This window comes from Streptomyces sp. NPDC059852 (assembly GCF_042731455.1).
Taxonomy (GTDB): Bacteria; Actinomycetota; Actinomycetes; order Streptomycetales; family Streptomycetaceae; genus Streptomyces.
Window position 1 is genome coordinate 24,498 of sequence record NZ_JBHWJK010000010.1, and the last position, 113,383, is coordinate 137,880.

Annotated in this window: 105 protein-coding genes and 1 tRNA gene (1 of these 106 running past the window's edge); 62 read left to right on the forward strand and 44 right to left on the reverse strand. The window is 72.6% G+C overall.

What is annotated here, in order from left to right:
- Positions 1–136 precede the first annotated feature (136 nt).
- Positions 137–550, reverse strand: a complete 414-nt coding sequence (locus ACFV46_RS15205; protein WP_361924235.1) for a TIGR03618 family F420-dependent PPOX class oxidoreductase — start codon at positions 548–550, stop codon at positions 137–139.
- A gap of 119 nt (positions 551–669) precedes the next feature.
- Between ACFV46_RS15205 and clpB the strand changes: the two genes are divergently transcribed.
- Both clpB and ACFV46_RS15215 read left to right on the forward strand, forming a co-directional pair.
- The gene (clpB, locus tag ACFV46_RS15210; protein WP_361924233.1) at positions 670–3,267 is read left to right on the forward strand and encodes an ATP-dependent chaperone ClpB; all 2,598 of its coding nucleotides are present in this window, start codon (positions 670–672) and stop codon (positions 3,265–3,267) included.
- A 159-nt stretch (positions 3,268–3,426) separates the two neighbouring features.
- Positions 3,427–3,951 carry a YbjN domain-containing protein gene (locus tag ACFV46_RS15215; protein ID WP_055621227.1) on the forward strand — a complete coding sequence of 175 codons (525 nt, stop codon included), beginning with the start codon at positions 3,427–3,429 and terminating at the stop codon, positions 3,949–3,951.
- Positions 3,952–4,030: 79 nt separating this feature from the next.
- Here ACFV46_RS15215 and ACFV46_RS15220 read toward each other — a convergent pair whose 3' ends face one another.
- Both ACFV46_RS15220 and ACFV46_RS15225 read right to left on the reverse strand, forming a co-directional pair.
- A complete protein-coding gene (locus ACFV46_RS15220; RefSeq protein WP_361924231.1) occupies positions 4,031–4,666 on the reverse strand; it encodes an SCO4225 family membrane protein in 636 nt (211 codons plus the stop codon).
- A 64-nt stretch (positions 4,667–4,730) separates the two neighbouring features.
- Positions 4,731–5,198, reverse strand: a complete 468-nt coding sequence (locus ACFV46_RS15225) for an ATP-binding protein (RefSeq protein WP_385498506.1) — start codon at positions 5,196–5,198, stop codon at positions 4,731–4,733.
- 155 nt (positions 5,199–5,353) lie between these two features.
- Between ACFV46_RS15225 and ACFV46_RS15230 the strand changes: the two genes are divergently transcribed.
- The 4 genes from ACFV46_RS15230 (at position 5,354) to ACFV46_RS15245 (ending at position 8,095) form a co-directional block, all read left to right on the forward strand.
- A complete protein-coding gene (locus ACFV46_RS15230) occupies positions 5,354–6,268 on the forward strand; it encodes a Scr1 family TA system antitoxin-like transcriptional regulator (protein WP_376727659.1) in 915 nt (304 codons plus the stop codon).
- Positions 6,231–6,350 (forward strand): DUF397 domain-containing protein, encoded by a 120-nt coding sequence (locus ACFV46_RS15235; protein ID WP_376727660.1) that lies wholly within the window; start codon positions 6,231–6,233, stop codon positions 6,348–6,350. The genes ACFV46_RS15230 and ACFV46_RS15235 overlap by 38 nt, the downstream gene beginning before the upstream one ends.
- A 260-nt stretch (positions 6,351–6,610) precedes the next feature.
- On the forward strand, positions 6,611–7,474 hold the full coding sequence (locus ACFV46_RS15240) for a hypothetical protein (protein WP_385498508.1): 864 nt from the start codon (positions 6,611–6,613) through the stop codon (positions 7,472–7,474).
- Between the two features lie 63 nt (positions 7,475–7,537).
- On the forward strand, positions 7,538–8,095 hold the full coding sequence (locus tag ACFV46_RS15245) for a Uma2 family endonuclease (RefSeq protein ID WP_361924223.1): 558 nt from the start codon (positions 7,538–7,540) through the stop codon (positions 8,093–8,095).
- Positions 8,096–8,107: 12 nt separating this feature from the next.
- Here the strand turns inward: ACFV46_RS15245 and ACFV46_RS15250 are convergent, their stop codons facing one another.
- Complete coding sequence (locus ACFV46_RS15250) at positions 8,108–9,298, reverse strand: pyridoxal phosphate-dependent aminotransferase (RefSeq protein WP_385498509.1); 1,191 nt, start codon at positions 9,296–9,298, stop codon at positions 8,108–8,110.
- A gap of 97 nt (positions 9,299–9,395) precedes the next feature.
- On the opposite strand from ACFV46_RS15250, the gene ACFV46_RS15255 reads away from it, so the two are divergent.
- Positions 9,396–10,019 (forward strand): hypothetical protein, encoded by a 624-nt coding sequence (locus tag ACFV46_RS15255; RefSeq protein WP_385498510.1) that lies wholly within the window; start codon positions 9,396–9,398, stop codon positions 10,017–10,019.
- A 29-nt stretch (positions 10,020–10,048) separates the two neighbouring features.
- Here the strand turns inward: ACFV46_RS15255 and ACFV46_RS15260 are convergent, their stop codons facing one another.
- On the reverse strand, positions 10,049–10,543 hold the full coding sequence (locus ACFV46_RS15260) for a hypothetical protein (RefSeq protein ID WP_376727664.1): 495 nt from the start codon (positions 10,541–10,543) through the stop codon (positions 10,049–10,051).
- Positions 10,544–10,869: 326 nt separating this feature from the next.
- Between ACFV46_RS15260 and ACFV46_RS15265 the strand changes: the two genes are divergently transcribed.
- The 10 genes from ACFV46_RS15265 to kynU all read left to right on the forward strand — a co-directional run bounded on the left by ACFV46_RS15265 (position 10,870) and on the right by kynU (position 20,877).
- The gene (locus ACFV46_RS15265; RefSeq protein WP_361924190.1) at positions 10,870–11,436 is read left to right on the forward strand and encodes a DUF2617 family protein; all 567 of its coding nucleotides are present in this window, start codon (positions 10,870–10,872) and stop codon (positions 11,434–11,436) included.
- A gap of 80 nt (positions 11,437–11,516) precedes the next feature.
- On the forward strand, positions 11,517–13,115 hold the full coding sequence (locus ACFV46_RS15270) for a polyamine aminopropyltransferase (RefSeq protein WP_361924188.1): 1,599 nt from the start codon (positions 11,517–11,519) through the stop codon (positions 13,113–13,115).
- Positions 13,116–13,218: 103 nt separating this feature from the next.
- Positions 13,219–14,082, forward strand: coding sequence for a carbon monoxide dehydrogenase (locus tag ACFV46_RS15275; RefSeq protein ID WP_385498511.1), 864 nt, complete (start codon positions 13,219–13,221; stop codon positions 14,080–14,082).
- Positions 14,083–14,122: 40 nt separating this feature from the next.
- On the forward strand, positions 14,123–14,917 hold the full coding sequence (locus ACFV46_RS15280; protein ID WP_385498512.1) for an aldose 1-epimerase: 795 nt from the start codon (positions 14,123–14,125) through the stop codon (positions 14,915–14,917).
- A 10-nt stretch (positions 14,918–14,927) separates the two neighbouring features.
- Positions 14,928–15,476 (forward strand): orotate phosphoribosyltransferase, encoded by a 549-nt coding sequence (pyrE, locus tag ACFV46_RS15285; RefSeq protein ID WP_361924182.1) that lies wholly within the window; start codon positions 14,928–14,930, stop codon positions 15,474–15,476.
- A gap of 170 nt (positions 15,477–15,646) precedes the next feature.
- A complete protein-coding gene (gene fbaA / locus ACFV46_RS15290; protein ID WP_361924180.1) occupies positions 15,647–16,669 on the forward strand; it encodes a class II fructose-bisphosphate aldolase in 1,023 nt (340 codons plus the stop codon).
- Positions 16,670–16,742: 73 nt separating this feature from the next.
- Complete coding sequence (locus tag ACFV46_RS15295) at positions 16,743–18,212, forward strand: MFS transporter (protein WP_376727669.1); 1,470 nt, start codon at positions 16,743–16,745, stop codon at positions 18,210–18,212.
- Between the two features lie 51 nt (positions 18,213–18,263).
- The gene (locus ACFV46_RS15300; RefSeq protein ID WP_361924176.1) at positions 18,264–18,677 is read left to right on the forward strand and encodes a DUF3151 domain-containing protein; all 414 of its coding nucleotides are present in this window, start codon (positions 18,264–18,266) and stop codon (positions 18,675–18,677) included.
- Positions 18,678–18,827: 150 nt separating this feature from the next.
- Positions 18,828–19,688, forward strand: coding sequence for a tryptophan 2,3-dioxygenase family protein (locus tag ACFV46_RS15305; protein WP_361924174.1), 861 nt, complete (start codon positions 18,828–18,830; stop codon positions 19,686–19,688).
- The gene (kynU, locus tag ACFV46_RS15310; RefSeq protein WP_385498514.1) at positions 19,681–20,877 is read left to right on the forward strand and encodes a kynureninase; all 1,197 of its coding nucleotides are present in this window, start codon (positions 19,681–19,683) and stop codon (positions 20,875–20,877) included. Before ACFV46_RS15305 ends, kynU begins: the two co-directional genes overlap by 8 nt.
- A 7-nt stretch (positions 20,878–20,884) precedes the next feature.
- On the opposite strand, the gene ACFV46_RS15315 is transcribed toward kynU, so the two are convergent.
- Positions 20,885–21,487, reverse strand: a complete 603-nt coding sequence (locus ACFV46_RS15315; RefSeq protein WP_376727671.1) for a TetR/AcrR family transcriptional regulator — start codon at positions 21,485–21,487, stop codon at positions 20,885–20,887.
- A gap of 211 nt (positions 21,488–21,698) precedes the next feature.
- Here ACFV46_RS15315 and ACFV46_RS15320 point away from each other — a divergent pair, with 211 nt between their 5' ends.
- The 6 genes from ACFV46_RS15320 (at position 21,699) to ACFV46_RS15345 (ending at position 27,143) form a co-directional block, all read left to right on the forward strand.
- Positions 21,699–22,568 carry an alpha/beta hydrolase gene (locus ACFV46_RS15320; RefSeq protein WP_361924168.1) on the forward strand — a complete coding sequence of 290 codons (870 nt, stop codon included), beginning with the start codon at positions 21,699–21,701 and terminating at the stop codon, positions 22,566–22,568.
- A 137-nt stretch (positions 22,569–22,705) separates the two neighbouring features.
- Complete coding sequence (locus ACFV46_RS15325) at positions 22,706–24,058, forward strand: sensor histidine kinase (RefSeq protein WP_385498516.1); 1,353 nt, start codon at positions 22,706–22,708, stop codon at positions 24,056–24,058.
- Positions 24,055–24,720 (forward strand): response regulator transcription factor, encoded by a 666-nt coding sequence (locus tag ACFV46_RS15330; RefSeq protein ID WP_062673638.1) that lies wholly within the window; start codon positions 24,055–24,057, stop codon positions 24,718–24,720. Before ACFV46_RS15325 ends, ACFV46_RS15330 begins: the two co-directional genes overlap by 4 nt.
- 28 nt (positions 24,721–24,748) lie before the next feature.
- Positions 24,749–25,183 carry a VOC family protein gene (locus tag ACFV46_RS15335; RefSeq protein WP_385498517.1) on the forward strand — a complete coding sequence of 145 codons (435 nt, stop codon included), beginning with the start codon at positions 24,749–24,751 and terminating at the stop codon, positions 25,181–25,183.
- Between the two features lie 55 nt (positions 25,184–25,238).
- Entirely contained in the window at positions 25,239–26,459 is a 1,221-nt protein-coding gene (locus ACFV46_RS15340; protein WP_385498518.1) for a cytochrome P450, read from the forward strand.
- Between the two features lie 87 nt (positions 26,460–26,546).
- Entirely contained in the window at positions 26,547–27,143 is a 597-nt protein-coding gene (locus ACFV46_RS15345; RefSeq protein ID WP_376727676.1) for a Uma2 family endonuclease, read from the forward strand.
- Positions 27,144–27,148: 5 nt separating this feature from the next.
- On the opposite strand, the gene ACFV46_RS15350 is transcribed toward ACFV46_RS15345, so the two are convergent.
- Entirely contained in the window at positions 27,149–28,747 is a 1,599-nt protein-coding gene (locus tag ACFV46_RS15350) for an ABC transporter permease (RefSeq protein ID WP_385498520.1), read from the reverse strand.
- Entirely contained in the window at positions 28,744–29,652 is a 909-nt protein-coding gene (locus tag ACFV46_RS15355) for an ATP-binding cassette domain-containing protein (protein WP_385498521.1), read from the reverse strand. The genes ACFV46_RS15350 and ACFV46_RS15355 overlap by 4 nt, the downstream gene beginning before the upstream one ends.
- A 115-nt stretch (positions 29,653–29,767) precedes the next feature.
- Here ACFV46_RS15355 and ACFV46_RS15360 point away from each other — a divergent pair, with 115 nt between their 5' ends.
- On the forward strand, positions 29,768–30,259 hold the full coding sequence (locus ACFV46_RS15360) for a GbsR/MarR family transcriptional regulator (protein WP_376727697.1): 492 nt from the start codon (positions 29,768–29,770) through the stop codon (positions 30,257–30,259).
- Positions 30,260–30,293: 34 nt separating this feature from the next.
- On the opposite strand, the gene ACFV46_RS15365 is transcribed toward ACFV46_RS15360, so the two are convergent.
- Positions 30,294–31,145: a diacylglycerol kinase family protein gene (locus tag ACFV46_RS15365; RefSeq protein ID WP_361924156.1), complete on the reverse strand. Its 852-nt coding sequence runs from the start codon at positions 31,143–31,145 to the stop codon at positions 30,294–30,296.
- Positions 31,146–31,331: 186 nt separating this feature from the next.
- Here ACFV46_RS15365 and ACFV46_RS15370 point away from each other — a divergent pair, with 186 nt between their 5' ends.
- Positions 31,332–32,615 (forward strand): adenylosuccinate synthase, encoded by a 1,284-nt coding sequence (locus tag ACFV46_RS15370; RefSeq protein ID WP_151785116.1) that lies wholly within the window; start codon positions 31,332–31,334, stop codon positions 32,613–32,615.
- Positions 32,616–32,673: 58 nt separating this feature from the next.
- Here ACFV46_RS15370 and ACFV46_RS15375 read toward each other — a convergent pair whose 3' ends face one another.
- Both ACFV46_RS15375 and ACFV46_RS15380 read right to left on the reverse strand, forming a co-directional pair.
- The gene (locus ACFV46_RS15375) at positions 32,674–35,058 is read right to left on the reverse strand and encodes an FtsX-like permease family protein (protein WP_385498523.1); all 2,385 of its coding nucleotides are present in this window, start codon (positions 35,056–35,058) and stop codon (positions 32,674–32,676) included.
- The gene (locus tag ACFV46_RS15380) at positions 35,055–35,765 is read right to left on the reverse strand and encodes an ABC transporter ATP-binding protein (protein WP_361924152.1); all 711 of its coding nucleotides are present in this window, start codon (positions 35,763–35,765) and stop codon (positions 35,055–35,057) included. The genes ACFV46_RS15375 and ACFV46_RS15380 overlap by 4 nt, the downstream gene beginning before the upstream one ends.
- Positions 35,766–35,975: 210 nt before the next feature.
- Between ACFV46_RS15380 and ACFV46_RS15385 the strand changes: the two genes are divergently transcribed.
- The 5 genes from ACFV46_RS15385 (at position 35,976) to ACFV46_RS15405 (ending at position 39,543) form a co-directional block, all read left to right on the forward strand.
- Entirely contained in the window at positions 35,976–37,295 is a 1,320-nt protein-coding gene (locus tag ACFV46_RS15385; RefSeq protein ID WP_361924150.1) for a histidine kinase, read from the forward strand.
- Positions 37,292–37,999, forward strand: coding sequence for a response regulator (locus ACFV46_RS15390; RefSeq protein WP_385498524.1), 708 nt, complete (start codon positions 37,292–37,294; stop codon positions 37,997–37,999). Before ACFV46_RS15385 ends, ACFV46_RS15390 begins: the two co-directional genes overlap by 4 nt.
- 493 nt (positions 38,000–38,492) lie before the next feature.
- A complete protein-coding gene (locus tag ACFV46_RS15395; protein WP_385498526.1) occupies positions 38,493–38,741 on the forward strand; it encodes a hypothetical protein in 249 nt (82 codons plus the stop codon).
- A 95-nt stretch (positions 38,742–38,836) separates the two neighbouring features.
- The gene (locus ACFV46_RS15400; RefSeq protein WP_376727682.1) at positions 38,837–39,103 is read left to right on the forward strand and encodes a hypothetical protein; all 267 of its coding nucleotides are present in this window, start codon (positions 38,837–38,839) and stop codon (positions 39,101–39,103) included.
- Positions 39,100–39,543, forward strand: coding sequence for a hypothetical protein (locus tag ACFV46_RS15405; RefSeq protein ID WP_385498528.1), 444 nt, complete (start codon positions 39,100–39,102; stop codon positions 39,541–39,543). The genes ACFV46_RS15400 and ACFV46_RS15405 overlap by 4 nt, the downstream gene beginning before the upstream one ends.
- A 43-nt stretch (positions 39,544–39,586) precedes the next feature.
- On the opposite strand, the gene ACFV46_RS15410 is transcribed toward ACFV46_RS15405, so the two are convergent.
- The 4 genes from ACFV46_RS15410 to ACFV46_RS15425 form a co-directional block, all read right to left on the reverse strand.
- The gene (locus ACFV46_RS15410; RefSeq protein WP_062673666.1) at positions 39,587–40,237 is read right to left on the reverse strand and encodes a hypothetical protein; all 651 of its coding nucleotides are present in this window, start codon (positions 40,235–40,237) and stop codon (positions 39,587–39,589) included.
- A gap of 77 nt (positions 40,238–40,314) precedes the next feature.
- Entirely contained in the window at positions 40,315–42,786 is a 2,472-nt protein-coding gene (locus ACFV46_RS15415) for a dolichyl-phosphate beta-glucosyltransferase (protein ID WP_385498529.1), read from the reverse strand.
- A complete protein-coding gene (locus ACFV46_RS15420; protein ID WP_361924139.1) occupies positions 42,783–43,484 on the reverse strand; it encodes a GntR family transcriptional regulator in 702 nt (233 codons plus the stop codon). The genes ACFV46_RS15415 and ACFV46_RS15420 overlap by 4 nt, the downstream gene beginning before the upstream one ends.
- A 143-nt stretch (positions 43,485–43,627) precedes the next feature.
- Positions 43,628–44,983 (reverse strand): aspartate aminotransferase family protein, encoded by a 1,356-nt coding sequence (locus ACFV46_RS15425; protein WP_361924137.1) that lies wholly within the window; start codon positions 44,981–44,983, stop codon positions 43,628–43,630.
- Positions 44,984–45,192: 209 nt separating this feature from the next.
- Here ACFV46_RS15425 and ACFV46_RS15430 point away from each other — a divergent pair, with 209 nt between their 5' ends.
- Complete coding sequence (locus tag ACFV46_RS15430) at positions 45,193–47,445, forward strand: serine/threonine-protein kinase (protein ID WP_385498530.1); 2,253 nt, start codon at positions 45,193–45,195, stop codon at positions 47,443–47,445.
- Positions 47,446–47,449: 4 nt separating this feature from the next.
- On the opposite strand, the gene ACFV46_RS15435 is transcribed toward ACFV46_RS15430, so the two are convergent.
- Positions 47,450–48,202, reverse strand: coding sequence for an SLATT domain-containing protein (locus ACFV46_RS15435; protein ID WP_151785125.1), 753 nt, complete (start codon positions 48,200–48,202; stop codon positions 47,450–47,452).
- A 292-nt stretch (positions 48,203–48,494) separates the two neighbouring features.
- Here ACFV46_RS15435 and ACFV46_RS15440 point away from each other — a divergent pair, with 292 nt between their 5' ends.
- The 7 genes from ACFV46_RS15440 (at position 48,495) to ACFV46_RS15470 (ending at position 54,900) form a co-directional block, all read left to right on the forward strand.
- On the forward strand, positions 48,495–48,836 hold the full coding sequence (locus ACFV46_RS15440; RefSeq protein WP_062739792.1) for a YbaB/EbfC family nucleoid-associated protein: 342 nt from the start codon (positions 48,495–48,497) through the stop codon (positions 48,834–48,836).
- An 88-nt stretch (positions 48,837–48,924) separates the two neighbouring features.
- Positions 48,925–49,524: a recombination mediator RecR gene (gene recR, locus ACFV46_RS15445; protein ID WP_055536881.1), complete on the forward strand. Its 600-nt coding sequence runs from the start codon at positions 48,925–48,927 to the stop codon at positions 49,522–49,524.
- On the forward strand, positions 49,517–50,179 hold the full coding sequence (locus ACFV46_RS15450) for a DUF5063 domain-containing protein (protein WP_361924132.1): 663 nt from the start codon (positions 49,517–49,519) through the stop codon (positions 50,177–50,179). Before recR ends, ACFV46_RS15450 begins: the two co-directional genes overlap by 8 nt.
- Positions 50,180–50,368: 189 nt before the next feature.
- Positions 50,369–51,646: an aspartate kinase gene (locus tag ACFV46_RS15455; protein ID WP_062673681.1), complete on the forward strand. Its 1,278-nt coding sequence runs from the start codon at positions 50,369–50,371 to the stop codon at positions 51,644–51,646.
- The gene (locus ACFV46_RS15460) at positions 51,643–52,695 is read left to right on the forward strand and encodes an aspartate-semialdehyde dehydrogenase (protein WP_361924130.1); all 1,053 of its coding nucleotides are present in this window, start codon (positions 51,643–51,645) and stop codon (positions 52,693–52,695) included. Before ACFV46_RS15455 ends, ACFV46_RS15460 begins: the two co-directional genes overlap by 4 nt.
- A gap of 478 nt (positions 52,696–53,173) precedes the next feature.
- Positions 53,174–53,776: a SigE family RNA polymerase sigma factor gene (locus tag ACFV46_RS15465; RefSeq protein WP_086866933.1), complete on the forward strand. Its 603-nt coding sequence runs from the start codon at positions 53,174–53,176 to the stop codon at positions 53,774–53,776.
- A 74-nt stretch (positions 53,777–53,850) separates the two neighbouring features.
- Positions 53,851–54,900 carry a hypothetical protein gene (locus ACFV46_RS15470; RefSeq protein ID WP_361924128.1) on the forward strand — a complete coding sequence of 350 codons (1,050 nt, stop codon included), beginning with the start codon at positions 53,851–53,853 and terminating at the stop codon, positions 54,898–54,900.
- A 17-nt stretch (positions 54,901–54,917) separates the two neighbouring features.
- On the opposite strand, the gene ACFV46_RS15475 is transcribed toward ACFV46_RS15470, so the two are convergent.
- Complete coding sequence (locus ACFV46_RS15475; RefSeq protein WP_376727688.1) at positions 54,918–55,757, reverse strand: SURF1 family protein; 840 nt, start codon at positions 55,755–55,757, stop codon at positions 54,918–54,920.
- Positions 55,758–55,888: 131 nt separating this feature from the next.
- On the opposite strand from ACFV46_RS15475, the gene ACFV46_RS15480 reads away from it, so the two are divergent.
- Positions 55,889–57,724 (forward strand): prolyl oligopeptidase family serine peptidase, encoded by a 1,836-nt coding sequence (locus tag ACFV46_RS15480; RefSeq protein ID WP_385498532.1) that lies wholly within the window; start codon positions 55,889–55,891, stop codon positions 57,722–57,724.
- Positions 57,725–57,812: 88 nt separating this feature from the next.
- Here ACFV46_RS15480 and ACFV46_RS15485 read toward each other — a convergent pair whose 3' ends face one another.
- The 3 genes from ACFV46_RS15485 to ACFV46_RS15495 all read right to left on the reverse strand — a co-directional run bounded on the left by ACFV46_RS15485 (position 57,813) and on the right by ACFV46_RS15495 (position 64,965).
- Positions 57,813–59,714 carry an NAD-binding protein gene (locus tag ACFV46_RS15485; RefSeq protein WP_361924291.1) on the reverse strand — a complete coding sequence of 634 codons (1,902 nt, stop codon included), beginning with the start codon at positions 59,712–59,714 and terminating at the stop codon, positions 57,813–57,815.
- Positions 59,715–59,937: 223 nt separating this feature from the next.
- Positions 59,938–60,705 carry a glycosyltransferase family 2 protein gene (locus ACFV46_RS15490; protein WP_385498623.1) on the reverse strand — a complete coding sequence of 256 codons (768 nt, stop codon included), beginning with the start codon at positions 60,703–60,705 and terminating at the stop codon, positions 59,938–59,940.
- A gap of 231 nt (positions 60,706–60,936) precedes the next feature.
- Entirely contained in the window at positions 60,937–64,965 is a 4,029-nt protein-coding gene (locus tag ACFV46_RS15495; protein WP_385498533.1) for an NACHT and WD repeat domain-containing protein, read from the reverse strand.
- 504 nt (positions 64,966–65,469) lie between these two features.
- Here ACFV46_RS15495 and ACFV46_RS15500 point away from each other — a divergent pair.
- The 3 genes from ACFV46_RS15500 to ACFV46_RS15510 all read left to right on the forward strand — a co-directional run bounded on the left by ACFV46_RS15500 (position 65,470) and on the right by ACFV46_RS15510 (position 68,917).
- On the forward strand, positions 65,470–68,088 hold the full coding sequence (locus ACFV46_RS15500) for a LuxR C-terminal-related transcriptional regulator (protein WP_385498535.1): 2,619 nt from the start codon (positions 65,470–65,472) through the stop codon (positions 68,086–68,088).
- The gene (locus ACFV46_RS15505) at positions 68,085–68,615 is read left to right on the forward strand and encodes a hypothetical protein (protein WP_385498537.1); all 531 of its coding nucleotides are present in this window, start codon (positions 68,085–68,087) and stop codon (positions 68,613–68,615) included. Before ACFV46_RS15500 ends, ACFV46_RS15505 begins: the two co-directional genes overlap by 4 nt.
- A gap of 104 nt (positions 68,616–68,719) precedes the next feature.
- Positions 68,720–68,917, forward strand: a complete 198-nt coding sequence (locus ACFV46_RS15510) for a hypothetical protein (RefSeq protein WP_151785136.1) — start codon at positions 68,720–68,722, stop codon at positions 68,915–68,917.
- Positions 68,918–68,989: 72 nt separating this feature from the next.
- Here the strand turns inward: ACFV46_RS15510 and ACFV46_RS15515 are convergent, their stop codons facing one another.
- Positions 68,990–70,399, reverse strand: a complete 1,410-nt coding sequence (locus tag ACFV46_RS15515) for a DUF2252 domain-containing protein (RefSeq protein ID WP_385498539.1) — start codon at positions 70,397–70,399, stop codon at positions 68,990–68,992.
- A 238-nt stretch (positions 70,400–70,637) separates the two neighbouring features.
- Here ACFV46_RS15515 and ACFV46_RS15520 point away from each other — a divergent pair, with 238 nt between their 5' ends.
- From ACFV46_RS15520 to ACFV46_RS15535, 4 genes are all read left to right on the forward strand, one after another.
- Positions 70,638–71,303: a DUF308 domain-containing protein gene (locus ACFV46_RS15520; protein WP_385498540.1), complete on the forward strand. Its 666-nt coding sequence runs from the start codon at positions 70,638–70,640 to the stop codon at positions 71,301–71,303.
- 18 nt (positions 71,304–71,321) lie between these two features.
- Entirely contained in the window at positions 71,322–72,695 is a 1,374-nt protein-coding gene (locus ACFV46_RS15525) for a hypothetical protein (RefSeq protein ID WP_385498542.1), read from the forward strand.
- 79 nt (positions 72,696–72,774) lie between these two features.
- Entirely contained in the window at positions 72,775–73,245 is a 471-nt protein-coding gene (locus ACFV46_RS15530) for an SHOCT domain-containing protein (protein ID WP_361924110.1), read from the forward strand.
- A 65-nt stretch (positions 73,246–73,310) separates the two neighbouring features.
- The gene (locus ACFV46_RS15535; RefSeq protein WP_361924290.1) at positions 73,311–73,733 is read left to right on the forward strand and encodes a hypothetical protein; all 423 of its coding nucleotides are present in this window, start codon (positions 73,311–73,313) and stop codon (positions 73,731–73,733) included.
- A gap of 31 nt (positions 73,734–73,764) precedes the next feature.
- On the opposite strand, the gene ACFV46_RS15540 is transcribed toward ACFV46_RS15535, so the two are convergent.
- Positions 73,765–73,977, reverse strand: a complete 213-nt coding sequence (locus tag ACFV46_RS15540; protein WP_376729176.1) for a twin-arginine translocase TatA/TatE family subunit — start codon at positions 73,975–73,977, stop codon at positions 73,765–73,767.
- 165 nt (positions 73,978–74,142) lie between these two features.
- Here ACFV46_RS15540 and ACFV46_RS15545 point away from each other — a divergent pair, with 165 nt between their 5' ends.
- The 3 genes from ACFV46_RS15545 (at position 74,143) to ACFV46_RS15555 (ending at position 77,030) form a co-directional block, all read left to right on the forward strand.
- The gene (locus tag ACFV46_RS15545; protein WP_361924106.1) at positions 74,143–74,550 is read left to right on the forward strand and encodes a BlaI/MecI/CopY family transcriptional regulator; all 408 of its coding nucleotides are present in this window, start codon (positions 74,143–74,145) and stop codon (positions 74,548–74,550) included.
- Positions 74,551–74,556: 6 nt separating this feature from the next.
- Entirely contained in the window at positions 74,557–75,489 is a 933-nt protein-coding gene (locus tag ACFV46_RS15550; protein ID WP_361924104.1) for a M56 family metallopeptidase, read from the forward strand.
- A 179-nt stretch (positions 75,490–75,668) separates the two neighbouring features.
- The gene (locus ACFV46_RS15555) at positions 75,669–77,030 is read left to right on the forward strand and encodes an LCP family protein (RefSeq protein WP_376729179.1); all 1,362 of its coding nucleotides are present in this window, start codon (positions 75,669–75,671) and stop codon (positions 77,028–77,030) included.
- A 94-nt stretch (positions 77,031–77,124) separates the two neighbouring features.
- Here ACFV46_RS15555 and ACFV46_RS15560 read toward each other — a convergent pair whose 3' ends face one another.
- Both ACFV46_RS15560 and ACFV46_RS15565 read right to left on the reverse strand, forming a co-directional pair.
- Positions 77,125–77,580: a tellurite resistance TerB family protein gene (locus ACFV46_RS15560; RefSeq protein ID WP_385498543.1), complete on the reverse strand. Its 456-nt coding sequence runs from the start codon at positions 77,578–77,580 to the stop codon at positions 77,125–77,127.
- A gap of 80 nt (positions 77,581–77,660) precedes the next feature.
- Positions 77,661–78,644 (reverse strand): sporulation protein, encoded by a 984-nt coding sequence (locus ACFV46_RS15565; RefSeq protein ID WP_385498545.1) that lies wholly within the window; start codon positions 78,642–78,644, stop codon positions 77,661–77,663.
- 397 nt (positions 78,645–79,041) lie between these two features.
- Between ACFV46_RS15565 and ACFV46_RS15570 the strand changes: the two genes are divergently transcribed.
- From ACFV46_RS15570 to ACFV46_RS15580, 3 genes are all read left to right on the forward strand, one after another.
- A complete protein-coding gene (locus tag ACFV46_RS15570) occupies positions 79,042–79,269 on the forward strand; it encodes a type II toxin-antitoxin system VapB family antitoxin (RefSeq protein WP_053740422.1) in 228 nt (75 codons plus the stop codon).
- Positions 79,266–79,673, forward strand: coding sequence for a PIN domain nuclease (locus tag ACFV46_RS15575; RefSeq protein ID WP_385498547.1), 408 nt, complete (start codon positions 79,266–79,268; stop codon positions 79,671–79,673). Before ACFV46_RS15570 ends, ACFV46_RS15575 begins: the two co-directional genes overlap by 4 nt.
- 118 nt (positions 79,674–79,791) lie before the next feature.
- The gene (locus ACFV46_RS15580; protein WP_385498624.1) at positions 79,792–80,859 is read left to right on the forward strand and encodes a MerR family transcriptional regulator; all 1,068 of its coding nucleotides are present in this window, start codon (positions 79,792–79,794) and stop codon (positions 80,857–80,859) included.
- 611 nt (positions 80,860–81,470) lie between these two features.
- Here the strand turns inward: ACFV46_RS15580 and ACFV46_RS15585 are convergent.
- From ACFV46_RS15585 to ACFV46_RS15610, 6 genes are all read right to left on the reverse strand, one after another.
- Positions 81,471–81,725 carry a hypothetical protein gene (locus ACFV46_RS15585; RefSeq protein WP_385498548.1) on the reverse strand — a complete coding sequence of 85 codons (255 nt, stop codon included), beginning with the start codon at positions 81,723–81,725 and terminating at the stop codon, positions 81,471–81,473.
- A gap of 118 nt (positions 81,726–81,843) precedes the next feature.
- Positions 81,844–82,374: a hypothetical protein gene (locus tag ACFV46_RS15590; protein ID WP_385498549.1), complete on the reverse strand. Its 531-nt coding sequence runs from the start codon at positions 82,372–82,374 to the stop codon at positions 81,844–81,846.
- Positions 82,375–82,658: 284 nt separating this feature from the next.
- Positions 82,659–83,042 (reverse strand): VOC family protein, encoded by a 384-nt coding sequence (locus tag ACFV46_RS15595; RefSeq protein ID WP_385498550.1) that lies wholly within the window; start codon positions 83,040–83,042, stop codon positions 82,659–82,661.
- A gap of 227 nt (positions 83,043–83,269) precedes the next feature.
- Positions 83,270–83,343: transfer RNA gene (locus ACFV46_RS15600), tRNA-Pro, on the reverse strand.
- 33 nt (positions 83,344–83,376) lie between these two features.
- Positions 83,377–84,198 (reverse strand): Pr6Pr family membrane protein, encoded by an 822-nt coding sequence (locus ACFV46_RS15605; protein ID WP_385498551.1) that lies wholly within the window; start codon positions 84,196–84,198, stop codon positions 83,377–83,379.
- Positions 84,199–84,304: 106 nt separating this feature from the next.
- The gene (locus tag ACFV46_RS15610; RefSeq protein WP_361931594.1) at positions 84,305–85,231 is read right to left on the reverse strand and encodes a metallophosphoesterase; all 927 of its coding nucleotides are present in this window, start codon (positions 85,229–85,231) and stop codon (positions 84,305–84,307) included.
- A gap of 141 nt (positions 85,232–85,372) precedes the next feature.
- Here ACFV46_RS15610 and ACFV46_RS15615 point away from each other — a divergent pair, with 141 nt between their 5' ends.
- A complete protein-coding gene (locus ACFV46_RS15615) occupies positions 85,373–85,837 on the forward strand; it encodes a GatB/YqeY domain-containing protein (protein ID WP_361931591.1) in 465 nt (154 codons plus the stop codon).
- A 136-nt stretch (positions 85,838–85,973) separates the two neighbouring features.
- Here ACFV46_RS15615 and ACFV46_RS15620 read toward each other — a convergent pair whose 3' ends face one another.
- On the reverse strand, positions 85,974–88,271 hold the full coding sequence (locus ACFV46_RS15620) for a transglycosylase domain-containing protein (protein WP_385498552.1): 2,298 nt from the start codon (positions 88,269–88,271) through the stop codon (positions 85,974–85,976).
- A 479-nt stretch (positions 88,272–88,750) separates the two neighbouring features.
- Here ACFV46_RS15620 and wblA point away from each other — a divergent pair, with 479 nt between their 5' ends.
- Positions 88,751–89,089: a transcriptional regulator WblA gene (gene wblA, locus ACFV46_RS15625; RefSeq protein WP_055625082.1), complete on the forward strand. Its 339-nt coding sequence runs from the start codon at positions 88,751–88,753 to the stop codon at positions 89,087–89,089.
- Between the two features lie 111 nt (positions 89,090–89,200).
- On the opposite strand, the gene ACFV46_RS15630 is transcribed toward wblA, so the two are convergent.
- Entirely contained in the window at positions 89,201–90,727 is a 1,527-nt protein-coding gene (locus tag ACFV46_RS15630; RefSeq protein ID WP_385498553.1) for an ArsA-related P-loop ATPase, read from the reverse strand.
- A 58-nt stretch (positions 90,728–90,785) separates the two neighbouring features.
- Positions 90,786–91,766, reverse strand: a complete 981-nt coding sequence (locus ACFV46_RS15635) for an ArsA family ATPase (protein WP_376729188.1) — start codon at positions 91,764–91,766, stop codon at positions 90,786–90,788.
- Between the two features lie 105 nt (positions 91,767–91,871).
- Here ACFV46_RS15635 and ACFV46_RS15640 point away from each other — a divergent pair, with 105 nt between their 5' ends.
- Entirely contained in the window at positions 91,872–92,033 is a 162-nt protein-coding gene (locus ACFV46_RS15640) for a DUF4177 domain-containing protein (protein WP_003975360.1), read from the forward strand.
- A complete protein-coding gene (locus tag ACFV46_RS15645; RefSeq protein WP_151785154.1) occupies positions 92,030–92,497 on the forward strand; it encodes a RidA family protein in 468 nt (155 codons plus the stop codon). The genes ACFV46_RS15640 and ACFV46_RS15645 overlap by 4 nt, the downstream gene beginning before the upstream one ends.
- Before the next feature lie 111 nt (positions 92,498–92,608).
- On the opposite strand, the gene ACFV46_RS15650 is transcribed toward ACFV46_RS15645, so the two are convergent.
- The 3 genes from ACFV46_RS15650 to ACFV46_RS15660 form a co-directional block, all read right to left on the reverse strand.
- A complete protein-coding gene (locus tag ACFV46_RS15650) occupies positions 92,609–93,457 on the reverse strand; it encodes an MBL fold metallo-hydrolase (protein WP_385498554.1) in 849 nt (282 codons plus the stop codon).
- A gap of 97 nt (positions 93,458–93,554) precedes the next feature.
- A complete protein-coding gene (locus ACFV46_RS15655; RefSeq protein WP_385498555.1) occupies positions 93,555–94,439 on the reverse strand; it encodes an NUDIX hydrolase in 885 nt (294 codons plus the stop codon).
- Positions 94,440–94,770: 331 nt separating this feature from the next.
- The gene (locus tag ACFV46_RS15660; RefSeq protein WP_015658871.1) at positions 94,771–95,445 is read right to left on the reverse strand and encodes a Crp/Fnr family transcriptional regulator; all 675 of its coding nucleotides are present in this window, start codon (positions 95,443–95,445) and stop codon (positions 94,771–94,773) included.
- A 274-nt stretch (positions 95,446–95,719) separates the two neighbouring features.
- On the opposite strand from ACFV46_RS15660, the gene nth reads away from it, so the two are divergent.
- The 3 genes from nth (at position 95,720) to ACFV46_RS15675 (ending at position 98,689) form a co-directional block, all read left to right on the forward strand.
- Complete coding sequence (nth, locus tag ACFV46_RS15665; protein WP_361931573.1) at positions 95,720–96,616, forward strand: endonuclease III; 897 nt, start codon at positions 95,720–95,722, stop codon at positions 96,614–96,616.
- A 70-nt stretch (positions 96,617–96,686) separates the two neighbouring features.
- Positions 96,687–97,382 (forward strand): CoA pyrophosphatase, encoded by a 696-nt coding sequence (locus ACFV46_RS15670; RefSeq protein WP_361931570.1) that lies wholly within the window; start codon positions 96,687–96,689, stop codon positions 97,380–97,382.
- 107 nt (positions 97,383–97,489) lie between these two features.
- Positions 97,490–98,689 (forward strand): MarP family serine protease, encoded by a 1,200-nt coding sequence (locus ACFV46_RS15675; RefSeq protein WP_361931567.1) that lies wholly within the window; start codon positions 97,490–97,492, stop codon positions 98,687–98,689.
- Positions 98,690–98,730: 41 nt separating this feature from the next.
- On the opposite strand, the gene ACFV46_RS15680 is transcribed toward ACFV46_RS15675, so the two are convergent.
- From ACFV46_RS15680 to ACFV46_RS15705, 6 genes are all read right to left on the reverse strand, one after another.
- Entirely contained in the window at positions 98,731–98,913 is a 183-nt protein-coding gene (locus ACFV46_RS15680; protein ID WP_079033903.1) for a hypothetical protein, read from the reverse strand.
- Positions 98,914–99,043: 130 nt separating this feature from the next.
- Positions 99,044–99,979 carry an alpha/beta hydrolase gene (locus tag ACFV46_RS15685; RefSeq protein ID WP_361931563.1) on the reverse strand — a complete coding sequence of 312 codons (936 nt, stop codon included), beginning with the start codon at positions 99,977–99,979 and terminating at the stop codon, positions 99,044–99,046.
- Positions 99,976–100,473: a phage holin family protein gene (locus ACFV46_RS15690; protein WP_283287452.1), complete on the reverse strand. Its 498-nt coding sequence runs from the start codon at positions 100,471–100,473 to the stop codon at positions 99,976–99,978. Before ACFV46_RS15690 ends, ACFV46_RS15685 begins: the two co-directional genes overlap by 4 nt.
- 77 nt (positions 100,474–100,550) lie before the next feature.
- Complete coding sequence (nhaA, locus tag ACFV46_RS15695) at positions 100,551–101,990, reverse strand: Na+/H+ antiporter NhaA (protein ID WP_385498557.1); 1,440 nt, start codon at positions 101,988–101,990, stop codon at positions 100,551–100,553.
- Between the two features lie 237 nt (positions 101,991–102,227).
- Positions 102,228–104,183, reverse strand: coding sequence for an acetate--CoA ligase (acs, locus tag ACFV46_RS15700; protein ID WP_361931557.1), 1,956 nt, complete (start codon positions 104,181–104,183; stop codon positions 102,228–102,230).
- A gap of 449 nt (positions 104,184–104,632) precedes the next feature.
- Entirely contained in the window at positions 104,633–107,218 is a 2,586-nt protein-coding gene (locus tag ACFV46_RS15705; protein ID WP_385498558.1) for a SulP family inorganic anion transporter, read from the reverse strand.
- 292 nt (positions 107,219–107,510) lie between these two features.
- On the opposite strand from ACFV46_RS15705, the gene ACFV46_RS15710 reads away from it, so the two are divergent.
- Positions 107,511–108,875 (forward strand): hypothetical protein, encoded by a 1,365-nt coding sequence (locus ACFV46_RS15710; protein ID WP_385498559.1) that lies wholly within the window; start codon positions 107,511–107,513, stop codon positions 108,873–108,875.
- 121 nt (positions 108,876–108,996) lie between these two features.
- Here ACFV46_RS15710 and ACFV46_RS15715 read toward each other — a convergent pair whose 3' ends face one another.
- Entirely contained in the window at positions 108,997–110,007 is a 1,011-nt protein-coding gene (locus ACFV46_RS15715; protein WP_385498560.1) for an ATP-binding protein, read from the reverse strand.
- Positions 110,008–110,152: 145 nt separating this feature from the next.
- On the opposite strand from ACFV46_RS15715, the gene ACFV46_RS15720 reads away from it, so the two are divergent.
- A complete protein-coding gene (locus tag ACFV46_RS15720) occupies positions 110,153–110,977 on the forward strand; it encodes an oxidoreductase (RefSeq protein ID WP_376729196.1) in 825 nt (274 codons plus the stop codon).
- Between the two features lie 424 nt (positions 110,978–111,401).
- On the opposite strand, the gene ACFV46_RS15725 is transcribed toward ACFV46_RS15720, so the two are convergent.
- On the reverse strand, positions 111,402–112,235 hold the full coding sequence (locus tag ACFV46_RS15725; protein WP_151785166.1) for an HAD family phosphatase: 834 nt from the start codon (positions 112,233–112,235) through the stop codon (positions 111,402–111,404).
- 572 nt (positions 112,236–112,807) lie between these two features.
- On the opposite strand from ACFV46_RS15725, the gene ssd reads away from it, so the two are divergent.
- Positions 112,808–113,383, forward strand: the 5' portion of a protein-coding gene (gene ssd, locus ACFV46_RS15730) for a septum site-determining protein Ssd (RefSeq protein ID WP_385498561.1). The gene runs 537 nt beyond the window's last position; the window shows 576 of its 1,113 coding nt (coding positions 1–576); it begins with the start codon at positions 112,808–112,810; the stop codon falls past the right edge of the window.

Consider the following 113,383-nt stretch of genomic DNA (forward strand, 5'->3'; position numbering starts at 1 on the left):
ACCGTGACCTGAACACGGTGACGCCGCTGCAGTTTCCGGGGATATTTCCCGCTTTACGGCGACCCTGGACGCATGCATGGCGACCCTGGACGCGGCCGGAACCGGCCCGTCCGCGTCCACATCCATGACCCGTGCCTCACCCGCGCCCCATGGCCCGCGTGAGCGCGATCTCGATGACCACCCGGTTCGGGTTCGGCGCCGGGGTCCGCCCGTACCGGACGGCGTAGCGCCGCTCGGCCTCCCGTACCCGCTCCGGCTCACTGCTGACGTGCGCCACGCCCTCCAGCGTCGCCCAGCGCGCGCCGTCCACCTGGCAGACCGCGACCCGTGCGCCGGCGGCGCCGGCGGCGAGCACGTGCGCCACCTTCCTGCTGGACTTGTTGGTGATCACCCGAGCCAGCCGGGCCTCGGGTTCGTAAGTGACACCGACGGGCACCACGTGCGGGGTGCCGTCCGGACGGGAGGTGGTCAGCGTGCACAGATGCCTCTCCTGCCAGAAGGAGAGGTACGGCGCGTCCGGCGCGCCCGGATCCTGGGGGTATGCGGCCATGGTCGGGAACCTAGCGGGTACACGGCTCCCGAGCCGACCTTGAGTGGAATAGACTCAACTTTGTGTACGCTGATTTTGTCAGTACTGGGAGACGCTGACGCCAGGAGGAGAAGGGACACGTGGACGCCGAGCTGACCAACAGGAGCCGGGACGCGATCAACGCGGCCAGCAACCGGGCCGTGACCGACGGGCACCCGGATCTCACCCCCGCCCACCTGCTGCTGGCTCTGCTCGAGGGCCAGGACAACGAGAACATCACCGACCTGCTGGCGGCCGTCGAGGCCGACCAGGCCGCCGTGCGGTCCGGCACCGAGAAGGCGCTCGCCGCCCTGCCCAGCGTGACGGGGTCCACCGTGGCGCCCCCGCAGCCCAACCGCGACCTGCTCGCCGTGATCGCGGACGCGCAGGCCCGCGCCAAGGACCTGGGCGACGAGTACCTGTCCACCGAGCACCTGCTCATCGGGATCGCCGCCAAGGGCGGCCCCGCGGCCGACGTGCTCACCCGGCAGGGCGCGACCGCGAAGAAGCTGCTGGACGCCTTCCAGAAGGCCAGGGGAGGCCGCCGCGTGACCACCGCAGACCCCGAGGGGCAGTACAAGGCGCTGGAGAAGTTCGGCACCGACTTCACCGCCGCCGCCCGCGAGGGCAAGCTCGACCCCGTCATCGGACGGGACCAGGAGATCCGCCGGGTCGTGCAGGTGCTGTCCCGCCGCACCAAGAACAACCCCGTCCTCATCGGCGAGCCGGGCGTCGGCAAGACCGCCGTCGTCGAAGGGCTCGCCCAGCGCATCGTCAAGGGCGACGTGCCCGAGTCCCTGAAGGACAAGCGGCTCGTGGCGCTCGACCTCGGCGCGATGGTCGCGGGCGCCAAGTACCGCGGCGAGTTCGAGGAGCGCCTGAAGACCGTCCTGGCCGAGATCAAGGGCTCCGACGGGCAGATCATCACCTTCATCGACGAGCTGCACACGGTCGTCGGTGCGGGCGCCGGCGGCGACTCCGCCATGGACGCCGGCAACATGCTGAAGCCGATGCTGGCCCGCGGCGAGCTGCGCATGGTCGGCGCGACCACGCTGGACGAGTACCGCGAGCGGATCGAGAAGGACCCCGCGCTGGAGCGCCGCTTCCAGCAGGTGCTGGTCGCCGAGCCCTCCGTCGAGGACTCCATCGCCATCCTGCGCGGACTCAAGGGCCGCTACGAGGCCCACCACAAGGTGCAGATCGCGGACAGCGCGCTGGTCGCCGCCGCGACCCTGTCCGACCGGTACATCACCTCCCGCTTCCTGCCCGACAAGGCCATCGACCTCGTCGACGAGGCCGCGTCCCGGCTGCGCATGGAGATCGACTCCTCGCCGGTCGAGATCGACGAGCTCCAGCGGTCCGTGGACCGGCTGCGCATGGAGGAGCTGGCCCTCGACAAGGAGACCGACCCCGCCTCCCGCGAGCGCCTGGAGAAGCTGCGCCGCGACCTCGCCGACCGCGAGGAGGAGCTGCGCGGCCTGACCGCCCGCTGGGAGAAGGAGAAGCAGTCCCTCAACCGCGTCGGTGAGCTGAAGGAGCGGCTCGACGAGGTGCGCGGCCAGGCCGAGCGCGCCCAGCGCGACGGCGACTTCGACACCGCCTCCAAGCTGCTGTACGGCGAGATCCCGGCCCTGGAGAAGGAGCTGGAGGCCGCCTCCGAGGCCGAGGAGGAGGTCGCGCCGGACACGATGGTCAAGGAGGAGGTCGGCCCCGACGACATCGCGGACGTCGTCGCCGCCTGGACCGGCATCCCCGCGGGCCGGCTCATGGAGGGCGAGACGCAGAAGCTGCTGCGCATGGAGGAGGAGCTGGGCAAGCGCCTGATCGGCCAGGAGGAGGCCGTGCGGGCGGTGTCCGACGCGGTGCGCCGTACCCGGGCCGGCATCGCCGACCCCGACCGGCCCACCGGCTCGTTCCTCTTCCTCGGCCCGACCGGCGTCGGCAAGACCGAGCTGGCCAAGGCGCTCGCCGACTTCCTCTTCGACGACGAGCGGGCCATGGTCCGCATCGACATGTCGGAGTACGGCGAGAAGCACAGCGTCGCCCGGCTGGTCGGCGCGCCCCCCGGCTACGTCGGCTACGAGGAGGGCGGCCAGCTCACCGAGGCCGTGCGCAGGCGGCCGTACAGCGTCGTGCTGCTGGACGAGGTGGAGAAGGCGCACCCCGAGGTCTTCGACATCCTGCTCCAGGTGCTGGACGACGGGCGGCTCACCGACGGGCAGGGCCGTACGGTCGACTTCCGCAACACGATCCTGGTGCTGACGTCCAACCTGGGCAGCCAGTACCTGGTCGACCCGATCACCAGCGAGACGGAGAAGAAGGAGCAGGTCCTGGAGGTGGTTCGCGCCTCCTTCAAGCCCGAGTTCCTGAACCGGCTGGACGACCTCGTGGTCTTCTCGGCGCTGAGCAAGGACGAGCTGAGCCGGATCGCCCGCCTCCAGATCGACCGGCTCGCCAAGCGGCTGGCCGAGCGGCGGCTCACACTGGAAGTGACCGACGCGGCCCTTGCCTGGCTCGCCGACGAGGGCAACGACCCGGCCTACGGCGCCCGCCCGCTGCGCCGCCTCGTCCAGACGGCCATCGGCGACCGGCTCGCCAAGGAGATCCTGTCCGGCGAGGTCAAGGACGGCGACACGGTCCGGGTGGACGCTTTCGGCGACGGCCTGATCGTGGGACCGGCCACCGGGAAGACGCTCTGAGGCGTCCCGGCACCGTGATCCCGGGTACCTGGGACGAACCGGGTACCCGTCCCGGTGACCGGATCGAGTCAGCCCAGGGCTGACAGGGCCCGTCCGGGCTTGCCACCCCCCTCCCTGCATGGGGGAGGATGGCGGAATCCGTACGAAGGGAAAATCACGGTGAGCATCGACCCGTCCTCGATTCCGAACTTCGGGGGCCAGCAGCCGCAGCCCGGGCCCCCGCCCGGCCCCGTAATCCCGGATCAGGACCTCGTGAAGCAGCTCCTCGACCAGATGGAGCTGAAGTACGTCGTCGACGACGAGGGTGACCTCGCGGCGCCGTGGGAGCAGTTCCGTACGTACTTCATGTTCCGCGGCGAGGGCGACCAGCAGGTCTTCTCGGTGCGGACGTTCTACGACCGGCCCCACCAGATCGACGAGAAGCCCGCGCTCCTCGAGTCGATCGACGACTGGAACCGCCGGACGCTGTGGCCGAAGGTCTACAGCCACACGCACGACGACGGCACCGTCCGCCTGATCGGCGAGGCGCAGATGCTGATCGGCACGGGCGTCAGCCTGGAGCACTTCGTCTCGTCGACGGTCAGCTGGGTGCGGGCCGCCATCGAGTTCGACAAGTGGCTCGTCGAGCAGCTCGGCCTGGAGCAGGAGATCAACGAGGCGGACAAGCCCGAGGACGACGAGTAGTCGTCGCAGCGGACGTACCCGCGGCGCTGTGCCGCGGGTGGAGGAGAGCCCGGCCCTGGTGCCGGGCTCTTCCGCGTCCTCAGCGCCGCGCGCCGCGCATCCGGTGGGCGAGCCGCCCGATCAGGACGGCGTTGACGAGTCCCGCGAGACCCACGGCGACGGTGAAGACCAGCGTGCCCAGCCCGGGGATCCCGGAGTATTCCGCGGGAAGCGACAGCGGCACGGCGACGAAGCTGAACGGCGCGGCGGCGATGAGGGGCCAGACCGCCGCGAACCCGGGGTCCGGCGACAGGAGCACGGCGTACAGGAAGACCCCCAGCGCCGCCGCGACCAGGGCGCAGTAGCCGCGCGCGAGCCAGTTGTCCACGGCGGGCGCGAGGAGGGCCCGCGGCCTCCTGGCGACCGGCTTCCCGCTGAGGGCGCCGAGCGCGGCGGCGTTCACCAGGGCGGACAGCAGGACCCACCCGACCCAGAACCCGGTGGCCAGCGCCTCGGCCGCTCCTCCGCCCTCGGTGCCGGGCCCGAAGGGCAGGACCATGGCGAACAGGGAGAGCGGGGCCGTGAGCAGCACCGGGGCCATGGCGAAGGGGCTCTCCGGGAAGAGCAGCATGACCGGGATGCTCAGGGCGAACAGCGCGAGATAGCCCCGGGCGAGCCGGCTGTCCGTGCCGAGCGTGAGGAGCCGCGGCAGGCGGAGGCGGGGAGAGGTCTGCATCGGGAGGCCCTTCGAGCCGGTGGTACGGGTGGATGTGATCACCACAGTCGCCGGAACGGCCCGCTCAGACATGAGTACAGGTACCCGAGCACGTACCTGCGCAGATACTCACCGGCTCGACGGAGACCTCGGCCCACACGGTCTTGCCCACGGGCCGCCGGGGCTCCCACCCCCACCGCACGGCCAGGGCCTCGACGAGGACCAGTCCCCGTCCGGACTCGCCTTCCGGGCACGACGGGGGAACGGAGGCGGGCGGCCGCTTCCCGGCGGCGGCGTCGGCGACCTCGACCCGCACGAGGTGCGCCGCCGCGTCCAGGGCGAGCCGGAGGGCGCAGGCCCGCCCCGGGACCCGGCCGTGCAGCACGGCGTTCGCCGCCAGCTCGGCGACGACGAGGGCGACCGCGCACGACGCGTCCGACGCGGGCGGCCGGCCGCAGTCCTCCATCCACCGGACGGCGAGGCGCCGGGCGAGCCGGGCACCTCGCGGGGTGGCGGCGAACTGCTGGGTCAGCGTGGGGGTTTCCGTCAGCACGGGCGGTCATCCGTCCTTGTCGTACACGAGTCGTCACGTTCCGTGTCCAAGGGTCGGGCGAACGTCCTACGCTCACCAGGGGACGCAGCCTTACTTCTCCACCCGTAAGGAATGGAAGTGACGCCTTGGCCAACGGAATCGACCCCAGCGCGTCGATGGCGGCCCTGTTCGGCGCGCGGGTGCGCCGCCTCCGTACGGCGGCCGGACTGACCCAGGCCGAACTGGGCGAGCGGACACACGTGGTGAGCACCCGCATCACCCAGATCGAGCGGGCGTCCGGCGCGAAGCCCACGCTGGAACTGGCCCGCGCGCTGGACGCGGCCCTCGGAGCGGACGACCTGCTCGTCGAGCTGTGGCCGTACGTGTACCGGGAGGCGTTCCCGGACTGGTCCCGGAAGTTCATGGCGCTGTCGGAACGGGCGGTGGCCGTCCGGCAGTACGCGGCGCATGTGGTGCCGGGTCTGTTGCAGACCGAGGAGTACGCCCGCGCGGTACTGAGCCTGGATGCCCTCCTGGAGGGCGAGGAACAGTTGGAGGAGCGGGTCTCCGCCCGCCTGGGTCGGCAGGACCGGCTGAGCGCGACCGACCGTCCCGAACTCTGGGTGATTCTGGACGAGGCGGTTCTCAGGCGCCCGATCGGAGGGCACGCCGTGATGCGGAGGCAACTGCGACGGCTGCTCGATGCGGCGGCGGAGCGCCACATCACCGTCCAGGTCCTGCCGTTCGACCAAGGCGGGCACGAGGCGATGGGCGGTTCGCTGACCCTTCTCACGCTGCCGGACGGCTCCGAGGTGGCCTACACGGAGGGTTCGGACTACGGCCAACTCATCGAGGAACCGATCAACGTCAGTCGCTACAAGGTGATTTACGATCGGCTGCGGGCGGCCGCGCTGCCCCCGCTCATGTCTCTCGACATGATCCGGTCCGCGATGGAGGGCGACTACCGTGGCTCGAATCTCCCGTCCCGATCTGACCGCCGCCGAGTGGCGCAAGAGCAGCTTCAGCAACCAGGCGGGGGGAGACTGCGTGGAGGTGGCCGACGGATTCGGCCCCCTCGTCCCCGTCCGTGACAGCAAGACCGCCGACGGACCGGCGCTGTGCTTCGAGGCGGCCTCCTGGGCCGCGTTCATAGGTGCGCTGAAGCGGAGTTGAGGCGGATCTCGGGGTCACCGGGTCCTTGCCCGCGAGGGTCCGGTGGGGCGCTGACCTCCTGAAAGAACCGGGGGAAAGAACTCCCCGCCCGCCCACCCTCCCCGGCCGCGCAGCCCCCGTCACTCGTCCGGGTGACCGGCTTGCAGGGGCCGGACGGGGGCGGTTACGTTCGCCGCGACAACCGCACAAAGACATCGGCCCCCGGCCGGGACGGCAATCCCGATCGAGGGCCTGACCGATCAGGAAGCAGTACCTTCCCGATGGCTGACTCGCAGTCTAACGCGCGCCTGCGCGCCGACGCCGGAGCTCCGACGACCGGTGTGATCCACGTCCGCACCCGCCTCACGGCCGACTTCACGGTGCTCTCCAACGCCCTCGCCCAGCGGCGCGGCAGCGCGGTCACCATCGGGGTGGCGGCGTACATCGCGTCCCTGCCCGACGGCTCCCCGGTGAGCATCGCAGCCCTGTGCGCGCACTTCAGCGAGGGCGAGATCCTGATCTCGCGGGCGCTGCGGGAGCTGGAGGCGGCCGGATACCTGGAGCGGCGCCGCGAACGGACGGCCACAGGGCAGGTCCGTACCCGGACGTTCTTCTACGACGTCCCTGCCGGTCGGGCACCGGAGGCGCCCCGCCCCCGGAGGCGCCCGGCACGGGACACGGCTCCCGAGCAGCCGGACGTCGTCCCGCAGCCCGCGTCCGCGCAAGCGCCCGCGCCCGTGACCGTGCCCGCCCTGGCCGACGCCGATCCGAAGGCCGTCGCCGTGCTGTCGTCGCTTCGCCGGATCGACCCGCGTCTCATCCTGTCCGCGTCGGAGGCGGCCCGGCTGGCGCCCGCCGTCGCCGCGTGGCTGGCGGCAGGGGTCGGGCCACGGGAGATCACGGAGGTGCTGACCGCACGGCTGCCCGAGCGGTTCCGGGCGCGTCCGGCGGGCGTTCTGGCGTTCCGGCTCCGCGAGACACCGCTGCCTGTCCCGGCCCTGCCGCCGCAGCGCCCTCCGTCCGAGCGTCCGGCCGTCCCGCCTCTCCAGACCTGCGACGGCTGCGAACGCGCCTTCCGCGCCCCGGGACCGGGCCGCTGCCGGGACTGCCGAGGGCACGGCGCAATTGTGTCCGCGGCGGCCTGAGCCGCCGCTCGGCTCGGTGACATCGTCCGCCGTATCCTGACCACACACGGGAAGGAGCCGTCCATGAGCGTCGACGCGATCGTGCACACCGAGTTCCCCAAGGGTTACACGGTCCTGTTCGGGGCTGACGGAAAGGTGATCATGACCCCGCAGAGCGAGGAGCACTCGAGCACCATCCGGTCCATGCAGATCGACTCGGCTGCCGCACTGGGCCGTCATGCGAAGGTCACCTCCGACGTCTACATCGACTTTCCCGCCGACGAGAACTCCGCCCCCGACCTGGCGATCCTGCGCGAGGACGCCCGCAAGGAGGGCAAGCGCTACAGCTTCGAGGACGTCCTGCTGATCTCCGAGGTCGTCTCGACGTCCTCCGCGCGCAAGGACTACGACGACTGCACGGCGAAGTACGGGCGCTACGGCATTCCGATCTACCTGGTGGTGGATCCCTACGCCCAGGAGGTCGTGCTGCACACCCAGCCGAACGGCTCCGGATACATCGCGGCCCACACGCACAAGTACGGCACGGGCAAGCTTCCGATCCCCCTGGCCGACGGCCGCACCTTCACGCTCGACCTCGACGAGCTGCCGCGTCCCGAGCCGGAGGCGGACGGACGGCCGTAGGCCCGCCCGCCCTCACGCCGACAGGGTCTTCAGGCGGGACGCCGCCTCCTGGAGGACCGCTGTCTGCTTGCAGAAGGCGAAGCGGACGAAGGGGGCGCCCTCCTCGCGGTGGTCGTAGAAGACCGCGGTGGGGATGGCGACCACCCCGGCCCGCTCCGGCAGGGTGCGGCAGAACGCGATGCCGTCGGTCTCGCCGAGCGGGCGGATGTCGGCGGTGATGAAGTAGGTGCCGGCGGGCCGGTAGACCGTGAGGCCCGCCTCCTCCAGACCGGTGGCCAGGATGTTCCGCTTGGCGAGCATGTCGGCGCGGAAGTGCTCGAAGTAGGAGTCCGGGAGCGACAGCGCCTCGGCCACCGCGTACTGGAACGGGCCCGCCGACACGTACGTCAGGTACTGCTTGGCCGAGCGGACGGCCGTGACCAGGGCGGGGGAGGCCGTCACCCAGCCGACCTTCCAGCCCGTGAACGAATATGTCTTGCCCGCCGAGCTGATCGTCACCGTGCGCTCCCGCATGCCCGGGAACGAGGCGAGCGGGATGTGCTCGGCGTCGTCGAAGACCAGGTGCTCGTACACCTCGTCGGTCACGACGAGCAGGTCCCGCTCGACGGCCAGCTCGGCGACCGCCGCCAGCTCCGCGCGGGTGAGGACCGTGCCGGTCGGGTTGTGCGGGGTGTTGAGCAGCAGCAGCCGGGTGCGGTCGGTGACGGCCGCCCGCAGCTCGTCCAGGTCCAGCCGGAAGGCGCCGTCGTGCGGGCGCAGGATGACCGGCACCCGGGTCCCGCCCGCCATGGCGATGCAGGCCGCGTACGAGTCGTAGTAGGGCTCGAGGGCGACCACCTCGTCGCCGGGCTCCACCAGCGCGAGCAGGGCCGCCGCGATGGCCTCCGTGGCGCCCGCGGTGACCAGGACCTCGGTGTCGGGGTCGTACGTCAGGCCGTAGCGCCGCTGCTGGTGCGCGACGACGGCCGCGCGCAGCTCAGGGACGCCGGGGCCCGGCGGGTACTGGTTGCCCCGCCCGTCGCGCAGCGCCCGTACGGCCGCCTCCCGGACCTCCTCGGGTCCGTCGGTGTCGGGGAAGCCCTGCCCGAGGTTGATGGACCCGGTGCTCAGGGCCAGCGCCGACATCTCCGCGAAGATCGTCGTCCCGAACTCGGCGAGCCGGCGGTTCAGCAGGGGGCGCGAGGAGGAGGTCATGCCCGTCATCCTCCGCCCGGGCTCGGGCTTTCCTCAACCCGCACTCGCCGCCCGTCGTCCCGGGCGCGCTGCGTAGAGTGCCTGCGGTCGTGGAGGGGAGAGGGCATTGGACGCGGTCGAGTTCCCGCTGAGCGCCCGGGTGCGTGCGGCCCGGCGGTGGCTGGTGGCCACGAGCGCGGGCGGTGGCGTGCTCGTGGCGGCCACCGCGGCGTCCGTGGTCGCGGGCGCCGCAGGCTGGGTGGCGGTGCCCCGGGCGGTCCAGGCCGTCCTGGTGCTGGTGACGCTGTTCGTGCTGCCCGTCGTCTGGGTGGGCGCGCACGCCGTGTGGGCGCTGCGCGGGCGGGCCGAGCTGTTCGCCGCCGCCGGGGAGCACCCGCGGCGGCGCCCCACCGACCGGCAGCTCGTCGGCCATCTGCGTGACGAGCACCCGCTCACGCCGCTGTGGTGGATGGTCGCCGTCCTCGGCGGCCTCGGCACGCTCTGTCTCGGGTTCGCGCTTCCGTTCGCCCTCGCCGACGGCGCCCTGCTCGCCGGTGCGGTCCTCGGCGCCGGTCTCCTCGTGTCCCTGGCCGCCCTCGGCCTCGCCGTGCCGGGCATCCGCCGCGCCGACCGGCAGGGCGCGGCGGACCGGAAGCGGCGTGCGGAACTGTGGTACCTGCCCGACGCCGTCGAGCGCCGGCTCGCGGTCCCCCTCCTCGGCTCGGGCGACGGGGCACATCTCGGAGCCTGACCCGCGCGCGGCGAATCCTCTGAAGTTGCTCAACTCTGCTTTGGCGCGCGAACGCCCCGGGCATCTCCCCCGCACGCACCGAGCGGCGGCGCCCACGGGGGGATGTCCGGGTCCGTCTCGGGCGAACGGAAGGAGGCCGACGCCATGGTCACAGGACTTGTCGTGGTGCTGGTCGCGGCGGTGTTCGTCCTGGTCTTCGTGTCCATCGCGCGCAACGCCGCGCGACGGTCGGCGAGCCGGGCGCGCGGGCGGGGGCGCGGCTCGAACCGGCGTACCTCGTACAGCCGCAGCAGCGGCGGCAGCAGTGACAGCAGCAGCAACCACAACAGCTGGTGGGTCGGCGGTGGGGACACCGGGTCGTCCTGCGGAAGCTCCTCCTCGTCGTCGTGCTCGAGCAGCTCCTCCTGTTCCAGCGGCTCGTCCTGCGGAGGCGGGTCGTCGTGCGGCGGAGGGGGCGGATGCGGCGGCGGGGGCAGCTGACACGGGGCAGCTGAGCTCCACCCGGCAGGGGGAGCCGCATCCACCACGAGAGCGGAGCCGGTGCCTGGACCGGCCCCGCTCTTCGTTTTCCGGGCGCTCCGGCGCGCGCCCTCTCGCACAGGCGCACGCCGGAGTTGAACAGTTGAGCTGATAAGCCCTCCGAGGGATGGAAACCCTACGAACTTGGGTAAAAACGCTGTGTCGCCGACACAGTTCATGATTCAGTGAAGTTCACCTACGCAGCCCCTCGGACGTCCCACGGACACTCATCCGACCGCCGACAGGGCTGACGGGGCCGACGTCCCGGTGCCGGCAGTGCGACGACGGCCGGCACCTCACCTTCCTCCTGCGTGCCAAGCGGAGCCCATCCATGCTCACGACCCTGAAGACCGCCTACAGCGACACGCGCGCCGCCGACCTGGCCTGGACCCTGGGGCGGGAGCCGCTGCCCGCACTGGCCACGCTCGACCTCGAACTCGACGGGACGAGACTCCAGTTGAGACTGCTCGGCGCCTCCCACCAGATCCTCGTCGACGAGGAGCGGGGACGCTGTTCGGAGACGGTGGCCTGCATCCCCGGCAGCAGCACCCCCCTCCCGCTCGGTGTCGCCAAGCGCGCGGGCGACTGGGAGTACGAGTTCGCCGCCCGGGTCGAGGTACTGTCGCCCGGCCAGTTCGCGGGCCGCGCGCAGGAGTTGCTGGCGCTGGTGGCCGACCACCCGCACGGCCTGGCCGGTGTGTTCCCCGGCAGCCCGTACGCCTTCACCGCCATGCTGGCCCGCCGCCACGAGGGGCAGGTGCACTGGCGGACCTGGCACGCCTACCCGCAGGACGGCCAGTTGGTGGCGACACGGACACGTGTCGGAGTGCGCGTCCCGGCGGGCCCCGGCCGGCCCACGGCGAGCCGACTGCGCCCGCCCGCCGTCCTCGCCGGATAAACCACCGGCACCCCCGGAGCCGCCGATTCCACACGTGTGGGTGACGAAGCGTGCCCCAGGCGTAACGTAGCGTCGGCAACGTGATCGAACCGCACGCACCCGCGCCTCCCGGCACGACGCCCCCCTGGGGCGGCCGGGCGCGGCTGCCGGTCCGGCCGGACACCGGGCGGTTCCTGGTCCTCGCGGGCGTCTTCGTCTGCGCCGCCTGCGGACTCGTGTACGAACTCGAACTCGTCGCGCTCGCGTCCTACTTGATCGGCGACTCGGTCACCCAGGCGTCCGTCGTCCTGTCCGTGATGGTCTTCGCCATGGGCATCGGCTCGCTCGCCGCCAAACGGCTGCGGCCCCGGGCCGCCGCCGGGTTCGGCGCCATCGAGGCGGTCCTCGCGCTGGTCGGCGGGTGCAGCGCCCTCGCCCTGTACGCCGTGTTCGCCTGGACCGGCGACTGGGGCGGCCCCTGGGCGCACGCGCCCCGCGTCCTCCTCGTCGCCTTCTCGCTCGTCATCGGCCTGCTCATCGGGGCCGAGGTTCCGCTGCTGATGGAGCTGATCCAGCGCATCCGCCGCCAGGACGCGGGCGGCGCGGTGGCCGACCTGTTCGCGGCCGACTACGTCGGCGCTCTCGTCGGCGGACTGGCCTTTCCCTTCCTTCTGCTGCCGCTGCTGGGGCAGTTGACGTCGGCCCTGATCACCGGCGGGGTCAACGCGGTCGTGGGCGCGGCGCTCGTCCTCGGGGTGTTCCGCGCCGACCTCGGCCCCCGGGCCCGCCGGGTCCTCCTCGCCGTCAACCTCGCCGTGCTCGGTGTCCTCGGCGCGGCCGCCGTCCTCGTCGACGACTTCGAGCGGGCCGCGCGGCACGCGGTGTACGGGCAGGACGTGCGGGTGGCCGTCCGGACAGGCACCCAGGAGGTCGTCATCACCGGCGGCACCGGCGGCCGGCCCCTCGACCTGTTCCTCGACGGGCGGCTGCGGGTCAGCGGCCGCGACGAGGGCCGCTACCACCAGGCGCTGGTGCACCCCGCGATGAGCGGCGGGCACGCGCGCGTGCTGATCCTCGGCGGCGGCGACGGACTGGCGGCCCGCGAGGTGCTGCGCCACCCCGGCGTGCGCCGGGTCGACATCGTCGAGTCCGACCCCGAGGTGGTCCGCCTGGCCCGCGAGGACCCGCCGCTGTCCCGGCTCAACGGGTACGTCCACGGCGACGCCCGTGTCCGGGTGCGGGACTCCGACGCCTTCCACCTGCTGCGGTCGGTGCCGCCGGGCTCGTACGACGTGATCGTCTCCGATCTGCCCGACCCCGGTGTGACCGACAGCGCCAAGCTGTACTCGCAGGAGTTCTACGGCCTCGCCCGCCGCGCCCTCGCCCCGCACGGCCGGCTCGCCGTGCACGCCGGGTCCCTCACCCCTGACCCCCGTGTCCTGTGGACCGTCGAGGCCACCCTGCGCGCCGCCGGGCTGCGGACCACCCCGTACTCGCTCGCGGTGCGCGATCCGGCGGCGGGTCCGGCGCGGGCACCGGACGACTGGGGTTTCGTACTGGCCGGGCGGGACGGCCCGCCGCCGCTGCGGGCCGGGACGGGCGCGCTCACCCGCGCGGGCCTCGCGGCGGGGGTGCGGGCGGCCGAGGCGTCCCGGATCGGCGGGCTGCCGCCGTCGACGCTCGTGCATCCGCGCTACTGAGCGGCCCGCCTCCGCGCCACTGAGCGGCCCCCGCCGCATCCGGCCCCCGAATCCCGGGATTGTGTGGGTGCGGTTCACGCCATGCTGGGTAGGCTCGATCGGCATGGAGCATGAGGTGTTCGTTCCGGTCGCGGCCGAGCGGCTCAGGGAGGTGCTGGCCGACCCCGTGCGGGTCGCCCGCGCGGTCCCCGGGCTCCAGCAGGACGCCGGAGCCGAACCCGTCGCGGGGCGCCTGAAGCTGCGCGTCGGCGGGCACACCATCACCTACCGGGGTGCCGTGCGCGTCACCGCGCGGGACGACGGGGCGTACGCCGTGGAGGGCGACGCGAGCGAGGCCCGCGGGACCGGTTCCGTGAAGCTCGCGCTCACCCTGCGCGCGCGGGACGCCGACGGCGGAACGACGCTCGCCGTCGAGGGCGGTGCCTTGGCCGACGGACGGATCACCGAGTTCGAGGCCGACGCCGTGCACGCGGCCGTCACCCGGCTGCTGAACCGGTTCGCCGAGCGGCTCGGCGCGGTGGCGGCGGAGTCCGCCGGACCGGAGGCCGCCGCGGAAGGGGTCGAGGAGGCGCTGGCACCCGGCGAGTTCGAGCCCCGCGTGACCAGCGACTTCGAGACGACCCCGGACGCGGAGGACCCGCCGGTGCCCGACCCGGCGTCCGTGTTCGACACCGAGGTGCCGCCCCCGGCGCTCGATCCGGAGGCCGACATGGACACGGAACCCGACGACGAGGCCGACGAGGACGACGAGGAGGCGCCCGTGGCGGAGGCCGCGCACGCCCGGCGCACGATGATCGGGCGCAGCGCCGAGGAGGTCGACCACGCCCCGCCGCGCGGCCGGTACGCGCCGGTGCCGCCTCCCCAGTCCCTCGCGCCCAACTCGGCGCTGCGCTGGGCCGCCCCGGCCGCCGCGGTCGTCCTGGCCTCGGCGATCGTGGCCGGCCGGATGCTGCGCCGCCGCCGCTGACCCGCCGGGCGGTCTTGATCGCCCCCGGTAGGGTCGTCCTGTGGGTACCGAACAGATCACGCTGACCGCGGGCGACGCGGAGGTGGACGTGCTGCCGGGCAACGGCGGACGGGTCGGGGGGCTGCGCGTCGGCGGGACGGAGCTGCTGCGGCAGGGGGAGCGGTTCGGCTGCTTCCCGATGGTGCCCTGGTGCGGGCGCATCCGCGACGGCCGCTTCCGCGACGGCGCCGAGGTACGGCAGATGCCGCTCAACGCGCCGCCCCACGCCATCCACGGCACGGCCCGCGACGGCGCCTGGAAGGTCGCCCGGCACACCGGCGCCGAGACCGTCCTCACCTACGACCTCGTCGAGCCGTGGCCCTACCCGGGCCGGGTCACCCAGGTGGTCGCGCTCACCCCGGACAGCCTCACCCTGACCATGTCCGTGGAGACGTACGACGCGTCCTTCCCGGCGCAGATCGGCTGGCACCCCTGGTTCAACCGCAACCTCGGTGACGGCGGCCAGGACGTGCGGCTCGACTTCACCCCGGCCTGGCAGGAGGAGCGCGGCGACGACCACCTCCCCACCGGCAACCGGATCGAGCCGGTGCCCGGCCCCTGGGACGACTGCTTCGGGATGCCTGGCGGCGTCGACGTCACCCTCACCTGGCCCGAGCGGCTGGAGCTGAAGGTGACCAGCCGCGAGGAGTGGGTCGTCGTCTACGACGAGCAGGAGGCCGCCGTCTGCGTCGAACCGCAGACCGGGCCGCCCGACGGCCTGAACAGCCTCCCCCGCCTGGTCACGCCCCTGGAGCCGCTGGAGGCCACGACCGTCTGGACCTGGCGGCGCCTCTAAGCTGGGCGGCATGACTGACGTTCGCGCGGCGCTGCTGCAGCAGATCAAGGACAAGGCCGTGGTGCACGGCAAGGTGACCCTGTCGTCGGGCCTCGAGGCCGACTACTACGTCGACCTGCGCCGCGTCACCCTCGACGGCGAGGCCGCCCCGCTGGTCGGGCAGGTGCTGCTCGACCTGACCGCCGACCTGGAGTTCGACGCCGTGGGCGGGCTGACCATGGGCGCCGACCCGGTCGCCGCCGCCATGCTGCACGCCGCCGCCGCGCGCGGCCGCAGGCTCGACGCGTTCGTCGTCCGCAAGGCCGCCAAGGCGCACGGCCTCCAGCGCCGTGTCGAGGGCCCGGAGATCGCCGGCCGCCGCGTGCTCGTCGTCGAGGACACCTCCACCACCGGCGGTTCACCGCTCACCGCCGTCGAGGCCGTCCGCGAGGCGGGCGCCGAGGTCGTCGGCGTCGCGACCATCGTCGACCGGGCCACCGGCGCCGCCGAGAAGATCCGCGAGGGAGCCCAAGTGCCGTACGTGTACGCGTACTCCAAGGACGACCTCGGCCTGGACTGACCCCGCTCGCCGGCCGGGTCCGTCTCGGCTGGTGACAGACGCTCGGAGCATCCGGGTTCGTCTGGAAAGATGGGCGCCGACGACGACGTCACACCCCCCAAGGTCTAGGTCAGGGCCAAGAAGAACGCCGTACGCAGTACGCCGACCCGCACACTCCAAGGAGCGGACAGATGCCCATCGCAACCCCCGAGGTCTACAACGAGATGCTCGACCGGGCGAAGGCAGGCAAGTTCGCCTACCCGGCCATCAACGTGACCTCCTCCCAGACCCTGCACGCGGCCCTGCGCGGCTTCGCGGAGGCGGAGAGCGACGGCATCATCCAGATCTCCACGGGTGGTGCCGAGTTCCTGGGCGGTCAGCACAACAAGGACATGGTCACCGGCGCCGTCGCCCTGGCCGAGTTCGCGCACATCGTCGCCGAGAAGTACGACATCACCGTCGCGCTGCACACCGACCACTGCCCGAAGGACAAGCTCGACGGGTACGTCCGCCCGCTGCTCGCGGTGTCCGAGGAGCGCGTCGCGCGCGGTGAGAACCCGCTGTTCCAGTCGCACATGTGGGACGGCTCGGCGGAGACCCTCGCCGACAACCTCGCCATCGCGCAGGAGCTGCTGGAGCGCGCCCGCGCCGCCAAGATCATCCTCGAGGTCGAGATCACCCCGACCGGCGGCGAGGAGGACGGCGTCTCCCACGAGATCAACGACTCCCTCTACACCACGGTCGACGACGCGATCCGCACCGCCGAGGCCCTCGGCCTCGGTGAGAAGGGCCGCTACCTGCTCGCCGCGTCCTTCGGCAACGTCCACGGCGTGTACAAGCCGGGCAACGTCGTGCTGCGTCCCGAGCTGCTGAAGGAGCTCAGCGAGGGCGTCGCCGCCAAGTTCGGCAAGGCGTCGCCGTTCGACTTCGTCTTCCACGGCGGCTCCGGCTCCACCGAGCAGGAGATCGCGACCGCGCTGGAGAACGGCGTCGTCAAGATGAACATCGACACCGACACCCAGTACGCGTTCACGCGTCCGGTCGCGGACCACATGTTCCGCAACTACGACGGCGTCCTGAAGGTCGACGGCGAGGTCGGCAACAAGAAGACCTACGACCCGCGGACCTGGGGCAAGCTCGCCGAGGCGTCCATGGCCGCGCGCGTGACCGAGGCCTGCACGCACCTGCGCTCCGCCGGTACGAGGATCAAGTAGTCCCCGTCCCCCCGAGGGGACCCGTGAGCCCGGCGCCTGCCCTTGGCGCCGGGCTCGCTGTATACCTGGGGGCATGCCCGATGTGCGGCTGGCCTCCTCGCAGGGCCGGTGGATCCTGCTCACCACCGTCCTCGGCTCCAGCATGGCGATGCTGGACTCCACCGTCGTCAACGTCGCCCTGCCGCGCATTGGCCGCGACCTCGGCGCCGACCTCGCCGCCCTCCAGTGGACCGTCAACGCGTACATGCTGACGCTGGCCGGGCTCATCCTGCTCGGCGGCTCCCTCGGCGACCGGTACGGACGGCGCCGGCTCTTCGTCGTGGGCGTGGTGTGGTTCGCGGCGGCCTCGCTGCTGTGCGGGCTCGCGCCCGGCGTCGAGGTGCTGATCGCCGCCCGCGCCCTGCAGGGCGTCGGCGGGGCGCTGCTCACCCCCGGGTCGCTGGCGCTGATCCAGGCGTCCTTCCACCCCGACGACCGGGCCCGTGCCGTCGGCCTGTGGTCCGGGTTCGGGGGGATCGGGGCGGCCGTCGGGCCGTTCCTGGGCGGCTGGCTGGTCGACGGGCCGGGCTGGCGCTGGGTCTTCCTGCTGAACGTGCCGGTGGCGCTGGTGTGCGCGCCGATCGCCGTGCGGCACGTCCCCGAGTCGGGCGACGCGACCCGGCACGGCCGCTTCGACGTGCTCGGGGCCGCCCTGGGCGCGCTGGCCCTGGCCCTCGTGACGTACGCGCTGATCGAGGCGCCGAAGGGGTCGGCGACCGTCGCGGTGGCGGCGGTGGCCGGCGTGGGCGCCGGGTTCGCCTTCGTCCGGGTCGAACGGCACCGGAGCGATCCGATGATGCCGCCCGACATCTTCCGCTCGCGGCAGTTCACGGCCGTCAACCTGGTCACGCTGTGCGTGTACGCGGCCTTCGGCGGCTTCTTCTTCCTGGCCGCGCTCCAGCTCCAGGTGGTCGCCGGGTACTCGGCGCTCGCGGCCGGCGCGGCGCTGCTGCCGACGACCGGGCTGATGCTGCTGTTCTCGGCGCGGTCCGGTGCCCTCGCGGACCGGATCGGGCCGCGGGTGCCGCTGACCGTGGGGCCGCTGGTGTGCGCGGCCGGGATGCTGCTGATGCTGCGGGTGGGCCCGGACGCCGTGTACGTGTCCGACGTGCTGCCCGCGCTGCTGGTGCTGGGCACCGGCATGGTCACGCTGGTCGCTCCGCTGACGGCGACCGTCCTCGGGTCCGTCGACACCGCCCGGGCGGGGCTGGCCAGCGGGATCAACAACGCGGCGGCGCGGGCGGCGGGGCTGATCGCGGTGGCCGCCCTGCCGCTGCTGGCGGGGATGGGCGAGGAGGCGTACCGGTCGGCGCCGGCGTTCGACGCCGCGTTCCGGCGGGCCATGCCGATCTGTGCGGGGGTGCTGGTGGTGGGGGCGGTGGTGGCGTTCGCGACGGTGCGGACGTTGCCGGCGGGGTGCCGGAAGCCGGAGTGCCTGCGGCACGGCTCCGTGGTGACGCCGCCGCTGGAGGGGCAGGGGAGTCGGGGGCGGCTGGGGGAGTGACGGGGGCTGCCTGCGTGAGGCCGGGGTGGGCCGATGGACCACACTGGGACCATGGCCATTCACGAGAACCTGCTCGGGGGTCCGCCCCCGACCCATCTGCCCGACGACCCGGAGCCCCGCGAGGCGCTCGCGAGCGGTACCGCGCCCTCGGAGGTCGCCGCCCGGTACCCGACCTCCTCCCTGGCCTGGGCCCAGCTCGCCGACGAGGCGTTCGAGCGGGGCAGCGTCGTCGAGTCGTACGCCTACGCCCGGACCGGCTACCACCGCGGTCTGGACGCGCTGCGCCGCAACGGCTGGAAGGGCCATGGGCCCGTGCCGTGGGAGCACGAGCCGAACCGGGGCTTCCTGCGGGCCCTGCACGCCCTCGCCCGGGCCGCCGGGTCGATCGGCGAGCAGGAGGAGTACGAGCGCTGCTCGCAGTTCCTGAAGGACTCCTCGCCGACGGCCGCCCAGACCCTGGGCTAGGTCGTTCGGCCCGGCGCGAGGCCCGCCCGGTGTGACCGGGCGGGCCTTGCGGGGTTCCGGGGACATGACTGAGGATGCCGGTGGGGACCGGGGCCCCTTTGCCGATAACGGCAGGGCGGACCGCTACCCGGAGTTACACAGGAGACAGCGATGTCCCAGCAGGCTCATCGGTCCGCGGACACCACCGCGGGGACTCAGGAGCCCGAGACCCCGAATCTCGACTTCGCGGGTACGACACCGTACGAGGACTACGTCAAGGCGGACGTCCTCACCCACCTGCAGCACACCCTCTCCGACGATCCCGGAGAGATGGTCTTCCTGGTCACGACCCAGGTCATGGAGCTGTGGTTCACCGTCATCGTCCACGAGTGGGAGACCGCGGCCCGCGCGCTGCGCGAGGACCGCCCCGGTGTGGCGGTCGACGCCCTCAAGCGGTCCGTGCGGGAGCTGGAGGCCCTGAACGCCTCCTGGACGCCGCTCGGACAGCTCACGCCGGCCCAGTTCAACTCGTACCGCAGCGCCCTCGGCGAGGGCTCCGGCTTCCAGTCCGCGATGTACCGGCGGCTGGAGTTCCTGCTCGGCGAGAAGTCGGCGTCGATGCTGGTCCCGCACCGCGGCGCCCCGCGCGTCCACGCGGAGCTGGAGAAGGCCCTGCACGAGCCGAGCCTGTACGACGAGGTGCTGCGCTTCCTCGCCCGGCGCGGCCACGCGATCCCTGAGGCGGTGCTCACCCGGGACGTCACCCGCCGCTACGAGCCCTCGGAGGCCGTCGAGGCGGTCTGGGCGGAGATCTACACCGGCGACCAGAACGCCGAGCTCACCCGTCTGGGCGAGGCGCTCACGGACGTCGCCGAACTGGTGTGGCGCTGGCGCAACGACCACCTGGTCGCCACCCGCCGCGCGATGGGCGCCAAGGCCGGCACCGGCGGCTCGGCCGGAGTGGCCTGGCTGGAGAAGCGTGCCCAGAAGAACGTCTTCCCGGAGCTGTGGACGGCGAGGTCCCATGTCTGAGCCGGCCGAGCTCGCCGCGCGGGCCGAGAAGCTGGACGCCGACGACGAACTCGCCGCCAAGCGCGCGGAGTTCGTCCTGGACGACGTCGTCTACCTCGACGGCAACTCCCTGGGCGCCCTGCCCGCGCACGTCCCCGGCCGCGTCGAGGACGTCGTGCGCCGGCAGTGGGGCGAACTGCGCATCCGCTCCTGGGACGAGAGCGGCTGGTGGACCGCGCCGGAGCGGATCGGCGACCGGATCGCCCCGCTGGTCGGCGCGGCGCCCGGGCAGATCGTCGTCGGCGACTCCACCAGCGTCAACGTGTTCAAGGCGCTGGTGGCCGCCGTGCGGATCGCCGGGGACGGCCGCGACGAGATCCTCGTCGACGCCACCACGTTCCCCACGGACGGGTACATCGCCGAGTCGGCGGCCCGGATGACCGGCCGTACGCTGCGGCCCGTGACGCCCGCCGAGGTGCCGGACGCGCTGGGCGACCGTACGGCCGCCGTGCTGCTCAACCACGTCGACTACCGCACCGGGCGGCTGCACGACCTGCCGTCGCTCACGGCGGCCGTGCGCGCGGCGGGCGCGGTGTCCGTGTGGGACCTGTGCCACAGCGCGGGCGCGCTGCCGGTCGGGCTGGACGAGCACGGCGTGGACCTGGCGGTCGGCTGCACCTACAAGTACCTGAACGGCGGCCCGGGTTCACCGGCGTACCTGTATGTGCGCCGGGGTCTGCAGGACCGGTTCGACTCGCCGCTGCCGGGGTGGAACTCGCACGCCGAACCCTTCGGGATGCACCGGGACTTCACCGCGGCCCTCGGCGCCGCACGCGGCCGGGTCGGCACACCCGACATCCTGTCCATGCTCGCCCTGGAGGCGGCCCTGGACGTGTGGGACGGGGTGCCGGTGGAGGCGGTACGGACCAAGTCGCTGGCGCTGACGGACTTCTTCCTGGAGTGCGTCGAGGCGTACGCGCCCGCCGGGCGGGTGGAGTCGGTGACGCCGGCCTCCCACGCCGAGCGCGGCAGCCAGGTGGCGCTGCGCTGCGCGGACGCCGGGGACGTGATGAGGGAGCTGATCGCGCGGGGCGTGGTCGGCGACTTCCGCCACCCGGACGTGCTGCGCTTCGGCTTCACCCCGCTGTACGTGTCCTTCGCGGACACCGAGCGGGCGGCCCGCGTCCTGGCGGACGTGCTGGGGGCCTAGGGGGCGTTCAGGCCACGAACACCCCCGCCGCCGCGGCGGCGTGCGCGGCGCGTGCGGCGCGGTCCGCGGCGGGGGCGTCCGGGGCCGTCCCGGTCGTCAGCAGCCCGTAGTAGAGGGGTGCCGACACCGCCCGCACGACCGCGCGCGCGTCGGTGCCGGCGGGGAACTCCCCGCGCCCGACGGCCTGTTCGACGCAGGGCGCCCACTCGGCGACCCGTGCCTCGTAGAACCGGCGCAGGGCCGCCGCCGTGCGGTCGTCGCACGCCGCCGCCGCGATGACCGCGCGGAACAGCGGCCCCTGCCGGGGGTCGGACAGGGTGCGCCGCACCAGCGTGGCGTTGGCCCGCAGGTCGCCCAGCGCTGTTCCGGTCTCCTCACGCGGCGAGGACTCCTCGGCCATCTCCGCGAGCAGGTCCGTGACCAGTCCGGTCGCCGAGCCCCAGCGCCGGTACACGGTCGTCCTGCCGACCTCCGCCCGGCGGGCGACGTCCGCGAGGTCGAGGTCGTGGAACCCGTGTTCCGCCAGCACGTCCCCGGTGGCCCGCAGCACGGCCGCGCGGACACGGGCGGTACGCCCTCCGGGACGGACGGTGCCGGGTTCGGCGGACATTTCGGCCTCCTTGGTGCACACGGTGGGCGCGGTGCGTCCCGCGCGGCCAGCGTAACGGCACCACGGGACCGTTTGATCCTCACCGTGCGTGACAGGCGTGTGTTCGCGCACGTCATCCGCCTGATACCGTCCCCGCCAACGGCCGAGGTGTCCCCCTGGTCCGTCACCCCCGCTTCCGTCCAAATCCGTTTCATCGCTGAGAGGTTGGAGCATGCCGGACGACGTCGCCGCTGCCCGGGACGCCGCCGAGGAGGAGTCGGCCTTCTCGCACCCGCCCGTCGAACCCGACGCCACCGCCTCCTACGGCGCCCACCCCGACCAGGTCGTCGACTTCTACGCGCCGCGCGGCACCGACGTGCCCGCCGGACCGGCACCCCTGGTCGTCCTGCTGCACGGCGGTGCCTGGCGGGCCGCCTACGACCGGCGGCACCTCACCCCGTTCGCGGGCTTCCTGGCCCGGCGCGGCTTCGCCGTGGCGAACGTGGAGTACCGGCGCGGCGCCGAAGGGTCCGACACGGACGCCGGGCGCTGGCCGGACACCTTCGACGACGTCGCCGCCGCCCTGGACGCGCTGCCCGCGCTGGCCCGGGAGGCGCTGCCGCAGGCCGACGCGCGCCGGATGGTGCTCGCCGGGCACTCCGCCGGCGGGCACCTGGCGCTGTGGGCGGCCGCCCGGCACGTCCTGCCCGCCGGCTCCGGCTGGCGCACCGACGGGCCCCCGCCGCTGCGCGGAGTCGTGGCGCTCGCGCCGATCGCCGACCTCTCCGTCGCCGACAAGCTGGACGTGTGCGGCGGCGCCGTACGCCAGTTCCTCGGCAGCGGACCGGAGTACGCCGAGCGGCAGCCGTACGCCGATCCGGCGCTGCTGCTGCCCACCGGCATCGCGACCACGCTGGTCCAGGGCCGTACCGACATCGTGGTCCCGCAGGCCGTCGCCGAGGCGTACGCGGACGCGGCGGCGAAGGCGGGCGAGGTGGCCGGGCTGACCCTGCTGGAGGACGTCGGCCACTTCCCGCTGATCGACCCCTCCGCGGACGCCTGCGCGGTCGTCGCCGAGGAGATCGCCCAGCTGGCGTGGTGAGCGGGCGGGCCGTGGCCCACCGCCCCGGCCGCACCCCCCGCGACCTGCGGTGCTCCCCGTAGTACCTGAGATGTACGCAGGAGAACCCGCCTCCATGGGGACGACCGGGCCCCCGCCCTGCGCCTACGGTGCTGTACGTGACCGAGACGACCCAGATGCCGCCCCCGCCGCCGGGCGACGCGGGCAAGCAGCGCAGCCCGGAGTACCGGCTGGCCCGCAACTCGCTGCAGGGACTGCGCGACGACCTGTTCCGCGACCCGTTCGCCTACCGCCCGCTGCCGCCCTGGCGTACCGACGGCCCGTTCCTGCGCCGGCTGCCCGCCCGGGCGCGTACCGCCGCCGAACGCCTCCCGCACGCCGTGGTCGCCGGGATCGCGCTGTTCACCCTGCTGATCGGCACCCTGTCCGGCAGCGAGCCCGGCGGGGACGGCAGGGCCCTGCTGACCGGTCTGCTGTGCGCGCTGCCCGTCGTCACCACGCTGACCCGGCCCGTCGGCGCCTTCTGGCTGTCCCTCGCGATCACACCGGTGACCGCGGCCCTCAACGGCGGCGGGTCGGACTGGCCGTGGATGCCCGGCGCGTTCCTCTGCCACCTCACGGTGCTGGTCGTGGTGGCGCTGCGCACCCGTCCCCGCACCGCCGTCTGGATGTGGGTCGTCACCGCCGTGTACGTCGTCCTCTCGGACGGCGTCATCGGAGGGTCGTACTACTACTCCAACGGCGCCCCGATGCTGGTGACGTCCGCGTTCGCCCTGCTCGTGGTGTCCCTGCGGCACGTCCGTCAGGCCGCGCAGCAGGAGGTGACCGCCCAGCAGACGGTCACCGCGCAGGAGCGGTCCCGGCGCACCCTGCTGGAGGAGCGCACCACCATCGCCCGCGAACTGCACGACGTGGTCGCCCACCACATGTCGGTCGTCGCCATCCAGGCCGAGGCCGCGCCCTACCGGGTGGAGAACCCGCCCGAGGAGCTGGAGCGCGCCTTCGCCACCATCCGGGAGAACGCGGTCGCCGCCCTCACCGAGCTGCGCCGCATCCTCGGTGTGGTCCGCGCCGAGGACTACGAGGCGCCGGACGCCCCGCAGCCCACCCTCGCCGACCTGGACGCCCTCCTCGCCAATGTGCGGGAGGCCGGGCTCGACGTGCGCAAGACGGTGACCGGCGCGGTCCGCGACCTGCCGCCCGGCGTGGAGCTGTCCGCGTACCGGATCGTGCAGGAGGCGCTCAGCAACAGCCTGCGGCACGCGCCCGGCGCGAGCGCCCAGGTCGAGGTCGGCTACGTTCTCGGCGGGCTCGGCCTGCGCATAGTCAACGGCCCGCCGCCCGCGTCGGCCCTGGTGAAACCGTCGCCGGGCGCCGGGCACGGCATCACCGGCATGCGGGAGCGGGTCTCCATGCTCAACGGGCGGATGACGGCCGCCGCGACGGACGACGGCGGCTACGAGGTGGCGGTGTTCCTGCCCGTCGAGGCGGCCGCGGAGGACAGCGCATGACCATCCGGGTACTGATCGCCGACGACCAGATGATGGTCCGTGAGGGCTTCTCGGTCCTGCTGAACGCGATGCCGGACATCGAGGTCGTCGGGGAGGCCGTCAACGGCCGCGAGGCGGTGGAGCGGGTCCGTGAGCTGGCCCCGGACGTGGTGCTGATGGACATCCGCATGCCCGAGCTGAACGGCATCGAGGCGACCCGCGAGATCGTCGCCGCCGACGGGGCGGCGAAGGTGCTGGTGCTGACCACGTTCGACCTCGACGAGTACGTGTACCAGGCGCTGCGGGCCGGGGCGTCGGGCTTCCTGCTGAAGGACGCCTCCGCGCGCCAGCTCGCGGACGGGGTGCGGGTCGTGGCCGCCGGGGAGGCGCTGCTCGCCCCGTCGGTCACCCGGCGGCTGATCACCGAGTTCTCCAAGCTGTCCGACGCCCCGCGCGCGATGTCGTCCGCGCACGCGGCGTACGGGGAGTTGACCGAGCGGGAGACGGAGGTGCTGGTGCTGATCGCGCAGGGCCTGTCGAACTCCGAGATCGCCGAGCGGCTCGTGGTCGCCGAGTCCACGATCAAGACCCACGTCAGCCGCATCCTGGTCAAGCTCGGGCTGCGCGACCGGACGCAGGCGGCGGTGTTCGCGTACGAGGCCCGGCTGGTCACACCCGGCTAGCGGACCCTCGCGGGGCTACGGTGACCCCATGGAGCAGCGCATCACCCTGATCACGCTGGGAGTATCCGACCTCGCCCGCGCGAAGTCCTTCTACGCGGCGCTGGGCTGGCGGGGGCAGGAGGTCGAGGAGACCGTCTTCTTCCAGGCGGGCGGCCTCGGGCTGGTGCTGTGGAGCCGGGAGAAGCTGGCCCGGGACTGCGGCCTCGAGCCGGGGCGGCCCGGCGTCTTCGGCGGCGTCGTCCTCGCGCACAACGTCCGCTCGCGGGCGGAGGTCGACGCCCTGCTCGCGGCCGTGCCGGAGGCGGGCGGGACGGTCACCAAGCCGGCGGCCGTCAACGTCGTCGGCTTCTACTCCGGGGCCTTCACCGACCCCGACGGGCACCCGTGGGAGGTCGCGCACAACCCGTCCTTCCCGCTGGCCGACGACGGCACGGTCACGCTCCCGGACTTCGGCGCCGCGTAGAGGGCACCCCCTGGAACCCTGGTCAGAAGGGGGGACGGCGGTCTACCGTCCGTCCATGGCAGCTCCTTCCGACCTCGGCTTCGACCCCTGGGACCCGGCGTTCCTCGCCGACCCGTACCCCGCCTACGCCGAACTGCGCGCCCGGGGCCGGGTGCACTGGTTCGAGCCCACGAACCAGTGGCTGGTGCCGCACCACGCCGACGTCTCCGCGCTGCTGCGCGACCGCCGGCTCGGGCGGACGTACCTGCACCGGTTCACCCACGAGGAGTTCGGGCGCAGCGCGCCGCCGCCGGAGCACGAGCCGTTCCACACGCTCAACGACCACGGCATGCTCGATCTGGAGCCGCCGGACCACACCCGTATCCGGCGCCTGGTGTCGAAGGCGTTCACCCCGCGCACGGTGGAGCGGCTGCGGCCGTACGTGCGCGACCTCGCGGGCGAGCTGGTGGCCGGGCTGGTCGAGCGGGGCGGCGGCGATCTGCTGAAGGAGGTCGCCGAGCCGCTGCCGGTCGCCGTGATCGCGGAGATGCTCGGCATCCCGGAGGCCGACCGCGGGCCACTGCGCCCCTGGTCGGCGGACATCTGCGGGATGTACGAGCTGAACCCGTCCGAGGAGACGGCGGCGAAGGCGGTCCGCGCGTCGGTGGAGTTCTCCGACTACCTGCGGGAGCTGATCGCGGCCCGCCGCAAGGAGCCGGGCGACGACCTGATCTCCGGGCTGATCGCGGCGCACGACGAGGACGACCGGCTCACCGAGCAGGAGATGATCTCGACGGCCGTCCTGCTGCTCAACGCCGGGCACGAGGCCACGGTGAACGCCACCGTCAACGGCTGGTGGGCGCTGTTCCGCAACCCCGGCCAGCTCGCGGCGCTGCGCGCCGACCACACGCTGATCCCGTCCGCGATCGAGGAGCTGATGCGCTACGACACCCCGCTCCAGCTCTTCGAGCGCTGGGTGCTGGACGACATCGAGATCGACGGCACCACGATCCCGCGCGGCGCGGAGATCGCCATGCTCTTCGGCTCCGCCAACCACGACCCGGCCGTCTTCGCCGACCCGGAGCGCCTGGACCTGACTCGCGCGGAGAACCCGCACATCTCCTTCAGCGCGGGCATCCACTACTGCATCGGGGCCCCGCTGGCCCGTATCGAACTGGCGGCCTCGATGACGGCCCTCCTGGAACAGGCCCCGGACCTGCGCCCGTCCGCGGACCCCGAGCGCAAGCCGAACTTCGTGATCCGGGGGCTGGAGGGCCTGCGGGTCGAGGTGGGCTGATCACCCGATGGACTGATGCTCATGTGAACGGCCCGCGTCGCGGCCGCGTGCTCGGCACGCTGGTGCCCGCCTGCGAAGGGAGGCACCATGACGGTTATGGCAGAGCGTGCGTCGTCTCAGTTGTCGGTGGACATGTTCGAGCGGATCGCCGAGTTCGCCGAGCGTGAGGACGAGACCGTCAGGTTCGAGTTCATCGACGGACGGATCGGGCTCAGGAAGTTGACTAACGGACGACACGGCGAGATCGCCATGTGGTTGGCGTTCCACTGCAAGCAGGCACGCCCCGACCTCAACCTCAATGTGACGGGACAGGGGCTGAAGGTCGCGGCCTACCGTGAGGGCCGCGCCAGGCCCGACGCGGTGCTGGCGCCCGTCGGGCACTTCAACGCGCAGGGCACCTGGGCCGAACCCGAGGGTGTCCTCATGGCGGTCGAGATCACGTCCTACGACTCGGACACCCACAGGCGCGATCGTGTGGAGAAGCCTCAGGCGTACGCCGAGGCGGGCATCCCGGTCTACCTGCTGATCGACCGTGACGCCTCATCGATCCTGGTCCACAGTGCTCCGGACGGTTCGGACGGCTACCGGGACATTCACGTGGTCAAGTTCGGCGGCAAGGTCACACTCCCGGACCCCGTCGGCATCGACATCGACACCGCCGAGCTCAAGGACGTCGTCGACTGACCCTCTCACCCCGCCACATCCCGCCCCCGCAACCCCGCCAGCCCCGCCGCCGTGAGTGCCGTCGCCAGGGCGAGGAGGGTGACGACCGGGGGCCACTCCATCGTTCCGCCCGGGAGCTTGGGGAGGTGGCCGTAGGGAGAGAGGTCCAGGACCGTCCGCGGTACGTCCAGGGCGGGGCCGACCCAGCCGATCAGGAGGACCGCGCCGGCGATGCCCCACGCCGCCGTCGCCGCCCGGGGCAGCACCCCGTACAGCAGCACCGCCAGGGCGCCGACCAGCCAGATCGCGGGAAGCTGGACGAGGCAGCCCGCGAGGAGGGGGCCGATGTCGCGGCCGTGGCCGGCGGCGAGGCCCAGGCCCGCGAGGAACATGATCAGGGCCGAGCCGGCGAAGGCGATCAGCAGATGCCCGGCGGCCCAGCGCACCCGGCCCACCGCGTTCGCCAGCACGGGCTCCGCGCGCGCCGAGGTCTCCTCGCCGTGCAGGCGCAGGACCGCGCCGACCACGAACAGGGCGGCGACCAGCCCGAGCATCCCGGTCATCGAAGCCAGGAACGCGTCCGTCAGGCCCGACCGGCCGCCCATGCGCTCGAAGACCGCGCGGGCGCCGGCGTTGTCGCCGACCAGGTCGGCCACCCCGTCGGCCAGTCCGCCGTACACGACCCCGGCCAGGAAGAACCCGATGCCCCAGCCGAGGAGGGAGCCGCGCTGGAGCCGCCAGGCCAGCGCCGCCGGTGTGCCGAGCCGGCCCGTCGCGGGGCCGGGCCGGGCGGGCCAGAAGCTCATGCCGACGTCCCGGCGCCCGGTGAGCGCGTACGCCACCGCCGCCTGGGCGCAGACCGCCACCGCGCACAGCCACAGCACCCACCAGCGCTCCCCGGCGAACGCGCGCAGGTTCTCCAGCCAGCCCAGCGGGGACACCCAGGTCAGGGCCGAGGAACCGTCGTCCGACGCGGCGTCGCCCGCCGCGCGCAGCACGAACGCGGCGCCCAGCAGCCCGGCCGTCAGCCCTCGCGCGAGCCGCGCGCTCTGCGTGAACTGGGCGACGATCGCCGCCAGGGTCGCGAAGACCATGCCGGTCCCGGCGAGCCCCAGCCCGAAGGCGAGCGCGCCCGCGACGCCGAGGCCGGCCAGTCCGGCCGTGACGAGCAGGGCCAGGGCGGCGTTCGCGACGGCCGCCGCCAGCAGTGCGGCGGTCAGCGCCGCCCGGCGCCCCACCATCCCGGCGGCGACCAGCTCCTGACGTCCGCTCTCCTCCTCGTCCCGGGTGTGCCGGACGACCACGAGCAGGCTCATGACGGCGGCGAGCACCCCCGCGTAGACGCCGACCCGCCAGGCCGTCAGGGCGCCGGTGGAGTCGTCGAAGACGGGGCCGACCAGCGCCCGGAAGGACGGGTTCGCGGCGGTGCCGCGCAGCAGGTCGGCCCGCTCGGCGGGGGTGCCGTACAGGTTCTCCAGGGTGCCCGGCATGGAGAGGACCATCAGGGCGTTCACCGCCACCCACACCGGGATCAGCACCCGGTCGCGGCGCAGGGCGAGACGCAGCAGCACACCGGTGCCGGCGAGGGGACGCGAGCCGGCGGACGCGAGCGCGACGGCGGTCATCGGGCGGCCCCCTCGCGCACGGCGCCTGCCTGGTAGTGCCGCAGGAACAGCTCCTCCAGGGTGGGCGGCGCCGACGTCAGCGACCGTACGCCGGACGCGCCGAGCGAGCGCAGGACGGCGTCGAGTCCGCCGGGGTCGACCTGGAGGCTGACCCGGTGGCCCCGTACGTCCAGGTTGTGCACGCCGGGCAGGTGCGCCAGCCCGTCGGGGGGGCCCGCCAGTTCGGCCGTCACGGTGGTCCGGGTCAGATGGCGCAGGTCGGCCAGCGAACCGCTCTCGACCGTGCGGCCGTTGCGGATGATGCTGACCCGGTCGCACAGCTGCTCCACCTCGCCGAGGATGTGGGAGGACAGCAGGACCGTGCGCCCGCGGTCGCGTTCCTCCTCGACGCAGCGCCGGAAGACCTCCTCCATCAGCGGGTCGAGGCCGGAGGTCGGCTCGTCGAGGATGAGCAGGTCGACGTCGGAGGCGAAGGCGGCGACCAGGGCGACCTTCTGCCGGTTGCCCTTGGAGTAGGTGCGGCCCTTCTTCGTCGGGTCCAGCTCGAAGCGCTCGATCAGCTCCGCGCGGCGGCGTGTGTCGAGGCCGCCGCGCAGTCTGCCGTACAGGTCGATGACCTCGCCGCCGGAGAGGTTGCGCCACAGGGTCACGTCGCCGGGGACATAGGCGATACGGCGGTGCGCCTCGACCGCGTCCTTCCAGGGGTCGCGGCCCAGCACCTGGGCGGCACCGGAGTCGGCGCGCAGCAGGCCGAGCAGGACGCGGATGGTCGTGGACTTCCCGGAGCCGTTCGGGCCGAGGAAGCCGTGCACCTCGCCGGTCTCGACCTCGAGGTCGAGACCGGCGAGCGCGTGCGTGCGGCCGAACGACTTGTGCAGCCCGGACACGGTGATGGCCTTCGTCATGCCTCAGAAGCTACGCTGTCTTCAGAAATTTGTGAAGGTAAGGAAGGAAGTGAACGGCGGATACACTCGGGGAAGGCGCGTGAGCAGGCCGGACGCAGGGAGTGATCGACAGGTGATGGAGCCGACCGAGGCGGAACGCGACCCCCAGGCGGTGTCGGACTTCGTGGAGGCCTTCGCCGCGCAGCTGGTCGAGGCCGGGATGCAGCGGATGGCCGCCCGGGTGTTCGCCGCGCTGCTCGCGTCCGACGCGGGCGCCCTGACCTCCGCGGAACTCGGCGCACGGCTGCAGGTCAGCCCGGCCGCCGTCTCCGGCGCCGTGCGCTACCTCTCCCAGGTGCACATGGTCTCCCGCGAGCGCGAGCCCGGCTCACGGCGCGAGCGCTATCGGGTCCACTCCGACCAGTGGTACGAGGCGCTGACCAATCGCGACGCCGTGCTGCGGCGCTGGGAGGGCACCCTGCGCGAGGGCGTCGACAGCCTCGGCGCGGACACGCCCGGCGGTCAGCGGCTCGCCGAGACGCTCGCCTTCTTCGAGTACCTGGAAGGGGAGCTCGCCGCCCTCATGGAGCGGTGGCGCGAGCACCGGGTGAAGACCTTCGGCCACTGAACGGGCCCGGTGCCCGTGGTTCAGTGCCCGTGGTTCAGTGCCCCGGCAGGACCAGGCGCAGCGCACCCTCGCCGACCGTCCAGGTGCGGCGGCGGACCGGGCCCGACACCGAGGCGTCCGCGCGGTAGCGGAAGTGCGCGCCCGACACGGTGACCGTACGGCCCTCGGCCCGCAGCGGCACCGCGGCCGCGCCCACCGACACGCGGTGCACCTCCACCGCCGCGACCCCCGAGGCGCCCGGCGTCACCGACACCGCGTCCACCGGCTCGTCCAGGTCGATCAGCGTGTCGCCGTCGACCTCGATCCGCAGCCGGGACGGCCCCGCGGAGTCCGCCGCCGGGGTGCCGCGCGCCGGCACCAGCGTCCGTACGAGGGACTGGCAGGTGCGCAGCCACGGCCGCGGGCCCAGTGCGGTGGCCCCCGCCGGGACCGCCGGATCGCGCACCGGCGGTATCCGCAGCCCGCCCAGGACCACGCCGTCACTGTCGTCGACCAGCAGGTCCAGCCGCCGCTCCGCGCCGTCCAGCGCCGCGCGGGCCGCCGCCACCGCGCCCAGCGGCACCCCGAGGGACGCGGCCAGCGACAGCGCGCCGCCGACCGGCACCACCGACAGCACGCATTCGGCCAGCTGCCGCTGCCGGTGCAGCAGGGACACCGCGCGCAGCAACGCGCCGTCGTCACCGATCACGACCGGCCGGCGCGCACCGCGTCGCACCAGCGCCCGGGCGAACTCGTCACCGTCCTCCGGCAGGCACACCTTCGTGGTCGCACCCGCGCTGAGCACGTCTTTCGCGATCCGCACGGACTCCCCGTCCGTCCTGCGGGCAACCGGATCTATCACCACCAGCAGCTGATCGGACCTCGCGAAAGTCGCCACCTCGGCCATGCCTCGCTTCCTCGGGTAGCATCTTTGTGCAAGAGCCCCTTGCGCTATTGCGCCAGGGGCTTCGTCTATTCCGGGGCATCCGGTCCGACGGTTTGCGGCCAACGAAGGTCGCCGGTGTACCACCCGCACACGTGCGGCGTACACCCCTGACCTTGGACATGCCCCGCCCGGAAGGGGTGTACGCGCGTGCCCGCACTTGTGCTGCTCGGTGCTCAGTGGGGTGACGAAGGCAAGGGAAAGGCGACGGACCTGCTAGGCGGATCCGTCGACTACGTGGTGCGCTACCAGGGCGGCAACAACGCCGGCCACACGGTAGTCGTGGGTGATCAGAAGTACGCCCTCCACCTGCTCCCTTCCGGAATCCTGTCCCCGGGGTGCACCCCGGTCATCGGCAACGGAGTCGTCGTCGACCCGTCGGTCCTGCTCTCCGAGCTGAGCGGTCTGAACGAGCGTGGCGTCGACACGTCCAAGCTCCTGATCAGCGGCAACGCCCACATCATCACGCCCTACAACGTCACCGTCGACAAGGTGACGGAACGCTTCCTCGGCAAGCGGAAGATCGGCACCACCGGGCGCGGCATCGGCCCGACCTACGCGGACAAGATCAACCGCGTCGGCATCCGCGTCCAGGACCTGTACGACGAGTCGATCCTGACCCAGAAGGTCGAGGCGGCGCTCGACGTCAAGAACCAGATCCTCACCAAGCTCTACAACCGGCGCGCGATCGCCGTCGACCAGGTCGTCGAGGAGCTGCTGGGCTACGCCGAGAAGCTGCGGCCGTTCGTCGCCGACACCGTCCTGGTGCTCAACCAGGCGCTGGAGGACGACAAGGTCGTCCTGTTCGAGGGCGGCCAGGGCACCCTGCTGGACATCGACCACGGCACGTACCCCTTCGTGACGTCCAGCAACCCGACCGCGGGCGGCGCCTGCACCGGCGCGGGCGTGGGCCCGACGAAGATCAGCCGGGTCATCGGCATCCTCAAGGCGTACACGACCCGTGTCGGCGCCGGCCCGTTCCCGACCGAGCTGTTCGACGAGGACGGCGAGGCGCTGCGCCGCATCGGCGGCGAGCGGGGCGTCACCACCGGCCGTGACCGCCGCTGCGGCTGGTTCGACGCGGTGATCGCCCGCTACGCGACCCGCGTCAACGGCCTGACCGACTTCTTCCTGACCAAGCTGGACGTCCTGACCGGCTGGGAGCAGATCCCGGTCTGCGTCGCCTACGAGATCGACGGCCGCCGGGTGGAGGAACTGCCGTACTCCCAGTCGGACTTCCACCACGCGAAGCCGGTCTACGAGATGCTGCCCGGCTGGTCCGAGGACATCTCGAAGGCGAAGACGTTCTCCGACCTGCCGAAGAACGCCCAGGCGTACGTCAAGGCGCTGGAGGAGATGTCCGGCGCCCCGATCTCCGCGATCGGCGTGGGCCCGGGCCGGGACGAGACGATCGAGGTCAACTCGTTCCTGTAGGAGCACCCGTGCGAGGGCCCGGCCGGGACTCCGGCCGGGCCCTCGTGCGTCCGGACGCTCACTCGGTGCGCAGTGCCCCGGCCGCGTCCGTCCCGGCGGCCCGGACCGCCGGGAGCAGGGCGCCCGCGACCGCGATCGCCATACTGCCCAGCAGAAGCAGGGTCAGCACCGGTGTGGTGTGGACGTCGAGATACGCGCCGGGCAGGTCCATCCCTACCGCGTCGCCCATCAGCGGCGTCACCCGGTGGTGCAGGGCGATGCCGAGCGGGATCCCGGCCGCCGCGGCGACCACACCGACGCCGGCGACCGACGTGAGCACCATGCCGACGACCTGACGCGGTGTCATGCCCAGGGACTTGTGGACGCCGAGCTCGTGGACGCGGTCGCGGGTGTCGAGGACGACCGTGCTGAACACCCCCAGCCCCGCGACCGTGACCAGCAGCAGGGTGAGCGTGCCGATCAGCGCGTCCATGGCCGCGATGACGTCGGAGGAGCCGTCCCCGCCGGGGTGGGCGGACGCGCCGAGGCCGTCCAGGGCCTTGTTCAGGGAGGCCAGGTAGGCGTCCTCGGAGGTTCCGGGGTCCGGCTGGACGTAGAAGCCGGTCGGCTCGGCGTCCACGCCCAGGGCCGTCAGGGTGCCGGCCGGGGTCAGCACGGTCATGCCGTCGTTCTCGGTGAAGAACGCCTCGCCGACGATCCGGACGGTGGTGCGGCGACCGTCCGCCGTCAGGGTCAGGCGGTCGCCGAGCCCGATCCCGGCGGCGTCGAGGAAGCGCCGCGTGACCACCGCCTGGCCGGGCCCGGTCAGCCAGGTGCCCGCGACCAGGTCCGGAGCGGCCCAGGACGCGTCGCCCTCGTATCCGGTCACGAGGGTCCGGCCGGTGACGCCGACCGCGCCCACCTCCGCCCGCGCGGTGCCGTAGAAGCGGCGGGTCCCCTCCTGGGCGCGCAGGACGGCGGCGACCTCGGCCGGGTCGGCGGCCGGCCTCTCCGGCTGACCGGGACCGCGGACGACGTGGGCGCCGGGCGGCCCCTGCCCGCCCCCGGTGCCCACGACGACGGGGGCGGTGGAGTCGAGCGTCCGGTGGGACTGCACGGCGCCGAGGGTCAGCGCCAGCCCGGCCGCGAAGGTGACCGTGACGGCGCCGACGGCCACCGCGGCGGCCGTCGTCAGTGAGCGGGCCGGGCGGGCGAACGGGTGCGCGAGGCCCAGCCCGACCGGGCGCGGCAACGGCAGCCGCCCGGTGAGCCGCCGGGCCGCCCGCCCCCGTACGGTGGCCGCCGCCCGCCCCACGGAGATGGCCTCCACCGTGCGCAGCCGGCCGGCGCGCAGTGCGGGCAGGAGGGCGGAGACCGCCACCAGCGCGAGGGCGGCGGCGGGCGCCGCCACATCGACCCACCAGGGCACCGACGCGGGCGCGCCGCCGTACACGTCGTCGATGTCGCCGAGCACCGGCCACGCCAGCACATTGCCGAGCGCCACCCCCAGCGCGCAGCCGAGCGCGGCCGGGACCAGCGCCTGGGCGACGTACGCCCGGACCACCTGGGCTGGGGTGAAGCCGAGGGACTTGAGGACGCCGATACGCCGGGTGGCGGCGCCCACCGCGCCGCTGACGACGATGCCGACGATCAGCACCGACAGGGCCAGACCGAGCACCCCGAAAGCGGCCACGAAGGGCACGAACGCCAGCGCGTTGGCGAGCTGTTCCTGCCGGACGACGAGGTGGGACCGCGTCCCGGTCAGGGCGCCCGGCGGCACGGCGCCGGCGATCGCGGCGCGCGCGGCGGACATCCGCGCCTCCGTACCGGCGTGCCGGAAGCGGTACAGCATCTCGTACGTGACGGCGCCCGACGCCGGTGCGAGAGCCGCGGCCTGGGCGGGGGTCACCCAGGCGTCCGCGGTGCCGGTGACCGACCGGGCGAGGCCGACCACGGTCAGCGTCGGGCCGCCCGCCGCGCCGGGGAGGGCCAGCCGGGCTCCCGGCCGCAGCGGCCACTCGTCCCCGGCCAGCACGATCTCGCCGGGCCCGCCGACCCAGCGGCCCGCGGTCAACCGCAGCCGGTCGACCGGGCCCCCGGGGTCCGCGCGTCCGGTCACGCTCAGCGCGGGCAGGGTGAGACCGGCGGGCAGCGCCTCGGACGCCGAGACCGTGCGCGGACGCAGCCGCAGGGTACGGAACGGTCCGGCCGCGGCCGTCACCCCCGGCACCCGTGCCGTGCCCGCGAGATCCCGCCCGGTGACCTCGCCGCCGTCGAACTGCGCGGCCAGATGGGCGCCGCGCCGCTCGGCCATCGCCTGCTCGAAGGGGGCGCCGGACGCGGTGAGCACCCCGGCGGCCACGACCGACGCGGTGACCGCGACGAGCGTGGTCAGCACCAGCACCACGGTCTGCGTCCGCCGCCGCCCGACGCCCGCTCGCACCACCTTGCCCAGGGCGCTCACCGGGCCACCGCCGGACGGACGTCCTGGGAGTCCCGGACGATCCGGCCGTCGACCAGCTCGATCGTCCGGGTCGCGCAGGACGCGGCGAGCCCCAGATCGTGGGTGACCAGCACGATCGTCTGCCCGTCCGCGTTGAGCGCGGCCAGCAGCTCCCGTACGTCGTCGCCGGACGCGGTGTCCAGCGCGCCGGTCGGCTCGTCGGCCAGCAGCAGCGGCGGACGGTTCATCAGGGCGCGGGCCACCGCGACGCGTTGCCGCTCCCCGCCGGACAGCCGGCCGGGGTGGGCGTCCGCGTGCCGCTCGACACCGAGGTGGGCCAGCAGCTCCGCGGCACGCAGCCGGGCCTCGGCACGCGGCACACCGGCGAGCTGGGCGGGCAGCAGGACGTTGTCGGCGACCGTGAGGTCCTCCAGCAGATTGAAGAACTGGAAGACCATGCCGATCCGCGCCCTGCGGTACCGCGCCGACGCGGCCTCGCCGAGCCGGTCCACCCGCAGCCCGTCGACGGTGACGCTTCCGCCGCTCGGCCGGTCCAGGCCCGCGATCAGGTTGAGCAGCGTCGACTTGCCGCTGCCCGACGGCCCGAGGACGGCCAGCGCCTCCCCGGCCCGCACGCTCAGGCTCACTCCGGCCAGCGCCGGCGGTCCCTCCCCGTACGTCCTGCTCACGTCGCGGATGTCGATCAGAGGCGGCGCGGTCGTGGTCATGGGCTCTCCCCGGCTGGTGCGATCGGTCCGGCGTGACGGTAGGCGCGGGGCCGCGTCGGGCGCGTCGCCCGCGACGGCGAGAGCGGCTGCCGTACCGGGGTGACACGGCGGGGACGTCATCCCTGAGAGGTACGAGGAGGATGTACGGCCCTCGCGGCGGTCCCCGGCGGGAGGGATGTGCGGGCGCCGTGCCCTTGCCAGACTGGCGGCATGAGCGGGGTGGCCGGGGCAGCCGGGATGTTCGGACGGGCGGGCGCGGGGCGCTGGAGGGCCGCCGGCACGGCCCTGCCACGGCCGTCGCGGTGGATGTGGACCGCCGACGCGGTCCTCGCCCTCGTCCTGGCGGTGTGCACGGTCAGCGCCGCACTGGAACAGGACGCCGCCGTGCAGGTGCCGCGGCTCGGCACGGGGGAGCCGGCCGTCCCGCCGCCCTTCGGGCCGCCGGACGGCCTCGCGGTCCCCTCGCCCGACCCCGGGGAACTGCTCCTCGCCGCGCTGACCGCGCTTCCCCTGATCGCGCGCCGCCGTTGTCCGCTGGCCGCGTTCTGGGCCGTGCTCGGGGCGACCCTGGTGTTCGGCCAGCGCACCGGCGCGACGGACGCCACCGTGTACACCTTCCTGTCGTGCGTGGTCGCCGCGTACAGCGCCGCCGTGCACAGTCCGCGCCGCGTCCCGGCGCTGGCCGGTGTCGTGCTCGGCGCGGCGCTGATGGCGGTGTTCCACGAGGAGTACTTCCCGTACTTCACCCAGAGTTTCGTGCCGTTCCTGGTGCTGCTCGGGGTGGGACTCGGGGCGAACGCGATCCACATCTGGCAGCAGCGCGTCCGGGACCTCCAGGAACAGCAGGAGACCGCCACCCGCCTCGCGGTCGAACGTGAACGCGCCCGGATCGCGCGGGAGTTGCACGACGTCGTCACCCACAATGTGAGCGTGATGGTGATCCAGGCCGGAGCGGCCCGCAAGGTGATGGACGCCGCGCCGCACCGCGCCCGTGAGGCGCTGCTGGCCGTCGAGGCGGGCGGGCGCACCGCGATGGCCGAACTGCGCCATGTGATGGGCCTGCTGACGATGGACGGCGACGCCGGCGCGGACCCGGCCGCCGACCCGGGCCTCGCCCCGCAGCCGGGCCTCGACCAGCTGGACGTGCTCGTGGACCGCGTCCGCGCGACCGGTGTCCCCGTCGAGCTGACCGTCACCGGTACCCCGGCGCCGTTGGCCGCCGGCCCCGGTCTGGCCGTGTACCGCGTGGTGCAGGAGGCGCTGACGAACGTCGTCAAACACGCCGCCGGGGCGCGGGTGAGGGTGTTCGTCGGCCACACACCCGAGGCCGTGCGGGTGGAGGTGTCCGACACCGGGGGCACGGCAGCGGCCCCGGCCGGTCCCGGGGGCGGCCGGGGTCTGATCGGTCTGCGCGAGCGGCTCGCCGTCTACGGCGGCACGCTGGAGGCGGGCCCACGTCCGACGGGAGGCTTCCAAGTGCGTGCGGTCCTGCCCGTACGAGAGGAACGGCCGGCCGAGGGGGTGTCGTGACCGGCGCCCCGCGTGTGGTGATCGCCGACGACCAGGCCCTGGTCCGCACCGGATTCGGCATGATCCTCACCGCCGACGGCATCGACGTGGTGGCCGAGGCGGCGGACGGCGAGGAGGCGGTCGCGGCGGTCGAGCGCACCCGCCCCCACCTCGTCCTCATGGACATCCGGATGCCGGGCCTCGACGGCCTGGAGGCCACCCGCCGCATCCTCTCCGGCGCGATCCCCGACCCGCCCCGCGTCCTGATCCTCACCACCTACGACCTCGACCGGTACGTCTACGCCGCCCTCACCGCGGGCGCCAGCGGCTTCCTCCTCAAGGACGTCACCCCCGAACACCTCGTGGCCGCCGTCCGGCTGGCCAGCACCGGCGACGGGCTGCTCGCCCCGGCCATCACCCGCCGCCTGGTCGAACGCTTCGTCACGCAGGACACGGCGACCGCCGCGCTCCACCGCGACCTGGCGGTCCTCACCCCGCGCGAACGGCAGGTCCTGCAGTGTCTGGGCACGGGCCTCAGCAACGCCGAACTCGCCGACCGGTTCGCCCTGAGCGAGGCCACGGTGAAGACCCATGTCGCCCGCATCCTGTCCAAACTCCGGCTGCGGGACCGCGCGCAGGCGGTGGTGGTGGCCTACGAGACGGGGCTGGTCACACCGGGCGGGGACACGAGAGGAACGGTCGGCGGCCTTCACTCGCAGGAGTGAAGAACATCAACTTCCGCCTGGGAAAAGACGGTTTCGGCTTGCGAACGTAGCTCTGCGTGGCCTTAGAGTCACGCCAACAGGAACGCCCCCGCGGTGCGCCAACACCCGGGGGCTCGACACCAGGAGCTAGCACCTCCCAATGCGTGGTCATCGTACGACGCCTGCGCGCGTCATTTCAGGTCTCTCCGCCGCTCTGCCGCACGATCGCGGCGTCTTCTGGTGCGCGGTGGGCGTACTGACGTACTTGCCCGGCCTCCCGGCCGGCGCCCGTGTCCTGCTCCGGGTGCTCGCCGAGGTGTGGGCCGACGGACGGTCGCGGATCGCCGCGGCTCTGCGTGAGCTGGACGAACTCCGGTGTCGGCGGCATGGGGTGGCCGAGGGGGAGGGGCCGGCCCAACTCCCTGTGGTTCTCGCGATGTTCGAGGCTTCGTGCGACGTCGCGCCACGAACGGGTGAAACCGAAAAAGTTCCGCGCCGGCGGGTGTCGCCGAGCGTGGGGACCGCCGCGGCGGCCCGTCTGCTGCTCGCCTTCGGGGACTACGCCCCGTGCTTCAGGCTCTCCGGTGCCGAGGCGGTGCGGCTCGCGCCGCTCGTGCAGGAGTGGTGGCGGCGGGGGGCGACCGACGCCGAGGTGCGCAGGGCGGTGACGTGGGGGGCGCCCGAGCGGGTGCCGTCGGCGTACGGCCACATCGAGGCGCGGTTGCGGGGCGGTTCCCGCGTGCGCTCACGCCGACCGGCCTGACCTGCGGCCGGCGGTTCTTCGAGAGAAATGGAGTGCGTTCGATGACTGTCGTACCGGAGCGGCCCGAGGTGGTATACCGCCGGTATACTCTCCTTATGGCTGACACCACGATCAAGGTCGATCCCGCTGTCCGCGACCGGCTTCAGGAGCTGGCGCGGGAGCGCGGGATGAGTATGCGGGACTTCGTGGCGGAGCTGGCCGGGGCCACTCCCACACGGGAAGAGCTGCGGAAGCGGTACGAGGAGACCAGGGCCTACGTCGAGGAGCACTTCCTGGGAAGGCCGTACACCGAGGAGGACGAGCGGGCCGGCGAGAAGCTGTGGGCCGACCTCGAAGCCGGACGCCTCGGAGAGGTCCAGTGACGGACGAGAAGCGGTACCCGTTGCCGCGCGCCGTCATCTTCGACGACACGGCCGCGCTCGCCCTCGGTGCGGGGAACAGCATGGCCTCGCGGCTGGTCGTCGAGGCGGAGAAGAACCCGGCCCTGCGGGTCTACATCCCGGCACTGAGCCTCGCAGCCGCCGAACGTGAACGGGCCGGAGTCGCCGAGCACCTGGGTGCCCTGCCGTCGGTCCACGTCGAGGCGCTCGACTTCTCGGCGGCGGCGGCCGTGGGCAAGCGTCTGCGGACGGCCGGTGCCGGGGACGAGAGCAAGGACGAACCGGACTGGAGCGGCGCGCAGGTGCTCCACCTCGCCCTGCCCACGGTCGAGTGGCCGCGCGGACGTCCTGTCCTGACCAGGACGCCGACCCGCTACCGGGGTACGGGCATCCGCACGATCCGTATCGTCGAGCCGCAATGACGGACGCGAAGAGGGGGGCCGAGCGCCCCCTCTTCGGAACCCGTCAGCTGAAGACGATCATCGAGCCCTGCGCCAGGCTCCGGGTCGCCGCCGCGTGCAGGCCCAGCCACACGTGCCGCTCGCGGGCGAAGGGGCTCGGGTCGTACGGCGCCGGGACCGCCGGTTCCTCCAGGGCCGTCGGCGCGAGCGGGGGCTGCGGGGCCGCGGGCGGGTTGGCCGGGTCGATGCCGATGACCTGCGCCACCGCCTCCAGTTCCCGGAGCAGCGCCTGCGAGGAGCCCAGCGGGCCGCCGCCCGCGAGGAGGTCGTCGTCGGCGAGCGGGTGCGGGAAGTCGACGGGGACGTAGGCGCCCGCGTGGTCGTAGTGCCAGACCAGATGGGACTGCTGGGCCGTCGACTCGAACATCTCCAGCAACTGCTCGTAGTCACCGCCGAGTTCGTCGACCGGCGTCACGGGCAGCCCGCACACCTGGAGCAGATGGGCCCGGCGCAGGAAGTGCAGCGCGTCGTAGTCGAAACCGGCGACCGGGGCGACGTCGCCGGACAGGCCCGGCATGTACTGGTACACCGGCACCGGCGGAAGCCCGGCCTCGGCGAGCACCTTGTTGTATTGCGCGAGTTCCTCGGCGAACGGGTTGTCGGGGGTGTGGCACAACACGTCGACGAGCGGTACCAGCCACAGGTCACAGGCCAAAAGGGGCTCCTCACACAACGGTCGCACGATGTGGCAAAGGCGTAGCACGGTGGTCAGGGAAGGATAATCAGTACCGCTCACGGGCGTCCCGGTCCGTGCAGGTCCCATACCCATACTCCGTCGACCCACCTGCCGGGCGAGCCCACGAGTTGGCGGAGGGTCTCCCGCAGCGCGTCGGCGTGCGGCTGCGGGGCGAGGACCAGTACTCCCGCCCGCCAGTAGGACAGGTCCGCCCGGGCCTGGTCGCGCCAGGAGTCCTCGACCGGCGGCACGACGCCCGAGGCGCGGACGTCCCGCAGCAGGTTGGACGTGAAGCGGGGCTCGGCGCCGTAGATGCCGACGCGCTCCTCGCCGTAGGGGCCGTTGAAGTAGCCGCCGGGCAGCCGGAAGCCGAGTCCGGCCTCTGTCTGCCAGTGCAGGGCCTCCGCGTCGCCGGGGTCCGGCAGCGGCACCGGCACCAGGGACTCCCCGTCGCGGACGTACTCCTTCCAGGTGCCCTCCGCGATGAACGCCGGCACCTCGGCGCGGTCGACGGCCCGCAGCGGGGCGGGGATCAGGGGGAGGAGGGCCAGCGCCACGGCGGCCAGGCCCGCCCAGCGGGCGCGCGGCGGGGCGGAGAGCAGGCGTTCCACGGCCAGGGCCAGCAGCATCCCGAGGACGGGTGCGCAGATCAGTGCGACGCGGCTCTCGATGACCGCTTCAAACACCGGGGCGTCGGCGAGGAGCCGCCACGGGCCGGGCAGGGTGAGGTCCGTCAGCGGGACGCGGAACTCCCGGCCCAGGGAGAGGAACGCGGCGGCCACCGCCGTGCACGCCAGGGACCGCACCAGCGGGCGCCTCCCCATCAGGACGAGGATCGCGAAGGCGAGCAGGACCAGCGGCCAGCCGTAGAAGGCGTTCTGCTCGGTGGTGTTGAAGGACAGCGCGTCCGCCCGCTCCGCGTCGCCCGCGAGCCAGGACCGCTCGGCGAAGGAGAGCAGGGCGAGCGGGCTGTTGAAGGTCCGGGGGTTGTGCTCGATGCCGGTGTACGACTGCGGCCCGTGGAACTGCCAGATCAGCGGGTACACCACGAGCGGCAGGCAGACCGACGCGCCGATCAGCAGGCCGCGCAGCAGCGGGCGCCAGGACGCACGGGCCACGTCGGGGCGTACGGCGGCGTGGGCGGCGGCGAAGAGCAGCATGCCCAGGGCCGCCAGCAGCAACGGCTCCTCGCCCAGCAGGACCTGGTACGCCGCCATCAGGCCGAGGACGACACCGTCGCGGACCACGCGGGTGCCCGCGCACAGGCGCAGGGCGCGTTCGATGAGCAGCGGGATCATGAACAGCACCACGAAGTTGGGGTGCGCGTGGGCGTGGCTGACCATCGGCGGGGCGAACGCCGCGAGGGACGCGCCGGTGAAGGCCGCGACCCGGCTGTGCACGAGACGCCGGACCAGGAGCCGGTACCAGGCGGCTGCGGTCGCGGCGAGACCCACCGCCATGACGAGACTGAGGGTGACCGCGGGACCGGCGGTGAGGGTGAGGGGTGTCAGCGGGACGGACAGGCCCAGCATGACCGTGTTGGCCATCAGGTTCACGCCGTCCGGGAAGCCCTGGAGGTCGGTGAAGAGCGGGTTGCGCAGATGGGCGACGTTGTCGGCGGTGACCGCGAAGAACCACTCCCACTGGTTCTGGTCGCGCATCGAGTCCGGCAGATAGCGGTGGGCCGGGTCGAAGAGGCGGCCCGCGTACAGGGCCATGGACATCAGGCAGAAGAGGAGGACGGCGAAGACGTCGGCGGGACGCAGGGAGCGTGCCGCGATCCGGAGGACCTCGGCGAGGACACGCGGGTAGTCCAGGGCGCGGACCTTGGAGCCGGGCCGGTGGGACCAGCGCACGGGCACCTCGGCGACGCTCAGCCCGGACTGCCGCAGATGCCGCAGCACCTCGACGTCGATGCCCCAGCCGTCCACGCGGGAGGCCGCGTAGGCGGCGCGGGCCCGGTCGCCGTCGAACAGCTTGAAACCGCACTGGGTGTCCCGGATGCCGGGCAGCGCGGTCCGGCGTATGAGCGCGTTGCCGGCCCGGCCGAGGAGTTCGCGCAGCCGGTGCTGGCGGGCGCCGATCGTGGCGCCGGGGAGCGCCCGGGAGCCGATGGCCGCGGCGTGGCCCGCGCCGAGGGCGTCGTCCAGCGCGGCCAACTCCGTGATGGGGGTGGCGAGATCGGCGTCCGTGACCAGGACCCGGCGGCCCCGGGAGGCGGCCACCCCGAGGCGCAGGGCGTGGCCCTTGCCGCGGTTGCGGGCGCCCGGGACGAGCCGGACGCGGGGGTCCTCGCGGGCGGTGACGAGGTCGGCGGTGCCGTCGGTGGAGCCGTCGTCCACGACGACGATCTCCCAGCCGTCCCACGGGGAGCCGGGGGCGTCGAGGTGCGCGGTGACCGTGTCCAGGGTGTGGGCGAGCCGGTCCCGTTCGTTGTAGGCGGGGACGACGACGGACAGGGCGGGCGCGCCGGAGCCGGGCCGCCGGTCGTCGGTGGACGCTTCCGGCAGGCCCCGCTCATGGCTCATCCGGCCGCCAGCCGCTCGATGAGGGCGAGCGCGTCCTGGTCGTGGGCGGCGATGACGGCGCGGGCCGTGACCAGGTCCCGGTGGGCCAGGGCGTCGGTCAGCTCGATGTGACGGGCCCACAGATGCCCGCGCAGATCGTGCAGCCGGCGCAGATGCTGCACCGTGCAGACCCAGGCCTGCACCCGCAGCCGGTGCAGGAAGTCGGCGAGGTAGGGGTTGCCGAACAGGGCGCCCAGTTCCCGCCAGAAGCGCAGGTCGTAGCCGACGAGGACGGTGAGGTCGCCGGCGGTGGCGGCGCGCTGCGCCTCCTCGGCGCGGCGGCGCACTCCCGCGACGGCGGCGGCGACACGCGGGTCGTCGGGGTCGCGGCGGCCCGTCATGTCGCGGCCCAGGACCTGGAACATGCCCTCGATGACCAGGCCGCGGGCCTCGACGATGGCGCGGTGGTCGTCGACGGAGTACTCGTGCACCCGGAAACCACGGTGCTGGTCGGCCTCCAGCAGGCCCTGCGCGGAGAGGTCCACCAGGGCCTCGCGGACGGGGGTGGCGGAGACGCCGTACTGCTCGGCGATCTCCTTCACGGTGAACTCCCGTCCCGCCTGCAGCCGGCCGGCCAGCACCTCGTCCCGCAGGGCGTCCGCGAGCTGCTGCCGCAGGGTGCTCCGCGTCACGGAGCCGGTGCCGCCGATCCCGGCCATGGTCAGGGCGTCTCCCGTCGTCGCGATGAGGTGGCGTGCACGTGTCCGAGTGCACGTACATGTCTACGAGCACGCCACCTTACGCGTTCGGCGTCCGCGGGAGTTTTCGCGACGGCACCTTCCGTGCCGCCGTCGCCGAGGGGTTATTCCGTGTACTCGTCCGCCACGCCCAGAGCGGCGTCGAGGGCGGCCAGGCCCTCCTTCAGCTCGGCCTCGCCGACGTTGCAGGGCGGCACGACGTGGGTGCGGTTCATGTTCACGAAGGGCCAGAGGCCGTGCTCCTTCGCGGCGGCGGCGAAGGCCGCCATCGGCGCGTTCGCCTCACCGGCCGCGTTGTACGGCACGAGCGGCTCGCGGGTCTCCTTGCTGCGGACCAGCTCGACGGCCCAGAACATGCCGGTGCCGCGCACCTCGCCGACGCTCGGGTGCCGTTCGGCCAGCTCGGCGAGGGCCGGGCCGACGACGGTACGGCCGAGTCGCGCGGCGTTCTCGACGACGCCCTCCTCGGCCATCACCTGGAGGGTGGCGACGGCGGCGGCGCAGGCCAGCGGGTGACCGGAGTAGGTGAGACCGCCGGGGTAGGGGCGCCGCGCGAAGGTCTGCGCGATCTCCTCGGAGAGGGCGACACCGCCGAGGGGCACGTACCCGGAGTTCACGCCCTTGGCGAAGGTCATCAGGTCGGGCACGACGCCGAACAGGTCCGCGGCGAACCACTCACCGGTCCGGCCGAACCCGGCCATGACCTCGTCCAGGACGAAGACGATCCCGTGCTTGTCGCAGATCTCCCGGACCCCGGCGAGGTAGCCGGGCGGCGGGACCATGATCCCGGCCGTGCCGGGGATCGTCTCCAGGATGATCGCGGCGATCGTGCCGGGGCCCTCGAAGGCGATCGTCGTCTCCAGGTGCTCCAGCGCCCGCGCGCACTCCTGCTCCTCGGTCTCGGCGTAGAAGCGGGAGCGGTAGAGGTAGGGCGCCCAGAAGTGCACGACGCCTGCGGTGCCGCTGTCGGACGGCCAGCGGCGGGGGTCGCCGGTGAGGTTCACGGCCTGCTGGGTGCCGCCGTGGTACGAGCGGTACGCCGACAGCACCTTGGGGCGGCCCGTGTGCAGCCGGGCCATGCGCGTGGCGTGCTCCACGGCGTCCGCGCCGCCGTTGGTGAAGAAGATCTTGTTCAGGTCGCCGGGCGTGCGCTCGGCGATGAGCCGGGCGGCCTCCGAGCGCGCCTCGATCGCGAAGGCGGGCGCGAACGTCGTCATCCGCGCGGCCTGCTCCTGGATCGCGGCGACGACCTTCGGGTGCTGGTAGCCGACGTTGGTGTAGACGAGCCCGCTGGTGAAGTCCAGGTAGCGCCTGCCGTCGTAGTCCCAGAAGTACGACCCCTCCGCACCGGCGACGGCGAGCGGGTCGATGAGCTCCTGCGCGGACCAGGAGTGGAACACGTGCGCGCGGTCCGCGGCCTTCACGGCGGCGCCGGCCTGGGGGTTGGGCTGAGGGGTCATGCGCCCGAGGCTAGGCACCGGCGGCCCGCACGCGGAATCGGCGTCCTGTCTGCGGTCGGGGGGTTTTAGCGACAGGTTGTCGACGGGTGGGGGCCGCCGGCGGGGGCAGGACTTCCTGTTACCGAACCGTGGAGACCGGCTCGCTCACCCCGCACGACGCCGCACTATCGTGGGGCCGACGCATAGGCGGGGGCTGTTGGGGGCGTGCGATGGAGAAGCTGGGGCCGGGGGATCCGCCGGGGATCGGGGCGTATCGGCTGCTGGCGCGGCTCGGCGCGGGCGGCATGGGAGACGTGTACCTCGCCCGCTCCGCCCGCGGGCGCACCGTCGCCGTGAAGCTGGTCCGGCGCGAGCTGGCCGCGCAGGACGAGTTCCGGGCCCGGTTCCGGCAGGAGGTGCGGGCCGCCCGGCAGGTCGGCGGGTACTGGACCGCGCCGGTGCTCGACGCGGACACCGAGGCCGAGGTCCCCTGGGTCGCCACCGGGTACGTCGCCGGGCCGAGCCTGCAGCAGGTCGTCGGCCATGACCACGGGGCGCTGCCCGAGCGGTCGGTGCGCATCCTGACGGCGGGGCTCGCACACGCCCTGAAGGACATCCACGCCGCCGGCATCGTGCACCGCGACCTGAAGCCCTCGAACGTCCTCGTCACCATCGACGGGCCCCGCGTCATCGACTTCGGGATCGCCCGGGCCCTGGAGACGGTCGACGAGACCGGCCTCACCCGCACCGGCTCGCTCATCGGCTCGCCCGGCTTCATGGCGCCCGAGCAGGTGCGGGGCGACCGGATCACGCCGGCGTGCGACGTGTTCTGCCTGGGCTCGGTGCTCGCCTACGCCGCCACCGGCCGGCTGCCCTTCGGCTCGGTCGAGAGCGGGGCGCACGCCGTGATGTTCCGGATCGCCCAGGACGAGCCCGACCTGGAGGGGGTGCCCGAGGGCATCGCCGAACTGGTCCGCGACTGCCTGCGCAAGGCGCCGGAGGCCCGTCCCTCCCTGGACGCGATCCTGGAGCGCACGGGCGCCGAGGACACCGTCTCCGGGGGCCGCTCCCGCGACCCGTGGCTGCCGAGCGCCCTGGTCGCCCAACTGGGCCGGCACGCGGTACGGCTGCTCGACGCGGAGGATCCGGTGCCGGTCGGCTCCGCCGGTCCGTCAGGGGGTGGGGGTGACGTGTCCCCGGGACGGGAGGGGGAGCGGCAGGAGGTGGCCGAGGGCCCGGTGCGGCCCGCTCCGGGGTCCGGTCCGGGTCCCGGTTCCGCTCCTGGTTCCGGTCCTGTCCCTGGTTCCGGTCCTGGCCCTGGTTCTGGTCCTCGCTCCGGTTCTGGTCCTGGCTCCGGTTTCGGCAAGGTCGAGGCCGCCCGTGCGGCGGGGTCGGGTCCGGTCCCGGCGGCGCCCGCCGCGCCCGCCGCGTCCGGTCCTGCCGGTGCGGCTGCGGGCGGTCCGGCGGGCTCCGGGCCTGCGGCCTCCGGTGCCGGTCCCGTCGGCCCCGGACCCGCCGCTCCGCCCGCCCCCGGCGTTCCCCGTGTCCCCGGACCCGCCCGGCCGACCGCCTCCGGCTCGCCCGAGCACGCGTCCCCCGGGACGGGGACGCCGACGCACCAGTTGCCGACCGTCACCGCGCGGCCGGGCGGTGACACCCCGCCGCCCGGGCCTCCCGGCCGTCCGGTGGGAGCCTCCGCGCACGGTGCGGCCCCGGCCCACCCCGGTTACGGCGTCCCGCAGCAGCACCCCCAGCAGCACGGGTACGGCTATCCGCCGGCCGCACCGGCACCGTCGCCGTACGGCCGGGCGCCCGCGCACGGTGCCACCCCGCCGTACGGGCCGGGCGCGCCGTACGGGCCCACCGGGTACGACCCGGCGTCGCCGTACCAGCCCTCCCCGCCCGAGCGTGAGGGCCGCGGCGGCCGGTCCACCGTGGTGCTGGTGATCGTGGCCCTGGTCGTGGCCCTCGCCGCGGGCGGCTCCGTCTACGCGATGATGAGCGGCGGTCACGAGGACGAGGGCGGCGGCCGGCCGACCCCCGCCCCCACCACCGCCGGCGCCACGAAGGACCCGGCCGGCGACCCGACGACCGCCTCCCCGACGCCGTCCCCGAGCGCGTCGGCGGACGACGGCGCCGTACCCGCCGAGATGCTGGGCACCTGGAACGCCTCGATCGCCTCCGCCGACGGCGCGAGCAGCCGCCGGCTGACCCTCCGGCAGGGCGAGGTCGGCGACACCGTCCTCACCCTCGTCGCGGACGGGCCCGCCGGGAGCGGCACCTACCACTGCGAGTTCACCGCGAGTCTGGCCGCGGCGCCCGGCTCGGACGGCACGCTGTCCCTCGGCCCGTCCACGGTGACCGTCGGGGCGCCCCCCACCTGCTCCCCGGGCAAGGCCACGCGGATCAGGCTGCTGCCCGACGGCAGGCTCGAGCGGGTGACCGTGGGCAGCGGGGAGAAGCTGACCTACAGCAGGCAGTGAGCTCTCAGCGGGGCTCGGGCGGGCGCTGACGGGGCATGTTCGGGCGGGCGCCGTTCGCCGGGGGGACCGGGAAGCGGCCCGTGCCGGTCCCGGCGTCCTGCCGGGCGCCGCCGGACAGCGCCGACTGGATGCCGAGGGGCGCCGAACCCGTGCGGAACTCCACCATCCAGTCCGCCGTCTCCGCCCGCACCAGTTCGTTCAGGTCCTCCGAGAACCGCCGCAGCACCCCGAGGCACCGCTCCGCGGCCTCGCTCGCCGTGCCCTCCGCCGGGCCCAGGACCTCGCGCACGCTCTCCGTCGCCCAGTCGAACTGGAGTGCCTGGAGCCGCCGTTGGACGGCCTGGGCCGTGGCGACGTCCCTTATCCAGCCGGACGTCACCCCGAAGAACCGGTCGGCCGCGACACAGGCCACGGACAGCAGCAGCGCCAGATACCCCCAGCGCGCCGCCCCGTCCGCGACGCCCGTCAGATCGAGCAGCGGCAGCGCCGCCCCGGCGACCGCGCCCGCCGCCGCCCCGCCGCGCAGCGCCCTCGCCCCGCGCCGCTTCCACACCCGGTCCGCCAGATACCACGCGGCGGTCTCCAGCGCCCGGCGCTCCACCCACCGGTACAGCTCGTGCAACCGCACCGCGGGTTCCCCCCAGTCTCCGAGCGGGAAGACCCGTCCCGTCAGATCGCCCGGCCGAAGTCCGGGAGCCCCCTCGCCGCCCCACCCGTCGTGCGGCGACCTCTCGGGCTGCATCTCCGGCTGACCCACCCGGCACTCCCTACTGATCACGGTGCGTGGGACGTGCGCGCCGGGTACGACCCCCGTGGCGCACGGAACGTCACGCGACACCTGAGGCTGACGCGCCGGACCCTTCCTACCGCCCAATGGGTGGCGAAGAGATGTCTTTCGCGTCTTTTCCGCCCGGAAGTGGGTCTTGATCAGGTATAGGAATCCAGTTCTCCCGAGTTCCTCTCACTCGAAAGAGTGCCGGGGCGACGGCCGCCCGGAGCACGTAGGCTCGTGCTGAACGGGAAAGCCGTACAGACGCGAGGAGCTCGACGTGATCCCCGGTGGTGGCCAGCCCAACATGCAGCAGTTGCTCCAGCAGGCGCAGAAGATGCAACAGGATCTTCAGCGGGCGCAGGAGGAACTGGCGCGGACCGAGGTCGAGGGCCAGGCGGGCGGTGGCCTGGTGCGGGCCACGGTGACCGGCTCCGGCGAGCTCAGGGGGCTGAAGATCGACCCGAAGGCGGTCGACCCGGAGGACACCGAGACCCTGGCCGACCTGGTCGTCGCCGCCGTCCAGGCCGCCAACGAGAACGCGCAGACCCTCCAGCAGCAGAAGCTGGGCCCGCTGGCCCAGGGGCTGGGCGGCGGAGGCATCCCGGGTCTGCCCTTCTGACCCGGCGCGCGTCACCCGCCGCCTTCCACGGGCGGGGCCGCGCCAACTACCGTACGTACCGTAGGAACCCAGGAAGGACGGCAGTCCGTTGTACGAAGGCGTGGTCCAGGACCTCATCGACGAGCTGGGGCGGTTGCCCGGCGTCGGTCCCAAGAGCGCGCAGCGGATCGCCTTCCACATCCTCCAGGCGGAACCGACGGACGTGCGGCGCCTCGCGCAGGCCCTCATGGAGGTCAAGGCGAAGGTCCGCTTCTGCGCGACCTGCGGGAACGTCGCGCAGGAGGAGCTGTGCAACATCTGCCGCGACACCCGCCGCGACCCCTCCGTCATCTGTGTGGTGGAGGAGCCGAAGGACGTCGTGGCGATCGAGCGGACCCGCGAGTTCCGCGGCCGGTACCACGTGCTGGGCGGCGCGATCAGCCCCATCGAGGGCGTCGGCCCGGACGACCTGCGGATCAGGGAACTCCTCGCGCGCCTGGCCGACGGAACGGTCACCGAGCTGATCCTGGCCACCGACCCGAACCTCGAGGGCGAGGCCACGGCCACCTACCTCGCGCGCATGATCAAGCCCATGGGCCTGAAGGTCACCCGCCTGGCCAGCGGCCTCCCGGTGGGTGGCGACCTGGAATACGCGGACGAGGTCACCCTCGGCCGCGCCTTCGAGGGGAGACGACTCCTAGATGTCTGACGCCACGCTGCACGCGACCGAGCCGAACCCGGACGACTTCGCGGTCCAGATCGCGGACCAGATCGAGAGTTTCCTGGTCGCGGTGACGGAGGTCGCGAAGGGCGACGAGCCGGGCTCGACGGTGCCCTTCCTGCTGCTGGAGGTCTCCCAGCTGCTGCTGGCGGGCGGCCGTCTGGGCGCCCACGAGGACATCGTCCCCGACGAGCGCTACGAGCCCGACCTGGGCCCCGAGGCGGACGTGGACGAGCTCCGGGAGAACCTGGCCCGCCTGCTCGACCCGGTGGACGTCTACTCCGAGGTCTTCGACCCCTACGAGCCGCGCAGGGCCCCGGTCCCGGCCCGGATCTCCGACGACCTCGCCGACGTCATCACCGACCTGCGCCACGGCATGGCCCACTACCGCGCGGGCCGCACCGACGAGGCGCTGTGGTGGTGGCAGTTCTCCTACTTCTCCAACTGGGGCTCCACGGCGTCGGCGACCCTGCGCGCGCTGCACTCCGTGCTCGCCCACATCCGGCTGGACCAGCCGCTGGAGGAGCTGGACGGCCTGGACACCGACCAGGGCGTGATGGGCGACGAGACCCTGGAGTTCGAGGCCGGACGGGTCATGCAGCGGGAGATCGGCGGCCAGCTCGGGCTGAGCTCGGCGCCCTAGGTCATGTCCGACGAGCGCTCCCGCCCGCCGTGCGACCCGGAGTGACCTCCCCCACTTTCGGAGTGGCCCGCGCCCGACCGGGCAGGGACCATCCCGGAGCTACCGAATCTCACCATCTGGGAACCCGATGGTCGTTTTCGGACGCTCGGTAAACTGAGCCGACACACACGGACTGAGCGAGGAGCGCACGTGGGCCTTGTCGTGCAGAAGTACGGAGGCTCCTCCGTAGCCGATGCCGAGGGCATCAAGCGCGTCGCCAAGCGGATCGTGGAAGCCAAGAAGAACGGCCACCAGGTGGTCGCCGTGGTTTCCGCGATGGGCGACACGACGGACGAGCTGATCGATCTCGCCGAGCAGGTATCCCCGATGCCTGCCGGGCGCGAGCTCGACATGCTGCTGACCGCCGGAGAGCGGATCTCCATGGCCCTGCTGGCCATGGCGATCAAAAACCTGGGCCACTCCGCCCAGTCGTTCACGGGCAGCCAGGCAGGTGTCATCACCGACTCGGTCCACAACAAGGCCCGGATCATCGACGTCACCCCGGGCCGCATCCGGACGTCGGTGGACGAGGGCAACATCGCGATCGTCGCCGGCTTCCAGGGCGTGAGCCAGGACAGCAAGGACATCACCACGCTGGGCCGCGGCGGCTCCGACACGACCGCCGTCGCGCTGGCCGCCGCCCTCGACGCCGAGGTGTGCGAGATCTACACCGACGTCGACGGCGTGTTCACCGCCGACCCGCGCGTGGTCAAGAAGGCGAAGAAGATCGACTGGATCTCCTTCGAGGACATGCTGGAGCTGGCGGCGTCCGGCTCGAAGGTGCTGCTCCACCGCTGTGTGGAGTACGCCCGCCGATACAACATCCCGATCCACGTCCGGTCCAGCTTCAGTGGGCTCCAGGGCACGTGGGTCAGCAGCGAGCCGATTCAGCGAGGGGACAAGCAGGTGGAGCAGGCCATCATCTCGGGAGTCGCGCACGACACGTCCGAGGCCAAGGTCACGGTCGTCGGCGTGCCGGACAAGCCGGGCGAGGCCGCCGCGATCTTCCGTGCGATCTCCGACGCCGAGATCAACATCGACATGATCGTGCAGAACGTCTCCGCCGCCTCCACGGGCCTGACGGACATCTCGTTCACGCTGCCCAAGTCCGAGGGCCGCAAGGCCATCGACGCGCTGGAGAAGAGCCGGTCGCGCATCGGCTTCGACTCCCTGCGCTACGACGACCAGATCGGCAAGATCTCCCTGGTCGGCGCCGGTATGAAGACCAACCCGGGTGTCACGGCCGACTTCTTCAAGGCGCTGTCCGACGCGGGCGTGAACATCGAGCTGATCTCCACCTCCGAGATCCGCATCTCGGTCGTCACCCGCGCCGACGACGTCAACGAGGCCGTGCGGGCCGTGCACTCCGCCTTCGGCCTGGACTCCGACAGCGACGAGGCTGTCGTGTACGGAGGCACCGGGCGATGACGCACCGCCCGACGCTCGCGGTCGTGGGAGCGACCGGGGCCGTCGGCTCGGTCATGCTCCAGATCCTGTCCCAGCGCGCGGACATCTGGGGTGAGATCCGTCTGATCGCCTCCCCGCGCTCGGCCGGCCGCAAGCTGGCCGTGCGCGGGGAGGAGGTCGAGGTGGTGGCGCTCACCGAGGAGGCCCTCGCCGGGGTCGACGTCGCCATGTTCGACGTACCCGACGACGTGGCCGCCCGGTGGGCGCCGGTCGCCGCCGCGGCGGGCGCGGTGGTGGTGGACAACTCGGGCGCCTTCCGGATGGACCCGGAGGTGCCCCTGGTGGTGCCGGAGGTCAATCCGCACGCGGCACGGATGCGGCCGCGCGGAATCGTCTCCAACCCGAACTGCACGACCCTCTCCATGATCGTGGCCCTCGGCGCGCTGCACGCCGAGTTCGGGCTGCGCTCCCTCGTCGCCTCCTCGTACCAGGCGGTGAGCGGGGCCGGCCGGGCCGGCGTCGACACCCTGCGCCGGCAGCTGTCCCTGGTCGCCGGCACCGAGCTGGGGACCACCCCCGGCGACGTACGGCGGGCCGTCGGCGACGACACCGGGCCGTTCCCGGAGCCGGTCGCGCTGAACGTCGTGCCGTGGGCCGGTTCGCCGCGCGAGGACGGCTGGTCGTCGGAGGAGATGAAGGTGCGGGACGAGTCCCGCAAGATCCTCGGCCTGCCCCAGCTGCCGGTCGCCGTCACCTGCGTCCGCGTCCCCGTGCTCACCGGGCACTCGCTGACCGTGCACGCCGGCTTCGAGGGCGAGGTGACCGTCGCCAAGGCCCGCGAGATCCTGGCCACCGCGCCCGGCGTCGTCCTCTACGACGACCCGGAGGCGGGCGAGTTCCCCACCCCCGCCGACATCGTGGGCACCGACCCGACCTGGGTGGGCCGGGTGCGCCGCGCCCTCGACGACCCGACGGCGCTGGAGTTCTTCGTGTGCGGCGACAACCTCCGCAAGGGCGCCGCGCTCAACACCGCGCAGATCGCCGAACTCGTGGCGGCGGAACTCTCCTGAGGCGGCGGTGGCCGGAAAAACCCGCTGAGGTCCGGCCGTCGCGTTTGTAGGATCTGTGTGAAGAATGTGAGCCGATCGATGCTCCTGGCCCCTTGATCAGGAGCGTTGCGGCGACAGAAGATTTTTCTCCCCGTGCCTGCAACCGCTTGCAGGGCGGGGAGCGTCTTTGCGGTCGCCCTTCACAGGCGCGGAGACGCGTCTTTCCGGCGTGGGGACGCCACCGAGCAGGCGTGGGGACGCCCGTTCACAGATGAGGCACAAGGGAAGAGCGGGTAGGCATGTGGGCGTTTGACGCACGGTCGGTCGTGCTGCCTGGCACGCGAGGGCCGGTGGCGGGGACTGACGCAAAAGTGACGTCCGGCACGTACAACCCTCCAGGGGGGACGCGTGTCCAACTGGCGTGGCAGAGGTTCTCGACTTCAGCGCGGCGACCCGCGGTACGGCCCTACGGCCGCCCCGCCGTCCCGTCCGACCCCGCATGCCCGGTGCGCCCGGCGGCATGCCGGTGATCGCGCCCATGCCCGCAGCGCGGCCGACCCGCATCCCCAGTCAGCGTGACGGTTCCGAGGCGGAGAGCGCCGCGGCGGCCGGGACGACCGTCGACCACCTCACCGAGACCTACCGGGCGCACTACCGCTCGCTGCTGGGCCTCGCGGCGCTCCTCCTCGACGACACGGCCTCCTGCGAGGACGTCGTCCAGGAGGCGTTCATCCGGGTCCACTCCGCGCGCAAACGCGTCCGGGACCCGGAGAAGACGCTCGCGTACCTGCGCCAGACCGTCGTCAACCTGTCCCGCTCCGCCCTGCGCCGCCGCATACTCGGCCTGAAGCTGCTGTCGAAGCCGATGCCCGACATGGCGAGCGCCGAGGAGGGGGCGTACGACCAGCTGGAACGCGACTCCCTCATCAAGGCGATGAAGGGCCTGCAGCGCCGCCAGCGCGAGGTGCTGGTCCTGCGGTACTTCGCGGACATGACGGAGGCGCAGGTCGCCGAGACGCTGGGCATCTCGCTGGGCTCGGTGAAGGCGTACGGCTCGCGCGGCATCGCGGCGCTGCGGGTCGCGATGGAGGCGCCGGCATGAGCGGGGACCATAGCGGGCCGTCCGGACGGCCGGACGAGCATCAGCCGAAGCAATCGCACGCTGGGAACGGAACTGTGGACCACGGCCCCGAAGACCAGGGCCCGGACGGGCTCGAATCGGACGAGCTGGCACTGCGCCGCATATTGCACGACGCGGTCCAGGAGATCGAACCGCGCGACGGCACGCTCGAGCATCTGCGCCGGGCGGTGCCGGCCCGCCGGGCACGCAAACGGCAGGCGCTGGTGGGCGCCGCGGCCGCCGTGCTCTTCGTGGGCACGGCCGTCCCGGCCCTCGTGCACGTGTCGAACTCCGGCGGCGCCAACGTCAACTCGTCCAACGCCGGGCACGGCGAGCAGGCGCAGGGGGGCGCCGGCCAGGGCAAGGAGACGCAGGGCGGCGAGAGCACGTCCGGCGGCTCCTCCGGCGGCGGGCACGGCCAGGGCCAGGGCGGCGACAAGGGCAAGGACGCCGGCTCCGGCACCGGTCCGGGCGCCGGCACCGGCGGCTCCGACGACCCGCTGGCCACCAGCACGGCCGGGGTCCCGGCGTGCACCGCGGCCCAGCTCGGCGTGGCCGGCCAGGAGGCGGGCGGCCCCGACTCGTCCGGTGCGGTGTACGGCACCTTCCGCTTCAGCAACATCTCCACCGCCGACTGCACGGTGACCGGCCCCGGCTCGGTGTCGGTGTCCGCGGCGGGCGCGGCCGACGCCACGAAGGTCGGTCAGCTCCGGCATGCCGCGGGTGACCCGGCGGCCGGTCTGCCCGACCCGTCCCAGGAGCTCCCGGCCCTCGTCCTCAAGCCCGGCGGCTCGTACGAGGTGAAGTTCGCCTGGGTGCCCTCGGCGACCTGCCCGTCGGCGGGGGAGAGCAACGGCGGCGGTTCCGGCGGTCCGGACCCGACGCCCGACCCGACCGCGTCCGAAGGCGCCGGCGGCACCACGACCGGCACCTCGACGGGCGGCGACACGGGCACCTCCACCCAGCTGCTGGGCGAGGACCCGGCGGCCGACGGAAGCGTCACGGTCTCCAACACGACCGGGGCGGCGGCGCCCACGGCCGCGGTGACCGTGTCCAACGCGTGCGCGGGGACCGTCTACTGGACGGGCGTGCTGCCGGTCGCGTAGCCAGGGACCCGACGGGGTCAGGCGTTCGCCTTCTCCGGTGCGGTTCCCGCTCCCGGCTCGCCGGGCGCGGGAACCGTGCCCCCGGCGGCGGTCTCGCCGTCCGGGAGGATGCCGAGCTCCGCGTCCCGTACGGCCTCCGCCTCGCGGCGCAGCAGCCGGAACCACATGAAGACGACGAAGCCGGCGAACACGAACCACTCGCCGGTGTAGCCCAGGTTCTGGAACGCCTTCAGGTCGAGGCCCGAGTCGTTGACGGCGGCGACCGGCACCGCCTTCATCCCGGAGTCCGCCTTGGTCAGGGTGATCCAGGCGTCGTAGACGTCGTACGGCACCAGGTTGACCAGGGACGCGGCGCTGATCGCCGCGGTCTGGCCGGCGGGCAGGCCGCCCCGCGCGGGGACGCCGTTCTGGCCGGGGACCTCGGACGCCTGGAGCGCGCCGGTCACGGTGACCTCGCCCGACGGGGCGGCGGGGGCCTCGGCCGGGTCCGGGTCGCCGGGCAGCCAGCCGCGGACCACCGGGAGGGCCTTGCCGTCGTCGGTCCGCAGCAGGGTGACCACATAGCTGCCGCGCTCGCCGTCGACCTCGCGGTCCGGGACGAGCAGCTGCTCGGCGTACCGGCCGCGCGCGGTGGCCTGGCGGCCCACGGTGGCCTTGTCCACGGGCAGCAGCTCGGCGAGCGGCCGGGCGGGTTCGTCGCGGTTCTCCGCGGCCTGCTCGCCGGCGCCGCGGTGCTCCTGCACCCGGTCCTCGAACCGGCCGAGCTGCCAGGTCCCCATGAACACGCAGAACGGGATGGCGAGCAGCACGAAGACGTTGATCCCCCACCAGCGGGGCGTCAGCAGAAACCGGTACACGCCCCCAACGGTACGGTGCCGCGGGCCGGTGGCGAGGCGCGGGGTGCCGTCGTGGCCCGGCCTGCGCGAAGTTTTCCACAGGCTGGGGATCCCGGCCGCACGATGTCGTCCGGACCAGGCACTATGGGGTCATGACTGAGAGCCACGGGTCCGCTTCGCGGGATCACCGGAAGCAGGACGAGGACATGCCGGACTGGGAGCGGCGCTTCAGGGCGCCCCGGGTGTCGCTGCCCGACTGGGCGGAGGACGCCCCGGACCGCGCGCTGTTCGTGTCGAACGCCACGGGCACGTACGAGCTGTACGCGTGGGACCGGGCGACGGGCGAGCAGCGCCAGGTGACCGACCGGCCGAACGGCACGACGGACGGCGTGCTCTCCCCGGACGGCGCGTGGATCTGGTGGTTCGACGACAAGGACGGCGACGAGTACGGCGTCTGGCGTCGCCAGCCCTTCGACGGCGGTGAGGACGAGCCGGCGGCACCGGGCCTGGACGCCTCCTACCCGGCGGGTCTCGCCCTCGGCCGGGACGGCCGCACCGCGGTCGTGGGCCGTTCCACCGACGAGGAGGGCACCACGATCCACCTCGTGCGCACGGGCGAGCCGCCGGTGGAGATCTACCGGCACCGCGAGTCCGCGGGCGTCGGCGACTTCTCGCACGACGGCACCCTGATCGCCGTCGAGCACACCGAGCACGGCGACGCGATGCACGCGGCGCTGCGGGTGCTGCGCCCGGACGGCTCGACGGTCGCCGAGCTGGACGACACCAAGGGCGGCACCGAGGAGCTGGGCCTGGAGGTGCTGGGCTTCGCCCCGGTGGTCGGCGACGCGCGGCTGCTCGTCGGGCATCAGCGGCGCGGCCGCTGGGAGCCCCTGGTGTGGGACGTGGCGACCGGCGAGGAGACGGACCTGGCGCTGGAGTTGCCCGGCGATGTCAGCGCGGAGTGGTACCCGGACGGGACCGGTCTGCTGATCGTGCACAGCTTCGAGGCCCGCAGCGAGCTGTTCCGGTACGACCTGGGGCGGCGGGCGCTGGAGCGCGTCGACACCCCGGCGGGCTCGGTGTCGGGGGCGACGGCCCGGCCCGACGGCAGCGTCGAGTACCTGTGGTCGTCGGCGGCCGAGCCGTCGGCGGTGCGGTCCACGACCGGCCGGGTGGTGCTGGACCCGCCCGGCATGAGGTCCCCGGGCTCGGTCCCGGTGGAGGACGTGTGGGTGGAGGGGCCCGGCGGCCGCATCCACGCGCTGGTGCAGCGCCCGGCGGGCGCCGAGGGCCCGCTCCCCACGGTCTTCGACATCCACGGCGGCCCGACCTGGCACGACAGCGACTCGTTCGCGGCCGGCCCGGCGGCCTGGGTGGACCACGGGTACGCGGTCGTGCGGGTCAACTACCGCGGCTCCACCGGCTACGGGCGGGCCTGGACGGACGCCCTCAAGCACCGGGTCGGGCTGATCGAGCTGGAGGACATCGCGGCGGTCCGGGAGTGGGCGGTCGCCTCGGGTCTCGCCGACCCGGAGCGGCTCGTCCTGACCGGCGGCTCCTGGGGCGGCTATCTGACGCTCCTCGGCCTCGGCACCCAGCCGGAGGCGTGGACGCTGGGCATCGCGGCGGTCCCGGTCGCCGACTACGTGACGGCGTACCACGACGAGATGGAGGCCCTGAAGGCCATGGACCGCACCCTTCTGGGCGGCACGCCCGAGGAGGTGCCCGAGCGGTTCGAGGCGTCGTCCCCGCTGACGTACGTGGACCGCGTGAAGGCCCCGGTCTACATCTCCGCGGGGGTCAACGACCCGCGCTGCCCGATCCGCCAGGTCGACAACTACGTCAAGCGGCTGCAGGCGCGCGGCGCCGTGCACGAGGTGTACCGCTACGACGCGGGGCACGGCTCGCTGGTGGTGGACGAGCGGATCAAGCAGGTGCGGCTGGAGCTGGACTTCGCCGCGCGTCACCTGCCGGCACGCGGGAAGTAGCCGGACTCCGGGGCAGTCCACCCGGGAACCGGCGGCCCGGAGCCGGCCGTCAGGAACCGGCCGCCCGGAGCGGGTCCGAGCGGCCGGGTCATGTCCCCGCCCGCTCCCGGCCCCGGCGGCCGAGCAGTTCGGCCATCCCCTGGCGGGTGGCGGCCAGGACGACCCGGTCCTCGCGTCGCAGGACGTAGGTGTCGGGCAGGTCCCACACCCACCCGGACCGGGTGCCGGTCCGGTCGTCGTGGGGCCGCTCGGCGGCCGGGTCGTCCCGGCGTTCGCCGGGCGGGGTCCGGTCCAGGGCCAGCACCCGCCACGCGCCGGGCCGGAACGCCTCGCCGACGGTCCGGTCCTCCAGCTGGGGGTGCCCGCCCACCTCCAGCGTGGCGAACAGCAGCACCCGCCGCTCCACCGGGATGGCGCCCAGGATCTGCCGCCCCGCCATCGCCCCGGCGAACGCGGGCGCGGCCAGGTGCGTCACGCTGCGGCTGCGGGTGAAGCCGCGCGGGTGCGCGGCGCGCAGGGTGCGGTACACGGCCATGGCGAAGTCGTCGTCGTACAGCCGCAGGACGACCCGCAGGTCCGGGCGGACCGAGCGGGCGTACAGGGCCGCCTCCAGATTGGTCGTGTCCTCGCTGGTCACGGCGAGGAAGGCGTGGGCGCGGTGGATCTTCGCGGCCTCCAGCACGCCCTCCTGGGTGACGTCGCCGAGCACCACCGGCACCCGCAGCCGCCGTGCCGTGGGCATGCCGCGCGCCTCGGGGTCGGACTCCACGCACACCACCGGGATGTGCAGCTCGCGCAGCCGCGTCAGCACCCTGGTGCCGATCTTGCCCAGCCCCAGCAGCACCACATGGCCGCCCAGGCCGCGTGGCGGCTTGCGCAGCGCGGACGCCGAACGGAACGTGCCGAGGGCCTCCAGCACCGCCGCCAGCAGCACCGGGAGCAGCAGCAGGCCGGTCAGCCCGGACAGCAGCTGGAGGATCTGGTGGGCCAGCGGCTGGTGGAGCGCGGGCTCGTTGATCGCGAAGAGGTCGAGCAGGGTCACATAGGTCGCGTGCAGCGGGTGGTCGCCGCTCACCACGGTCAGCGCCACCGCGAGTCCCGCCACACAGGTCACCAGACCGGCCAGGGACCAGCGCAGCCGCCGGGAGAACAGGGAGCCGAACGACGGCATCAGGCTCCGCCCGCCGCGGCCCGGGGGCATCGGCGGACCGGCGTAGGACACCTGCTCCAGGACGACCGTGCCGCGTCCCCCGGCCGCCGCGACCTGGGCGGCGTCCGGCAGCATCAGCGGGCCCCGCTCGCCGCTGCCCTCCGAGCCGTCCGTACCGGCCGGGTCGCTGCGGGTCGAGGACAGCAGGGCCAGGGTGGCCAGGTCGGCGGGGCGGGTCTCGCCCGGCGGTCGTTCCACCGCACGCAGTAACAGGCCGTCGGTCTGCACGACCTTGCTGGTGCCGGCGACGGCCGTGGCGGTGAGCGCGGGGGCGGCCGTGTCGGCGTCCGACAGCACGGTGGTGGAGGCGTCGAGGCCGCCCTCGCCGGAGCCCGCCGCCAACGCGGCCGCCTGGTCGAGGAGTTCCTCGATGTGCTGGCCGAGGCGGCGGTTGTAGAGACGCAGGACGAGGCGCAGACGGGGGTTGAGCCGGCGGGCGGTGAGGGCGGCGCGGATGTTGGTCTCGTCGTCGTCGTAGACGAGGGCGAGGGCGGCGGCCCGCTCGACCCCGGCCTCGGCGAGGGTCGCCTCGGTCGGCTCGGCGGCCTCCAGCACCCGGGTGCCGCCCGGTTCGCCGGGCACCGGTGCCGTGCCCGCGCGGTTGACGGCGGCGGTCACCGCGCCCAGCAGCGCCGCCGACGCGGCCCGGGCCCGCCCGACCACCGGCGGCCGTACGGCCCGCTCGGACGGCGGCACGACGAGGGTGACCTGTTCCCGGTACACGCCGCGCAGTTCGGCGGCCAGCCGGTGTGCGAGCCCGTCGTCGCCGCACACCACCATGTGGGCGGTGCTGTCACTGATCGAGGTCTGCTGCGGAACTGCCACGAGGGAGAAGCCTGCCTCATCGTGATCGGTTGTTCCACAGCCTGTGAACTCCCGTGGCTCACGCCCCCGGTGGGCCCTTGGCGGGACCGGCCGTCATCGCGCGCGGGGACGTTCTCCGGAGTACCGCGAGAACGCGATCCGGTGCCCGATCCGTCCTTCGACCACGAGGACCGGACGCTCAGCCCGGCGCCGTGACGGGCGGGTACGTCCAACCGAACGAGCCGAGCGCGCGGGCCCTGGCCTCCACCACCGCCATCCGCGCGGCCCGTTCGGCGGGGTCCACATGGGCGGCCTGCCCCGTGGCCTGCCCGTCCCACTTGCGGTAGAGCAGCCCCACCCGGGCCGAGAACCAGCCGCGGCTGACCGCGTTGAGCGCGAGCAGCAGCCCGGTGTCCTCCGAGGCGGGCAACGCCATCCAGCCGCCGAGCGCGAGCAGCAGGTCCCGGCGGACGCACAGGGTCGCCGGGTGGACCGGGGCGAGCCAGCCGTTCGCCCGCCAGGGGCCGAGGAGGGCGCCCGGCTCTATCGGGCCGTCGTCCGGGTCGCCGGGGAACGCGGCCGTCGAGCCGTCCGGCAGCAGGTCGAGCACCCGGGACGTCGTCCAGCCGACGGACGGGTGGTCCTCGAGGACGGCCAGGTCACGGGCGAGGGCGCCCGGGGTGAGCTGGTCGTCGGCGTCGAGGATCTTCGCGTAGGCGCCCTCGGTGTGCGCGAGGGCGAGCGTACGGGCCACGCCCGGCCCGCCGGGCCGCCCCTGACGGAACGTCACCCTCGGGTCGTCGGGGATGTACGGGCGGACGGCGCCGCCGCGGCCGTCCTCCTGTATCACCCAGTGCCACTCCCAGCCGGGCGGTAACTCCTGGGCGCACAGCGACGCGTGGGCCTGCGGGAGGAAGGCCGCCGAGGGGCCGTGGACAGCGGTCACGACGACGACCCGCCGGAGCACGGTGTCCCTCACCACCCTTCCACGGACATGCGAAGGCCCGACCGCTGGCGACGGGGGATGCACCAGCGATCGGGCTGTGGCCAACAGTAACAAGGCCGCGAGCCTCGTGGGGGCCGACGGATCGGCTGCGGTGAGGCGTTGTGATCGGGATCACGGAAATCGCTGTCCCGCCGGGCTCCGGCATACCACTTGCGTCCCCGCTCCCTCACGCTGCGCACCGGTCGCACCGCTTCAGTCGGAGCACGGCGGCTCGTACGACAGCCGGGGCAGGTACTCGCGCCACCGCTCCCGGGTCAGCACGCCCTGGGTCGTCGAGCAGACCCGGCGGATCGCCTGGCCGACGTCCAGGTTCCACAGCCGTACGGTGTCGGTGCCGCTGGAGACGCCGAGCATGCGGCTCGCGGGGCGGAACGCCAGGAAGTTGCCCGTCCTCGCGTTGGGGCTCATCGCCTGCCCGACCGCCGAGGCGTGCTCCGGGTCCCCGACGTCCCACATCCGCACCGTGTTGTCGTTGCCGCCGCTGGCGAGGGTGCGGCCGTCCGGGCCGAACGTCAGGGAGACGACCGCCTCGGTGTGGCCGGTGAGCGGAGGGCCCTGCGCCCGTGCCCGGGCCGGGTCGGTGACGTCCCACAAGCGGACCAGGTCGTCGTCGCCGGCGCTGGCCAGCGTGCGCCCGTCCGGGGCGTAGGCCAGGGAGTTGACCGGTCCGCCGTGCCCGGTCAGCGGGCCGCCGAGCGCCGCCGCCCGGCCGGGCCTGGCCATGTCCCACAGCCGGACCGTGGCGTCCGCGCTGCCGCTGGCCAGGGTGCGCCCGTCCGGGCTGAAGGCGAGCGAGTTGATGTAGCCGCCGTGCCCGGTCAGCGGCTTGCCCAGCGGGACCGCGTGCGCGGGATCGCGTACGTCCCACAGCCGGATCGTGCGGTCGTCGTACGCGGTGGCCAGCGTGTGCCCGTCCGGGCTGTACGCGAGCGCGTCCGGGCCCATGAACCGGGTGCGCAACGGCAGCGGCGGGCCCAGCGGGGACGGACGGGCGGGGTCGTGGACGTCGAACAGATGGACAGCGCTGCTGCCGGTCAGCACCGCGAGGGTGTGCCCGTCCGGGGAGAACACCAGCGAGCGCTGTCCGCCGTCGCCGGGCAGAAAGGGCTTGTTCAGCAGCGCGGGCCGGTCGGGCCGGGACACGTCCCACAGGCGCACGCTGCCGTCCCGCGCGGCCGTCGCCAGCACCTTGCCGTCGGGCCGGAACGCGCCGGTGCGGCCGGTCATGTCGGACGTCGGGACGGACCACAGCCGGACCTTGCCGTCGCCGCTGCCGGTGGCGAGGGTGCGGCCGTCCGGGCTGAAGCCCAGCGCGTACATCTCCCCGCTGCCGCCCGCGAGCGGCTCGCCGACCTGAGAGGCGTCCGCCGGGTCGCTGACGTTCCACAGGCTCGCGGTGCTGTCCGCGCTGGCGACGGCGAGCATGGTGCCGGCCGGGTTGAACGCCACCGACCACACGGGCCCCAGATGCCCGGTCAGCGGGGTGCCGACCTGGTGGGCGCGGGCCCCGTCCGAGACGTCCCAGAGCCGGACGGTGTCGTCGGCGCTGCCGCTGGCCAGGGTGCGCCCGTCGGGGCTGAACGCCACCGAGTGCACCAGACCGGTGTGCCCGGTCAGCCGGGCCAGCGGCTCGGGCCGGCGCCGGTCGGTCACGTCCCACAGCCGTACGGTGTCGTCGTCGCCGCCCGCCGCCAGCGTCCCGCCGTCCGGGCTGAACGCCACCGAGCGCACGGCTGCCTCCGCGCCGGTGAGCGTGGTGAGCGGGGCCGGGTGCCCGGGGTCGGCCACGTCCCACAGGCGGACCGTGCGGTCCTCGCTGACGGAGGCCAGGGTGCGCCCGTCCGGGCTGAACGCGACCAGGTAGACGGTGCCCTCGTGCCCGGTCAGGGGCGCGCCGAGCGGCTTCGGCCGCTCCGGGTGCCGTACGTCCCACAGCCGGACGGTGCCGTCGTCGGCGGCGCTGGCGAGGGTGTGGCCGTCGGGGCTGAAGACCGCGCTGCTCACCCAGCTGCGGTGTCCGGTCAGGGGCGCGCCCAGCGGGCGGGGGCGCCGCGCGTCCGACACGTCCCACAGGCGGACGGTCCGGTCGTAGCCGGCGGTGGCCAGGACGTCGCCGTCGGGGCGGAACGAGGTGAGGTAGACCGCGCCGGAGTGGCCGCTCAGCGGGGTGGCGAGCGGCGCGTTCACGATCGAGACGAGCCGGCTGCCGGTCTCCTCGTCGTCCGGGCGCAGCCGGTGGGCCACCAGATCGAGCTGGGCGGACAGCGAGGGGTCGGTGTACTGGAAGCGGTCGGCCTCGGCGAGCACCTGCGCGAACAGGGCGTCGTCGCGCTGCTTCCACGCCACCGCCGCCGCGCCGACGGCGACCAGCGCCAGCGCGACGAGGACCGCGACCCCGCCGCGCAGGATCCACACCGTGCGCCGGCGCAGCCGGACGGAGGCGGCCAGGAACTCCACGGCACCACGGGTGAGGAAGGTGTCCCCGGCGGAGCGGGCCCACTCGTGGGCCTGCTCCAGCCGGGAGCCCCGGTACAGCAGGGAGGAGTCCCGCTCGGACTCCTCCCAGGCCCGGCCGTCCTCCTCCAGCCGCTGGCGCAGCAGATGGCCCTGCCGGTCCTCCTCGATCCAGTCCCGCAGCCGGGGCCAGGCGTGCAGCAGGGCCTCGTGGGTGATCTCCACCGTGTCCGCGTCCAGGGTCACCAGCCGGGCCCTGACCAGCGCCTCCAGCGACTCCTCCGTCTTCGCCGGGTCCGCCGCCTCGGCCGCGAGCTGGCGGCGGGTGCCGCGGCGCCGGGTCGCCTGGGTGTCCTCGCCGATCCGGACCAGGCGCAGCAGCAGCAGCCGGGCGGCGGTGCGGGCCGCCGGGTCCAGCTGGGCCCAGGCACGCTCGGCGGTGGCGGCGACGGCTCCCTGGATGCCGCCGGCGGCGCGGTATCCGGCGAGCGTGAGCCGGCCGGCCTTGCGCCGCTGCCAGGTGACGAGCATGGCGTGCGACAGCAGGGGCAGCACGCCCGCGTCATGGGCGCCGCGCGGGCCGTCCGCGCCCACCTCCCGGGCGATCAGCTCGGCGAGCCCCGGTTCCAGCTCCAGGCCGACGGCCTTGGCGGGACCGGTGACGGCCTCCCGCAGTTCGGTGGTGGTGAGCGGGCCGAGGACCATGTGCCGGTGCTGGAGGGCGTCGGCCAGCTCGGGGTGGACCAGGCACTGCTCGTAGAAGTCGGCGCGGATGCCGAGGACGACCAGGGCGGGAGCGGGGGCGCCGGGCCGGGGCGGGGCGCAGGCCGCGTGCAGGACGCGGACGAAGGCGCGGCGGTCGGCCTCGTCGGCACAGAGAGTGAAGGTTTCTTCGAACTGATCGACGATCAGTACGGGTGGTGCGGGCGCCACGTCGGAGGGCGACCCGGGCGGGCCGGTGGCCGAGGTCTCGCGCCGGGCCCAGGCGAGGACGGCCCTGTGCACGTCCCGTACGAGGCCCGCGTCGCCGTCGTCCGCGCCGTCCGGTCCGCGCGCGGTGGACGCGGACGCCACCACGTCCGTCAGCTCCGGCACCCGTCGGACCAGCTCGCCCAGCGGATCGGCGCCCGGCACCAGCTGGAGCACGGCGCTCGCCCGGGGCGCCCCGGCACCACGCAGCGCGCCCTCCCGTACGGCCGGCACCAGACCGGCGTTGAGCAGGGAGGACTTCCCGGCGCCCGAGGCACCGACCAGCATCACCAGGCCGCCGGTGCGCTCCGCCGCGCGGAGCCGGGCGACCAGCGTGTCCGTGCTGCGCTCCCGGCCGAAGAACCAGCGGGCGTCCTCCTGCCGGTAGGAGGCCAGCCCCCGGTACGGGCACACCCCGCCGGACACCGCCGCCTGGGCGGGCTGCTCCGGCTCCTGCCCCTGGCCGGAGGTGGCCCGCTCCCACAGCTGCTGCCACTGCACCAGGTCGTACAGACCGGCCGACACGGGCGACGGCCGCAGCCGCCGGGCCTGGGGGACGAGGACGTGCAGGACGGCCGAGAGCGCGGCGAACTGCGCCGGTACGTTCCTGGCGCGCCGCCAGTCGCTGATCCGCTGGGCGGACACCCGCACGGGGCGTCCCCGCTCGTCCACCCGCTGCAGCCGGACGACCGCCTCGGCCACGCTCTTCAGGGGTGGGTTCCCGGCCTCCTTGTAGAGCAGCGCGAGCCGTTCCGCGAAGGCCGCGCGCGCCGCCGACTCGGAACTCAAGACCGTCACTCCCTCACTCGCGCGCCATCTGGTCTTCCGGACCGGAAAACTCACCTTATACGCCTGACCTGCGAGGAAGACCCGCTCCGGAGACCGGAACCTCCTCGCGGGCACCCTCCGACTGGCAGGATCACGACGCAAGTGCGGGAGCCGCCGCGCGCCGCCGAGGCGGGCTCACCAGCCACAGAGCCCGAAGCCGCCTCACCCGGCGCCGCACGTTCTCGGACAGCTTTCCCACCTCGCCGTCCGCGGGAGTCGCGAGCGCGCCGCGCCGCCGTCCTCCCGCCCGCCCCGCCCGGAACCCGCCCCGGTCCCGTGAGTCCTGAGACAGGTCGTGAGGACCGGCCCCCGCGCCGCCGTCCGGCACCGGTCCCCACGAGGGGAGGGACCGGTGCCGGACGACGCGGTCACCGCCTGCGACGGCGGGTGCCCCGCCCCTGGCGCGCGTGAACCCCCGAAAGCTGTGATGGTGGTGGGGGAGGGGACGACAGGCCGGTCTCGTGCTGCAAGGCGGTGAACGAGGTGGCAGAGAGCGACGACATACCCCCGGGACCAGGCGCGCCCCCCGCGGACCCCCTGGGCGACCCCTTTTTGCGGACCCGCTTCGCGCTGCCCGCCCGGCCGGCCACGTTTCTGCGCCGCGCCCGCCTGGTCCACCACCTCGACGAGGCCCTCGGCACCCCGCTGACCATGGTCAACGGCGCCGCCGGAGCCGGGAAGACCCTGCTGGTCGCCGACTGGGCGGCCGGCCTCGAGCACCCGGTGGTCTGGCTGAGCCTCGACCCGTCGCTGCGCGGCCCCGGGATGTTCTGGGCCCATCTGCTGCAGGCGCTGCGCACCCACGGGGTGCCGGTCGCCGACGGGGTCGGCACACCCGCCGACGCCGCAAGCGTGCACCACACGCTGCTCACCCGGCTCGCCGCCCAGCTCGGCACCGACGGCGACGAGCTCACCGTGGTGCTCGACGAGTACGACCGGATCGGCGCCCCCGAGATCGCCGAGCAGCTGGAGTTCGTCCTGCACCACGCCGGGCCCGGCCTGCACCTGGTCGTCGTCACCCGCACCGAGCCGCTGCTGCCGCTGCACCGCTACCGCGCGGCCGGCGACCTCACCGAGATCCGCAACGCCGAACTGGCCTTCACCCCCGAGGAGACGGTCGCCCTGCTGCGGCGGCACGGACTGCGCCTGTCCGTGCAGGCCGCCGCCGCCCTCGTCGAACGCACCGGGGGCTGGGCCGCCGGCCTGCGGCTGTGCGCCCTGGCCGCCCGGCAGCACCCCGACCCGGAGGCGTATCTGAAGGAGTTCGAGGCCGGGCACAGCACGGTCGCCGACTTCCTGCTCGCCGAGGTCCTCAAACGGCAGCCGCCCGCCACCCAGGACCTCCTGCTGCGCGTCAGCGTCCTGGACCGCTTCTGCGCCGACCTCGCGGGCGAGCTGACCGGACGCGGCGACGCCGAGGCGATCCTGGCCGGCCTGCACCGGGAGAACGCCTTCGTCGAAGACCTCGGGCACGGCTGGTACCGCCTGCACCCGCTGTTCCGGGAGATCCTGCGGGCGCACCTGCGCGAACGCTCCGCCGAGCTGGAACCCCGGCTGCATCTGCGGGCCGCGCGGTGGCTGGGCCGCTCCGGCCATCTGCCGGAGATGCTGACGCACGGGGCCGCGGCCGGGGAGTGGGACTTCACCGCCGGGGCCCTCGTCGACGACCTGGCCCTCGGCCAGCTCTTCACCGGGCTGAGCACCGGTCACCTCGTCGACCTGTTCTCCGGCATGGACCCGGCGGCGGACAGCCCCGCCGCCGAACTGGTCCGCGTGGCCCGGGACCTGTCCCGCGGCGACCTCGACCACGCCCTGGCCCGCCTCGGGCCCCTCCGCGAGCGGCTGGCCGCCGCCGGGCCCGGCACCGCCGCGGGCCGCCTCGGCTGCGCCCTGCTGGAGGCGCTGGCGGCCCGGGTCACGGGCTCCCCGCAGCGCGCCGAGGACGCGGTGCGCGCGGCCCGCGAACTCCAGCACGAGCTCCCCGCCGACCTGCTGGACAAGCACCCGGAACTGTCCGCGCTGCTGCTCACCCACCTCGGCTCCGCCCGGCTGTGGGCGGGCGACCTCGACGCGGCGCGATCCGCGCTCACCACCGTCGCCGGCACCACGACCGGGGCGGCCACGGCCCTGCCCCGCGCGGACGCCCTGGAACTGCTGGCGCTCATCGACCACCTCGACGGCCGGCCGGCCACGGCGGAGCGCAAGGCGTCCGCCGCCCTCGCCGAGACCGACCGCCACGGCCTGGCTGAAGGCGCCGGCACCGGACTCGGGAGCGTCGTCCTGGCCGCCGTGGCCGTCGAACGCGACGACCTCACCGAGGCGCGGGACCTGCTCGACCGGACGCCCGGCCCCGCGGTGCACGACCCGGTCACGGCGGCGGGCCGCTCGCTCGCGACGGCCCGGCTGCTGCTGGCCCGCGGCCGGGCGCGCGCCGCACTCGAGGCCGCCGACCCCGTCGTGCCGGCCGCCGTCCGCTCCCCCTGGCAGCGGCTGCACACCGCACTGGTCGCCTCGTCCGCCCACCTCGCGGAGGGACGGCCCGACCTGGCGACGAAGGTGCTGGAGCAGCTCGGCGACGACCACCCGGTCCTCACCGTCGCCACCGCCCGGGCCCGGCTCGCGGCGGGCGACCCGGACACGGCGCTCGGGCTGCTCGACCCGGCCGGGGCCGTGGGGAGCGCGGGCCCCGCCGTGCTCGTGCGCGCCACCCTGCTGCGGGCGCAGGCCGCGCACACGGCCGGGGACACCGCGACCGCCCGCCGCCTGGTCGCGCAGGCGGTCGCGGAGGCCCGGCACGAGCGGCTGCGGCGGCCCTTCCGGGAGGCCGGCCCCTGGATCGAGCCCTACCTGGCCGACGCGCGTACGAGCGGACCCGACCGGGGAGCGCTGCCGTTCCCGGTGGAGCCGCTGAGCGGGCGGGAACGGGACGTGCTGCTGCGGCTCGCCCAGATGATGTCCACCGAGGACATCGCCGCCGACCTGTACGTGTCCGTGAACACGGTCAAGACGCATCTGAAGAGCGTCTACCGCAAGCTCGCCGTCAACCGCCGCAACGACGCCGTGCGGCGGGCCCGTGAACTGGACCTGCTGTGACGGCCCGGGGTGCCACCGGGCAGCCGGCGACCGCACGGGAGCGCCGGGCGCGGCTGCGGGCGCACGCCGACTACACCGGCGGCGTCTACGGCTCCATGCTGGCCGCGTCGGTGGTGATCGGCGCCGGCGCCCTGGGCACCTACCACCGCACCGAGCTCGTGGTGCTGCTGCTCCTGACCGGCCTCGTCTTCTGGGCCGCGCACGTGCACGCCCAGCTGTTCGGCGCGCGGCTCGCCGACCGGCCGTGGAGCCGCGGGACCGTCTGGCAGGTGTGCCGCGAGGAGTGGCCGATCGTCAAGGCCGCCCTTCCCCCGGCCGTGGCCGTGGCGGTCAGCCCCCTGCTCGGCCTGGACCTCGCCGGCACCGCGTGGCTGGCCCTCGCGGTCGCCGTCGCGGGGCAGGTGGGCTGGTCGGTGGCGGCGGCGGCACGGGCCGGCGCGACCCGGCGGCTGATCGCCCTGAGCGCCGCCGTCAACCTGCTGTTCGGTCTCGTGATCGTCGTGTTCAAGATCGTGGTGTCGCACTGAGCCGCCCGCGCGGCCCCCGGCTCACCTGTGCCGGGTGAGGTGGGGGCGGCGGCCGGGCGCGACGATGGCAGGACTGCCATCGGCTGTCGGCGGGAGAGCAGCACATGCGCTACGAGATCCGCGTCGAGGGGCACATGTCGGAGACGCTGGCCGGACTCTTCCCGGAACTGGACCACGTGGTGATGTCCGGCCAGACCGTGCTGTTCGGGCCGATCGTCGACGACGCGCACCTGTACGGCCTCCTGGCCCGCTGCCAGTCGCTGGGCCTGCGCGTGGTGGAGATGCGGCAACTGCCCGAGTGAGCGCCGCGCCCCGCCGTCCCCCCTGGGGCGCCGCGCCCTGCCGTCCCCCACGGCGTCTCCCGGACGGCCCCCTCAGATGTCCCGCGCCTCGACCCGGCCGCTCGCCACCGCCGTGCCCAGCGCCTCGAAGTCCCGATCGTTCTGCTCGGCGTAGGCCCGCGCGAACTCCGTCAGGGCGCGGTCGAAGCGGTCGCCGCCCCCCAGGTAGGCCGCGATGGCCACCGGGTCGCCGGAGCGGGCGTGCGCCCGGGCCAGGCTTCCGCCGCACACCTGCCCGAACAGGCACAGCGTCGCCGGGTCCCAGAGCTCCGGCCGGGCGATGCCCTTCCAGTCCCGCAGCTGACGCACGTAGAAGTCCCGGCCGCGCCCGTCGAGGCCGCTGACGACATGGGTCCAGCCCAGGAAGATGTCGCTGGTCGTCTGGATCAGCCGCTGGCCCGTCACCACCCGGCGGCCCTGGTTGTCGAAGCGTTCCCCGCCGGTGTGCGCGGCCAGCACGGACTCCTGCGCCTCCTTGGCCTGGAGCAGCAGCGGATCGTCGTCGTCGCGGCCGAGCATCAGGACGATCCAGCAGCGCGTGCCGACGCTGCCGACACCCACCACCTTGCGGGCGACGTCCACCATCCGGTAGTGCCGCAGCAGATGCCGGCGCTCCGACGACAGCGACTTCGTGTAGCCCTCCACGACCGCCTGGAGCTCCTTCTCCTGCTGGTCCGTGGACGCCTCGCTCGGCAGGTCCCGCAGCGGGGTGATCAGCGGCGGGTCCGGCGCGATCAGCCGGCCCACGGCGGTGCGCCGGGTCAGCTTCGCGTACGCCTGCATATGGGTGCGGGTACGGGCCTTCGCGGTCGCCTCGGCGGTGCGGCGCCGGGTCTGCTTGCTCATCACGGACGCCAGCAGCGCGCGCATCCGGTCGACGTCGTCCTGCGCGTACCAGATGTCCAGGGTCCGCATCCCGGCGAACTCCCGCATCCGCGCCCGGTACCCGCCCACACACGCGCGGACCGCCTCGGCCTGCTCCCGCTCGTCGAACCCGTTCGCGCGGGCGGCGATCACGAAGCTGGCCGCGAGCCGCTTGACGTCCCACTCGAAGGGCCCGGCCAGGGTCTCGTCGAAGTCGTTGATGTCGAAGACCAGATGCCGCTCGGGCGAGGCCAGCAGACGGAAGTTCAGCAGATGGGCGTCCCCGCACAGCTGCGCGGTCAGCCCGCTGTGCGGGTGCCGCCCGAGATCCATGGCCATGATGGCCGCGGCGCCCCGGTAGAACCGGAACGGCGACTCCAGCATCCGGGCGTAGCGGATCGGCACCAACTCCCGCACCCGGGTGGACGACTGATCCTCGATCACGTCGATCGGGTCGGTGCGGCCGTCGGCGTCGTAGCGGGCCTGGCCCGAGCGCGGTGCGCGCTTGCGGGCGCTCCTGCCGTAGGCGGCCCGCTCGGCCGGTGACAGGGAGGATGTGAACGCGCTCGGAATCGTCATGGCTCGCCCTTCCACGTCCGTGCGGCCGGAGGCGGCGGTCGCGGTGCGCGGCTCCGTCGCCCGGGGCACCGGCAGACCCTTCCACCCTCCACCCCATCCCGACGGCGCCCCGCGCGGATCACCCGTCAGGGGTGACCCGGTGGGCGGCGGGGCGGGGCACGCTGATGCGGTGAGGGGTGCCACACACCGTCCCGTCGGCGGACCCGGTGACGACGGCCGTACCACGCGAGGAGGAGCCATGACCATGTCGCGTGGCCCGGCGCCGCACACCGGATCCGATCCTCTGGCCGGCGGGACGGTCCCCACCCCCGACCAGCAGACCGAACGTCTGCTGGCGGCGCTCGGCGGCTCCTGGAAGTGGCTGCTGGCCTCGGCCGTGGCCACCCTCGTGCCCGGCGTCGTGGCGCTGGCCTGGCCGGACGCCACCCTGCACGTCCTCGCGGTGATCATCGGGCTGTACCTGCTGGTGACCGGGGCCTTCCGGTTCGTCGCCTCGTTCGCGCGGGCCCACGGCGACCGGCATCTGGAGCTGCTGTCGGCCGTGCTCTTCGTCCTGGCCGGAGTGCTGTGCCTGCGTCACCCGCTGCAGACCATCGCCGCGCTCTCCCTGATCGTCGGCGCCGTCTGGGTCGTCACCGGCATGCTGACCGCCTGGACCGCCCTCGCGCTGAAGGGGATGCCGCACCGCGGGGTCGTCCTCGGCGCCGCGGCCCTCGGCGTCGTCGCCGGCATCGTCGTCCTGGCGCTGCCCGGCGAGTCGGCCGTCGTGCTGACCCGGCTCCTCGGCCTGTGGCTCGTCCTGCTCGGCCTGGCCGAACTGGGCGTCGCCTTCGCCTGGCGCGCCGCGCTGCGCCAGGCGCTGCCCGAGGAGCCGCCGCCCCCCGGCCCACCGGCGGCCGCCTGAGCGACCGAGGAGGCGCCCATGCCCCCGGATGCGAACCCCGAGACCCCCGACCCCGGCCACCGCCCCGGCCACCGCGCCCCCGGCCCCCGGACGCTCTCCGCGGAGGAGGCCGCCACCTACGAACGCCTGCGCCACGCGTCCGCGCAACGGCACCGCAAGGCGCGCTACGCCGGGTCGTCGCTGCTGCTGCTGATCACCCTGCTGCTCGCGATACCGGCCGTGGTCGCCGCCTGGACGGCCGACACGGTCTCCGACACCGACCGGTACGTCGACACCGTCGCGCCGCTCGCCTCGGACCCGGCCGTGCAGGACGTCGTCACCGACCGGCTGACGGCCCGGGTCGTGGCCAACGTCGACGTCGACGCGGTGACGAAGGAGCTGGGCAAGGCGCTCGCCGACGCCGGCGCGCCGCCCGCCGTCGTCGACCGGACGCAGGCGCTGTCCGGGCCGCTGAAGGCCGCCGTGTCGAACGTCGTGCACGGCATCATCGACCGGGTCGTCACCAGCGGCGCCTTCGAGCAGGTGTGGGTGGACGCCAACCGGCGCGCCCACGAGGCGGTCGTCGCCGTGCTCACCGGGGACGACAGCGGGGCGGTGCGCGCCGAGGGCGACAGCATCAAGCTGGACGTCGCCCCCCTGATCGACGACGTCAAGCAGCGCCTGGTCGACCAGGGCTTCGACAAGGCGTCCGCGATCCCCGCGCCGGACGCGCAGATCACCCTCTTCCAGACCGACAAGCTGAGCGAGGCGCAGGACGCGCTGCGGCTGCTCGACGTCATGGGCGTCTGGCTGCCGGTGATCACGATCGTGCTGGCCGCGCTCACCGTGTGGACCGCGCCGGCCCACCGCATGATGCTGCTGATCACGGCCTCCGGCGTCGCCGTCATGATGATCGTGCTCCTCGTCGGACTGGCCGTGGCCCGCCGGATCTATCTGGACTCCGTGCCCACCTCGGTCCTGCCCACCGACGCCGCCGCGGCCATCTACGACACCTTCGTGCGCTTCCTGCGCGACAGCACCCGCACCCTGCTGGTCGTCGCCGTGATCACGGCCCTCGCCGCCTATCTGTTCGGCCCGAGCCGGGTCGCCCGCTGGGTGCGCGGCCAGTCGGCGCGCGGCACCGGCGCCGCCGGGCACGCGCTGCGCGACGCGGGGATGCGCACCGGCGCGGCCGGGCGCTGGCTGGACACCCACCGGTCCTGGGCCACCGGCATCGTCATCGGCGCCGGGGCACTGGCCCTGCTGCTGTGGAACCGGCCCACGGTCGGGGTGGTGGCCCTGGTCGTCGGCCTGGTGGTGGTCGTCCTCGCCCTGGTGGCCGTGGTGGCGGCGACGGCGGCCCCACGGCCGGCGGACGGACCGGCGGCGGGGGACTTCACCCGTCCAGGGTGAGGCCGTTCGACGTGAACATGCGCACGCTGAGGGCAGCGGGACCGCTGGACGGCCCCGCACGCCGCGACGGAGGAGAGCGATGACCGGTTCCACCTACCTCGCCTACGACTACCCGCTGCTCAGCATGTTCTGGACGCTCCTGTGGTTCTTCCTGTGGATCATGTGGTTCGTCCTGCTGTTCCGGATCATCGGCGACATCTTCCGGGACGACTCGCTGAGCGGCTGGGGCAAGACCGGCTGGCTGATCTTCGTGATCGTGCTGCCGTTCCTCGGTGTCTTCGTCTACCTCATCGCCCGCGGCAAGGAGATGGGGGGCCGCGAGATCGCCCACGCGCAGGCGCGGCAGCGGGCGTTCGACGACTACGTGCGCGAGCGGGCCGGCGAGTCCGGCGGCCGCAGCAGGGCGGACGAGCTGGCCAAGCTCTCCGACATGCGCAACCGCGGTGACATCGACGACGACGAGTTCCGCCGGGCCAAGGAACTCGTCCTCAGCGGCGCCGGTCCGTCGACCGGCACCTCCACCCCGCCCTCCTCGGGCTCCCGGGTCTGACCGCCCGGGTCGATCACCACGGGGACCGCCGAAGGACCCCGGGGAACAAGGAATCGAGGCACATGATGGCCACCTCACACTCGCGTCAGGACCAGACGACCAAGTACGCGTGGGCCGCCGGCCTGACGGCCTTCGCCGCGGTCATGCTCACGATCGCCGGTCTCATCGCGATCTTCCGCGGCATCATGGGGATCGCCGAGGACGACGTCTTCCTCGCCACCCGCAACTACGTGTTCGAGTTCGACCTCACCGGCTGGGGCTGGGTCCACCTCATCCTCGGAGCGGTCGCCGTGATCATCGGCATCGGTCTGTTCCAGGCGCCGATGTGGGCGCGGATCGGCGGCGTGGCCATCGCCGCGCTGATCATCATCGCCAACTTCCTGTCGCTGCCGTACTACCCGGTGTGGTCCGTGGTGGCCATCGCGATCTCCGGATTCGTGATCTGGGCCCTGTGCGTCACCCGGCGCGACGACATGCGCGGCTTCTGACCCCGGGCCCCGGCGACCGGCCGGGGCCTTCTCATGCCCTCGGTTCGTCCGCGCGCGGCGTGACCGCCTCGCCCTGGATCACCCGCGGCGCCGGCTGCTCGCCCTCGTCCTTCATCGCCTTGGCCTCGGCCTTCAGGATGCGCGCCGACTTGCCCGCCGAACGGGCCAGCTCCGGAAGCTTCTTCGCGCAGAGGACGGCTATGACGACGACGAGGATGATCGCGATCTCGCTCAGTCCGAACATGAGGTCCGCTCCTCCTGGTGACCGGCGGCCGGCCGTGACGGCGGGCCGTACCGACTGAAATCTACAGCAGTGTAGATAGCGGGGGGAGACCGTCTCTGCTTTCCTTACGGCGGACCGTTGTAGAGGGCCGACGTGACGCGCGGGCCGTCGGGAGGGAAACAGGGCATGGCGGAACGACGACAAGGCGCCCGGCGCCGGGGGCAGGGCGAACTGGAGGCGCTGGTCCTGGCGGCGCTCGGCGAGGCGGACGGACCGGCGACGGCCGGCTGGGTGCAGGAACGCCTCGGCGGCGGCCTCGCCTACACCACCGTCATCACCATCCTGACCCGGCTCCTCGCCAAGGGCGCCGTCACCCGGGAGCGCTCGGGCCGCTCCTTCGCCTGGACCCCGGCCTCCGACCAGGCCGGTCTCGCCGCGCACCGGATGCGCCGGGTCCTCGACGCCGAGAGCGACCGGGAGGCCGTCCTCGCCAGCTTCGTCACCGGCCTCGGCCCCGACGACGAACGGCTGCTGCGCGACCTGCTCGGCCGCGCCGGACACACGGGTCGGAGCCACGGCGAAGGGGAAGACTGACACCTCATGGGGGTCTTCGTCTTTCTGCCGCTCGTCCTGCCGCTCACGGCCTGGCCGATCGCCCGGCTCGCCGAGCAGCATCTGCACCCCCGCACCGCGACCCGGCTGCTCACCGCGGTCGCCGCGGTGATGGCGGCGTGCAGCACCCTGTGCCTGGCCCTGGTGATGGTCGTGGGCACCGCCCAGCTGCCCGGCAACCCGCTGCCCGACGGCTGGTCCGACCCCGAGGTGCGGGCCGCCGTCCCCTACGACGAGATCGCCGGCAAGGCGGCGATCCCGGCGCTGTGCGCGGTGGTGGCGGCCTGCGCCCGGACGCTGTGGCGGCACGCCCGGGTGCGCCGCCGGGCCCACCGCGCCCTGGCCGGGCTGCCGGAGACCGGCGTGGCCGTCCTCCGCGACGCGACGCCGTACGCCTACGCCCTGCCCGGCGGCCGGCGGGACCGCGTGGTGGTGACCACGGGCCTGCTGGAGCGGCTGCGGCCCGCCGAACGCCGGGCGCTGTTCGCGCACGAGCGGGCCCACCTGACCGGCGGGCACCACCGGTTCCTGCTCACCGTCCAACTGGCCGCCCGCGCCAACCCGTTCCTGCGCCCGCTGCGTACGGCGGTCGCGTACACGGCGGAGCGCTGGGCGGACGAGGAGGCCGCGCGGCACGTCGGCAGCCGCCGGACCGTGGCGCACGCGATCGGCACGGCAGCCCTGGTGTCCCGGGGGACCCCGGCGCCCACCCTGGCCGGGTTCGCGGCCCCCGGGCCGGTGCCCCGCCGGGTCGCCGCCCTGCTCGGCCCGGAACCCGTCGTACGCCGCTGGCCGTCGCTGTTCACCGCGGTGGGCCTCGCCGCGTGGTGCGCGGCCGCCGGGACGGCCGTCTCCGCGATGTCGTCCGCGAACGCCGCGGTGACCATGGTCCTGATCCTGCACGCGGCGACCCCGCTCTGACTCCCCGCGTCGCCGGGGGAGTCGAGCCGCTTGCGAACCTTGGGCAACGGAAGCGACGCGGATCGACGTCTGTGACAGGGGGGACCGACGGCCGGTCCGGTCGTCGTATGTCCGCATCCATGTAGGGTTCGACGGACCCACGGGGGAGGGAACCGGTGAGCGGAACGGGGAGGCGGCGCATGGCGTCGTCCGGTGCGCGCAGGACCCGGCTGACGCGGAGGGGCCGGATAGTGGCCTGGACCGTCGGCGTGACCTCGGCGGTCGTGCTCGGGGTGGCCGGCGTCGGCGCCTGGGTCTACCAGGACCTCGACGGCAGCATCGGCTCCGCCGACGTGGACGACAAGATCGGCGGCGACCGCCCGGAGAAGCTCAGCCCGGGCTCGAAGAACATCCTGGTCGTCGGCTCCGACAGCCGTGACGGCGCGAACGCGAAGTACGGCAAGGACCTGACCACCATGCAGTCCGACACGCTGATGGTGCTCCATGTGCCGGCGAACCGGAAGTGGGCCACGGTCGTGTCGTTCCCCCGTGACTCCTGGGTGGAGATACCGGCCTGCGACATGGGGAACGGCAGAAGGTCCAGCCCCCACCACGCCAAGATCAACGAGGCGTTCGCGCTGGGCGGTTCGAGCGGCGAGGTCGCCGGGGCCGCGGCCTGCTCCATCAAGACCGTCGAGGCACGGACGGGCCTGCGCATCGACCACTTCATGTCCGTGGACTTCCAGGGCTTCAAGGGCATGGTGGACGCCCTCGACGGCATCGAGGTCTGCCCCGAGGAGGCCATCCACTCCGAGAAGGCCCGCCTGGACATGGAGGCCGGCTGCCAGACCGTCGCCGGTGAGGAGGCCCTCGGGTACGTCCGCGTCCGCTACGGCGTCGGCAACGGCTCCGACATCGGGCGCATCGGACGCCAGCAGGAGTTCATGAACGCCCTCGTGGAGAAGGCGCAGGACCGGCTGACGAGCCCCACCTCCCTCTACGGCTTCCTGAAGTCCGCCACCAAGTCCCTGACCACCGACCCCGATCTGGCCGGAATCAAGCCCCTGTACTCCCTCGCGTCGGAACTCAAGGGCATCCCCAGCGACCGGCTCACCTTCGTCACCGTCCCCAACTACCCGCGCGAGGCCGACGTCCCCACCGACAAGGCCAACGTCGCCTGGCAGTACCCGCACGCCACCGACCTGTTCACCTCCCTGGCCAGGGACAAGGAGGTCGACGGCGACCGTCTGAAGGCGCAGACGAAGGTCCCGCTGTACGCCTCCTCGGTGAAGATCCAGGTCCTCAACGGCACCTCGACCTCGGGCCTGGCGAACACGGTCGCCGGCAAGCTCCGCGAGGCCGGCCTGACGGTCACGGGGACGGGCAACGCGCCCGAGCGGTCCGCCGAGACAGAGATCACCTACCCGGCGGGCCAGGAGCAGCAGGCGAAGGCGCTGGCCGCACACGTACCGGGCGCACCGGCGCCGCGCGCGGCGGACGGGGGCGCGGGCGTGATCACACTGGTGGTGGGCGACGACCTGGACGTGGAACGTATCCGCTGACGGTGGATACGGATGCGCCGGGCGCCCCGTGCGGTCACGGGGCGCCCGGCGTTGCTCTGCTTCTCCGGTCCTCTGGATCTCCGCGGTCTGCCGATCAGAGGTCGAACTCGTGCGGCGGCAGGCCGAGGGCGTAGCACGCCTCCCGGACGACGCCCTGCTCGTCCTTGTCGAAGTCACCGTCGGCGCCGCCGATGACGATGCCGATCTGGATGACGGCACGCGCCTCGGCGGGCTTCTTCTTCGCCTTGGCGATCTCCTGCATCACGCTCACCTTGCCGAAGTCGAAGTCGGTGGTGAGGCGGTTCAGGTTCTCCTCGAAGCGGCGGCGCAGATCGTCGGCGGGGAAGTTCTGCAGCACCTCGTTGCCGGCGATGAGCTGGGCGACCCGCTGCCGCTCGGACGGGTCGACGGTGCCGTCGGCCGCGGCGACGAGCGCGCACATGGCCATGCTCGCGTCGCGGAAGGCGCCGCTCTTGAGGTCGTTCTTCTTCGCCACCAGCTGGGTCTGCATCGTCGATGCGGACTCCTTGATGCGGTCCCACAGGGCCATGCGGACTCCTCAGTCGCTCGTACCCACAGCTCTTTCTACAGTGATGTAGAAGCTATCAGGTGTTCCGCCGGGCCCGGCCGCTAGTCCTCGTCCTCCCCCTCCTCGTCGTCGCCCTCAAAGAAGTCCCCGACCTCGTCGACGACCTCGGCCGCGACCAGACCGCCGGCCACCCCGACCGCGAGCCCGGCGGCCCCGGCGGCGACGGCCGTCCCGACCCCGGGACCGGAACGGTTCCCGTGCGCCTGGGGGACGTGCTGCCCGTGGTACGCGTCGTGCCCGTGCCCGCCCCCGTACGACGCCCGGTGCTCGATCAACCGCCGTACCCAGCCCTCGACTTCCGCGTTCCAGTCCCGGGTGTCGTGGTGCCCGACGGTGACGTGCGTGAGCGCGTCGTGGCCGTCCGAGAACAGCCCTCCGCGCTTGTCGGCCTCCAGGACCACCTCCACCCCGGCCGGCCCGGCCAGGAACGTCACCTCGATCTCGTTCATCCGGTGCGCGTACTGCGGCGCCGGGGTGAGCTCGATCTCCTGGTAGAAGGGCAGTCGCTGCCCGGTGCCGCCGATGTGCCCGTACTCCAGGTCGGCCGACCGGAAGCCGAACCCGAGCTGCCCGAACGCCTCCAGGACGGCCTCCTGCACGGGCAGCGGCCCGATGGTCAGCGGGTCCAGGTCGCCCTTGTCCTTCGCGCCGGCGACCGACAGCTCGGTGCGCATGCCCAGGACGACCCCGAGGGGCTGGCCGTACAGCTCGGTGACCGGCGTCTCCCAGGGCAGCACGACACCGAACGGCACCGACCGCTCCTCGCCCGCGGCCAGCCGGAACCCGCCACCCACGGTGAACCGCTCGAAGGCGACGACGCCCTCGCTCTCGCCCTCCCCGTGCTCGGCCTCGACGCGCGCGACCAGCTCCAGCGTGATGTGCTCGATGTCGAAGTCGGCGGTGCCGCCCCTGAGATGGACCTGACCGTCGAGCGTGCCGCCGGGGAGCGCCGGGCGCGGGTCGAGCACCGTGTCCACCGTGGGACCTCCGACCCCGAGCGAGCCGAGCAGTCGCTTGAACACCATCGTGGCGTCCACTCCTTCACGTCCGTACCTGGAATGTGCTTCTACAAGCGCGTAGAAGAATAGGCCGGGCCTGCCCGGGATGCCGGTGGCACGGGTCGAAACCGGCCGCGCCCGTGTGACGAGGCGCCGTCTGTCACGGCAATCGAGGCCACTTCGGGGCAACTGGCTCGCCTCCTCACGGGCGTGGTCGTCCCGTACGTCGTCTTCGAGAGGCGTACAGCCTGTTCACCCGCTGGGGCAGCCAGGACCCCGACCGCCCGATCACCCTGCTCGACCCGCTCCATCTGACCTGGTACCTGGCGGCCCTGTTCAGCTGGAAGCACCCCCAGTAGGCGCCTAGCAGATACATTCGATCATGTATATTGATACATGCATTGATGTATACGGAGGTGCGTTCATGAGCAGAACCGTCATCGACCTCGACGACGACGCTTTGGAGGCCGCCGCCAAGGAGCTCGGCACCTCCACCAAGCGGGACACCATCAACACCGCACTGCGCGAGATCGTGGCCCGTAACCGCCGCCTGCGCGCCCTCCACGAACTGCAGGATCTGGCGGACGAGGGTGCTCTCGACGTCGAACTCCTCCTGGACAAGCGCAACTACCGGGGCGGTCCGGCGCGGTGAGCGTTGCCGACTACCTGATCGACACGTCGGCTCTGGCCCGCGTCCTGCTGCGTCAGGCGACGGAGGAATGGGAGCATCGCATGGCCGCCGGACTGGTCGCCTTGTGCGACCTCACGGAGCTTGAGCTGCTCTATTCCGCCCGTTCCGCGAAAGACCGCGAAGCCCTCCAGGAGCGACTGAACCAGTTCGCCTGGTGCCCCATGCCCGACGGCATCTACCGGCGCGCCCGCGTCGTGCAGCGTGAGCTTACGGCCAAGGGAGAGCACCGCAGTGCCGGAGCCGTCGACCTTTTGGTGGCCGCAGCCGCGGAAGAAGCGGGCCTCACACTCCTGCACCACGACCGAGACTTCGAAACGATCGCCCGCGCCACCGGCCAGCCGGTACGGATGCTCGACCTCAAGTGACGGCCCCAGTCGTCCCCACGATGGCGGGCCGGCCGCTGAGTCCGGCGAGATGTGCTCCGGAGCCGACCTTGACCCTCGACCTTGTGAAGGGCCCAGAGTGCCGGGTGTGGAGAACGACATGCGCAGCATCGGCGAGATGGCCCGTGAGAGCGGCTTGGGCGTGAGTGCCTTGCGGTTCTACGACCGCGCCGGTGTGCTGGCCCCGGCTTGGGTGGATCCGGTGAGCGGATACCGCTGGTACGAACCCGAGCAGCTCGAGGAGGCCCGGGTGCTGGCGCGATTGCGCCGGGCCGGGATGCCGCTGGCGGACATCCGGCTGGTCCTGGCCAGCTGGTCCGGTACGGACACCGACCTGGTCCGGAAGTTGCTCGCGGCACACCTGCGGCGCCTCGAACAAGGGCTGTCCGGTGCCCGCAGCGAGTTCTCCGCGCTCCGAGCCCTACTCGATCACAGGGAGAACATCATGACGTCGCTCCGCACCGCCGGCGTGCGACTGTCCGTTGCCGCGTCTGAGCTGGCAGCCGCGCTGGACACGGTTCGTTTCGCGGTAAGCACCGATCCGGAGCTGCCCATGCTCGGTGGGGTCCTGTTCGACATCGAGGGGGAGAGCCTTCATGTCGTGGCCACCGACCGCTACCGCATGGCTGTCGCGCAGGCCGGCGTTGTCAGACACGACGGGAGCCGAGTGCAGGTCGTCGTGCCCGCCCCGCTCGTCGACGCGATGCGGGCGCTGTCGGACGGTGAGGGACCCGCGCGGTTCTGCGTCGACGGTGACCGCGTGACTCTGGAGGTCGGGGACAGGCAGGCAGCCGGTCAGTGCCTCGACCACGACTTCCCCGACTACCGTCGCCTCCTGCCGGCGTCCGGCGGACGCCGCGCCCTTGTCGAGGTGGCTCCCTTCCAGAAGGCCCTGGAGACCGGTCCCGTCCATACCGGCGAGGCGGGAGGACCCGACCTCAGCGTGCTCAGAGTGGCGGACGACGGCACGCTGACCCTCTGCACGGACAGCGACGACGACCCGAACCGCATCGCGGTCAACCGTGAGTTCCTGCTGAACGCGCTGACCGCCGGAGCCCGCGACCGACTGTTCCTGGAGCTCGGAGCCCCCACGACGCCGATCGCGATCCGCCGACCCGACGACGAGGACACCTTGTCGATCCTGATGCCGGTCCGCCTGGACGACTGATTGCACCCTTTCCATTCGGACACAGCCGGACCAGGCCCACGAACGCTCTGAGGCCCATCCGCTCCCGCGAATGGGTCTCTGACCTGTGGCGGAGGCGGGATTTGAACCGACGACCTCTTCATCCTCAACGCGATAACCGCCCGCCAGCGCCTGGCCAACTTCTTCGCTGACTTACGCGTTGGTCGTGATAGTCATCCATGGACGTCCACGACTGTCCCTCGTCGTTCAAGCCGTTCGGCCCCGGTGTCGAAGGCGGTTCGACTCTGCGGCCACGCCGGGCCCGAGAGGGGTAGTTTCATCGGCGTCCAGTTCCGGGGGCACCTGAATCGAGGGCTGTGCGATGTTGTCCGGGGAGGACTGTGAAAGCTTCTCGGCAGTGGAGTGATCCGTGGTGCAGCCGGTGAGTGGGACGAGCAGCGCAGCACACGCGATGCCCAGTCCCGCGACATTTCGGAGGGACACGTCAGCTCTCCCAGCCGACGCGGCGCGGCGTTGCCGATCTTGGCCGTGAGCGACGCGGAAAGGCTCACGCCGAACTTCGCCTCCTCCTCGGCTACCAATGGCTTGAGGGTTACTTTGACCTCGCCGCTGACAGCGATACCAACCGTGCCTCACACCTCTGAAACGAAGGTGGACTTGGCAGTGCGGGCAGTGCCGTTGTAGTTGGCCTGCTCCGCACCTACGCCCTTGTGGTAATCCTTGTCCTTGCTCGTCGGGTAGTGGTACCAACCCTTTTCACAGGCGCGGCCGGACGGCGCGTTGGCCCCCGCATCTTCGCCAGCACGAGGCGCAGGTGCAGGGGTGTCGAGGACAACACCCTCGATCAGATCCGCCTCCTCCGGCTGAGCTGGTGGGGCTGTAGCCACGGCGTCGTCATCCGCGGCGGGTACCGCATCATCTGCCGTTGCCGGCCCCCCACCGGACCACGACCTCTTCGTCCCGAAGTAACTCGAACGGGAGTGCTGACTTGGACTGCTGCGCGTCTCATCTGCCCTGATGATCCACCGATGTTCGCGCTCGTCCGCCGATGTTCGTCGGCGTCGTAGCGGACAGCAAGGCGTCCAAAGCCGCTCGGGCCTCGGCGATACGGAGGCGCCACTCCTCGCCTCGCAGGGCAGCGGTGTCCCACTCGACCACCGCTTCGGCGCCAGTGACGCAGTAGCCGTAGACCTGGTGGGCCACTTGCCCGGTGAGGAGTTCGTCGTAGTGGAACGACCCCTCGAAAGCTGCCCAGGCTACCGATCGCGTACGTGCGCAGAGACGCTGAAGTACAACTCGCGTGTACTCGCGCAGATCGAGCGAGACGTCTTCGAAGTCGATGTCGTAGGACACCAGACCGAGCCGCTCGATGGCTTCGGGCTGCTCCATCAGCGGGAACGGCAGCAAGGCGTCAGGGACAAGCCCGGCGAGGTGGAAAGCCTCCTCCGGCAGTGGGGTGTTGCCCGAGCCGATGACGAACACGTTTACCGAGGCCGGACCGCGCCAGCACAGCAAGTCACGCATCTCATCCGCCATCGCCTTTCCCTCCCTCACCTCACCACCTCAACGATGTGCGCTCCCGTCGTACCACGCCAGTCACCAGTGGTGTCGCCAGACCTCGACGCCCACGTGACTGGGGAGCGGCGTGTCGAAACGAGGCGCGGTGGTCACCTGGCGATCCAGATGCTGAGCACGTCGCGCTACGCCTCGGGCGGCCAGCGCAGCGGTCTCCGTCACCTCGCTGAAGGCTAGGACCCCGCGCACGGCACGGCAGAGTAATTGTCAAGAGTCATGGATCGCGTGACGGGTGCGTGCGCCGGTCATCCCTCGTCGAGACAGAGGCAGAAGGGGTGGCCGGCGGGGTCGAGGAGCACTCGGACGTTTTCCTGCGGCTGCTCCTCGGTCATCGTGGCGCCCAGGGCGACCGCCTCGGCGACCGCCGAGTCCAGATCGCCAACCTGGAAGTCGAAGTGCATCATCGGACGCTGTTCGCCATCGACCGGTGGCCAGACCGGAGCCCGAAAGCCTTCGGCCTGCTGGAATACGAAGAATGGCCCTTGTGGTGCGGCGGCGACGACGGCGGTTCCGGGTTCCTCGTGTCCGAGGTGCCAGCCGAGGAGTTCGGCGTAGAACCTCGCCAAGCCGCTGGGGTCGGGCGCCTCGATCGCCGTTCCCCACCACATACCATCGGTTCGAGATTTCATCCCGGCAGCCTGCCCCATGATCCCGCGCTTGTCGCGGATGAGGTGCGATCAGGCAGCGGTGACTTCGTTGTGCTCGACCAGGACCTCGTGCTCTGGATGCGCTGAGGGCTCGCGAGTAGGGCGCGGGTCTGGAGGCGATTTCCAAGATCTTCTCCAGAGAGCCTCTGGAGAACAGTTCAGGGCCGGTGCTGATCTCTCAGCACCGGCCCTGAACTGGTGTTTCACTGTCGGGGTGGCGGGATTTGAACCCACGACCTCTTCGTCCCGAACGAAGCGCGCTGCCAAGCTGCGCTACACCCCGATGTCACTGCTTGTCGCGGTGACGTCGTTTACTTTAGCCCACCGGTGGCTGGAGACGAAATCCGGTTTGTGAGCGGTGGTGGACGCGGCCGCGCAGGGGGTTCGGGCGGACGTGGTCCAGGGCCACGAGGAGGAGGGCCAGGGCGTACATCGCGAGGCCCAGGAGCAGCGCGTTGCCCAGGACGCTCTTGAGGCCGTGGCCGGAGACGTCGAGGAAGGGGTACAGGTAACGGGCCGGCTCGGCGGGGACCAGGAACTCGCCTCTGACCAGGACGAAGGCCAGGTAGGCCACCGGGTAGAGGAGCCAGGGGGCCGCCTGGCGAAGGTGCAGGTCGCGTGGGGGAGTCAGCAGGAGCCAGTCGAGCAGCGCCGCCAGGGGCGTCACCGTGTGCAGGATCTGGGTCGTCACCGCGTGCCAGCCCGTCGGGTCGGTCGCCTCGCCCGTGAGGACGCCGGGCAGCGGGGTGAAGGGGCTCGCGCTGTTCGCCAGGAGCAGGTGGTAGACCAGGCCCGTGATCAGGGCGTAGAGCAGGGTCGCCCCGGTCAGCGACGAGGGGAGGGGGCGGCGGGCCGTCCAGGCGAGGCGGGCCGACGCGGCGAAGACCAGGGCCAGGAGGACGTTGCTCTGGATCGCGAAGTGACTCAGGAGGCGCAGGGGGCTGCCCAGGGTCAGTTCGATGATCACCGCTGCGCCCGCGAGTACGGCGGTGACCAGGCGGAACGCCGCCGTCAGACGGCGGGGCGCCGGGGTCGCCACCGCCGTGGCGGGGACGTGCGACGGCATCAGTATGGGCACGCCTGGTATCGCGGGCAGATCCGGGATGTCCCTGGGTATCGGGGGTATCGGGGCGCTCATGCACCTCACGCTAGGGAGCGGGGGTGAAATGGGCGATATGGGTGGGCCGGGTGGGTTACCCCGACCCATCCATGGCGGGACCCTGCTCAGGCGCCCCGCCCCGTCCCTACTCCTGCCCCACCAACGTCAGCAGCGTCGCCTCCGGCGGGCAGGCGAAGCGGAACGGGGTGTAGCGGTTGGTGCCGCAGCCCGCCGAGACGTGGAGGTAGGAGCGGCGGCCGTCCGCCGTGTGGGTCGACAGGCCCCTCGCCCGGTCCGTGTCCAGGTCGCAGTTGGTGACCAGGGCGCCGTAGAAGGGGACGCGCAGCTGCCCGCCGTGCGTGTGGCCGGCCAGGATCAGCGGGTAGCCGTCGGCCGTGTAGGAGTCCAGGACGCGCAGGTACGGCGCGTGCACCACGCCCATCGCGAAGTCCGCCACGCCGGACGGGCCGCCGGCCACCTGCTCGTAGCGGTCCCGCTTGATGTGCGGGTCGTCGAGCCCCGTCAGCTCCACGGACACGCCCTCGACCTTGAGCGTCCCGCGCGTGTTCGTCAGGTTGAGCCAGCCCGCCGCGTCGAAGCCCTCGCGCAGGTCCTCCCACGGGTTGTGGATCGCGCCGACCGCGGGCGCGTTGCCGTTCAGGCCATGGCGGCCCTGGGCCTTCTCCAGCAGATAGCGGGCGGGGTTGCGCAGCTTTGGGCCGTAGTAGTCGTTGGAGCCGAACACGTAAGCGCCCGGGAACTCCATCAGCGGGCCCAGCGCGTCCAGCACCTCCGGCACGCCCTCCGGGTCGGACAGGTTGTCGCCCGTGTTGATCACGAAGTCGGGGCGCAGCCCGGCCAGGGAGCGCAGCCAGCGCTGCTTCTTGCGCTGCCCGCCGACCATGTGGATGTCGGAGACCTGGAGCACGCGCAGAGGGCGCATGCCGGCCGGGAGGACGGGGATCGTCACCCGTCGCAGGCGGAAGGAACGGGCCTCGAAACCGGCCGAGTAGAGCAGACCGGCGGCGCCGACCGCCGTGATGCCAAGGGGTACTCCGTATCGCGCGCGCATACGACCATCGTGTCAGACCGCGGAAGTGCCCGGCGCCCGGCGGTCCCTGACCGGCCGCGCCCGCCCCCGGTACGGCCTTCTGGCGCAGCTCCCTTGAAATCAAGGGGCGTTCCGGCCCCCGCACCTGCGACAATCGGACACATGACCACGCTCAAGTCGAAGCTGCAGGAAGACCTCAACGCCGCGATCAAGGAGCGCGACGAGCTCCGCTCCTCGACGCTCCGGCTGACGCTCGCCGCGATCACCAAGGAGGAGGTCGCGGGCAAGACGAAGCGCGAGCTCTCCGACGACGAGGTGCAGAAGGTGATCACCCGCGAGGCGAAGAAGCGCCGTGAGGCCGCCGAGGCGTTCGCGCAGGGTGGGCGTCCCGAGCAGGCCGAGCGGGAGAAGGCGGAGGGCGAGGTCCTCGCCGCCTACCTGCCGAAGCAGCTCAGCGACGACGAGCTGCACCAGATCGTGGCGCAGGCCGTCGAGGAGGCCAAGGCCGCCGGCGCCGAGGGCCCGCGGGCCATGGGCGCCGTGATGAAGATCGTGAACCCGAAGGTGGCGGGTCAGGCGGAGGGCGGTCGGGTCGCCGCCGCGGTGAAGAAGCTTCTCGCCGGATAGCCGGATAGCCGGATCGCCGGATGGCCGGATGGCCGGATGAGCGTGAGGAGTGCGGGAGCGCCGCCGCACACCAGGTACGACGAAGGGGCCCGGCACCTGTGCCGGGCCCCTTCGTGTTGTCCGTCGCGCCGGGGTGTCAGCCCCGTCCGCCGGTCCCGTTCCCGTTCGACTGGCCGCGCCAGAAGCCCTCCGGGATGGAGATGGTCGGGTTCGGCTCGGGGCCGCCGTTGCCGTTGCCGCCGTCGTTGGCGCCGCCGACCAGGCCGCCGATGAAGTCGTCACCGTTGCCGTTGTCGTGGCCACGCCCGGGGTCGCCGTCCTCGTCCTCGTCCCCGCGGCCGTGCTCCCGGTCCTCGTCCTCGTCCTCGTCCGGGATGTGCACGGTGTTGAACTGCTCGGCCGGCTTGCCCTCCAGCGCGCCCGACATCGCGTCCCGCCAGATCGGACCCGGGACCCGGCCGCCGTAGACCAGGTCGTGGTACTGGCCGCCGATGTAGATGTTGCGCATCTTGACCTTCTGGGTGGCGCTGCCGACCCAGACCGCGCCCGAGAGGTTCGGGGTGTAGCCCACGAACCAGGCGTTGCGGCGCTCGTCCGTCGTACCCGTCTTGCCGGCGCTCTGCCGGGACGTGAGACCGGCCTCCTTACCGGTACCGGAGTCGACCACGCCCTGCAGCAGGCTGTTGACCGTGTCGGCGGTCTTCTCCGACATCGCCCGCGAGCACGTCGACTTGGGCACCTCCAGCGACTTCTGCTGGTCGCCGACCTTCTGCGTGATGGCCTCGATGGCGACCGGCGTGCAGTACATGCCGCGGGAGGCGAAGGCGGCGTAGGCGCTCGCCATGGTCAGCGGGGAGAGACCGACGGAACCGAGGGCGATGGCGGGCCGCTCGGGGAGCTTGTCGCCGTTGCCCTGGCGGACCTGGAGGTGGTCCGTCATGTCGACCACCGGGCACAGGCCGATGTCGGCGATCATCTGCACGAAGTAGGTGTTGACCGACAGCTCCATCGCCTTGCGCAGGCGGTACGGGCCGTGCTCCGACTCGCTCTCGTTCTCCAGCTTCTCGCCGCGCAGGTTGGTCCACGGCTTGTCGTCGCACGTCTGGACCGGGCTCGGGTACTGCATCTGGTACGGCGAGGAGTACTCCTGCGTCGGCGGGCGCCCCTCCTCCAGGGCGGCCGCGGCCACGAACGGCTTGAACGTCGAACCGGTCGGGAAGCCGAAGTTGGAGCCGCCGTACGCCGCGTCCACCGAGTAGTTCAGCTCGGTCTGGTTCTTGCCGGAGCCGTACGGCTTCGACTGGCCCATGGCGAGGATCTTGCCGGTGCCGGGCTCGACCAGGGTGGCCGCCGCAGCGACCTTGTCGGACTTGTAGACGTGCTGCTTGAGCGAGGACTGGACCGACTTCTGGGACTTCGGGTCCATGGTCGTCTTGATCGTCAGACCGCCGCGGTTCCAGATCTTGGCGCGCGCCTCGCGGTTCTTGCCGAAGACCGGGTCGTTGAGGAAGACGTGCTTGACGTACTCGCAGAAGAAACTGGCGCCCTTGACGGCGGTGATGCAGCCGTTCTCCGGTCGGCGGACCTTCAGGCCCAGCGGGGCCTTCTTGGCCGCGTCGGCCTCCTCCTGGGAGACGTCACCGAGGTCGGCCATGCGCTGCAGGACGACATTGCGCCGCTTGGTGGCCTCGGCCTCGTCGTTGATCGGGTCGTACCGGCTGGGCGACTGCACGATGCCGGCGAGCAGCGCCGCGTCCTGGAGCTTCAGGTCCTTGGCGGACTTCGAGAAGTAGCGCTGGGCGGCGGCTTCGACGCCGTACGCCTGCTGGCCGAAGAACGTGATGTTCAGGTAGTTCTCGAGGATCTTCTTCTTGCCGAGCTCCTCCTCGACCTGGATCGCGTACTTCAGCTCCTTGATCTTGCGCCCGAGGGTCTGCTGGGTGGCCTGCGCGACCTTGGTCGGGTCGTCGCCGGCCTCCTCCACGAAGACGTTCTTCACGTACTGCTGGGTGAGCGTCGAGGCGCCTTCGGAGACGCCGCCGCTCTGCGCGTTCTTGTTGAGGGCGCGCAGGATGCCCTTCAGGTCGACCGCGCCGTGCTGGTAGAAGCGGGCGTCCTCGATCGCGACGATCGCCTTCTGCATGTACGGCGAGATGTCCTTGAGCTCCAGCACCGTACGGTCGCGCGAGTAGACCGAGGCGATCATGCCGCCGTCGGCGTCCAGGATCGTGGTCCGCTGGCTCAGTGGCGGCGTCTTCAGGTTGGCCGGGAGTTCGTCGAAGCTCTCGACCGAGCCCTTCGCCGCGAGTCCCAGCGCGCCGACGGCGGGCAGCGCGATGCCCGCCAGCACGGCTCCGGCGAGCACACTGACACCGAGGAACTTCGCGGCCTGCTGCGTTGGCGACAGACCACCGCCCGAGCGCTTCTTTGGCATGGGGGAAGCCTAAACCGTAGACATGAGCGAACCGAGGGCCGACCGTGCCAGGTCATGGCATGGCGGAGTGACGCGGGCCACGGTGCCTTCCGATTCGCCGGACAGGCGCACAGGCCTTGGCCTAAGCTGCTCCCAACTGTCACAGCGGTGCGGCCACGTATCAATACGTCCGGCGACCCCGAATCGTTCCGGAGATCCTCACTTTTCTGGTGGGGGCGTGTCCGAATCCGCCTCGTGTGTCATCCGGCGTCCGTTGTGGCGCAAGGTAACTGTCCCGGTTTGCCGGGAAGGTCGCGCATGTCGCCAGCTCACTCCCCCGGGTGATCTGCCGCTTACCCATAGTCCGTTCGGACCATTCAAGATTGGGCCCGCTGGGGGTGTTGCGCTGTGCCCACCTTCCGTAACGTCCTCAACTGGCGGCGGTGAATATGCCGCTGCCGCCGTGGGGGAGCCTCGATTCGGGAGAGGACGGCGCCGGTATGGGCTGGGTAGTCGACTGGAGTGCGCAGGCGGCCTGCCGCACTACCGATCCGGATGAACTGTTCGTTCAGGGAGCAGCGCAGAACAGGGCCAAGGCGGTGTGCACCGGATGCCCGGTGCGTACGGAGTGCCTGGCGGACGCGCTCGACAACCGCGTCGAGTTCGGCGTGTGGGGAGGCATGACGGAGCGAGAGCGCCGCGCACTGCTGCGCCGGCGGCCCACCGTCACCTCGTGGCGCCGGCTGCTGGAGACGGCGCGCACGGAGTACGAGCGGGGGGCCGGACTGCTGCCCCTCGACGACGACGAGGTGTACGAGGACTACGCGGCCGTCGGCTGAGAGCGGCCGTCGGCTGAGACGCCGGCCGGTCGCCGGGCCCCGATACAGGGACGGGGCCCAGCGGGCCGTGCGATGTCCGGGCGCGCCCACGAAGGGGCGCGTCAGGCCGCGTCAGGCTTCGAGCCCCTGGGCAGGTGGCTCGGGGTCCGGTAGCTCCGGCCGGTTGGCCGCGAGCCGGTTTCCGATGTCCCGCAGCCCGGCCAGGTCGTGCACATCACCGGGCAGCGCGGCCACTTCGGCCACCGCCACCTCGGGGTGGAGCGCGGCGAAACGGTCGCGCGTGCGCTGCTCGCGGGAGAGCAGTTGCATACGTTCGGCGTGCAGCCTCAACAGGCCGGCCGTGAGTTGGTCTACGGTCCGCTCCACATGCGGAGCGCCGGTCTCGGGCTGGTCGGTGGCCGCGATGCGCTCCATGTCCGTGGCGGCGGGGGAGCCTGCGTCGGGAGCTGGTGCCTCGGGAGCGGCCGTGTCTGAACTGTCGTACGTGTCGGGGGAGTTACGAAGACCAGCTTTCCCGGCCTCCTGATCCACAATGCGGGGCTCTTCAAGATTTTCCGCGGCGGCGAGCGCACGCTCGGCCGACAGACGGTCGGCGCCGCTGCCGTGGACCCGGTTGAGCACCAGCCCGGCGAGCGGCATGTCCTCGGCGGCCAGCCGCTCCACGAAGTACGCGGCCTCCCGCAGCGCGTCCCGCTCCGGCGCCGCGACCACCAGGAACGCCGTACCGGGCGCCTGGAGCAGCTTGTATGTGGCGTCCGCGCGCGTGCGGAAGCCGCCGAACATCGAATCCATCGCGGCCACGAACGTCTGCACGTCCTTCAGCAGCGGTCCGCCGAGGAGCTTGCCGAGGGCGCCGGTCATCATCGACATGCCGACGTTCAGGAACTTCATGCCCGCGCGTCCGCCGACCTTCGCCGGGGCGAGGAGGACGCGGATCAGCTTGCCGTCCAGGAACGACCCGAGCCGCTTGGGCGCGTCCAGGAAGTCCAGCGCCGAGCGGGACGGCGGGGTGTCCACGACGATGAGGTCCCACTCGTCCTTGGACCGCAGCTGGCCCAGCTTCTCCATCGCCATGTACTCCTGCGTGCCCGCGAAGCCCGCCGAGAGCGACTGGTAGAAGGGGTTGCCCAGGATGGCGGCCGCGCGCTCCGGGTCCGCGTGCGCCTCGACGATCTCGTCGAACGTGCGCTTCATGTCGAGCATCATCGCGTGCAGCTCGCCGTCGCCCTCGACGCCCTTCACGCGGCGCGGGGTGTTGTCCAGCGAGTCGATGCCCATGGACTGGGCGAGCCGGCGGGCCGGATCGATGGTCAGCACGACCACCTTCCGGCCCCGCTCGGCGGCCCGCAGGCCCAGCGCCGCCGCCGTCGTGGTCTTGCCGACGCCGCCCGAGCCGCAGCACACCACGATCCGGGTCGCCGGGTCGTCGAGCAGCGGGTCGAGGTCGAGCACGCGGGACGCGGAGAGGTGGTGGGGGCGGCGGGTGGAGTCCTGGCCCTGTGCGTGCTTCGACGTCTGCTCCTGCTTCTGCTTCGGCTTCGGCTCCGGTTTCGACTTCTGCTCCGGACGCGGGGCCTGCTTCGGCTCCGGTTTCGACTTCGGCTCCGGATTCGACGGCTGCCTCTGCGGGCCGCTCATGAGTTCCCCTCTGCTTCCGGGGCCGACGCCCGTGGTCCAGCTTCCGACGCGCGGTGGGTCACCATGACGGGTCCTGTCCCCGCAGCTCGCGCGCGAGCGCGTACAGGCCCGCCAGATCCATGCCCTCGGCCAGCAGGGGCAGTTCGTGCACCGGCAGGCCCAGGTCGGCCAGGACCGCGCGCTGCTCGCGCTCCAGGGCATGCCGCTCGGCGTACTCCGCGGCCTGCCCCAGCAGCGGGTCGACCAGCCGCTCGGCCAGCCCGCCCCGCCGCGCCCCGCCCAGCCCCGCCGCCGACAGCGACTTGGCGACGGCGGCGCGCGGGACACTGCGGACGAGTTCCAGATCGGTCGTGTCCAACACCTCGGGCCGCATCATGTTCACGATGATCCGGCCCACCGGCAGCCGCGCCGCCCGCAGCTCGGCGATGCCGTCCGCCGTCTCCTGGACGGGCATCTCCTCCAGCAGCGTCACCAGGTGCACCGCCGTCTCCGGCGACTTCAGCACCCGCATCACCGCCTGCGCCTGATTGTGTATCGGCCCTATGCGGGCGAGGCCCGCCACCTCGTCGTTCACGTTCAGAAAGCGCGTGATGCGCCCGGTCGGCGGTGCGTCCATGACCACGTAGTCGTAGACGAAGCGGCCCGCCTTGTCCTTGCGGCGGACGGCCTCGCAGGCCTTGCCGGTCAGGAGGACGTCCCGCAGTCCCGGCGCGATGGTGGTGGCGAAGTCGATGGCGCCGAGCTTCTTCAGGGCCCGGCCGGCGCCGCCCATCTTGTAGAACATCTGGAGGTAGTCCAGAAGGGCCAGTTCGGGGTCGATGGCGAGGGCGTACACCTCCCCGCCCCCGGGCGCGACGGCGATCTTCCGCTCTTCGTAGGGCAGTGGCTGCGTCTCGAAGAGCTGTGCGATGCCCTGCCTGCCCTCGACCTCGACGAGGAGCGCGCGCTTCCCCTCCGTCGCGAGGGCGAGCGCGAGTGCGGCGGCGACCGTGGTCTTTCCGGTCCCGCCCTTACCGCTGACGACCTGGAGCCTGCTCACGTCTTCGAGCCTAACCAGTCGGTGCGCCGACTACGCGACAGCCTGTGGACAACGTGACGCGGTCGGCCGTCGGGGTCGCCCGGGGCAGCGGATAAAGTCGGCCGCATGACCAAGTGGGAATACGCAACCGTGCCGCTGCTCGTCCACGCCACGAAGCAGATTCTGGACACCTGGGGCGAGGACGGCTGGGAGCTCGTCCAGGTCGTGCCCGGGCCGAACAACCCCGAGCAGCTCGTCGCCTACCTGAAGCGGGAGAAGCAGGCATGAGCGCCGTCGAGGAGAAGCTGGCCGAGCTGGGGCTGACGCTCCCGGAGGTCGTGCCTCCGCTGGCCGCGTACCAGCCCGCCGTGCAGTCGGGCGTGTACGTCTACACCGCCGGCCAGCTGCCGATGGTGGACGGAAAGCTTCCGGTGACCGGCAAGGTGGGCGCCGAGGTCACCGCCGAGGAGGCCAAGGACCTCGCGCGCGTCTGCGCCCTGAACGCCCTGGCCGCCGTGAAGTCGGTCGCGGGCGACCTGGACCGTGTCGCGCGGATCGTGAAGGTCGTGGGCTTCGTGGCCTCCGCCTCGGACTTCACCGGCCAGCCGGGTGTCATCAACGGCGCCAGCGAGCTGTTCGCCGAGGTCCTGGGCGACAAGGGCGTCCACGCGCGCAGCGCGGTGGGTGTGGCGGTGCTGCCGCTGGACGCGCCCGTGGAGGTCGAGGTGCAGGTGGAGCTGACCGGGGCGTAGGCTCCGACGGTTCCGGCGGAGGGCGGTGGCGTCGGGCTCCGGTTCGTGTCCGGGCGCGGGTTCGTGTCCGGATTCGGGTCCGGGCGCGGGTCCGTGGTCCGGCCGGTGGGTTCAGAGGGTGGTGCGCGGTTCGATGATGCCGTGTTCCTCCAGGTAGTCCAGCTGCGCCCGGACCGAGAGCTCCGCCGCCGGCCACAGTGAGCGGTCGACGTCCGCGTACACATGGGCCACCACCTCGGCCGGCGAGCGGTGGCCGTCCTCCACCGCCGTCTCGACCTGGGCGAGGCGGTGGGCCCGGTGGGCCAGGTAGAACTCGACCGCGCCCTGCGCGTCCTGAAGGACCGGGCCGTGGCCCGGCAGCACGGTGTGCACGCCGTCGTCGACCGTGAGGGAGCGCAGGCGGCGCAGACTGTCCAGGTAGTCGCCGAGGCGGCCGTCGGGGTGTGCCACGACGGTCGTGCCCCGGCCCAGGATCGTGTCGCCGGTCAGGACGGCCCGGTCGGCCGGCAGATGGAAGCACAGCGAGTCGGCGGTGTGGCCCGGCGTCGGCACCACCCGCAGCTCCAGGCCGCCGACGGTGACCACGTCCCCCGCGCCGAGCCCTTCGTCCCCGAGCCGCAGCGCCGGGTCGAGCGCACGCACGCGTGTGCCGGTCAGTTCGGCGAACCGAAGGGCTCCCTCGGCGTGGTCCGGGTGCCCGTGCGTGAGCAGCGTCAGGGCGACGCGCTTGCCGGACCGCTCGGCCATGGCGACGACGTTGCGCAGGTGCGCCTCGTCCTGCGGGCCCGGGTCGATGACGACGGCGAGGTCGGAGTCCGGCTCCGAGACGATCCAGGTGTTGGTGCCGTCCAGGGTCATCGGTGACGCGTTGGGGGCCAGGACGTTGACGGCGCGGGCGGTGGCCGGGCCGGAGACGACCGCGTCTCGCGGCTGGCCGGGGAGGGTTGCGGCGTCCGTCATACGAGGGGGCCTTCCGGGGCTCGGGGCGTGGGCGCGAGCGGCTGGGCGGGGGCGGTTGCGTGCGCGGTTGCGGGTTCGGGGGCGTGCGCGGTCGCGGTCATGCGGGTGCTCCGCCGGTCGGGATGTGCTTGGTGAACTCGTCGTGGCCGGGCCAGGCGAGCACGATCTCGCCGTTCACGAGGCCGGCCTGCGCGAGGACGGCCGTGAGGTCGCGGTCGGGGGCGGCGGCCAGGGCCTCGGCGGCGGTGCCGTACGGGATGAGCTGGCGCAGGGTCGCGATGGTGGGCGGCATCATCAGCAGCTCGCCCCTGTCGTACCCGGCGGCGGCCTCGGCGGGGCGGATCCACACGGTGCGGTCGGCCTCGGTGGAGGCGTTGCGCGTGCGCTGGCCTTCCGGGAGGGCGGCGACGAAGAACCAGGTGTCGTAGCGGCGGGGCTCGAACTCCGGGGTGATCCAGCGGGTCCACGCGCCGAGGAGGTCGGAGCGCAGGACCAGGCCGCGGCGGTCCAGGAACTCGGCGAACGACAGGTCGCGGGCGACCAGGGCGGCGCGGTCCGCCTCCCAGTCGTCGCCCGTGGTGTCGCCGACGACGGTGTCCTCGGTGGGGCCGGCGAGCAGGACGCCCGCCTCCTCGTAGGTCTCGCGGACCGCCGCGCAGACGATCGCCTGGGCCGTGGCCTCCTCGACGCGCAGGCGGGAGGACCACCACGCGCGCGTGGGGCCCGCCCAGCGGATCTCGTGCTCGTCGCGGGGGTCGACGCCGCCGCCGGGATAGGCGTAGGCGCCGGCGGCGAAGGCCATCGACGTACGACGGCGGAGCATGTGGACGAGCGGGCCGGTGGGGGCCTGCTGTGGTGCGGCCGCGTCCTTGAGCAGCATCACCGTGGCGGCGCGTCTGGGGGTGACCGGGGTGAGGCTTCCTTCCGCGAGCGCGCGGATGCGGTCCGGCCACTCCGGTGGGTACCACTGCCCGTTTGCCATGGGCGCGAGGCTATCTCTTGACGCGCGGATGTTCGAGGGGGGTCTGGGAGTGGCGGTGGGGGGGTGAGGTGCGGGTTTGTGCCTGCGGCGGCTCCCGCGCGGGGCTGGGGGTGCGCCTAGCGCCTGCGGCAGGGGGTGGGGCGGGGCCGTGCCGAGGGGTGTCCGTCCTCGGTCCGGCGGCTCTGCGTGTTTTGGAGGGGCCGTACGTTGACGCCGGCCGCTGCGGGCGGACACCCCCCGGCACGTCCCCTCCCGCCGTACGCGGGTTCCCGGCCGGATATGCAGCGGGGTCCCGCCTCGGTGGGAAGCGGGACCCCGGTCTGCGGCTTTGTCAGCGGGAGCGCTTGGCCAGGCGTTCCACGTCCAGGAGGATCACCGCGCGCGCCTCCAGACGGAGCCAGCCGCGCTGGGCGAAGTCGGCCAGGGCCTTGTTGACCGTCTCGCGCGAGGCGCCGACCAGCTGGGCCAGCTCCTCCTGCGTGAGGTCGTGCACGACGTGGATGCCCTCCTCGGACTGCACGCCGAAGCGGCGGGAGAGGTCGAGCAGGGCGCGGGCCACGCGGCCGGGGACGTCCGAGAAGACGAGGTCGGACATCGCGTCGTTGGTGCGCCGGAGGCGGCGGGCGACGGCGCGCAGGAGCGCGGTGGCCACCTCGGGGCGGGCGTTCAGCCAGGGCTGGAGGTCGCCGTGGCCGAGGCCGAGCAGCTTGACCTCGGTCAGCGCGGTGGCGGTCGCCGTGCGCGGGCCCGGGTCGAACAGGGAGAGCTCGCCGATGAGCTCTCCGGGGCCGACGACGGCGAGCATGTTCTCGCGGCCGTCGGGGGACGTGCGGTGAAGCTTGACCTTGCCCTCGGTGACGACATAGAGCCGGTCGCCCGGGTCGCCCTCGTGGAAGAGGGAGTCGCCCCGTGCGAGCGTCACCTCACTCATGGAGGCGCGCAGTTCCGCGGACTGCTCGTCGTCGAGAGCCGCGAAGAGCGGATTGCGCCGCAGAACGTCGTCCACGAGTTCTCTCCTTGTCGACCTGCTCAGGGGGTCGATTCCCCCGCGTGCCAGGGGACCGTGTTCCCCATTTTGCCGGACGGTCCAAACAGTGTGATCTGTCACAAGGATGCCGCACACATGTCCTGAGGTAAGCGGCAGGGGTCCAATTGGGCGCCGATCTTCGCGGTCCAGGGCGGATGTCGGTGCCGGGCTTTAGGCTGGCCGAGTGTCCAAATCGCCGGTGAGAGCACAGGCCAAGGGGGCTGGGCGGGTGGTTGATCGTCATGATTCCGCTGTGGGCGAACAGGCCCCTGGGGGAGGGAAGGGAGCAGCGCGAACGGCCAAGAAGGCGCCGGGCGGAGCCGCCGTACGTGGCAGGAAGGCGGCCGTGAAGGGTGCCGCTGCCCCCACGGGGGAGGGCGCGTCTCGTACGGCCTTGGTGCGGAGGGCTCGGCGGATCAACCGGGAGCTTGCCGAGGTCTATCCGTACGCCCATCCCGAGCTGGACTTCGAGAATCCCTTCCAGCTCCTCGTCGCGACCGTTCTGTCCGCTCAGACCACCGATCTGCGCGTCAACCAGACGACACCGGCGCTTTTCGCCAAGTACCCCGGCCCCGAGGACCTGGCCGCCGCCAATCCGGAGGAGGTCGAGGAGATCCTGCGTCCCTGCGGTTTCTTCCGGGCCAAGACCCGGTCGGTGATGGGACTGTCCAAGGCGCTCGTGGAGGACTACGGCGGGGAGGTTCCGGGGCGCCTGGAAGACCTGGTCAAGCTGCCCGGTGTCGGGCGGAAGACTGCTTTCGTGGTGCTGGGGAACGCGTTCGGGCGGCCCGGGATCACCGTCGACACCCACTTCCAGCGGCTGGTGCGGCGCTGGCAGTGGACCGAGCAGACCGATCCCGACAAGATCGAGGCCGAGGTCGGTTCACTGTTTCCCAAGAGTGACTGGACGGATCTGTCGCATCATGTGATCTGGCATGGCCGTCGCATTTGTCATGCTCGTAAGCCCGCGTGCGGCGCCTGTCCCATCGCTCCTCTGTGTCCGGCGTACGGGGAGGGCGAGACCGATCCGGAGAAGGCGCAAAAGCTGCTGAAGTACGAGAAGGGCGGCTTCCCCGGGCAGCGGCTGAAGCCGCCGCAGGCCTATCTGGACGCGGGAGGCAAGCCGGCTCCGCCCCTGGGGGCCGCGTGACGTGGTGCGGGTGTGCGGAACGATCCGGAGGGCGTCCCGCGTTGAAGCAGGCAGGACGACGGGGGTGGCGATGGCGCGGGTGAGCGGTACGCAGGGCGGCCCGGTGGTGCTCAGCAAGGACGGGCTGCCGGGCTGGCTGGAGCCGGTGGCGCGGGTCGTCGACACCGTCGAGCCGTTGCAGCTGAGCCGCTTCCTGCCGCCGAAGGACGGGGCCGGGCGCCAGTCGGCCGTACTGATCCTGTTCGGGGAGGGCGAGCGCGGGCCCGAGCTGCTGCTCATGGAGCGGGCCAGCTCCCTGCGGTCGCATGCCGGGCAGCCGTCGTTCCCGGGTGGTGCGCTCGATCCCGAGGACGGCGATCCAGGGACTGAGGGGCCGCTGCGGGCCGCCTTGCGTGAGGCGGAGGAGGAGACCGGTCTCGATCCGAGCGGGGTGCAGCTCTTCGGGGTGCTGCCGCGGCTGTACATCCCGGTCAGCGGGTTCGTCGTCACCCCGGTGCTGGGCTGGTGGCGGGAGCCGAGCCCGGTCGGCGTCGTCGACCCGAACGAGACCGCCCGCGTCTTCACCGTCCCCGTGGCGGATCTCACGAATCCGGACAACCGTGCCACCACGGTCCACCCCAGCGGCCATCGAGGTCCGGCATTTCTGGTCGAATCCGCCCTGGTGTGGGGGTTCACGGCCGGTGTCATCGACCGGTTGCTCCATTTCTCCGGCTGGGAGCGGCCCTGGGACCGGGGGAAGCAGGTCCCGCTCGACTGGCGGTCATGACAGGGTGTCTGCGGTGCTGTGCCGTCCCGGGGGCCCGCGTGTCCGCAATGCCGCCGGGTCCACGGCCGACCTGATGGGCGAAGAATGATGAGGCGAGGCTAGAACCGGTGAACGTGCTGGACATCCTGTTGCTGGTCGCCGCCGTCTGGTTCGCGATCGTCGGCTACCGCCAGGGCTTCGTCGTCGGCATCCTGTCGGTGATCGGCTTCCTCGGGGGCGGTCTCGTGGCCGTGTACCTCCTTCCGGTCATCTGGGACGCGCTCACCGACAACGCCGAGGTGAGCACCACCGCGGCCGTCGTCGCCGTCATCGTCGTGATCGTCTGCGCCTCCATCGGGCAGGCGCTGACGACCCATCTCGGCAACAAGCTGCGCCGCTACATCACCTGGTCCCCGGCCCGCGCGCTGGACGCGACCGGCGGCGCCCTCGTCAACGTCGTGGCGATGCTCCTCGTGGCCTGGCTGATCGGCTCGGCCCTCGCCGGGACGACGCTGCCGACGCTCGGCAAGGAGGTCCGCGGCTCCAAGGTGCTGCTGGGTGTGTCACGGGCGCTGCCCGACCAGGCCGACACCTGGTTCGCGGACTTCTCCTCCGTCCTCGCGCAGAACGGCTTCCCGCAGGTCTTCAGCCCGTTCGCGAACGAGCCGATCACCGAGGTCCAGCCGCCCGACCCGGCGCTCGCGAAGAGCCCGGTGGCCACCCGCGCGCAGCGCTCCATCGTCAAGGTCGTGGGGACGGCGACGAGTTGCGGCAAGGTCCTGGAGGGCACCGGCTTCGTCTTCTCCGAGCGCCGTGTCATGACCAACGCGCACGTCGTCGGCGGCGTCGACGAACCCACCGTCCAGATAGGCGGTGAGGGCCGGCGGTACGACGCGACGGTCGTCCTGTACGACTGGAAGCGCGACATCGCCGTCCTGGACGTGCCCGATCTCGAGGCGCCCGCCCTGCGGTTCACGGCCGACGACGCCGAGAGCGGCGACGGCGCGATCATCGCGGGCTTCCCGGAGAACGGCGCGTACGACGTACGGGCCGCACGGGTGCGAGGGCGTCTGCCGGCGAACGGGCCGGACATCTACCACCGCGGCACCGTCAGCCGGGACGTCTACTCGCTGTACACGACCGTGCGCCAGGGCAACTCCGGCGGGCCGCTGCTCACCCCCAAGGGCAAGGTGTACGGCGTGGTGTTCGCCAAGTCCCTCGACGACGCGGACACCGGTTACGCGCTGACCGCGGACGAGATCCGGGAGGACATCGTCAAGGGGCGTACCGCCGACCAGCAGGTGGACAGCGACAGCTGCGCGCTGTGAGTCCGGTGCCGGTGTCGTCGAGGGAGTGAGGGTGCCGCCCGTCAGCCGCGCGGGTGGCGCAGGCGTACCGAGACCCAGCGGGCCCGGCGGCGGAGGATGCGCGGAATCCCCACCCGGGGGTCCGCGACCGGCATCTGCGGGGCGCTGCCTCGCTGGTGGGAGCTCAGCCCGCCGGCCGAGCGCCGATTGCGTGCCGCGTCACTGTAGTCGTGCGTCCAGCCCATACCCCGACGTCTGCCCCCGCCCCAAGGTCGATAACCGCGCCGGGAGACCCCAATTGGCCTATGCGCGAGGCAATTGGCTGTTCGAAGAACAGGTGTTCAGTTCCGGATAACGGGCGGGCCGGCGGCCCGGTCACCGGTCGGGCTCGGGGTCCTTCAGCCAGTTGATGAGTTCGGTGGAGAAGGCGACCGGGTCCTCCTCGTGCGGGAAGTGCCCGAGACCGTCGAACAGGCGCCAGCGGTACGGCGCTTCGACGTACTCGCCCGAACCCGCCGCGCTGCGCGTGCGCATCACCGGGTCGAGGGAGCCGTGCAGATGGAGCGTGGGCACCCGGACCGGCCGCTTCATCCGGCGGTTGAACTGGATGCCGTCCGGACGGGCCAGCGAGCGCACCATCCAGCGGTACGGCTCGATCGAGCAGTGCGCGGTGGACGGGATGCAGATCGCCTTCCGGTACGTCTCCACCGCGTCGTCGTCCGGCAGGCGCGGGCCCGACCAGTCCCGGATCAGCCGGCCGACCAGCGCCCCGTCGTCGGCGGTCAGCTGACGCTCGGGGATCCAGGGCCGCTGGAAGCCCCAGACGTAGGAGCCCGCGCCGGTCTGCTTCACGTCCGAGAGCATCGCCGAACGCCAGCGCCGGGGGTGCGGCATGGACGCGACCGCGAGCCGGCGCACCAGCTTGGGGCGCATCACGGCCGCCGTCCAGGCCAGATAGCCGCCCAGGTCGTGTCCGACCAGCGCGGCGTCCGGCTCCCCGAGCGAGCGGACCACTCCGGTGATGTCGAGGGCGAGGTTGGCCGGGTCGTAGCCGCGCGGCGTACGGTCGCTGCCGCCCACGCCGCGCAGGTCCATCGCCACGGCACGGAACCCCGCGTCGGCGAGTGCGACGAGCTGGTGCCGCCACGCCCACCAGAACTGCGGGAAGCCGTGCAGCAGCATGACCAGGGGGCCGTCGCCCATCTCGGCGATGTGGAAGCGCGCGCCGTTCGCCGCGACGTCCCGGTGCGTCCAGGGGCCGTCGAGCCGTACGACCGAGCCGGGTTGTGCCGAAGGGGCGGGATCCGTCATGACGACGAGCGTGCCACAGCCTCGATGGCGGCGGGTGCCCGGTCCTCCAGCTCGGCCGCGGGAACCGGCCGCGGGTGCGGCTTGGCGTTCTGCAGGACGCCCGCCGTCTCCTTCATCGACGACGCGACCTTCTGCGGGCCCTTGCCCTTCTTGGCCTTCTTCGCGAAGACGACGCCGATCAGCGCGAGCACCACCGCGACGAGGACGTTGGCGGCGAAGGACAGCAGGAAGCAGAGCGCGAGGTTCCAGTCGCTCCAGGTCCTGATGCCGTACGCCAGGGCGAAGTTCAGCATCGGCAGCGAGAACACCAGCACCGCGCCCGCCAGCGAGAACGCCCCGCCGCTCGTCGCGCCGCGCTTGACGTCCTGCTTGAGCTGCGCCTTGGCCAGCGCGATCTCGTCATGCACCAGCGCCGACAATTCGGTCGTCGCCGAGGCGAACAGCTGGCCGATGCTGCGTTCGGCGCCGACCGGGCTGCCGTCGGGTGCGCTCATCGCGGTCTCCCTCGTAGTCACGGTTCCGTCTTCCGCCTGACCGAGTACGGTTCCGTCTTTTGTACCGTCCCGTCAGATCATGCCCGACGGTGCCCCTCATCGCCTGCCCTGCCCACCCCTTCGGCAACCGCGTGGCGCGCGGCGGCCTTCTCCTCGGCGAGCCGGCGGTGCTCGGCGGCCTTGCGTTCGTGCAGGGCGGCCATGCGCAGGTGGTAGTCGGGGTCGTCCTGCTCGTAGATGTCCGGCACCCCGGAGGCGTCCTCGTCGCGCTCCTCCTCCTCGCACATCCGCCGGTACTTGGCGTTCCGTATCTTCAGCAGCACGGTCGCCAGCACCGCCGCGATCAGGGAGCCGAGGAGGACGGACGCCTTCACCTCGTCCGTGAGGGCGGCGTCGCCCGCGAAGGCGAGCTCGTCGATCAGCAGCGAGACCGTGAAGCCGATCCCGGCGAGGGTCGCCACCGCGAAGAGGTCCGCCCACGCCAGGTCGTCGCTGAGGGAGGCCCGGGTGAAGCGGGCCGTCAGCCAGGTCCCGCCGAAGATGCCCACGGTCTTGCCGACGACGAGCCCGAGCAGCACCCCGAGCGTCTCCGGCTGGGTGAACACGTCGCGCAGCGCGCCCCCCGAGACCACGACCCCGGCGCTGAACAGCGCGAACAGCGGCACGGCCAGGCCCGCCGACAACGGTCGTACGAGATGCTCGATGTGCTCGCCGGGGGACTCCTCCTCGCCCTCGCGCGGGGTGCAGCGCAGCATCAGGCCCATCGCGACACCGGCGATGGTGGCGTGGATGCCGCTGTTGTACATCAGCCCCCAGATGACGACGGCGAGCGGCACGTACACGTACCAGCCGCGCACGCCCTTGCGCAGCAGCAGCCAGAAGACGACCAGGCCCGCGACGGCACCGCCGAGCGCGGCGAAGTTCAGCTGCTCGGTGAAGAACAGCGCGATGATCAGGATGGCGAAGAGGTCGTCGACGACGGCGAGGGTCAGCAGGAAGGCGCGCAACGCGCTCGGCAGCGAGGTGCCGATGACCGCGAGGACGGCCAGCGCGAACGCGATGTCGGTCGCCGTCGGCACGGCCCAGCCCGCCGTCGAACCGCCGCCGGTCACCACGGTCAGCATGTACACGAGGGCCGGTGCCGCCATGCCGCACAGGGCCGCGACGACCGGCAGGACGGCCTTGCTCGGGTCCTTCAGATCGCCGGCGACCAGTTCGCGCTTGAGCTCGATCCCGGCGACGAAGAAGAAGATCGCGAGGAGCCCGTCGGCCGCCCAGTGCTCGACGGACAGATTCAGGCCCAGCGCCTCGGGACCGAAGTGATAGTGCCCGACGGTCTCGTAACTGTGCTGCAGCGCCGGAATGTTCGCCCACAGTAGGGCGGCGATCGCTGCGACGAGGAGCAGGACACCGCCGACGGTCTCGGTGCGCAGCGCGTCCGCCACGAAGTTCCGCTCGGGCAGCGACAGCCGTCCGAAGGCCTTGCGGGTGGGAGCGGGGGGAGGGGACGCGGCCACGGGGGATTACCTCCGGTCGATGGGCATGGCGGAGCACATGCCGACCAGACTTCCCGGCGCACCTATGAACGTTTTCGCTGTGTTCAGCCTACTCACGGGTGCACGGGGGTGCACCCGGGTCTCATCGTACGAGCGGGCCTCGTCGACGAACGGGCCTCCTCGTACGAACGCCCAGGGCACCCGGCGCACGGGGCGCCGGGTGCCCTGGGGACGTCGTGGGGCGTGGCGGTGGTGTGCTCAGTCCTCGCTGGACGACGTCGGCAGCTTCGCCTGGATGAGGTCCATGACGGTCGAGTCGGTCAGCGTGGTCACATCACCGAGCTGACGGTTCTCGGCGACGTCCCGCAGCAGACGGCGCATGATCTTGCCGGAGCGGGTCTTCGGCAGCTCCGCCACCGGCAGGATCCGCTTCGGCTTGGCGATCGGGCCGAGGGTGGCGCCGACGTGGTTGCGCAGCTCGGCGACCAGGTCCTCGGTCTCGGCGGCCGTGCCGCGCAGGATGACGAAGGCCACGATGGCCTGACCGGTGGTCTCGTCGGCGGCGCCGACGACGGCCGCCTCGGCGACCGACGGGTGGGAAACCAGCGCCGACTCCACCTCGGTGGTGGAGATGTTGTGCCCGGACACCAGCATCACGTCGTCGACCCGGCCGAGGAGCCAGATGTCGCCGTCGTCGTCCTTCTTCGCACCGTCACCGGCGAAGTACCTGCCCTCGAACCGGGACCAGTACGTGTCGATGAACCGCTGGTCGTCGCCCCAGATGGTGCGCAGCATCGACGGCCACGGCTCGGTGAGGACCAGGTAGCCGCCTCCGCCGTTGGGCACCTCGTTCGCCTCGTCGTCCACGACGGTCGCGGAGATGCCGGGCAGCGGCCGCTGGGCCGACCCGGGCTTGGCCTCGGTCACACCGGGCAGCGGCGAGATCATCATGGCGCCGGTCTCGGTCTGCCACCAGGTGTCGACGACCGGGGTGGTGTCGGCGCCGATGTTCTTGCGGTACCAGATCCACGCCTCGGGATTGATCGGCTCGCCCACCGAGCCCAGGACGCGCAGCGAGGACAGGTCGAACTTCGCGGGGATGTCGTCGCCCCACTTCATGAACGTCCGGATCGCCGTCGGCGCCGTGTAGAGGATCGTCACCCCGTACTTCTGCACGATCTCCCAGAAGCGGCCCTGGTGCGGGGTGTCCGGCGTGCCCTCGTACATGACCTGCGTCGCGCCGTTCGCCAGCGGCCCGTAGACGATGTACGAGTGACCGGTGACCCAGCCGACGTCCGCGGTGCACCAGTAGACGTCGGTCTCCGGCTTGAGGTCGAAGACGGCGTGGTGGGTGTAGGCGGTCTGGGTGAGGTAGCCGCCGGAGGTGTGCAGGATGCCCTTGGGCTTACCGGTCGTGCCGGACGTGTAGAGGATGAAGAGCGGCTGCTCGGCGCCGAACGCCTCCGGGGTGTGCTCGGCGGACTGCCGGTCGACGACCTCGTGCCACCACACGTCACGGCTGTCGTCCCAGGCCACGTCCTGGCCGGTGCGGCGGACCACGAGCACGTGCTCGACGTTGTCCACCTTGGAGACCGCCTCGTCCACGGCGGGCTTGAGCGCGGACGGCTTGCCGCGCCGGTAGCCACCGTCGGAGGTGATGACGACCTTGGCGTCGGCGTCCTGGATGCGGGTGGCGAGCGCGTCGGCGGAGAAGCCGCCGAAGACGACCGAGTGCGCGGCGCCGATGCGCGCGCACGCCAGCATCGCGACGGCCGTCTCGGGGATCATCGGCATGTAGACGGCGACCCGGTCGCCCTTGCGCACGCCCAGCTCCAGCAGCGCGTTGGCCGCCTTGGAGACCTCGTCCTTGAGCTCGGCATAGGTGATGGCGCGGCTGTCGCCGGGCTCGCCCTCGAAGTGGATGGCCACCCGGTCGCCGTGGCCGGCCTCGACGTGCCGGTCCACGCAGTTGTAGGCGACGTTGAGCTCGCCGTCCTTGAACCACTTGGCGAACGGCGGGTTCGACCAGTCCAGGGTCTCGGTCGGCTCCTTGGCCCAGGTCAGGCGGCGGGCCTGCTCGGCCCAGAAGCCGAGCCTGTCAGCCTTGGCCTGTTCATACGCCTCCGCCGTGACGTTGGCGTTGGCAGCCAGGTCGGCGGGGGGTGCGAACCTGCGCTCTTCCTTGAGCAGGTTGGCCAGGCTTTCGTTGCTCACGACATCTCCCTTTCCCAGGGTGTCCGTTGTGTCCCAGGCCACAGCTCATCAGACCCGAGGGCCCGCTGACAAGGGTCGACGGATAATTGGTTTAGACCTGTCTGCGGCCGGGTGCACACCTGCTGTCGGCGCCGGGGGTCATCCGTTCCCACGGACGCCGTAGGCACGCGGTTCAGGTATGTAATCCCTTTCACACTCCGACGGCGGGGCCTGTGCGGACTCCCGTACGAGTCGCCCGGATGGCCCCGGCCCCAGGGGCGGCGCGATATGTCGCCGGGGGCGTGCTGCCGTTCGGCGAGCGCCTGACGTCGTTGGTCGGGTGGGGGATCTCGCCCGTCGTGAGCGGGGCGCCGTCTGTCCTCCCGCGCGTGGGGCCCGCCTGGCCGGCGCGGCCCCGCGCTCCGGTGCGGGGCCGCGCTCGGGTGCGGGGCCGCGGGGCTTCCGCAGGATCAGGCCGACAGGTCGGCCACCCCCACGTGGTCGAACACCTCGTCCTCCCCGCCCTCGGCCAGCAGGTACGCCTGGGCCTCACCGACGTGGAAGTACATCCCGTGCAGCTCCAGCTCTCCCGCCCGCAGGGCCCGGCTCACCGAGTCGTGGGCGCGCAGATGCTCCAACTGCTGGATCACATTGGTCAGGCAGAGCTGCTCGACAGCGTCGGCCGCCGCCCGCCCGGCGAGTCTGGCCGTGGGCCGGCTGCCGTCGGCCATCCGGGCGACGCTCGGTCCGCCGTGCCGCAGCCATCTGCGGAGCGGGGTCTCCACCGTGTCCTGCCCGGAGGCGAGCAGGGCCTGCATGGCCCCGCACCCGGAGTGCCCGCACACCGTGATGGACCGCACCCGCAGCACGTCCACCGCGTACTCGATCGCGGCGGCCACCGAGTCGTCCCCGCTCTCCTCGCCGGGCGGCGGGACGAGATTTCCGACGTTGCGGACGACGAACAGGTCCCCGGGTCCGCTGCTGGTGATCATCGAGGTGACCAGCCGCGAGTCCGCGCAGGTGAGGAACAGCTGCAAGGGCTGCTGTCCCTCCCGCGCCAGCCGCGCCAGCTCGCCCCGCACGAGCGGCGCGGTGTTGCGCTGGAACGCGCTGATGCCTCGGGCGAGTTGCCGGCCGGTGCCGGTGCCGGTGCCGGTGCCGGTGCCGGTGGCTGTACTGGTGCCGGTGGCTGTGCCGGTGGTGCCGGTCGTTTCGGTCCCCTCGGCGGCCGGGTCGCCGGGGGCGAGAGGGGTCGTCGGGCCCGTGAGCGTCCCCGCTGCGGCGGCGAGTGGGGTGAGTCCGTCGGTCGGGGTGGAGGGCTCGGTGTCCTCCGGTGCAGGTCCGTCGCCCGTGGTGCCGGGGCTGGTCGGGCGGCCGTCGGAGGTGCCCGTCTCCGGGATGGCGCACTGGTGGTTGCGCCATGGCGTCCACGGGTGGCAGCGGCAGCCGGACGTGTCGGGGGTGCCCGGTCCGCCGTCCAGGTGGAGACCGGCTGCTCCGGTCGGTTCCCCGATCCGTACGCCGGCGCGGCGGCCGACCAGTTCGACGGTGCCTCCGTGCGCCGCCTGGGTGCTCTGCCAGTCCTGCAGGGACTCGTACGCCGCGTGGTCCATGAAGGAGCCGTCCAACTCCACGACGGCGTGGGCGCCTTGCGGGACCAGGTGCAGGGTCCGGCTGAGCCGGGGCACCGCGAGGAACGTCAACTGGCCTCGGACACGGACGTGATGGACTCCTTCCTGCTCGTGGTGGGTGATCCGGGTGCGGGTGAGGCGGTGCAGGGCGACGCCGACCGCCATGCCGATCCCCAGCGTCACGCCTTCGAGGACGCCGAGGAAGACCACGCCGAGGGTGGTGACGGCGTAGACGAGCACTTCTCGGTGGCGGGTCACCGTGCGGATGTGGTGCAGGGACACCATCTGGATGCCGACGGCCATCACCAGGGCGGCGAGCGAGGCGAGCGGGATGAGCTCGAGGATCGGGACCATCAGCAGCGCGGCGATCACTACGAGAACGCCGTGCAGCATCGTGGAGTTCCGGCTGACGGCACCCGCGTTCACATTCGCCGTGCTGCGGACCGCCACTCCGGCGATGGGGAGGCCGCCGAGGGCGCCGGAGACGACGTTGGCGGCGCCCTGGCCGAGCAGTTCGCGATCGAGGTCGGCGCGGCGGACGCGGGCGGACAGCTCGGGCCGGGCGGCGACCAGCTTGTCCACGGCGACCGCGCCGAGCAGCGACTGCACGCTGCACACCAGCGTGATCGTGAGCACGGCGGCGATCAGGCCGAGCACGGGGCCTTCGGGGAGGCCGGCCAGGGCGTGGCTGCTCCAGGACGGCAGGTCCACCTTGGGCAGGCTGAACCCGAGGAGTGCCGCGCAGGCGGTGGCCCCGGTGACGGCGACCAGGGGCGCGGGCACGGTCCGCAGGATGCGTCCGGCTCGGCCGGGGAGGCGCGGCCAGGCCAGCAGCAGCGCGAGGGTCAGCGCGCTCACCGCGAGCGCGGCGGTCTGCACCTGGGCCAGCTGGGCCGGCAGGTCCCGCAGGTTGAGCAGGACCGAGCTGTGCGGGGTGCCGCCGAGGACGATGTGCAGCTGCGCCACGGCGATGGTGACGCCGATGCCGGCGAGCATGCCGTGCACGATGGCCGGGCTGACGGCGAGGGCGGTGCGCGCCACGCGGAGGAGGCCGAGACCGAGCTGGGCGAGTCCGGCGAGGACGGTAATGGCGCAGGTCGTACGCCATCCGTAGCGCTGGATCAGCTCGGCGGTCACGACGGTGAGTCCGGCGGCGGGGCCGCTGACCTGGAGGGGGGCGCCGCCGAGCCGTCCGACGACGACTCCGCCGACGGCGGCGGCCACGAGGCCGGCCTGGAGGGGGGCGCCGGTGGCGAGGGCGATGCCCAGGGAGAGGGGGAGGGCGATCAGGAAGACCGCGATGGACGCCGATACGTCGGCGCCGCTGAGGCGGGGGCCGCGGGGCCGGGCCGGCGGGCTGTGGGGCTCATGGCTGTGCTCCTTTCGGTCGGCGTCGTCATGGCGTGTGGGGGTGCAGGCTGACATGTTCCCGTCTCCTCCGGGGCAGCGCGGTCGCGGATCGTGTGGGCTCCTGGCGGTGCGCCAGGGGTCTGTCGCGGCCGTGTGGGCACGGCGTACAGCGGCGGGTGGTGACAGTCGGTAAACGAATCGTAATGGAGAGTAAAGACAGGGAATAGAGTGTCCGAGCAAATGGACTAATAAATCGCTCTGGAGGGTGAAGCGAGCGATTAGTCGGCTTGTCGTATTAATTCCACCTTCGACCCGTGCGATCTTGGCGGCGCCGCCGGACCCGAGAGAAGGAAGAAGGTGGAGGGACATGGCCGCCACCCGCAGGACCGCTCCTCACCGCGCTACCGCCGCAGCCGCCAGGTCGGCCACACCCCGCAGACGCACCCCACCGCACCGATCCGCCGGGCATCGCAGGATCGCCGCGGGGACCGCGATCGCCGCCGTCTGCGCGGCATCGCTCGCGGGATGCTCGATCGGTTCCGACCCGGACGGGCAGGCCGCGCCCGGACCGCAGAAGCAGAAGCCGGTGGCTCCCGCCCCGAAGAGCGCGATCCGCCTGATCGGCGACGGCTCCACGGCGTACACCGGCGCTCAGCCTCATCTGCCCCGGCCGGAACGGCTGAAGCCGGGCCAGAAGCCGCCGCAGTTCGTTGTGTTCTCGTGGGACGGCGCCGGTGAGGACAGCCAGAAGCTGTTCTCCCATTTCCGCAAGGTCGCCAAGGCCAACAACGCGACCATGACGTACTTCCTCAGCGGTGTGTACATGCTGCCGGAGGACAAGCGCGACCTGTACCGGCCGCCGCAGCATTCACCGGGCCGCTCCGACATCGGCTTCAACGACCAGGAGGGGATCGCCGACACCGTGCGGCAGCTGCGCCTCGCGTGGCTGGAGGGCAACGAGATCGGCACCCACTTCAACGGGCACTTCTGCGGCAAGGGCGGCGGCGTCGGCGAGTGGTCCGTGAAGGAGTGGAAGGAGGAGATCAGCCAGGCCAAGAGGTTCGTGAAGTCCTGGAAGACCAACACCGGGATGGCACAGGCGGACCCCCTGCCCTTCGACTACGACAAGGAACTCATCGGCGCCCGCACGCCCTGCCTGGAAGGCCGCTCGAACTTCGTGAAGGCCGCCCGGGAGATGGGCTTCCGCTACGACTCCAGCGGCGTCAACAACCAGCTCTGGCCCACGAAGAAGGACGGCATGTGGGACCTGTCGATGCAGCTGGTGCCGTTCCCGGGGCACTCCTACGAACAGCTCACCATGGACTACAACTTCATGGTCAACCAGTCCGGCACCAAGACTCAGGGCGACCCCGCCAAGCACGAGTTCTGGGGCGACCAGATGCGGGACGGGCTGCTCATGGGCTTCCAGCGGGCATACCACGGCAACCGCGCCCCCCTGATCATCGGCAACCACTTCGAGTCCTGGAACGGCGGCACCTACATGCGTGCCGTCGAGGAGGTCGTCGAAGCCGTCTGCAACAAGCCCGATGTGCGCTGCGTGTCCTTCCGACAGCTCGCCGACTGGCTCGACGCCCAGGACCCCGCGACCCTGCGCGAACTGCGCACGCTGAGCGTCGGCGAGGCCCCGAAGCAGGGCTGGGCGTCCTTCCTGTCGGGCAGTGGGGCCCCGGCCCCGAAGGGAGTGCCGGGCGCGCCGCCGGCCGGACGGTAGGACCCCGGCCGCCCCGCCCCGCCCAAACAGCGGGGCGGGACCGGACGGGCGGGCCGGCGGGTCGGGCCGTCGGGCAGGCGGTGGATCAGGCCGTGGTGCAGACGGTGGATCAGCCGGTGGATCAGGCGGTGGGGGACAGCGAGGAGTCCGCCTCGGAGAACGCGACGAGGTGCTCACCGAGCACGAACCCGGGGTCGATCTGCGCGGCCAGATCGGCCCCGGTGCGCTCGTTCCCCCAGGACTGGGCGTTCCTCAGGTGGAAGTGCACCATCTGGCGGGTGTAGCGCTCCCAGTCCCGCAGTTCGTACGTCGCGTCCGCTGCCGTCCGCAGACGGCGCAGAGCCGTGTGGTTGGCGTCCTCCAGGAGCTCGAAACGCGGCGGGCGGCCCTTCTCCATGGCCCGCACCCAGTCCGAGTGCTCGACAGTCACCAGCAGGTCGTCCCCGACCTCGGCGCGCAGGAAGTCCAGGTCGTCCTGCCCCTGGACCTTGTTCCCGACGACCTTGAGGACGACTCCGTAGTCGCGGGCGTAGTCCCGGTACTGGCGGTAGACGGAGACCCCCTTCCGGGTCGGCTCGGCGACGAGGAACGTGACGTCGAAGCGGGTGAACATCCCGGAGGCGAAGGAGTCCGAGCCCGCCGTCATGTCGACCACGACGTACTCGTCGCGGCCGTCCACGAGGTGGTTCAGGAACAGCTCCACCGCTCCCGTCTTGGAGTGGTAGCAGGCGACTCCGAGGTCGGAGTCGGTGAAAGGGCCGGTGACCATCAAACGGACGGCGCCGCCGTCGAGTTCCACCGGCCGGGCGCAGGCGTCGTACACCGGATTCGGCTCGCGCACCCGCAGCAGGCGCGACCCCTCGCCCGGTGGCGTCGTCTTGATCATCGTGGCGGCGGACGCGATGCGCGGGTTGTGGCCGCGCAGGTAGTCCTTGATCAGCGGCAGCCGCTCGCCCATGGCGGGGACCGCCGCGGCTTCCCTCTCGTCGAGACCGAGCGCGGCTCCGAGGTGCTGGTTGATGTCGGCGTCGATGGCGACGACCGGCGCTCCGGCCGCCGCCAGATGGCGGATGAACAGGGAGGACAGCGTCGTCTTTCCGCTGCCGCCCTTCCCGACGAAAGCAATTTTCATGTTCACCAAGAGTAGTCGGACGATAGCTGTACGTGGCATGCGTGGCGCAAAGGCCACCCGATCGAGGGGTGGCGGCCGTCGCCTCGCGCGCGGGAGGCCGGACGGGGTGGCGGCCGCAGCGGGGGCGGCGCGTAATGTCGTACTCATGAGTACGACAGGCGCGTCCGCCGATCCGCTCGCGGCCCTCGGGTCGCTCCCCGGTGTGCCCGAGGCCGTGGAGTCGGTGCGCAAGGCAGTCGACCGGGTGTACGGGCACCGGATCATGCGGCGCCGCAGCAACGAGATCACGTCCGAGGCGGCCCTGCGTGGCGCCCGTGGCTCCGCGGCGCTGTCCGGGGCGGACTGGGCGCTCGAGGAGGTGCGCCGGCGGACCGACTTCAGCGGTGACGACGAGGCGCGCGTGATGGGCGCGGCCCTGCGGCTCACCGCCGAGGCCGGCCAACTGCTGTCCATCTGGCGTCAGTCGCCGCTGCGGGTGCTGGCCCGGCTGCACCTGGTCGCCGCGGCGGAGGGCGACCAGCGGGTCGGACGGCCGCGGCAGGAGGGCGAGGCGGTCGACGAACCGCTGATCGAGCTGCCTCTGCCGAGCGCCGCGGAGGCGCACGGACGGCTGGAGGGCCTGGCCGAGCTGATCATCGCGGGCGGATCGGCGCCCGCGCTGGTGACGGCGGCCGTCGTGCACGGGGAGCTGCTCGCGCTGCGCCCCTTCACCTCCCACAACGGCCTGGTCGCGCGTACGGCCGAACGGGTCGTCCTGGTCGGCAGCGGGCTCGACCCGAAGTCGGTGTGCGCGGCCGAGGTGGGGCATGCCGAGCTGGGCCGTGCGGCCTATCTGGCGGCGCTCGACGGCTATGTCTCCGGCACGCCCGAGGGCATGGCGGCCTGGATCGCCCACTGCGGCAAGGCGGTCGAGCTGGGCGCGCGCGAGTCGACGGCGGTCTGTGAGGCGCTTCAGCGCGGAGCCGCGTGAGCGGCCTTTCGCCGCGTGGCGCGACGCGAATTCCGTGGACCGTGTGAGCTGCGGCGAACCCGCACAACGAAATGCGGCGGTACGAAGATTCGTACCGCCGCTGGCATGTCCATCGGGTTACCAGGCGTCCTCGATATGTTGCCCATCAGGTCGGGAACTTTGCCCGTCACCTGGTGCGGCTGGCCCGTAATCGACGGGTCGACGTCGCGTGGGTGCCCGATGTCCATGCTCGGTCCGTGGGGCCAATATGCGTAGCTCAGGTGATCCTCTCGGATGTCCTTGGTCTCGCGGGCCGTTGAGTCCTTTGTACTCCAGACCGCAACCAAGCGGAAGACCTCGCTGCAGTTCTTTACTTTTGCTCTCAAATACGGGTCAAACGGGCATCGATATCCGCACGGGACGGGAGCGGCGGCGCGAGCACGCCTCAGGCGAGCGCGGTGCGTCGCCGGCTCGCGTACCAGACGAGGCCCGCGGTGGCCGCGGCCGCGCCTATGGCGGCCGCCGCGACGAGGGCGGGCCGCGGCGGTACCGAGAAGGCCGGGAAGCGCTGCTTGAGCCGGACCGGCCGGTGGAAGTCGAGAATCGGCCACCCGCGCGCGAGCGCTTCGCGGCGCAGCGCGCGGTCCGGGTTCACGGCGTGCGGATGCCCGACGGTCTGCAGCATCGGCAGGTCGGTCGCCGAGTCGCTGTAGGCGTAGCAGCGGGCGAGGTCGTAACCCTCGGACGCGGCCAGCTCCCGGATCGCCTCGGCCTTGGTCGGGCCGTACGCGTAGTACTCCACCTCTCCGGTGAAGCAGCCGTCGTCGCCGACGACCATCCGGGTGGCCACCACGCGGTCGGCGCCGAGCAGCTCACCGATGGGCTCGACGACCTCCGCGCCGGACGTCGACACGATCACGACGTCGCGGCCGGCCGTGTGGTGCTCCTCGATGAGGGACGCGGCCTCGTCGTAGATGATCGGGTCGATGAGGTCGTGCAGCGTCTCCGCGACGATCTCTTTGACCTGCTGGACGTTCCAGCCGCGGACCATCGCCGAGAGGTACTCGCGGGTGCGCTCCATCTGGTCGTGGTCCATACCGCCCACGCGGAAGACGAACTGCGCATAGGCGGTCCGCAAGGCGGCCCGGCGGTTGATCAGGCCGCCTTGGTAGAACGACTTGCTGAAGGTGAGCGTGCTCGACTTCGCAATGACCGTCTTGTCCAGGTCAAAGAAGGCGGCTGTGCGGGGCAAGGAGTGGTTTTCCACGCCCCTGAGCATAGGCGCAGCCCATTCGGCGTAAGGTGGGCGCGTGGGTTTGCTTGAGAAGGCTCTCGGGTACACCATGGAAGTCACGGATCGTTCGCGACCGTGCTAACCCGGTCCGACTCCTCCCCCCCCGAGTCGGCCGTGGAGACGACCCCCGCTCTCCCCCCCGGCGGGGGTCGTCGCATGTCCGGGGCCATTTTTCCCTTATGAGCACGGCCGCGAGGCCGGAGCCGGGCGGCTGCTGCCGCCCTTTCGGCGTGCTTCTGATCCGTGACACTGCGTAATCGTGACGCTGCTGTGGGGAGATCGTCCAGAGGTGAGTGCAAGGCTCACCGGTTCGGGTGACGGTCATATTCACAACTACCGAGTTGTCCACAGTTATTGACCAAGATCCACACGATTTGCCGGATCGCTGCATCGTCATTCCAACGCGTCCCGGCGGGCCGACTTCATGGCCGGTTCCGGTTTGTCGGGCGTGATTGGCCGGTTCCTATCGGCCGTTCATATGGGGGCCGCTTACCGGCTCTTCACACCTTTGGGAATGGCGTGGCCGCAGGGCCGCGCGAACGATGCAGCGATGGGGGATGGACACCGTGACCGCAGCCGTCACACACGATCCGCCGGGGCCCGGCTCCGGGCGGCCCGGGAAGCCGTTGATCGTCACCGAGGACGCCGACCTGATCGACGATCTGCTGCGCCTGTGCGCGGCGGCCGGCGCCACCCCCGAGGTCCACCACGGGGTGCCCGAGCCCCGTAGCAGCTGGGAGGCGGCGCCGCTCGTGCTCATCGGCGACGACGCGGCCCGGCGGGTGCGCGGTGCCGGACGCCGAGGCGGCGTGGTCCTCGTCGGCCGCGACCAGGACGACTCGGGGGTCTGGCGCCGCGCCGTCGAAATCGGTGCGGACCACGTCCTGATGCTTCCCGACGGCGAGCAGTGGCTGGTCGACCGGATCGCCGATGTGGCCGAAGGCGTCGGCCGGCCCGCCCTCACCGTCGGCGTCATCGGCGGCCGCGGCGGATCCGGGGCCTCCACGCTCGCGTGTGCCCTCGCCGTGACGGCCGCACGCGAGGGACTGCGCACGCTGCTCGTGGACGGCGACCCACTGGGCGGCGGACTCGACGTCGTCCTCGGCGGAGAAGCTGTCGAAGGACTGCGCTGG

Coding starts and splice junctions, on each gene's coding strand:
- ACFV46_RS15320 (WP_361924168.1), top strand. CDS start 21,699: ATGCCGGACGACGTCGCCGCTGCCCGGGACGCCGCCGAGGAGGAGTCG.
- ACFV46_RS15655 (WP_385498555.1), bottom strand. CDS start 94,439: ATGGCAAACGGGCAGTGGTACCCACCGGAGTGGCCGGACCGCATCCGC.
- ACFV46_RS15620 (WP_385498552.1), bottom strand. CDS start 88,271: ATGCCAAAGAAGCGCTCGGGCGGTGGTCTGTCGCCAACGCAGCAGGCC.
- ACFV46_RS15725 (WP_151785166.1), bottom strand. CDS start 112,235: ATGCTCAGGGGCGTGGAAAACCACTCCTTGCCCCGCACAGCCGCCTTC.
- ACFV46_RS15680 (WP_079033903.1), bottom strand. CDS start 98,913: ATGGGCTGGACGCACGACTACAGTGACGCGGCACGCAATCGGCGCTCG.
- ACFV46_RS15510 (WP_151785136.1), top strand. CDS start 68,720: ATGCGCTACGAGATCCGCGTCGAGGGGCACATGTCGGAGACGCTGGCC.
- ACFV46_RS15555 (WP_376729179.1), top strand. CDS start 75,669: ATGGCGTCGTCCGGTGCGCGCAGGACCCGGCTGACGCGGAGGGGCCGG.
- ACFV46_RS15230 (WP_376727659.1), top strand. CDS start 5,354: ATGGCGGCCCTGTTCGGCGCGCGGGTGCGCCGCCTCCGTACGGCGGCC.
- ACFV46_RS15460 (WP_361924130.1), top strand. CDS start 51,643: ATGACGCACCGCCCGACGCTCGCGGTCGTGGGAGCGACCGGGGCCGTC.
- ACFV46_RS15630 (WP_385498553.1), bottom strand. CDS start 90,727: ATGAGCGGCCCGCAGAGGCAGCCGTCGAATCCGGAGCCGAAGTCGAAA.
- wblA (WP_055625082.1), top strand. CDS start 88,751: ATGGGCTGGGTAGTCGACTGGAGTGCGCAGGCGGCCTGCCGCACTACC.
- ACFV46_RS15430 (WP_385498530.1), top strand. CDS start 45,193: ATGGAGAAGCTGGGGCCGGGGGATCCGCCGGGGATCGGGGCGTATCGG.
- ACFV46_RS15330 (WP_062673638.1), top strand. CDS start 24,055: ATGACCATCCGGGTACTGATCGCCGACGACCAGATGATGGTCCGTGAG.
- ACFV46_RS15385 (WP_361924150.1), top strand. CDS start 35,976: ATGAGCGGGGTGGCCGGGGCAGCCGGGATGTTCGGACGGGCGGGCGCG.
- ACFV46_RS15380 (WP_361924152.1), bottom strand. CDS start 35,765: ATGACCACGACCGCGCCGCCTCTGATCGACATCCGCGACGTGAGCAGG.
- ACFV46_RS15615 (WP_361931591.1), top strand. CDS start 85,373: ATGACCACGCTCAAGTCGAAGCTGCAGGAAGACCTCAACGCCGCGATC.
- ACFV46_RS15705 (WP_385498558.1), bottom strand. CDS start 107,218: ATGTCAGCCTGCACCCCCACACGCCATGACGACGCCGACCGAAAGGAG.
- ACFV46_RS15315 (WP_376727671.1), bottom strand. CDS start 21,487: ATGTCCGCCGAACCCGGCACCGTCCGTCCCGGAGGGCGTACCGCCCGT.
- ACFV46_RS15640 (WP_003975360.1), top strand. CDS start 91,872: ATGACCAAGTGGGAATACGCAACCGTGCCGCTGCTCGTCCACGCCACG.
- ACFV46_RS15550 (WP_361924104.1), top strand. CDS start 74,557: ATGGGGGTCTTCGTCTTTCTGCCGCTCGTCCTGCCGCTCACGGCCTGG.
- ACFV46_RS15355 (WP_385498521.1), bottom strand. CDS start 29,652: ATGACGAAGGCCATCACCGTGTCCGGGCTGCACAAGTCGTTCGGCCGC.
- ACFV46_RS15645 (WP_151785154.1), top strand. CDS start 92,030: ATGAGCGCCGTCGAGGAGAAGCTGGCCGAGCTGGGGCTGACGCTCCCG.
- ACFV46_RS15710 (WP_385498559.1), top strand. CDS start 107,511: ATGGCCGCCACCCGCAGGACCGCTCCTCACCGCGCTACCGCCGCAGCC.
- ACFV46_RS15205 (WP_361924235.1), bottom strand. CDS start 550: ATGGCCGCATACCCCCAGGATCCGGGCGCGCCGGACGCGCCGTACCTC.
- ACFV46_RS15265 (WP_361924190.1), top strand. CDS start 10,870: ATGCTCACGACCCTGAAGACCGCCTACAGCGACACGCGCGCCGCCGAC.
- ACFV46_RS15340 (WP_385498518.1), top strand. CDS start 25,239: ATGGCAGCTCCTTCCGACCTCGGCTTCGACCCCTGGGACCCGGCGTTC.
- ACFV46_RS15565 (WP_385498545.1), bottom strand. CDS start 78,644: ATGGTGTTCAAGCGACTGCTCGGCTCGCTCGGGGTCGGAGGTCCCACG.
- ACFV46_RS15670 (WP_361931570.1), top strand. CDS start 96,687: ATGGCGCGGGTGAGCGGTACGCAGGGCGGCCCGGTGGTGCTCAGCAAG.
- ACFV46_RS15220 (WP_361924231.1), bottom strand. CDS start 4,666: ATGCAGACCTCTCCCCGCCTCCGCCTGCCGCGGCTCCTCACGCTCGGC.
- ACFV46_RS15485 (WP_361924291.1), bottom strand. CDS start 59,714: ATGGTGGTGTGCGGCGACGACGGGCTCGCACACCGGCTGGCCGCCGAA.
- ACFV46_RS15595 (WP_385498550.1), bottom strand. CDS start 83,042: ATGAAATCTCGAACCGATGGTATGTGGTGGGGAACGGCGATCGAGGCG.
- ACFV46_RS15425 (WP_361924137.1), bottom strand. CDS start 44,983: ATGACCCCTCAGCCCAACCCCCAGGCCGGCGCCGCCGTGAAGGCCGCG.
- pyrE (WP_361924182.1), top strand. CDS start 14,928: ATGACTGACGTTCGCGCGGCGCTGCTGCAGCAGATCAAGGACAAGGCC.
- ACFV46_RS15480 (WP_385498532.1), top strand. CDS start 55,889: ATGACTGAGAGCCACGGGTCCGCTTCGCGGGATCACCGGAAGCAGGAC.
- ACFV46_RS15415 (WP_385498529.1), bottom strand. CDS start 42,786: ATGAGCCATGAGCGGGGCCTGCCGGAAGCGTCCACCGACGACCGGCGG.
- ACFV46_RS15335 (WP_385498517.1), top strand. CDS start 24,749: ATGGAGCAGCGCATCACCCTGATCACGCTGGGAGTATCCGACCTCGCC.
- ACFV46_RS15450 (WP_361924132.1), top strand. CDS start 49,517: ATGTCTGACGCCACGCTGCACGCGACCGAGCCGAACCCGGACGACTTC.
- ACFV46_RS15520 (WP_385498540.1), top strand. CDS start 70,638: ATGACCATGTCGCGTGGCCCGGCGCCGCACACCGGATCCGATCCTCTG.
- ACFV46_RS15540 (WP_376729176.1), bottom strand. CDS start 73,977: ATGTTCGGACTGAGCGAGATCGCGATCATCCTCGTCGTCGTCATAGCC.
- ACFV46_RS15305 (WP_361924174.1), top strand. CDS start 18,828: ATGTCCCAGCAGGCTCATCGGTCCGCGGACACCACCGCGGGGACTCAG.
- ACFV46_RS15590 (WP_385498549.1), bottom strand. CDS start 82,374: ATGGCGGATGAGATGCGTGACTTGCTGTGCTGGCGCGGTCCGGCCTCG.
- ACFV46_RS15570 (WP_053740422.1), top strand. CDS start 79,042: ATGAGCAGAACCGTCATCGACCTCGACGACGACGCTTTGGAGGCCGCC.
- ACFV46_RS15420 (WP_361924139.1), bottom strand. CDS start 43,484: ATGGCCGGGATCGGCGGCACCGGCTCCGTGACGCGGAGCACCCTGCGG.
- ACFV46_RS15515 (WP_385498539.1), bottom strand. CDS start 70,399: ATGACGATTCCGAGCGCGTTCACATCCTCCCTGTCACCGGCCGAGCGG.
- ACFV46_RS15535 (WP_361924290.1), top strand. CDS start 73,311: ATGGCCACCTCACACTCGCGTCAGGACCAGACGACCAAGTACGCGTGG.
- ACFV46_RS15365 (WP_361924156.1), bottom strand. CDS start 31,145: ATGGCCGAGGTGGCGACTTTCGCGAGGTCCGATCAGCTGCTGGTGGTG.
- ACFV46_RS15300 (WP_361924176.1), top strand. CDS start 18,264: ATGGCCATTCACGAGAACCTGCTCGGGGGTCCGCCCCCGACCCATCTG.
- ACFV46_RS15690 (WP_283287452.1), bottom strand. CDS start 100,473: ATGAGCGCACCCGACGGCAGCCCGGTCGGCGCCGAACGCAGCATCGGC.
- ACFV46_RS15720 (WP_376729196.1), top strand. CDS start 110,153: ATGAGTACGACAGGCGCGTCCGCCGATCCGCTCGCGGCCCTCGGGTCG.
- ACFV46_RS15650 (WP_385498554.1), bottom strand. CDS start 93,457: ATGACGGACGCCGCAACCCTCCCCGGCCAGCCGCGAGACGCGGTCGTC.
- ACFV46_RS15525 (WP_385498542.1), top strand. CDS start 71,322: ATGCCCCCGGATGCGAACCCCGAGACCCCCGACCCCGGCCACCGCCCC.
- kynU (WP_385498514.1), top strand. CDS start 19,681: ATGTCTGAGCCGGCCGAGCTCGCCGCGCGGGCCGAGAAGCTGGACGCC.
- ACFV46_RS15250 (WP_385498509.1), bottom strand. CDS start 9,298: ATGACGGGCATGACCTCCTCCTCGCGCCCCCTGCTGAACCGCCGGCTC.
- ACFV46_RS15685 (WP_361931563.1), bottom strand. CDS start 99,979: ATGACGGATCCCGCCCCTTCGGCACAACCCGGCTCGGTCGTACGGCTC.
- ACFV46_RS15240 (WP_385498508.1), top strand. CDS start 6,611: ATGGCTGACTCGCAGTCTAACGCGCGCCTGCGCGCCGACGCCGGAGCT.
- ACFV46_RS15350 (WP_385498520.1), bottom strand. CDS start 28,747: ATGACCGCCGTCGCGCTCGCGTCCGCCGGCTCGCGTCCCCTCGCCGGC.
- ACFV46_RS15245 (WP_361924223.1), top strand. CDS start 7,538: ATGAGCGTCGACGCGATCGTGCACACCGAGTTCCCCAAGGGTTACACG.
- fbaA (WP_361924180.1), top strand. CDS start 15,647: ATGCCCATCGCAACCCCCGAGGTCTACAACGAGATGCTCGACCGGGCG.
- ACFV46_RS15345 (WP_376727676.1), top strand. CDS start 26,547: ATGACGGTTATGGCAGAGCGTGCGTCGTCTCAGTTGTCGGTGGACATG.
- ACFV46_RS15295 (WP_376727669.1), top strand. CDS start 16,743: ATGCCCGATGTGCGGCTGGCCTCCTCGCAGGGCCGGTGGATCCTGCTC.
- ACFV46_RS15545 (WP_361924106.1), top strand. CDS start 74,143: ATGGCGGAACGACGACAAGGCGCCCGGCGCCGGGGGCAGGGCGAACTG.
- ACFV46_RS15610 (WP_361931594.1), bottom strand. CDS start 85,231: ATGCGCGCGCGATACGGAGTACCCCTTGGCATCACGGCGGTCGGCGCC.
- ACFV46_RS15465 (WP_086866933.1), top strand. CDS start 53,174: ATGCCCGGTGCGCCCGGCGGCATGCCGGTGATCGCGCCCATGCCCGCA.
- ACFV46_RS15560 (WP_385498543.1), bottom strand. CDS start 77,580: ATGGCCCTGTGGGACCGCATCAAGGAGTCCGCATCGACGATGCAGACC.
- ACFV46_RS15400 (WP_376727682.1), top strand. CDS start 38,837: ATGGCTGACACCACGATCAAGGTCGATCCCGCTGTCCGCGACCGGCTT.
- ACFV46_RS15530 (WP_361924110.1), top strand. CDS start 72,775: ATGACCGGTTCCACCTACCTCGCCTACGACTACCCGCTGCTCAGCATG.
- ACFV46_RS15275 (WP_385498511.1), top strand. CDS start 13,219: ATGGAGCATGAGGTGTTCGTTCCGGTCGCGGCCGAGCGGCTCAGGGAG.
- ACFV46_RS15605 (WP_385498551.1), bottom strand. CDS start 84,198: ATGAGCGCCCCGATACCCCCGATACCCAGGGACATCCCGGATCTGCCC.
- ACFV46_RS15715 (WP_385498560.1), bottom strand. CDS start 110,007: ATGAAAATTGCTTTCGTCGGGAAGGGCGGCAGCGGAAAGACGACGCTG.
- ACFV46_RS15360 (WP_376727697.1), top strand. CDS start 29,768: ATGGAGCCGACCGAGGCGGAACGCGACCCCCAGGCGGTGTCGGACTTC.
- ACFV46_RS15580 (WP_385498624.1), top strand. CDS start 79,792: ATGCGCAGCATCGGCGAGATGGCCCGTGAGAGCGGCTTGGGCGTGAGT.